Genomic DNA, 113,667 nt, shown 5'->3' with positions numbered 1-113,667 from the left:
GCTGGCAGTTCACCCTGGTCGCCTTCGCGCTCCTGACCATGCTGGGTTTGAACTCCTTTGCCAGCATGCCGAGGTCCGAAGACCCGCATTTCCCCATCCCGCTCATGATCGTCCGTGCCGTCCTGCCCGGTGCCGAACCGACCGAGATGGAGCAGCTGATCGCCGATCCCCTGGAGGACGTCCTCGACGGCCTCGACGATGTGGATGAGATCCGCTCCACCAGTCAGGACGGGGCCGCCGTGGTCCAGGTGCAGTTCAACTGGGATGTGGACACCGACCGCAAGTTTGACGAGGTCGTGCGCGAGGTGAACGCCCTGCGCCCCCGGCTGCCGGACGGCCTGGTCCTGCTGGAGGTCCAACGGGCGCGGACCACTGAGGTGGCGGTGGTTCAGGTGGCCCTGGTCAGCGACCACCTGCCCATGCGGCGGCTGGAAAAGGTGGCCGAGCGGCTACGCGAGCGGCTGGCCCGCGCGCCGGGTGTCCGAGAGGCGGAATACTGGGGCGCGCCGGCGTCGGAGGTGCGGGTCTCCCTGGACCTGCCAAGGCTGGCGGCTTTGCAGCTGCCGCCCACGGCTGTGGCCGACGCCCTGGCAGCGGCGGGGGCCGAGGCCCCGGTCGGTGCCGTCCATGCCGGAGACCGGCGATTCAACGTCAAGGCCGGCGGCGCCTTCCGCGAGCTCGACGACATTGCTCAGACCCCGGTTCGCACGGTCGATGGGCGTGTGGTGCGGGTGGAGGACGTGGCCACCGTGGCCTGGGCTGAGGCTGAGCCCACCCACCTGACACGGTTCAACCGGGAGCGGGCGGTCTTCGTGACGGTGAAGCAGCGGGACGGTGCCGATGTCGCCACCCTGACCACCGCCGTCAACGCCGCCCTGGATGAGTTTGAGACCAGTTTGCCGCCTGGGGTCCGTCTGGAGCGGGGCTTCCAGCAGGCGGAGAACGTCAAGTACCGGCTGAACCTGCTGTTCCGGGACTTCGGCATCGCCCTGGGGCTGGTGCTGATCACCCTTCTGCCCTTGGGCATCCGGGCGGGCGTTGTGGTGATGATGTCCATTCCGCTCTCCCTGCTCATCGGCCTGTCGGTGATGCAGGGGCTGGGTTTCACCCTTAACCAGCTGGCCATCGCTGGCTTCGTGCTCAGCCTGGGCCTGCTGGTGGACGATTCCATCGTGGTCACCGAGAACATCGCCCGGCGTTTGCGCGCGGGCGAGGACCGCGTCTCTGCAGCGGTCAACGGCACCCGCCAGATATCCCTGGCGGTGATCGGCTGTACGGCGACCCTGATGCTCGCCTTCCTGCCGCTGATGTTCCTGCCGGAGGGCTCTGGCGCCTATATCCGCTCCCTGCCCGTGGCGGTGCTGGCCACGGTGGCCGGCTCCCTGCTGGTGTCGCTGACCATCATCCCCTTCCTGGCCAGCCGCATCCTGTCGCGGCACGAGGACCCCGAGGGCAACGCTCTCCTGCAGGCGATCAATGGCGCCATTCACCGCTTCTATAGCCCGATCCTGCATCAGGCCCTGGCGCGGCCATGGATCGCCCTGGGCATCACCGTGGCCATCTGCGCCACCACCGTCCCCATGCTGGGAGCCATTGGGTCTTCTCTGTTTCCCCCGGCGGAGACCCCGCAGTTCCTGGTGAAAATTGAGACCCAGCAAGGCACCTCCCTGGAGAAGACCGATGAGGTGCTGCGCTTTGTGGAGGCCCGGCTGGCGCAGGAAGAGGCCGTGGTCTGGCAGGCGGCCAATCTGGGCCGTGGTAATCCGCAGATCTTCTACAATTCTATCCAGGCCGAGCCTCAGCCCAACTATGCCGAGGTCTATGCGGCCTTCGAGTCCTGGGAGCCCGGCGAGAGTCCGGCCCTGCTGGACGCCCTGCGCGCAGATTTCGACCGTTATCCAGGCGCGCGCATCCGGGTCATCGTGTTCGAGAACGGCCCGCCGATCGAGGCGCCCATCGCAGTTCGTCTCCAGGGGCAGGACCTCAGTGTTCTCAAGGGTCTGGCCGCACAGGCTGAAGCGATCTTGAAGGCCACCCCGGGCGCCCGGGACGTGAACAATCCGATCCGCCTGGACCGCACCGATCTGGATCTTGGCCTGGACGAGGCCAAGGCCGCGACCCTGGGGGTGCCGGCTGGGGCCGGCCGCCGGGTGACGCGACTGGCCCTGTCAGGGGAGTCGGTGGCCCGCTACCGCGATCCTGACGGCGACGACTACAGCGTCAATGTCCGCCTGCCCATGGGTGCCCGCAACGAGGTGGCGGCCCTGGAGGACATCTACCTGCCCTCCACCACGGGCCAGTCGGTCCCTCTGGCGGCGGTGTCCAACCCGGTCCTGACCTCCAGTCCGGCCCGGATCGACCGGGTCGATCGCCAGCGCACCGTCACCATCACCGCCAATGTGGGCACCGGCTTCCTGACCTCTGCGGTGACCGCCGAGGCGGTGGAGCGTCTTGAGGCCGGGCTTGCCCTGCCCGTGGGCTACACCCTGCAGCTGGGCGGCCAGGCCGAGGCCCAATCCAACAGCTTTGCGGGCCTGGGGGCTGCGGTGTTGATTGCGGTGTTCGGCATCCTGGCGGTGCTGGTGCTGGAGTTCGGCAAGTTCAAGACCGCCCTGGTGGTGGCCGGGATCATTCCGCTCGGCCTGTTCGGGGCCGTGGGGGCCCTTTGGTTGACGGGCAATTCCCTGTCCTTCACCGCCACCATCGGCATGATTGCGCTCATTGGCATCGAGATCAAAAACTCGATCCTGCTGGTGGATTTCACAGAACAGCTGCGCCGCAACGGCATGGCCCTGCGACCGGCCATCGAGCGGGCCGGCGAGGTCCGCTTCCTGCCGGTGCTCTTGACCTCAGTGACCGCTATCGCCGCCCTGACCCCCCTGGCCCTGGAGAACTCAGGCCTCTACTCCCCCCTGGCCATCGCCATCATGGGGGGGCTGGTGACCTCAACCGTCCTCTCGCGGGTGGCGACGCCGGTCATGTACTGGCTGCTTAGCCGTGGGGAGCCCGAAGGGATGGCCGAAGAGCAGATCGTGGCTCCCGGCGCGGCACCGATGATCTGAACGGGCGAGGGCGCTTGACGCGGGGGGCTTGGCCGACGAAGGGGAAGGCCAATCCCTCCGCAGCCCGAGACCCCCATGGCCTTCTCTGTCGTCGGTAAACATGTCGCCGTCCTGCTGGGGGGGCTTTCTCCAGAGCGCGAGGTCAGCCTCGTGTCTGGCGCGGCCTGCGCTGACGCCCTGGAGCGTCTGGGGGCGCGGGTCAGCCGCGTTGACGCCGGCCGCGACCTGGCCGCCCGCCTCACCGAATTGAAGCCGGATGTCTGCTTCAACGCCCTGCACGGGGAGTGGGGGGAGGACGGCTGCGTTCAGGGAGTGCTTGAGACCCTGGGCCTGCCCTACACCCATTCTGGCGTCCTGGCTTCGGCTCTGGCCATGGACAAGGCCAAGGCCAAGGCCGTGCTGGCCGCGGCCGGCGTCACCGTTCCTGGCGGCGGGCTGTTCAACCGGTTCGAGGTCGCCGCTGACCACGTCATCGCTCCGCCCTATGTGGTCAAGCCCAACAGCCAGGGCTCCTCAGTGGGGGTCTTTATGGTGTTCGAAGGTGCGAACCAGCCGCCTCAGGCGCTGGTGGCACCCAGCTGGACCTTTGGCGAGGAGGTCATGGTCGAGCCCTATATCCGGGGCAAGGAGCTGGCCTGCGGGGTCATGGCCGGCAAGGCGATGACCGTAACCGACATTGTCCCCAAGTCGGGTTTCTATGACTATGAAGCCAAGTATGGCGAGGGGGGGTCTGACCACATCATTCCCGCGGATATTCCTCCCCATGTGTTTGAAAGGGCAATGCAACTCAGCGAGCAGGCCCATGCCGCCCTGGGGTGCACCGGGGTGACGCGGTCCGACCTTCGTTATGACGACATTAACGACATTCTGGTCCTGTTGGAGGTCAATACCCAGCCCGGCATGACGCCGACCTCGCTCGTCCCCGAGCAGGCGGCGAAGCTCGGGGTGGGTTTCGACCAACTGGTGCTTTGGATTACGGAGGACGCCTATGCCCGCGGCATTGCGGGGGGGAGCGCAGTCTAAGGCGAAGCCCCGGGCCAAAGCGCCCGTCAGTCCTCGAAAGTCCCGCGGTCCCTCAAAGGTCCAGGCGGGCTACACCCCGGCCAAGCTCGGCGCGGCGGGCCGCGTCGGTCTGTCTCCAGCCCATGCCATGGTGGCGGCTGGTGGCGTGCTTGCGGTCATGGCGATCGTCGCCCTGGCCACCGGCGACCGGGCCGAACGGCTCGGGCAGGGCACCGAGACCGCCATCGGCGGCCAACTGGCCAATCTGGGCTTCCGTCTGAACGCCGTCCATGTTCAGGGCGCTTCGCCGGCCGCTACGGCGGATATCTTGGCCGCCACTGGCGTCTACAAGGATCAACCCCTGTTGGGCATGGACCTCGAAGCCCTGCGCCTGCGGGTGGAGGCGGTGGGCTGGGTTGAGGAAGCGCGAATCGTGCGGCTTCTCCCCGATACCCTGATCATCGCCATCACCGAGCGCCGCCAGCTGGCCGTGTGGCAGCACCATGGAACCAGCCGGGTAATCGATGTGGACGGTAAGGTGATCCCGGAGGCCAGTCCGATGCAGTCGGCCGGCCTGCCTCTGGTGGTGGGCGAGGGTGCTGATCAGCACGCCGCCACCATCCTGCCCCGAATTGCGGCGCGGCCCCGGCTGATGAACCGGGTGGAGGCCCTAGTGCGCGTGGATGATCGCCGCTGGGACCTGCGCCTGAAGGACGGGTCCCTGGTTCAGCTGCCTGCGGTGGATGAGGAAGCAGCCCTGATTGCGCTGGAGCAGCTGGATCAGCGCTCGCGCATTCTCGAGCTGGGATTTGCACGGATTGACCTGCGCGATCCGACGATGGTGGCGGTGCGGCCGCGTGAACAGGTCCGCTCCGGCGGCCTGGTCGCCGACGGCGCTTAGGTGGTGGAAGGAAGAACCGTGCCGTTCGGGACCAAAACGGTCGATCGCAATAGCAGCCGCGAGAGCCTGAAGGCCGCCCTGGGTCGTCAGCCCCTGGTGGCGGCTGTGGATCTGGGTGCCTCCAAGGTGTCCTGCTTCATCATGAAGCCGGAGGGGGTCCGCCGTGCCGATCGCACCCTGACCACCGCAGGGGTTGGCTATGTGCAGTCGCGCGGGATTCGTGGCGGCGCCATTGTCAATCTGGACGAGGCCTCAGACGCTATCGCCCAGGCCGTGGAGCGGGCCGAGAACGTGGCCGGGCTCAATGTCCAAGGGGTCACCGTCACCATGGCGGGCGGCATGCTGGCCAGCCACCGGATTTCGGGCCGGGTCAGCCTGGGTGCGCGCCCGATCTCTGACCATGACCTGGTCCGCGCCATTCAATCGGCCCTGGTCCCGGTGAAGCTGCCCGACCGCCGCGCCATCCATATCCTGCCCATCGCCTGGCGGGTGGATGGTCAGAGCGGGGTCCGCGATCCCCGCGCCATGTTTGGCCGCAGCCTTGCGGTGGAATTGCTGGTGGTTTCGGTGAGCGAGACCGCCTTCCAGACCTTGGGGGCCTGTGTTGAGCGGGCCCATCTGCAGTTCGAAGGCGTTGTTGCCGCCCCCTTCGTCTCGGCCCTCGCGGCCCTGGAAGAAGACGAAATGGACCTGGGCGCGGTCTGTATCGACATGGGCGGCGGATCGACCTCGGCGGCGGTCTTCACCGCCGGCAGCCTCGTGCATGTGGAGACCCTGCCGGTTGGGGGCCAGCATGTGACCGCCGATATCGCCCGGGGCCTGTCCACCTCCATGGCCGGTGCCGAGCGGATCAAGACCCTGCACGGCTCGGCCATCGCCTCGGCCAATGAAGACCGCGAGATGATCGAAGCCCCGCCCCGGGGAGATGATCCCGGCGCAGGTCCTGTCATCGCCCCGCGCTCCCTGCTCAAGGGCATTATCGCCCCGCGGGTGGAAGAGACGCTGGAACTGCTCCGTGATCGCCTGAAGGCCTCCGGCGCGCCCGTGGAGCCAGGCGCCAGTCTCGTCCTGACCGGCGGCGCCAGCCAGCTGGCCGGCGTGCGGGAGGTGGCCGTCCGGGTCTTTGACCGTCCCGTCCGGCTGGGGCGTCCCCGGCGCGTGCCGCATCTGGCGGACGCCGCCTCTGGTCCCGCCTTCTGCGCCGCCGCCGGCGTTCTGCACCGGGCGGCCTTTGGGCCCCGTGAGGCCGTGTCGCCGAAATCGATGTCCGGGGCCCGCATTCGCCGGGAGAGCCTGGATCCCCGGGCCAATCCGGTCACCAAGGCTGCGGCCTGGCTGCGCGAAAACCTGTAGAGACCAGTCTAGAGCCCGGCGACTCAAGTCTACGGCGGCGCAGCTAGACGAGCGTTTGGCCTGCGCTACGCCGCCGCAGCCCCCCGGTCGACGCTGCCCCAGGGATCACCGCAAAAACTGGGCCTGGGCCTTATGGAGCAACAAAAATGCTCCCAACTTGGGTCGACGGGCCTCCGACTCAATGTAAGCGGTTTACGTTCGATTAAGGATGATGGTCGCTAAGTTAACCGCATCCCAATCGGAGCGTGTCGCGGGCGGGTCGCGGACGCTTCAACAGATTTGCGGAGGACGGTAGGTCCTATGGCTATTGCACTGACGGCGCCTCGTGAGACCGAGCTGAAGCCGCGTATCGTGGTGTTCGGCGTCGGCGGCGCAGGCGGAAACGCCGTGAACAACATGATCGAGGCCCACCTCGAGGGGGTGGAGTTCGTGGTCGCCAACACCGACGCCCAGCAACTCGCCTTCTCGAAGACCGACCGCCGCATTCAGCTGGGCGCGACGGTCACGCAAGGGCTCGGCGCTGGTGCCCACCCTGAGGTCGGCATGAGCGCCGCCGAGGAATCGATCCCCGAGATCGGTGAGCACCTCGACGGTGCCCACATGATCTTCATCACCGCCGGCATGGGCGGCGGCACCGGCACTGGGGCGGCCCCGATTATCGCCAAATGCGCCCGCGAGCGGGGCATCCTGACCGTCGGCGTCGTGACCAAGCCCTTCCATTTCGAGGGCCGGCACCGCATGCGGCTGGCCGACTCCGGCATCGCCGAGCTGCAGCGCTACGTCGACACCCTGATCGTCATCCCGAACCAGAACCTGTTCCGGGTGGCCAATGAGCGGACCACCTTCTCCGAAGCCTTCGGCATGGCAGACCAGGTTCTGCACTCTGGCGTCCGCTCGATCACCGACCTGATGGTGCTGCCGGGTCTGATCAACCTCGACTTCGCCGACGTCCGCACGGTCATGACCGAGATGGGCAAGGCAATGATGGGTACCGGTGAAGCCACCGGCGATGATCGCGCGCTGATGGCAGCCCAGAACGCCATCCAGAACCCGCTGCTGGACGAAGTCTCGCTGAAGGGTGCCAAGGCCGTCCTGGTCAATGTCACCGGCGGCCTGGACATGACGCTGCTGGAGGTCGACGAAGCCGCCAACGCCATCTCCGAACAGGTGGATGCGGACGCCAACATCATCTTCGGCGCAGCCTTCGATCCCTCCCTGGACGGTATGATCCGGGTGTCGGTGGTGGCCACCGGCATGGACGGTGCCTCGATCGCGGCCATCGAGCCCAAGGTGGAAGCCCGCCGCCCTGCCGCCCCGACCCAGCCGGTCCATCAGCCCCTGCATACGCCCTCTCGGCAGGCCGAGCCGGTCCGTCAGGCCGCACCGCCCCCGTCCTATGTGGAGCGCCCAGCGCCGGTCTCCTATGCCCCTGAGCCTGCGCCGCGCGCGCCTGAGCCAGCCCCACTGGCCTATGCGCCCCAGCCCCAGCCCCAGCCCGTGGCTCGGGCGCCTGAACCCCCGGCCCCGGCCTATGAGCCCCCAGCGCAGCAGCCCGAGCTCTATGCCCGTCCCGCCGCGGCAGCCGAGGCACCGGTCCCAGAGGTCCAGATCGAACGTCCCATGACGCGGATCGTCGACCCCATGGTCGCCGACGACGAGGATGAACCCCTGTTCGGCGACGCCGCCTTTGCTGATGACCGTCGGCAGCGGGGTGGGTTCCTCAGCCTGTTTGGTGGGCGGCCCCGATATGACGCCCCAGCTGCCCCTGCAGCCCCGGCTCCGGCGGCGGCCCGCTCTGGTGCCCCGGCCCGGGGCGGTGCCCAGCCGTCCGAGGCTGCAGAGCCCGAACGGGACGGTGGTGAGGATCTTGAGATCCCCTCGTTCCTGCGACGCCTCGCCAACTAAGCCTCGAGTTCGCGGCGACGCGAGCGTCAGATCATCGACCTGCGGCCGGTCCCCCTGGGGCCGGCCGTTTGCATTTACGCTCGGAGCGAGGCGAGCTCGCCCATCAGGCGACTGAAAAACATGGGAAAAGCGAAGGCCACTTCACGCGAAACATTCGGAAACAGGACTTGTCTTGCGGCGCCGCAGCATGGGTTTTAACCGTGACCTTGGATGACCGTGGCCGCGCCCACGATCGCCGTCCTTTGAGTTCGATCGCCGAGGTCCAGTCCGTGCACGCAGCCAACGCCCAAGCCGCCGCCGTCCTGCAGCACACTGTGCTCGGTCCGGCCATCTTCGCCGGCGTCGGCGTGCATACGGGGGCCCATGTGCGGGTCTCCGTCCGGCCAGCGCCGACCGACACCGGCATCGTGTTTGTCCGCACCGACGTCACCGACCGGGACAATCGTGTGGCTGCGGCTGCAGAAGCCGTCTGCAAGACCCAGCTGGGCACGGTGATTGGCAATGGCGAGGGCGTGACGGTCTCGACCATCGAGCACCTGATGGCCGCCTTCGCCACCTTGGGCGTGGACAACGCCATCGTGGAACTCGACGGTCCGGAAATGCCGATCATGGACGGGTCGTCAGAGCCCTTCGTGCAGATTCTCGACCAGGCTGGACGTCGCCAGCAGGACGCCCCCCGTCGCTACATCGAAATCCTGGCCCCCATCGAGGTGGTCGATGGCGACAAGAGCGCCCGCCTGCTGCCCAGCAGCCAGTTTGAAGTGGCTTTCGAGATCGTGTTCGACTCGCCCGTCATCGGTCGTCAGGCCGTGGATCTGGTCATGTCCGAAGAGGCCTTCCGTACCGAACTGGCCAATTGCCGCACCTTCGGCTTTGCCCATGAGGTCGAGGCCCTGCGCGCCATGGGCCTGGCCCGCGGTGGGTCCCTGGAGAACGTGGTGGTCATCGAAGGCGACCGGGTTCTCAATCCCGAGGGTCTGCGCCGTCCCGATGAGTTCGTGCGCCACAAGGCGTTGGATGCCATTGGCGACCTCTATGTGCTCGGCGCCCCGATCATCGGGCGTTTTGAAGGCCGGCTGGCTGGCCATGCGATCAATAATCAGCTGGTCCGCGCCCTGGTCGCCCAGCCGGACGCCTGGCGCATTCGCACCTTTGCCCCTGAGTTGGCCCTGGCGGTCTGAGCTTCCGTTTGCGCCGGTGCCCGCGTGGTGTAGAAGCGGGGACTCGCGGCGCGGGGGCGCGCGTTGGTCCTTTTGAGGTGAAGGTGTCTCTGCTTCACAATTCCCTACGGGGTCCCGCCCTGGCGACTTTGGTCGCCGCCCTGGCCCTCACGGCCTGCGCCGGACGCGAGGAGCGTCCACGGCTGGCCTATGAAGAGCGCCCGGTCGAGCTGCTCTACAACACCGGCGCCAATCGCCTGGATCGCGGTCTTTGGACCCAGGCGGTGGACTATTTCGCCGAAGTGGAGCGCCAGCATCCCTATTCGGTCTGGGCCCGCCGCTCGATCCTGATGACGGCCTACGCCCAGTATCAGGCCAATGACTATGCTGAGGCGATTTCCAGCGCTGACCGCTTCCTGACCCAGGCACCGGGCAATCCGGCGGCGGTCTATGCCTATTACCTCAAGGCCATCTGTTACTTCGAACAGATCGTCGATGTGGGCCGCGATCAGGCCGCCACCGGCCAGGCCCTGGCCGCCCTGCAGGAGGTGGTGCAGCGCTATCCCGACAGCGAATACGCCAAGGATGCGCGGCTGAAGATCGACATGGTCCGCGACCAGCTGGCCGGCAAGGAAATGACCGTTGGGCGCTACTATCTGCGCGACGGCGACGTTCTGGCCGGTATTGGCCGGTTCAACACGGTGATCCAGCGCTACGAGACCACCAGCCACACGCCCGAAGCGCTCTATCGCCTAGTGGAGGCCTACCTCACCCTTGGCCTCACCGAAGAGGCCAAGCGCAACGGGGCGGTCCTGGGCTTCAACTATCCCGGCAGCATCTGGTACCGGGACGCCTATGACCTGCTCAACAGCCGGGGGCTACAGCCGGCCAACGCCCCCAGCGCGCGTTCGGGCGGTGGGTTTTTCTCGAGAATTCCCTTCGTCGGTGGTCGCAATTCCGATGAGCTGGAACGCGACAAGGACGCCACCCTGCGTCCCCCGGCGAACCAATAGAACCTAAGGCGAACGGGCGGGCTTCCGCCCGAGGTGATTCCAGGCAATCTTGCACCCCATGCTGATCGGACTGTGGATCCGCGACGTGGTGCTCATCGAGGCGCTCGACCTGCCCATCGGGCCGGGGCTCACCGCCCTGACCGGGGAGACGGGGGCGGGCAAGTCGATCATCCTCGACGCCTTAGGCTTGGCCACCGGCGCCCGCGCCGAGTCTGCCCTTGTGCGCCAAGGGGCCAGCCAGGCCCAGGCGACCGCCCTGTTTGCCCCGACCCCTGATCATCCGGCCTGGGCGCTGCTGGAGGAAAAGGGCCTCGCCTATGACCTCAGCGAAGATCTGGTCCTGCGCAGGACGGTGAGCGCCGATGGCCGCAGCCGGGCCTTCGTCAATGATCAGGCCACCAGCGTCGGCGTGCTGCGCGAACTCGGCGCACTCCTGATGGAGGTTCACGGCCAGCATGAGACTGTGGGCCTGCTGGATACGCGCACCCATCGCGGCCAGCTGGACGCCTTTGGCCAGCTGACAGGTCCTCTGGCCAAGGTCAGCGAGGCCTGGAAGGCCTGGCGGGGGGCTCTGGCCCGCCGTGACGACCTGGCCTCCGCTGCCAGCCAGGCCGCCGCCGAGATGGAGGAGCTGAGCCTCCGGCTGGCCGAACTGGATCGTCTGGAGCCCCGGGAGGGGGAGGAGGCCGACCTGGCCGAGAGCCGCGCCATGCTGGGGGCGGCTGAAAAGGCCCTGTCGGACATCGCCTCGGCCCGGGAGGCCTTTGATGGCCTGGCGCCGCGCATGGCCCAGGCGGTGCGCGCCCTGGACCGGGCCCGGGAGCGGGCGCTGCAGGCTGGCGCCGCCGAAACCGGGCCGACAGTTGCGCGCATGGCGGCAGCCACCAGCGCCATCGACCGCGCCCTGGTGGAGGCCCAGGAGGCTGAGGCCGCTATCGATGGTGCCGCCGAGGCCTTCGACTTCGATCCTGATCGACTGGAGAAGACCGAAGAGCGGCTGTTCGAACTTCGGGCCATGGCGCGCAAGCTCAATGTCAGCGTCGAGGAACTGCCGATCCTGCGGGTTCGGTTCGCCGAGCGCTTGCGGGCGGCTGAGACGTCTGGGGACGATCTGAAGGCCGCCGAGGCCGCCCTGGTCGGGGCTCAGGCCGACTATCTGGCGACCGCTCAGACCCTGAGCGAGGCCCGGCAGGCGGCCGGCGAACGGCTGGCCCAGGCGGTCATGTCTGAGCTTGGTCCCCTGAAGTTGGACAAAGCGCGGTTCCGCACCACCCTTGAAATCCTCCCCCCGGACAAGGCCGGCCCCCAGGGCCAGGACCGCGTAGCCTTTGAGATCTCCACCAACCCCGGTGCCCCCTTTGGCGAACTGGGCCAGATCGCCTCGGGCGGCGAACTGGCGCGCCTGGCCTTGGCGCTTAAGGCCGCCCTGGCCGGCCGCGCCGAGGCCGCCCAGCCGCTGATGATCTTTGACGAGGTCGACCAGGGCGTCGGCGGTGCCGTGGCCGACGCCGTGGGCCTGCGCCTGCGCCGACTGGCCTCTGCCGCCCAGGTTCTGGTGGTCACCCATAGCCCCCAGGTGGCCGCCCGGGCCGACGCTCACTGGCGGATTTCCAAGGCCGGCGACGCCGAACAGGTGCGCACTGCGGTCGAGGTCCTGTCGCCAGCCGACCGGGAGGAAGAGATCGCCCGCATGCTGGCTGGCGCTCAGATCACCGATGCGGCCCGCGCCGCCGCCCGGGCCCTGATGGATGCCTGACCTGCCTGCCCGAAAGTCCCCGGCCGAGCTCACCGAGGCCGAGGCGGCCGAAGAGCTGACCTGGCTTGCCGACACCCTGGCAACCCACGACATCGCCTATTTCCAGGACGACGCCCCCAGCATCTCTGATGCTGAGTATGACATTCTCAAGCGCCGAAATGCCGAGATTGAGGCCCTGTTCCCTGACCTGGTCCGGGAGAACTCCCCCAGCCTGAAGGTGGGGGCGGCGGCCTCGGCCCAGTTCTCTCCCGTGGAGCATGGCACGCCCATGCTCAGTCTCGACAACGCCTTCTCTGATGAGGACGCGGCGGACTTTGAGGCCAGGGTGCGCCGGTTCCTTCGCCTCGATGACGCCCCGATCGCCTTTACCGCTGAACCCAAGATCGACGGGCTCTCGGCCTCCATTCGTTACGAGCAGGGCCGACTAGTCCGGGGTGCTACCCGAGGGGATGGCCGGGTGGGCGAAGATGTCACCGCCAATCTGCGGACCCTGTCTGACATCCCTGAACGCCTGGCCGGGTCCGGCTGGCCCGACGTCATCGAGATCCGTGGTGAGGTTTATCTGGAACATGCGGGGTTTGCCGCCCTCAATGCCGCGGCCCTCGCCGCCGGCCAGAAGACCTATGCCAATCCCCGCAACGCTGCAGCGGGCTCATTGCGTCAGATCGACCCGAAGATCAGCGCCCAGCGGCCCCTGCGGTTCTTCGCCTATGCCTGGGGTCTGGTGAGTGCGCCGTTTGCCGAGACGCAGTGGACGGCGCTGGAGCATCTGAAGGCCTGGGGGTTCCAGACCAATCCCCAGTCCAGGCGGGTGGAGGGGGCGCAAGGGCTGCTGGCCGCCTACAGCGAGATGGAGGTGCTGCGGCCCCGCCTTGGCTTCGATATTGACGGGGTGGTCTATAAGGTCGACCGCCTGGACTGGCAGCAACGCCTGGGCTTCGTCTCCCGCTCGCCGCGCTGGGCCATTGCGCGCAAGTTCCCCGCCGAGCAGGCCCGCACGATCCTCAGGGCCATCGACCTGCAGGTGGGCCGCACCGGGGCTGTGACCCCCGTGGCGCGGCTGGCGCCGGTCAGCGTGGGGGGCGTGGTCGTGGAAAACGCCACCCTGCACAACGGCGACGAAATCGCCCGCAAGGACGTGCGCATCGGCGACATGGTCATCGTCCAGCGGGCCGGCGACGTGATCCCCCAGGTGGTCGGGCCGGTATTGGCCGAACGGCCCAAGGACGCCGTCCCTTACGTTTTCCCTGACCATTGCCCCTGTCCGCTGAAGACCCCCCTGGCCCGGGAGACGACAGCGTCCGGCGCCGAGACGGTGGTCCGCCGCTGCACCGGCGAATTGGCCTGCCCGTTCCAGCGCATCGAGCATCTGAAGCACTTTGTCTCCCGACGGGCCTTCGACATCGAGGGTCTGGGGGAGAAGCAGTTGCAGGCCTTCTTTGACCGGGGCTGGGTCAAGGAGCCGGCGGACATCTTCCGCCTCGCCGCCGATGAGGCCAAGCTGGATGACCTGCGCTCAGCTGAAGGCTATGGCGAAACCAGTGTCGCCAACCTGAAGGCCGGCATCGACGCCAAGCGGACCATCCCGCTGGACCGGTTCATCTATGGCCTGGGCGTCCGCCACATCGGCGAGACCACCTCCCTGGCCCTGGCCCGACACTTCGAGACGGTGGCGGGGTTCCTGACTGCGGCAAAGGCCGCTTCAGCCCAGCGTGCCGGGTCGGCCTATGAGACCTTCGCACAGCTGGACGGGGTGGGGCCAACCGCGCTGGAGGCGATCCTGACCTGGGCGGTCAATCCCCATGAGATGCTATTGCCGGAGGCCGTCAGTCTGGAGACCCGGCTCAAGGCCGCCATCCCCAAGCTCAACAAGACCGCCCGAGAGGCCCTGGAACGCCGCTTCGGCGACTGGCTGACCTTCGAGACCGCCGCCTTCGCTGCGGCCGCCCAGCGTCCTGGTGAGGCATTCGCCGAACTGGCCGGCGTGGACGGGGTCGGTCCGGTGGCCGCCCGGATGATCGCCGAGTTCTTCGGTGAGGATCACAACAAGGCCAAGCTGGAAAACCTGCTGGCCTATCTTCAGGTCCAGGCGGCCGAACGTCCCAAGACCGACACCGCCGTGGCCGGCAAGACCATCGTCTTCACCGGTGCCCTTGAAAAAATGACCCGTGACGAGGCCAAGGCCCAGGCCGAGGCCCTGGGCGCCAAGGTCTCTGGCTCGGTGTCAAAGAAGACCAACCTGGTGGTGGCCGGTCCCGGCGCCGGCTCCAAGCTCAAGACCGCCACCGACCTCGGCATCGAGGTGATCACCGAAGACGATTGGCTGGCCTTGGTGGGGCAGGCCTAGGCCCAGCGCCGGCCTCCAAACCACCGTCACCCTCGGGTTTGTCCTGAGGGTCCCTGTTGACGGCGGGCGCAAGCGGCGGAAGAGATCCTGGGCACAAGGCCGAGGATGACGGCGTTGTGGCGTCTGCGACTCGACGCTCACCGCGAGAAACCAAGCCTTGGAAGGCGCCTGGACAAGTCGCGCAGTCCACAGGAAACTCGACCATGATGATCAGCCAAAGTCTGCGAACCCTTGTGGTCTTATCGACTTGGGCTGCGATTTCTGTCTGGGGTGCCAATGGTGCGTTGGCTCAGGATACATACTGCTACGATGCCGAAATCTCGGCTCGCATCGTTTCTCAAACACCGACCGTTATGCCTGACTGCGCTGACTGCATAGTCACGAGTTGGCCTTGGATCGTGGATCTTGATGTCCGCCGCGTGCATTCCGGCGAAGTAAGGCGGGGCCGACTGTCCGTCTTGACTGTCCAGTCCACATACTTGCGTCGCGATATCGGAACTGTTCGTTGGAAGCTGAGACGCAACACGCAGGGCGGGTTCAACGTCGTGTGGTTTGGTGACGACCCCGAGCGCCAGTGCTCGCCGGGGGAGCCATTCGACTCAGCCTACTTGACGCCGCCGGATGGTATGACCCTTGACGACCTGCGCTCGGAAGGCCGCGAGCAGTTCGGTCGAGACAACTGAGATCGCCCCCAGGCAGAGCGGGAAACTTCACGACCTTCCCCTCTAAATCGCACTCGCGTCTTCCGAGGCCTTGCTGGCGCTGTGCGCCTCAGGGTGAAGGTGATTTCAACCCCTCCCCGCAAGGCCGACGGGCTTTGAGGCGACCGGCCTCAGAGGGGTGCGCACACCTCTTCCAGCCAGGTCTTAACCTCCCCGTCCACCAGGGGACCGATCTCGCGCAGCACCCGGGCGTGATAGGCGTCCATCTGGGCCCGCTCCTGCGGTGTCAACATCTCGACCACGATCAGCCGGCGGTCGATGGGGGCGAGCGTCAGGGTCTCAAAGCCCAGCATGGCCCGCTCACCGCCCGCGATCTCCTCCGCCGCAGTGACGAACTGCAGGTTCTCGATGCGGATGCCATAGGCACCGGGCTTGTAGTAGCCGGGCTCGTTGGAGACGATCATGCCGGGCAGAAGGGCGACGCTATTGGGAGCCTTGGCGATCCGCTGGGGACCTTCATGCACCCCCAGATAACTGCCAACCCCATGGCCGGTGCCATGGTCATAGTCGAGCCCGGCCATCCACAGGGGGGCCCGGGCCATGGCGTCCAGGGCTGAGCCCGTCGTGCCCGCCGGGAAGCGCACATGGGCCAGGGCCAGATAGCCCTTGAGCACCAGGGTGAAGCGCTCGGCCATTTCCCGGCTGGGCTCGCCGATGGCCACGGTGCGGGTAACGTCGGTGGTGCCATCCAGATACTGGCCGCCAGAGTCCACCAGCAGCAGGGAGCCGGCCTCGGTGCGCTTGTTCAGGCGCTCGGTGGGCCGGTAATGGACGATGGCCCCATTGGAGGCCGCGCCGGCGATGGTGTCGAAGGACAGGTCCTTCAGGGCACCGGTGGCCTCCCGGAAGCCCTCCAGGGTCTGAACCACGGTCTTTTCATCCGGCAGGCTGGTCTGGGCCTCGGTGGCCAGCCAATGGAGGAAATGGGCCAGGGCCGCGCCGTCGCGGACATGGGCCCTGCGGGTGCCGTCGATCTCCACGGGGTTCTTGCAGGCCCGGGGCAGGGCGCAGGGGTCCTCACCGCGCAGGGTCACGGCGCCGGCGGCTTCCAGGGTGTCGAAGTACCAGGCCGAGGATTGGGCGGGGTCCACCAGCACCTTCTGGCCCTTCAACGCCGCCAGGGCTCCTTGCAGGGCCTCCGGAGTTTCCAGGCTGACCTCATTGCCCAGCCAGGCGGGCAACTCATCGCTGACCTTGGCGGGGTCGAGGAACAGACGGGCCTGCCCGCTGGCATCGAGGATCGCCTGGGCCAGGGGCAGCGGGGTGCGGATCACGTCCCCGCCTCGGATGTTGAACAGCCAGGCGATGGAGGCCGGGGCGGTGATCACGGCGGCCTGAGCATCCTTGGCCGCCAGGGCCTGGCCGATCCGGGCCCGTTTGGCCGCAGAGTCTTCCCCCGCATAGTCCAGCGGGTGAGGCACGACAGGCGCCTGGGGCTGAGGCGGACGCTTTTCCCCCCAGGCAGCGTCCAGGGGATTGCGCTCCACGGGCTTCAGCTGCGCACCAGCCTTCTCCACCGCAGCCCTGACCTTGGCCAGGGCGTCCGGGCTGTGCAGGCGGGGGTCGTAGCCGATGGCCTGGCCCTTGACCGCCGCAGTCTCCAGATAGGCGGGCACGCCGCCCTCGACCAGATCGCGGATCTCGAACAGGTCTTCATCCACCTGATCGCGAACCTGCAGGGTGTAGCGGCCATCGACAAAGACGGCGGCCCTGTCCTTGAAGATCACCGCAGCCCCGGCCGAGCCGGTAAAGCCGGTGGCCCAGGCCAGTCGGTCATTGGCCTCAGGCAGGTATTCGTTCTGGTGCTCGTCCTCATGGGGGACAAGGAAGCCATCCAGCTTCTGCTCGGCCATGGCCTGGCGGATCAGGGGCAAGTGGCGGGCGCCAAAGGCGCGTTCGGTGGTTTCATCAAAGGTCTGGCGCATGACTAAGAAATAAGCCCGACTGCGCCGAAGCGCCATGGGGATCGTGCGCCCTTCAAGCTCAGGCGTAGGCGATCCAGCGCCCCAGGGTGCCGACACTCAGCCAGAGGCTCAGCGAGCCCAGGGCCATCAGGCGCCCGGCCAGCGGGGGGTCTGTGTCCCAGCTGTCCAGGCGACTGCGCCAGAGCCAGCGAAACAGCACCGCATGGCCAAGGCCAAGGCCGATCAGGGCCAGCTTCAGGCGGAAGATCTCTGAGGCGACCATGGGCCCCGCATCAGCGGCGAACATCACCGCCCCGCTCAGCGCCAGCAGGGCCAGACCCGCCAGGGCAAAGGGGGTCATGGCCTTGCTCAGGGGCACGGTCGGCAGGCTGGGCAGGAACCCCGCCAGCCGCAGGTCGACCACCCCGATCCCGCCGATCAGCAGGACAAGCCCCAGCAGGTGCAGAACATTGGCCACCGGATAGGCGATGGCCGACCCCCGCGCCCATTGGCCAAGGGCCGAGGCCTCCAGCAGGGCGGCCAGGGCCTCCATGGCTTAGCGCAGCTCGACGGTCTTGCCCTGGGCGATGATCCGCTCCAGCCGCAGCTCTGCGGTGCCATCCCGGCGGGCATAGCCTTCCAGGGTGACGGTCTTGCCGGGGCCGAGCATCTCCTGGGTCAGACCGCGGGCCTCCATCCGGGCGACCGGCGCCAGAATCACATCCCAGGTCTTGCCCTGATGGGCCACCTTGGCGGTTCCATGGGGGTTGCCCCAGGCCAGTTCCGTCAGCGGCGCGGTCACCCGCACCAGCACCGTGGCGTCGTAGGAACTCCAGCCGTGATGGGCGAGGCTGGCGCCTGGCGCTGCAGTCAGGGCCAAGGCCAGGGCGGCGGCGGCGATGGCGAAGGTCTTACGCATGGGTCCTCCAGGGTCAGGTTTGAACGCCTCAGGGCACTGAATAACGCGTCTGTTTCGGGGCTATTTCAGCCCAATATCGACGGAAAATGCGCCATTTCGACAAGGTGCTTTTGAGGCAGTCCGTCAGACCCGCCGATAGGTCATGATGGAGCCGTCCTCCAGCTTGCCGCGCAGTCCAGCCCAGGCGCCGGCACCGTCGTACCAGTTGTCGATCTCAGCCTCGCCGCGCAGGGTCCAGCGGGTGGCCGGCGCGGTCTGACCGCTGGCCAGCTGCACATCATCGGGGCCAACCCGGGTGGCGCGAATGCGCATCATCTTGCCGAGCTGCGGATTGAACAGGGGCCGGGAGAAGGCCGCCGGATTCCAGTGGGTGAGAGGGGCCGCAGCGGCCGGAGCGGTCAGCCGTCCCCCTGGCCCTTCGATGGCGACCCCGGCCGCAGCGGCCTCGGCCGTGACCTGCTCAACCTTGCCATTGGTTTGGGTCCGGGTGGTCAGGCTGACAAAGCTGTCGCCCCGCCAGCGTTCGGTGGCGGTGTGGGCATAGCGAAACACCGGGACAGGCCCCAGGCGCACCTGCATCTCCACCTCGGTGGAGACCGTCAGCCCCCCGCCAGCCCGGGCAAAGCCCATCACATGCTCGCCGACCTTGTCCTTGCCGCGAAACACCGCAAAGGTCAGTCGACCGCCCGGGGGCGGGGCGGCGAAGGCACCCGGGGCGGCCAGGGCGCTGAGACCCACGGCCAGCAGGCTGCGGCGGCTCAAGGACTTCAGGTCAGGCGGGGTCACAATAGGGGTCTCCGCAGGTTGCGCCGTCAGGCTTCCACTCCACAGTACGCCACAACAGACCGCAAGGATGCCCTAGCTCCGTCGGAGCACCAGGGTGGACCAGGCGTCGCGGTTCAGGCGGGTCACCAGGACAAAGCCCCTGGAGCGATAGGCCGCCAGCACCCGGCGGGCCTGGGAGCGCAGCAGGCCTGACAGGATCGCCACGCCGCCGGGTCGCAGGGCGCCCTTGATGTCCTGGGCCAGCATGACCAGGGGCGCGGCCAGGATGTTGGCGAAGACCAGGTCGTAGGGGGCGTGGGCCCGCACCAGGCGGTGGCCAAGGCCCGAGGCATGGACGAACCGGGCGCGGGCCTGGTTGAGGGTAGCGTTCTCCCGGGCGATGCGCACTGAAGGTCGGTCGATGTCGGTACCCACGGCCACCGGCGAGCCGGTCTTGGCCGCAGCGATGGCCAGGACGCCGGTGCCGGCTCCCACGTCCAGGACGCGGTTGAACCGGCCGCGTTTCAGCAGGGCGTCATAGGCGAGCAGGCAGCCCACCGTGGTGCCATGGTGGCCGGTGCCAAAGGCCGCCCCGGCCTCAATCCGCAGATTGACCGCGTTCGGCGGCGCCAGACCCCGGTCATGGGCCCCATAGATAAAGAAGCGGCCAGCCCGCACCGGCGGCAGGCCCGACAGGGCCATGGCCAGCCAGTCGGCGTCGGCCAGGACCTCGGTGGACACCATCAGACCCCCATGACCTTCCAGCACCTGCCGCAGGGTGTCGGCCTCGGCCGGCTCGGTGGGGAAGGCATCGATGCGCCAGACGTCGCGGTCTTCGTCCTCCTCCAGGATGGAATAGGTCACCGCCTCCAGGCCCGGATGAGCGTCAAGGGCCTCAGCGGCGGACTCGGCGATAGCGCGGGGACCGCGGGCGATGATCTGAACAGCGTCGTGCGTCATGCGCCCTCTCTAGAGCATTTTCCGACGCGTGCGACGCGATAGCCGTTCCACGCCGATCGGGAAATGCCCCAGACGTCGGGACCGCCCTCAGGTGTTCCACTTCAGGATGGCCGACCGGACAGGGTTCAGGAAACCAGCAGCCTTGGGAGAGGCGGCATGGGCGGCCTTCAGCTGATAATACCAGAGGGACGGACGGTCAGGATCCCCGGCGAACAGACCTAAGGGGCCCGAGGCCCGGCGCTCCTTTTCCAGCCGCTCCAGGATCTGGGCGTCTTGGCGCAGGAAGTGCGCACCAATGACCGCCAGCGGGGCCGAGAGGATGCGCAGCCAGGGCCGATCGGCATAGATCAGGTTGCGAATGAGCACCTCCCCATCATCCAAGGGGGTGATGGTGGTGAGGTTATTCAGCCGCAGGCGCTGGCCCAGAATGCGCTCATTGCGGACGCTGGGCAGGCGGAATTCGATCTCAACCGTCTGTCGGCCCACCACCTCATAGATGGCCGCCGAGGCGAACGCGTCCACCGCCCGGGCTGTGAAGCCGAAGGGCGAAGGATCATAGGCCTTGGTCTTGACCCGGCGGGCCTTGGAGGGGGGGCGCCACCACCAGGACTGGTGGATCATGGGAACATGGGCCGGATCGACCAGCCCCAGCACGGCCTGATCAAACTCGCAGCGGGCCCGGACGGCGCTCTCGGCGATCGGCACGACTCCCTCGATCAGGCCTGGCAGCTCGGGGGCGTGATCGACATCACCGAGGCAGAGCCAGATCAGACCATGGGCGACCTTCAGGGGAATTTCACGTCCGTCCGCCAGGGACCGGGCGACAGGGCCGGTGGCACCGGGCTGGACCTGCAGGGGCTCGCCGAGCAGGCTGATGTCAACGGTCCTTGCCCGCCGCAACTGGCGTTCGCTGGCGACCACATACCAGCTTGAGCGGGGCGGGCCGATGACCCGTCTGTCCTTGGGGGCGTCGTCCAGGCCGCCTTGGACCGGGAGATCGGCCGGGGCAGGGGCAGGGGCGGCGGAACGGTCGGGTGCGACCTCTGCGACGTTTTCCAACCGGTTCATCTGACTTGCCACCGTTCCCCGAAACCTGGCCCGCAGGGGCTGGCGAAATTGTCCGGGGGACAGGCACCCGGCCTTGCCATCCGCACCTGCGGGTTCAGATCACCTTGCACCTTGCGCAAGGTCTCACCGGGACGCAAGGCGGAGCGCCTCAGCGGCCCGTGATGATCGCCAGTGGCCTCAGGCCGGTGCCTTCTCCACGAAGGAGTCGATGACCTTCTTTTCGCCGGCCTTGTCGAAGGCGACGGTGAGCTTGTTGCCCTCGATGCCGCGCACCTGGCCATAGCCGAACTTCTGGTGGAACACCCGGTCGCCCCTGGCGAAGGCGCTGCTGGAGGCCGAGGGATCAGAGACCGCCACCAGGCGGCCCTCGCCCTCGATCACCTGCTGGCGTCCCGGATGGCTGCCCTGATAGCCCCGGTCCTGGGCGCGCCGCCAGCCCGGTGAGGAATAGCCCGAGCCGAAACTGGGGCTTTCGTCCCATCGGCTGCCATGTTGCTGCATGCCAGGCCCGCCGCCGTAATAGCCGGTGTCCGATGCCGCCTCCACATGGGCGAGGGGCAGTTCGTCGACGAAACGCGAGGGCAGCTGGCTGGTCCAGCGGCCATAGACCTGGCGGTTGGCGGCGAAGGAAACGTGGGCCTGCTCCCGGGCGCGGGTGATGCCCACATAGGCCAGGCGGCGTTCTTCCTCGAGCCCCTTTTCCCCGCTCTCGTCCATGGAGCGCTGGGAGGGAAACACCCCTTCTTCCCAGCCCGGCAGGAAGACCAGCGGAAACTCCAGGCCCTTGGCGGAGTGCAGCGTCATGATCTGGACGGCGTCCTCGCCGGCCCCGCGATCGAGGTCCATGACCAGGGAGACGTGCTCGAGATAGGCGCTCAAGGTCTCGAAGTTGCTCATGGACTGGACGAGTTCCTTGAGGTTTTCCAGCCGGGTCTGGGCGGTGGGCGTCTTGTCCAGGCGAAGTGCGTCGGTATAGCCGCTCTCCTCCAGCACCATCTCGGTCAGGCGGCTGTGGTGCAGGGTTTCCCCCTGTCCCCGCCAGCGGTCCAGGTCGCGCAGGAAATTGGCCAGGGAGGTGCGGGTGCGCGCCGCCAGCTCGTCGGTCAGCACGATCTGGCGCGCCGCCGTCGCCGCTGGAACGCCGTTGAGCCTAGCGATCTGCAGCAGCTTCTGGACCGTGGTTTCGCCGATCCCGCGCTTGGGAACATTGATGATCCGCTCAAAGGCGAGGTCGTCGGCCTCGGACTGGATCAGTCGAAGATAGGCGTGCGCATCCCGGATCTCAGCCCGCTCGAAGAAGCGCGGCCCGCCGACCACCGTGTAGGGAATCTGCAGCAGGACGAAGCGTTCTTCAAAGGCGCGCATCTGGAATGAGGCCCGCACCAGAATGGCCATGTCCTTGTAGGGCCGAGGATTGCGCTCGGTGGTGCCCTTGCGGGCCCGCTCGATCTCGTCGGCGACCAGCCGGCTCTCGGCCTCACCGTCCCAGACCCCGCGGACCACCACCTTTTCGCCGCCGTCGGCCTCGGTCCACAGCGTCTTGCCCAGGCGGGACTTGTTGGTGGCGATCAGGCCTGAGGCCGCCCCGAGGATGTGGCTGGTGGAGCGATAATTGCGCTCCAGCCGGATGACCTTGGCGCCCGGAAAGTCCCGCTCGAAGCGCAGGATGTTGTCCACCTCGGCACCCCGCCAGCCATAGATCGACTGGTCGTCGTCGCCCACGCAGCAGACGTTCTGCCGCTTCTGGGCCAGCAGCCGCAGCCACAGGTACTGGGCCACATTGGTGTCCTGGTACTCGTCCACCAGGATGAATTTGAAGCGGTCGTGATACTCGGCCAGCACATCGGGCTGCGAGGTGAAGATGGTGATGTTGTGCAGCAAGAGGTCGCCGAAATCGCAGCCGTTCAACACCCGCAGCCGCTCTTGATACATTCGGTAGAGCGCCTGGCCACGATTGTTGGCAAAGGCCGCGCCCTCGGCCGGCGGCAGGCGGTCGGGCGTCCAGCCCCGGTTCTTCCAATGGTCGATTAACCCACCCAGGGCCTTGGCGGTCCAGCGCTTGGAATCGATGTTCTCGGCTTCCAGAAGCTGCTTCAGCAGTCGCTCCTGATCGTCGGTGTCGAGGATGGTGTAGCTGGACTTCAGCCCCACAAGCTCGGCGTGCCGGCGCAGGATCTGGGCGGCGACGGAGTGAAAGGTGCCCAGCCATCTCAGGCCTTCGGCCTCGGGGCCAATGAGGGCGGCGAGCCGTTCACGCATCTCCCGGGCGGCCTTGTTGGTGAAGGTGACGGCCAGCAGCTCCCAGGGCTTGGCGCGGCCGGTGGCCAGAACGTGCGCCAGCCGGGTGGTCAGAACCCGGGTCTTGCCGGTGCCGGCACCGGCCAGGACCAGGACCGGGCCGTCCACCGTCTCGACGGCCTCCCGCTGCTCGGGGTTCAGCCCCTTCAGATAGTCTGGCCGCGCATCGGGTCCGCCCACGCGGGCAAGGTCGCTGATACGCGGGGGGGTGGCGGGAACTGAATCAGGGGCTGACATTGGAACATATGTAGCACATGCGCGCCGGGGCTTAAGGGCCTCAGACCAGCATCCAGTCGCCCAGGGTGGCTGCGGTGACCCCCACCAGTGTCATCTGTGCGCCGCCGACCATGTTGATGACGGTATCGGAGCCCGAGAATACCAGGGTCCAGCTTGTCCCGGGGTCAAAGCGCACCCGGTCGCCTTCGGCGCTGTTGAAGTCCAGCACCCGATCGATGCCGGCGTCGCCAAAGGTGCTGAAGATGTCGGCCCCTGGGCCGCCGCTGAGGGTGTCATTGCCCCGGTCGCCGGACATCCAGTCATTGCCGGGACCGCCAAACAGCTGGTCATCCCCCTGGCCCCCCCGGATCAGGTCATGGCCGTCACCGCCATAGCCGGTGTCATTGCCGAGATTGCCATAAACGATGTCGTCGCCGGCCTCTCCGTGCAGGAGGTCATTGTCCCGGCCGCCCACCACCCAATCGTCGCCGCCAGCGCCCCACAGGGTGTCATTGCCGGCATTGCCGTGCAGGTCATCGAAATCTCGGCCGCCGCGGATCTGATCGTCCCCGTCGAAGCCACGCAGATAGCTGCGCCCGTCTCCGCCGGTGATCACGTTGTTGGCGCTGTTGCCGAGAATGGTGTCGGCGCCTGAGCCGCCGATGACGTTCTCGATCACCGTGTTGTAGGCGAGCCCCAGATTGTTGGTCCAGGTATAGGTCTCAGGATCGAGGATGTGTTCGTTGAAGAAATCCTGCGCCCAGGGGAAGCGCACTAGCATCTCAGCGATCTGGGCTGTCGCTGTGAACTGGGCGATGGAGGAGTAGGCACCTGGCGTCAGGTCGATCACTGAGCCCCGGGTGTGCCCGGACAGATCGAAGGTGTCGACGCCGCCGGCGTCATAGATGGCCTGAAAGAACGGCCGGTTCTGGTCCCAGCTGTAGGTGGTGTCGCCGGCTGCGGTGGTGGCATCGGCACCGTACCGCGCCTGGATCGCCAGGATGTCGAACACCATGGGGGTTTCAGGTGCCACCCGGGTCGGGACGATCCTTACCCCCGTCGCTGTAGCTTCCGCCTGCCAGAACACGCTGTCGGCGGCGGCGGTGTAGGACATCAGGGTGTAGCGGGTAGTGTCGTAGGCCGTTGGCAGCACGGCCCCGTCTTCGAACGGGTGCTTAAGCCCCAGGGCGTGCCCCAGCTCGTGGAGCATGGCGCTGAAATCATAACTGCCGGCCGGAAACGTGGCGTTGACCTTGTCCTTGGTGATCCAGGTGTCGCCCATATAGGGGAGGCCCGCTGAGCCATTCAGGGGCGGGAAATAGGCAAATCCCCAGCTGGCCTCCTCGTCGTCGTGTTCATGGTCGACGGCGGTGAGATCCGTAAAGGCGATCCGCAGCTGGCCGGGGGACGCCACATCGTCAGTCTGGACGAAACGCGTGGCCACCAGCCTGTCCCAGGCCTCGATGGCCGCCGAAAACCGCAGACCCTGGGCGGTGTTCAGGACGCTGTAGCCGGGCACATTGGGTTCTTCACCCGTCCCATAGCCGGGCCAGGTCGAACCCTCTCGCGGGATGCTGTAGGTGATGGTCGATCCCCCCCACCAGCGGCCGGGGGCGATCAGACTGGCGATAATGCTGCTGGCATCGGGGGCGGCCATAAGCGCTCACGCGTTGAGATTGAGACGATTCAATAGCGCAAGGTTCAAGCCTTGGCCCGTAAGGAACTGCTAACACACCGGCGAGTCACCCAGATTTGAGCCGCGCCGCCATCCCGTGAGACCCTGATGCCCGACATGCCCCCCCTGGTCGACGAAGTGCAGGTCACCGCCCCGCGCCTGGCGCCCAGTCCGGCTGACCGGGCCTTTGCCATTGTCAGCCTGGGGCAAGGTGTCCTGGGGGAGGCCCCGCGACTGGACGACGCCCTGCGGGGGGAGCCCGGGGTGGCCCTGTTCCGCCGCACCGGCAGCGAGGTGGCCAACCCCACCATTCAGGGGCTGTCCCTGCGGTCCATCGCCCCCTCTGGCGCGGGCCGTGCCCTGGTGACCCTGGACGGTGCGCCGCAGAACGATCCGTTTGGCGGCTGGGTGATCTGGTCGGCCCTGCCCCCCGAAGGCCTCGCGCAGGCCCAGATCATCAAGGGTGCGGGCGCAGGTCCCTATGGTGCGGGCGCCCTGACCGGTGTGGTGGCGCTTACCGAGCGCGACCCAGGGGAGGGCGTCTCGGCCCTGGACGTCTCCGCCGGTTCACGGGGAACCTATCGCGCCGCCGCAGCCCTGGGCACGGCAAACCTGTTGGCGGTGGTCTCGGGCTCTACGACGGAGGGCTATGTGCCCGTGCGTGGCGCTCGCCGGGGTCCTGTCGATGAAGCTGCTGGCCTGAACCAGGTGTCCGCCGCCGCCCGCCTGCAGGGCGAAATCGCCGGGGTTCGTGCCGCCTTCCGTCTCGATGCGTTTGAGGAACGGCGAGGCGGGGGCGCGATCGGGATCGGCTCTGAGGCCAGCGGAGGGTCGGCCACCCTGTCCCTGGCTCAACCTGAGGCCTCGGGATCCGGGGGCTGGCGGGCCCAGGTCTGGTTGCGGACCAGTGACCTCAAGAACCGCTTCGCCGCCATCGATGCCCGCCGGGCCGTCAGCCGACCGGCGGCTGAACAACTGGCGACCCCGGCCCTGGGCTATGGCCTCAACGCCGCCTGGCGGCAGGAGACCGGTGCCTGGACCTGGGAACTGGGGGGGGATGTCCGGGCCGCCGAGGGGGAGACCCAGGAGTTTTTCCGTGATCTGGGGGCAGGGTTCACCCGGGGCCGGGTGGCCGGCGGCCGGACCCTGGTTGGCGGGGCCTACGGGGAGGCGACCCATGTGGGAGAGCGTCTGCTGCTGACCGGCGGCGTGCGGGTGGACGGGTGGTCGGCCACGGAGGCCCGGCGGATCGAGCGGGACCTGAACGGCGGGGCCGTGGTTCTGAACTCCAGCGCCCCGGATGCTTCGGGTGTGACGCCCACCGCCCGGCTTGGGGGGCGGTTAGAGGTTTCTGACAGCATTCATCTGCGCGGTGCCGCCTATGCCGGCTTCCGCCCGCCCACCCTCAATGAGCTGCACCGGCCGTTCCGGGTCGGCAACGACATCACCGAAGCCAATCCGACCCTGGAGCCTGAACGCCTCTATGGGCTTGAGGCGGGGATCGGCGGCGGTCGAGATATGGTTTGGACCGCCAGCCTGTTCTTCAACCGCCTGGAAGACCCCATCACCAATGTGACGATCGGTCAGGGGCCCGGGACTTTCCCCATCGCCGGCTTCATTCCGACCGGCGGGGTGCTGCGCCAGCGTCAGAATGCTGGGGCGATTGAGGCCCTGGGCCTGGAAATCTCGGCCTCGGGCGATCTTGGCCCGCTCCAGGTCCGGGCTGCGGCGGTGGCCACCCGGGCCGAGGTGGACGGCGGAACCGTTCTGCCCCAGCTCACCGGGCTTCGTCCCGCCCAGACGCCGGAATTTGCCGCCACCCTTGACCTCGACTGGCAAGTCAGTGCGCCGCTGAGGGTTTCCACGGAGATCCGGCATGAGGGGCGGCGGTTCGAGGATGATCTCAACACCCGGGCCCTGGCGGCGGCCACCACGGTTGATCTGCGGATCGCCTGGCGCATCGCCCCGGAAGCAGAAGTCTATATCGCGGCCGAAAACCTGCTGGACGCCGAAATTGAGACCGCCCGAGCCGGCGATGGCCTCCTGACTCTTGGGGCCCCTCAGACCCTGCGCGTGGGCTATAGCTTGCGCCGTTGAGCATCCCCGAGCCGCGTTTGGAAAAAGGCGCTGGAGCTTGCCAAGCAAGCCTTGTGCATCGGCCAGCAACCCGGTCATAGTTCAAATAACAAGGGTTGGTCTGGGGGTTGTCATGCTTGTTCTGCTGTTGGCTGCCAGCCTTGGTGGCCAGGCCTGCGCGCCGGTGCAAACCCTCGCCGAGGCGGCGCTGGGATCAAGCGGTGCGGTGGCGACGGGACCGGTCGCCTATCCCGGCCAGCCCGACGCCCCTGGGTGCTTGGTGACGCTCTCCGGCGGCCCGCAGCTGGGCGACAGTTTCATCAGCGTCGCGGCCAAACTCGATCAGGCGCTGACCGGGGCGGGCTGGACCCGCGACCTCGGTGCGGACGCCGATGGCCCAGATCAGACAGCGGCCGGCTATGGCCAGGCGGGCGACCGGCTGGCCGTTTCGGTCACGCAGTCCGGACATGGGGCCGCCCTGTCCTATGCGGTGGTCCTGGGCCTGCAGTCGGCAGGCGGGGCGGTCGCCGAGGCCACGGCCAGCGTCTCGGCGGTGGTGCTTGATCCAGCCTGCCTGTCCAAGACCGCCTGGGCTGTGGATCCGGCCAGCGACACCATCCAGGCTTTTGGCTGCCGGCCCTTGAGCGACATTCCAGCCCCCGATGCGGATGGGTACATCAGCTACTCCCGTCCCCTGGTGGATGGCCTGGATGGCGGCTTCACCCGGGTCAAGGCCAGCGACGGTGCCCCGGCCGGCCAGGTGTCGTTCGTGGTCCAGGACAATACCGGCGGGAGCTTTACCGCCCAGGCCACCGTCACGGGGGTGCTGGGGGCTGACGGGACCATGCAGTCCCAGGGCCTCTCTGTTCAGTGATCCAAGTTCAGTGATCTGGCCGACTGGCCGGCGCCTTGCGCCCAGTCATGGCGCGGCCCCCGCAGCTTAGTTTGAAACCCAGATCGGAGACGTTCATGAAGGTTGTTCTAGCTCCCCTCGCCCTTGTCCTGACCCTGGCAACGGCGGGAACCGTCGCGGCCCAGTCGACCTATCTCTGGGAGGAACTGGGGTCGGGGGATGGCATGACCGCCAGCTACAACCCCCTGACAGTCAAGCATGAGAATGGGGTGGTCACCTTCCTGGAGAAGATCAGTTACGCCACCCCGGGCGAGCTGCCCGATGGACGGCTCATGGGCTATTACACCGTCAAGATGACCATCGACTGTGCGGCCAAGACCTATGCCCACGCCGACTACACTGCCTACACCGCCGCCGGCGTCGTCGTCCCTGGGGTCGCCGACTCTACCCCGGCGGGGATGAACGCCATATCGCCGGGGGGCGTGCCCGACGACTTCAGGGTCAAGTTCTGCAAGTGATCGGCCCGGGGTCAGCCTCGCGGCGGCTCTGAAGGTCAAAGCCTCGGCGTCTTTTGGCCGGCGCGATGATTTCATCTTGCCTGCAAAGGCTCTAGGACGGCGGGGACGTTCCCCGCCGCCGAGGTCGCCTTGAACTATCGTCATGCCTTCCATGCCGGCAATTTCGCGGACCTGATCAAGCATGCCGCTCTTCTGCGCCTGCTGGCGTCGCTGAGGGCCGACAAGGCGCCCCTGAGGGTTATCGACACCCATGCGGGGTCGGGCCTCTATGACCTTCGGGGCCCGGAGGCGACGCGCTCAGGCGAGGCTCAGGCCGGGGTCATGCGGCTGATGGGGCAGGCCACCCCGCCTGCTGCCCTGTTGGCCCTGGCTGACGAGGTCGCTGCCGCCAATGACGGGGGCGAGACCTGGCTCTATCCCGGCTCGCCCTGGCTGATCGCCCGAGGCCTGCGGCCTGGAGACTCCTACCTGGCCTGCGAGATGCAGCCGCAGGAACATGAGCGGCTTGCCGCTGTGCTGGGATCGGTGCCGGGGGTTGCGACCCTTTGCGCGGACGGCTTTGCGGCAGCTGCTGAGGCCGTCCGTCCTGGCCAGCGCACCCTGATCCTGGTCGATCCGCCGTTTGAAAAGGCCGATGACTATGGCCGGATCGCAGCCCTGGCCGGAACGGTGCTGGCCCGCGCGCCCAAGACGATGTTCCTGATCTGGCTGCCCCTGAAGGATCTTGAGACCTTTGACGGCTTCCTCCGTGACCTGGAGGACGCCTGCGAGCCCGCAGCCCTGCTGGTGGCCGAGGTGCGGATGCGGCCCCTGACTGATCCCATGAAGATGAACGGCTGCGCCCTGGTGCTGATCAATGCGCCAGACGGACTTGAGCCGGTCCTTGCCGAGGCCTGCGCCTGGGTGGCCGATGGCGGCGAGGACGGGCGTGGCCAAGTCTGGCCCCTGGCTGGAGTCTGAGGCCCTGCCGCGATAAGCCAGGGCGCTGGGGATGAACCGGGGGCGTGGGCCGTCTTGATCAAGCGTCTGTTCGATCTGATCGCGGCCCTGTCAGGGCTGTTGCTCCTGTGGCCGCTGTTGCTGGCCCTGGGTCTGGCGGTTCGGCTGACCTCTCCCGGGCCGGCGATCCACTGGTCCCGGCGGGTGGGCCGCGACAATGTGATCTTCCTGATGCCCAAGTTCCGCAGCATGCGCACCGACACGCCTGATGTGGCCACCCATCTGCTGGACCATCCAGAGCAATGGATCACCCCGATTGGCCGAGTTCTGCGGCGCACCAGCCTGGACGAGTTCCCCCAGCTCTGGAGTGTCCTGATCGGCCAGATGAGCCTGGTCGGTCCCCGGCCGGCCCTGTTCAACCAGGACGACCTGGTGGCCCTTCGGACAGAGGCCGGGGTTCACCGCCTGAGGCCTGGGGTCACTGGCTGGGCACAGATCAATGGCCGCGACGACCTGCCCATCCCCGACAAGGTCCGCATGGACGCTGAGTATGCCGAGCGCCAGACCCTGGCCTTCGACATCCGCATCATTCTGATCACCCTGCGTGCCGCCCTATCGGCCCGGGGGGTCTCGCACTAGGCCCAACTGGGAATGGAAGACCCCGCCGCACCAGCGACGGGGTCTGTCATCACCTTGGTTCAGGTCGGTCTCAGCCAACCGAGCGGTCGGCGGCCTCACGCAGGCAGCCCAGCCAGGCGTCTTCCCGGGCCTTCTCGGCGGCGCGGAGTTTTTCCTCAGCCTCCTGAACGCCGGCGTCATGCTTGCGCCATTCGGACACCGCGCCTTCCCGGGCGGCCCGGGCGGCTTCCATGGTCGGGAAGCGGGCGAGCACCGCACGCACGGAATAGCTCACCGGCGGCCCGACGGTTTCGCGGTCAGGATAAAAGCCTGTCACCGAGTCGCCGGCTTCCTTCTCGATATGGAAGACGTCGGCCCAACCGGCGTGATGGCGCATCAGGGCCCAGGGCCGTTCGATCTGGTCGGTCATCAGGCACTCCTCAAGTTCGATGGGAGGAAAATAGCGCAGGAACGCGCCGGTCTCCAATCGCATCCTCAAATGATTTGCAAGGCGTTCAGTCTGGACCGAGGACGCCTGGCTTCAATTCCGTCCCGCTGCCCCCTATCTGGTGCCATGTGGCTCTATGGGTTCCGCGGTCTAAAAGTCGGGCCTGGGGGCGATTGAGCGCCTCTTGAGGGCGCAACTTGGAAGATCATTTCAATTCCGGCGCGTCTGCCCCATCGACAAGGGCTGTTCTTGCCGGGTAAATGCGCGGTTCCAACGCGCGTCCCAAACGGCCCATCCGGGCCGCGCCGACGTGCGCCCGTAGCAAGTGGAAGGGAGTCCAAATGCGGACGCCAGAGCGACAGGGATTGTATGATCCGCGTAACGAGCATGACGCGTGCGGCGTAGGGTTTGTAGCCAATATTAAAGGCCGCAAATCGCACGAAGTCGTGCAGGCGGGTCTGCAGATTCTGGTCAATCTGGACCATCGCGGTGCGGTGGGTGCCGATCCCCTGGTGGGCGACGGCGCCGGGATTCTGATTCAGATTCCGGACGGACTCTATCGCGCCTGGGCCAAGGACCACGGCGTCGATCTGCCTGCGGCCGGCGAATACGCCGTGGCCATGTGCTTCCTGCCTCACGATGAGGCGGCCCGCGACGTCGCTGTGGCGCAGTTCGAACACTTCATGAAGGTGGAAAAGCAGCCGGTTCTGGGCTGGCGGGACGTGCCGGTGAACCTGGACGGCATCGGCCAGGCCGTGCTCGACGCCATGCCCGTGATCCGCCAGGCCTTCATTGGTCGCGGCCCCAACATCAAGGACCAGGACGCCCACGAACGGAAGCTGCTGGCCGTGCGCAAGCAGATCCAGAACCCGATCGCCCAGCTGGCGGAGAAGAAGGGCCTGCCCGGCCTGAAGGAACTCTACCTGCCGTCCCTATCGACCCGCACCGTGGTCTATAAGGGGCTTCTGCTGGCGGGACAGGTGGGGACCTTCTACGAGGACCTGGCCAACCCCCTGGCGGAATCAGCCCTGGCCCTGGTTCACCAGCGTTTCTCCACCAACACCTTCCCGTCCTGGCGGCTGGCACACCCCTACCGGTTCATGGCCCACAACGGTGAGATCAACACCGTCCGGGGCAATGTGAACTGGATGAACGCCCGCCGGCGGGGCATGGAATCTGAGCTGCTGGGCGCTGACCTGGACAAGATGTGGCCGCTGATCCCGCACGGTCAGTCCGACACCGCCTGCCTGGACAATGCCCTCGAGCTGCTGCTGGCCGGCGGCTATTCGCTCGCCCATGCGGTGATGATGCTGATCCCGGAAGCCTGGGCCGGCAATCCGCTGATGGATTCCAAGCGCAAGGCTTTCTACGAGTACCACGCCGCCCTGATGGAGCCCTGGGACGGGCCGGCGGCTGTGGCCTTCACCGATGGCCGCCAGATCGGCGCGACCCTCGACCGCAACGGCCTGCGTCCCGCCCGCTTTGTGATCACCGACCAGGACCATGTGATCATGGCCTCTGAAGTCGGCGTGCTGCCGGTCGAGGACGAGCGCATCGTGCGCAAGTGGCGGCTGCAGCCGGGCAAGATGCTCCTCATCGACATGGAGGAGGGGCGGATCATCGAGGACGAGGAGATCAAGGCCTCCCTCGCCAGCGCCAAACCCTATGAGGAATGGCTGGCTGAGACCCAGTTCAAGCTGGAAGACGTGGTCGACGCCGAGGAGTCCGAGCCGGTCAGGATCGACGACGCGGCCCTGCTGCTCGACCGGCAACAGGCCTTTGGCTACACTCAGGAAGATCAGCAGTTCTTTCTGGAGCCCATGGCGCTGCAGGCCGACGATCCCATCGGCTCGATGGGCGGCGACACGCCCATCGCCGTGCTCTCGCAGCGTTCGAAGCTGATCTACGAGTACTTCAAGCAGAACTTCGCCCAGGTCACCAATCCGCCCATCGACCCGATCCGTGAGGAACTGGTCATGAGCCTGGTGTCCATGATTGGTCCAAGGCCCAACCTGCTGGGCCGTCAGGCGGGCTCGCACAAGCGCCTGGAAGTCGCCCAACCGATCCTGACCAATGAGGCCCTGGCCAAGATCCGCTCGATCAATGAGCTCCTGGACGGTGCCTTCCGCACCGCCACCCTGGACGCCACCTGGTCGGCTGATGAGGGGGCCGGCGGCCTGGAGCGGGCGCTTGAACGCCTATGCCGCGAAGCCACCGACCAGGTGCTGGCGGGTATGAACATCCTGATCCTCTCGGATCGGGCGGTCAGCGCTGATCGTATTCCGATCCCGGCGGCCCTGGCCACGGCCGCGGTTCACCATCACCTGATCCGCCAGGGTCTGCGCATGCAGACCGGCCTGGTCATCGAGACCGGTGAAGCCCGTGAGGTGCACCACTTCTGCGTCCTGGCCGGCTATGGCGCGGAGGCGGTCAACCCCTATCTGGCGTTCGAGACCATCGAGCAGCTGCGGGTACAGAACAAGCTCGACATCTCGGCCAAGGATGCGCGCAAGAACTACATCAAGGCGGTCGGCAAGGGCATCTTGAAGGTCATGTCCAAGATGGGCATCTCGACCTACCAGTCCTATTGCGGCGCGCAGATTTTTGATGCGGTGGGCCTGAACTCCGAGCTGATCGAGAAGTACTTCACCGGTACGGCGACCACCATCGAAGGCGTCGGCTTGGGCGAGATCGCCGAGGAGTCCGTGCGCCGCCATCGGGACGCCTTTGGCGACAACCCGATCTACCGGCACATGCTCGATGTGGGCGGCTCCTATGCCTATCGCCTGCGCGGTGAGGCCCACGCCTGGACCCCGGATTCTGTGGCCCGTCTGCAGCACGCCGTGCGCGGCAACCTGCCCGACGAGTACAAGTCCTTTGCCGCCAGCATCAACGAGCAGAGCGAGCGGCTGCTGACCATCCGCGGCCTGATGCGCTTCAAGCTGGCCGACAAGGCTATCCCCATCGATGAGGTCGAACCGGCCAGCGAGATCGTCAAGCGCTTCTCCACCGGTGCCATGAGCTTTGGCTCCATCAGCCGGGAAGCTCACACCACCCTGGCCGTGGCGATGAACCGCATCGGCGCCCGGTCCAATACCGGGGAAGGCGGCGAGGAGGCTGATCGCTTCACGCCCCTGCCCAACGGCGATTCCATGCGCTCGAAGATCAAGCAGGTGGCGTCCGGTCGGTTCGGCGTCACGGCGGAATATCTGGTCAATGCCGATGATATTCAGATCAAGATGGCCCAGGGTGCCAAGCCCGGCGAGGGCGGCCAGCTGCCCGGCCACAAGGTGGACAAGGCGATCGCCAAGGTTCGCCACTCGACCCCTGGCGTTGGTCTGATCAGTCCGCCGCCGCACCACGACATCTATTCGATCGAGGATCTGGCCCAGCTGATCCACGACCTGAAGAACGTCAATCCCAAGGCCCGCATCTCCGTGAAGCTGGTCTCCGAGGTTGGCGTGGGCACCGTGGCGGCCGGCGTCTCCAAGGCGCGCGCCGATCATGTGACCATTTCGGGCTTCGAGGGCGGCACCGGCGCTTCGCCGCTCACCTCCCTGACCCACGCGGGATCGCCCTGGGAGATCGGCCTGGCCGAGACCCAGCAGACCCTGCTGCTGAACGGCCTGCGCTCGCGCATCGCCGTCCAGGTCGATGGGGGACTGCGCACCGGTCGGGACGTGGCCATCGGAGCCCTTCTGGGCGCCGAGGAGTTCGGCTTCGCCACCGCGCCGCTGATCGCAGCGGGCTGCATCATGATGCGCAAGTGTCACCTGAACACCTGTCCGGTGGGGGTGGCGACCCAGGATCCCGTGCTGCGGGCGCGCTTCAACGGCCAGCCCGAGCATGTGATCAACTACTTCTTCTTCGTGGCTGAAGAGCTGCGGGAGATCATGGCCCTGCTGGGGCTGCGCACCCTCGACGAAATGGTCGGTCGGGTGGACCTGATCGACACCGCCCCGGCGGTGGACCACTGGAAGGCCCGTGGGGTGGACCTGTCGCGTCTGCTTTATCAGGCGCCCATGGAGCACCCGAAGGGGCTGCGCAATACCGAGCAGCAGGACCACGGCCTTGAGCTGGCCCTGGATCACCAGCTGCTGGCTGCGGCCAGACCGGCGATCGACAAGGGCGAGGCCGTCCGTGGCGAGTTCGAGATCCGCAACATCAACCGCACCGTGGGGGCAATGCTCTCGGGTGAGGTGGCCATGGCGCACGGCCATGCGGGCCTGACCGACGGCACGATTTCCTTCACCTTCCGGGGCACTGGCGGGCAGAGCTTCGGCGCGTTTGCAGCCCGGGGTGTCACCCTCGAGCTGGTCGGCGACTCCAACGACTATGTGGGCAAGGGGCTGTCGGGCGGTCGCGTGATCGTCCGCCAGCCGCCGAACTCCAAGCGCGAGCCAACCCAGAACATCATCATCGGCAATACAGTTCTCTACGGTGCCATCGCCGGTGAGGCCTATTTCGAAGGGGTGGCCGGCGAGCGTTTTGCCGTCCGCAACTCCGGCGCCGTGGCGGTGGTCGAAGGGGTGGGCGACCACGGCTGCGAGTACATGACCGGTGGGGTCGTGGTGGTGCTGGGCGACACGGGCCGTAACTTCGCAGCCGGCATGTCCGGGGGCGTGGCCTATGTCTATGACCCGACCAACCGGTTCGCTGCTCTGTGCAATAAGGCCATGGTGGAGATCGAGGCCATTGCCCCGGCTTCAGCCACCGACGGTGCCGACGACGCCCTGCGTCCCCGGCAGAAGTCGGTGTCGGTTGAGGACAATGGCATGGGCGATGTCCTGCGGTTCGACGCCGAACGCCTGCGCATCCTGATCGCGCGTCACCAGCTCTATACCGGCAGCGCCCGGGCTCGGATGATCCTGGAGAACTGGGACACCGAGCTGGCCAATTTCCGCAAGGTCATGCCTACCGACTATCGGCGTGCCCTGCTGGACCTGGCTCAGGAACGCAAGGCCGCCGCCGCCGTCGCCGCCGAATAAGTCTGAAGATCGGAGTATCATCATGGGAAAGCCCACTGGCTTCCTTGAGATCGAACGTCAGGATCGTGGCTACGAAAAGCCCGAGTCCCGCCTGAAGACCTGGAACGAGTTCGTCAAACCCCTGGACCAGCCGGACCTGACCAAGCAGGCGTCGCGCTGCATGGATTGCGGGATTCCGTACTGTCACAACGGCTGTCCGGTAAACAACCAGATCCCGGACTTCAACAACCTCGTCTACCGCGAGCAGTGGGAGTCGGCGCTGGAGAACCTGCAGTCGACCAATAACTTCCCCGAGTTCACCGGTCGGGTCTGCCCCGCGCCCTGCGAGGCGGCCTGCACCTTGAACATCGTCGACAACCCCGTGACCATCAAAACGATCGAGTGCCAGATCGTCGACAAGGGGTGGGAAGAAGGCTGGATCACGCCACAGCCGTCCCCGCGGGGCACGGGCAAGCGGGTGGCGGTGGTGGGCTCTGGGCCCGCAGGGCTGGCCTGCGCCCAGCAGCTGGCCCGCGCCGGCCATGCGCCCACGGTGTTTGAAAAGAGCGACCGGATCGGTGGCCTGCTGCGCTACGGCATCCCCGACTTCAAGATGGAGAAGCACCTCATCGACCGCCGGGTGCGCCAGATGGAGGCCGAGGGCGTCATCTTCCGCACCAACTTCGAGGTCGGCGTGAACGTCTCGGTCCAGCGGCTGCTGGATGACTATGATGTACTGGTCATGGCGGGCGGGGCCGAGAAGCCCCGGGATCTGGAAATCGAGAACCGCGATCTCGATGGCATCCACTTCGCCATGGATTTCCTGACCCAGCAGAACCGTCGGGTCGCCGGCGATCCCGAGGAGCGCGCCGCCCCCCAGGGCACCCTGTCGGCCAAGGGCAAGCACGTGGTGGTGATCGGCGGCGGCGACACCGGCTCGGACTGTATCGGCACCTCGAACCGTCATGGGGCGGCGTCCGTCACCCAGCTTGAAATCATGCCCCAGCCGCCGGCCCGGGAAAACAAGCTGATGACCTGGCCCGACTGGCCCCTGAAGATGCGCACCTCCTCAAGCCACGAAGAGGGCTGTGAGCGCGACTTCGCTGTGGCGACCAAGCGCGCCATCGGCAAGGACGGCAAGATCGAGGCCCTGGAATGCGCCCGCCTGGAGTGGGTCAAGGGCGAGGATGGCCGCATGGTCATGAAGGAGATCGAGGGCAGCACCTTCCAGCTGAAGGCCGACCTGGTCCTGCTGGCCATGGGCTTTGTCAGCCCCCGGCACGAGGGCTTTGTCGACCAGGCCAAGGTCGACATTGACCCCCGCGGAAATGTGAAGGCGTCGGTCGACGACTATCGCACCTCAGAGCCGCGGATCTTCGCCTGTGGCGACATGCGCCGGGGCCAGTCCCTGGTGGTCTGGGCCATCCGCGAAGGCCGTCAGGCGGCCCAGGCGGTGGACGCCTATCTCATGGGCGCGAGCAAGCTGCCCCGCTAGGGCAAGCGGAGGACTTGCGCCAACCGAACAGAGAGAGGCGGCCAGGGACCCCTGGCCGCCTCTTTTCGTTTCAGGCGAGATCAGGCGGCAGGTGCCCGCCCGCCGGCCAGATAGTCCATCTTGCCGATGGGTGCGCCTTTGTGGCGGAGCAGGGCGTAGGCCATGGAGACGTGGAACAGGAAGTTCGGCACCGAATAGGTGAACACGAAATCCTTGGCCGTGAATGTGAAGGCACCGCGGGGCATGGGCAGTTCTATGATCCGCTCAAGGTCATCGCTGATCTGATCTGGGGTGATGCCCTTTACGAAGGCCAGGGTGGCTTCGACCCGCGCCTTCAGGTCCGCATAGGTAGTTTCGGTGTCAGGCATGGATGGCGGCGTGACCCCCGCCAGCCGGGCGGCACCTCGTATGGCGGCGTCGCTGGCCAACTGCACCTGACCGATCAGGGAATGCATGTCTGGCACCAGGCGCGCCTCGGCAAGCTCGCTGAGCGGCATCCCCGTGGCTGTGGCGTGGGCCTCGGCCTTGTCCAGCAGGGCGGCGAGGTTGCGCAGCATCTGTACGTAAACCGGGATCGAGGCGTCATAGAGGGTCAGGGCCAAGGGGCGTCTCCGAGAGCATGATGATTCACTCGACCTGAAATGGGGCGCCGCAGGCCTCGCCGCCATGGCCTGTCGCGGTTCATCCACACTCAAGACTCTGAACCCAAAAAAGAAGGGCGGAGCCATGGGGTTCCGCAGAACCCCTGACCCCGCCCCTCAAGGGGTTTTGGGAGGACTGCGGTCCTTCAGAAGGTCTGGGTGACCTCGAAATAGCCATAGAGGGGCTCGCCGCCCGTGGCGTTAGGCGCCTTATCCAGGAACTCGCCGTTGATCAGGGTGGCGACGCCCATGTCCAGCCGGGTGGCCTTCGGTACGATCCAGTAGCGGGCGCGGGCCTCGACCTGATGACCCGCAAAGTCGCCGGCGCGGCCCGAGGCGTCGCGGACCCCGGTATTGGCGAAGGCGTCGCCAGCCTCATCCAGCCACATGGCGCGGTAGAAGATCATGGCGTCCCAGCGCGGGTTGGGAACCACTTCAAACCGCACCCCCGGTGAGTTGATGTTGGACCGGCCAATGGGGCCGTATCCGCTGGTGGGGCCAAAGTCGGTGCGCCGGGGGCCGATCAGGCCGTCAAAGCGGTTAAAGTCCCCATCGGCGCTGCTCTTGTCGCCGCTGGCGAAGTCGTATTCCACGGTGATCCGCGGCGACCAGGGCGCCTTGAAGGTCCGACCGACCTCCAGGTGCAGGAGCTGGGCGTCCACATCGAGGTCGCGGCGATCTGCGGCGCTGGTGGAGTTGCGGGCCGTGCCGGTCTGCCAGGCGCCCTCAACTTCGTAGTCCCACTTGCCGGGGGAGGGGTTGCGTAGGATGCGGCCCCCAAGGGTGGTCAGCTGACGATTGCGGGTGGCCATGGTTGGGGAGTCGTCCTCCTCCAGGCGGAAGCCATAGAGCTCCAGCTGGCTGCCGTCCGCCAGCTTGGGGGCCGTGTAGAAGGCGCCGGCCAGGATCAGGTCATCGGTGTGACGGTCGGCCTCGATCTCGTTGTCGAGAATGCTGACCCGGTCTGAGGGGCGACGCTGGGACAGATAGCTGTAGAACAGGGTCGCAGACCCGGCCGATTTGGCGCTCCATTCCCCCCGGACCCCGGCCATGGCGTTGGTGGAGTTGCCATAGGCCGAGCGACCCACGAGGCGGCGAGAGCCCAGGTCCATGGTGAAGCGGCCAAGGGTAAGCGAACCCTTGGCACCCTCGACAAACAGGTCGTTCACATCGGCGGCCACATAGGCCTGGATCAGCTCCAGGGCATTGACGTCAGCGACGCCGGTTGGGGAGCCGCTGTCGTTGAGAAAGGCGCGGGCGTCGATCAGCTCGCCGCCGATCCGGACGGGCGAGAGATCCAGCTCGGCAAACAGGGTCGCGCGCAAGAGCAAGCCTTGGTCAGAACCATCGCCCAAGGCTGGGCGGTATTGGCCCTCCAGGCTCTCGTAGCGGGCCCGAACCGATCCCGAGAGCTTCAGATTGTCTGGGGCGCCAACCGCGTCATGCAGGGTCCAGGGCTTGGATTGTGCCGCAGCCGGGCTGGTGGCCAGGCCGCTGGCCAGGACCAGGAGGGCGGTGGCGGTGGCGAAGGAGCTCCGCAGTGGCATGGTGTTCGGCTATCTCTCTGGTCGGACAGTTTGGATTGTCCCCCGTGAGCTAGGCCTGAAGTCTTGCCTTGGGCTTAAGGCTTGCCGAACGGTACCTCCGCCCGGCCCCTAGCGCGGCAGGAAAGAAGTTCAATAAAAACAGAATCCTGGCTGATGACGCAGGCTTGCGGCTCAGGGGAGCCCATTGACCATGCGCGACGATCCGTCGCGTGGCCCCTGGGTCAGGGGGGCCAGCGCGAGGCAAAAGGCACCGGAACGTCTCGCCTAGGGCATGACAATCTCGAACCAGAACTCGAAGCGATCCAGGCAGGCGAGCAGGGCGGCAAGGTCGTCGGGGCGGGCGGTTTCCACCTCGCCCTTGGCCATGGCACCGGCCAGGTCGGTTTCTCCAAGCACCAGGGCCACCAGGGCACCACGGGTCAGGCGGACGGGAGTTGCGCCGGGCGCGGCGCGATCACGGCCGTGGTGCAGGACGGCGTTCTCGATCCTCAGGCCAAACCGCTCACCGGTGTCGGTGAAGCTAATGTCGAGGGCCACAGTCACCTCGCCGGCCCGCTCGCCGTTCAGGCGCACCGACAGGGAGTCCAGCAGCTGTTCGGCCGGCAGGTTACGGATCTGGCCCGCCGCCCCCTGGCGCGGGGTGGGCGAGGGGGGGCGCACGTGGCGCAGTTCCTGGGCCCCGGTGAGGTAGAAGGCCCGCCAGGGTCCCGATTCCGCCTGATAGCCCATCTGCTCCAGGGCATCGGCCTGCAGTTCCCGGGCCTCGGCATGGTCGGGCTGGGCGAAGACCAGGTGGTTCACCAGCTGAGCGGTCCAGCGATAATCGCCGGCTGCAAAGGCCTCGCGGGCCTTGGCCAGCAGGGGTTCGGCACCGCCCGCCAGATCCACATAGCGCTTGCCGGCCTCGACCGGCGGATGGGGATGGAGGTTGGCGGGATTGCCGTCAAACCAGCCGAGATAGCGCTGATAGACCGCCTTGGCGTTGTGGTTCAGCGTTCCGTAGTAGCTGCGGGTGAACCACTCGGCCTCCAGGGTCGGCGGCAGTCGGAGCACCTCGCCGATCTCCAGGGGTGTCATCCCGTGATTGGCCATCCGCAGGGTCTGGTCGTGGATGAACTTGTAGAGATCGCGCTGCTTGGCCAGGAAGCCCCGGGCCCTTGCCTCCCCCCAGCGGGGCCAGTGGTGGCTGGCGAACAGCACCTTGGTCCGGTCTGCGAAAAGGTCTGCGGCCTCGTCGATGTAAAAGGCCCAACGCTTGGCGTCGCGGACCTGGGCACCCCTGGGGGTATAGATGTTGTGCAGGTGGCAGGAGCAGTTCTCGGCCATGCAGAGGGCCCCAAATTGCGGGAAGAAGAAGTTCATCTCCGCCGGAGCCTCGGTGTCCGGGGTCACCTGGAACTCGATCTCGATCCCGTCGATGGTCAGCTTTGTGCCGGTCTTGCTGATGCTCTCGGTGGGAGGGATCAGGCTGACCGAGCCCATGGAGGTGGTCTTACCGAGGCCAGAGTCCACATGGCCCTTGGCATTGCGGGGCAGCAGGGCACCGTACATGTAGGTGGCCCGGCGACCCATGGCGTTGCCCGCCAGCACGTTCTCGCTGACCGCCTCCTCCAGGAAGCCTTCAGGCGCAATGATCCGCATGCCAGCGGCGATGTCGGCGTCAGAGATCACCCCGCGCACCCCGCCATAATGGTCCACATGGGAGTGGGTGTAGATGACGCCGGTGACCGGCTTGTCCCCGCGATGTTGGCGCATGAGCGCCAGGGCTGCGGCCGCCGGCTCGGCCGAGATGAGCGGGTCGATGACGAGGTAGCCCTTCTCGCCCTCGATGAAGGTGATGTTCGACAGGTCAAAGCCCCGGACCTGATAGACCCCCGGCGTCACCTCAAAGAGGCCGTGCAGGGCATTGAGCCTGGCCTGGCGCCAGAGGCTAGGGTTGACGGTGGGCGGTGCCTCCTCGGGCTCCTCGAAGGCAAACGCCCCCATGTTCCAGACCACGCCGCCGGTGGCGTTCTCGATCCTGGCGTCGGGAATGGAGCCCAGATAGCCCCGCCGGGCGTCGACCCAGTCCTGACCATCCTCCACCGGCAGCCGCGCCTTGAGGGCGGCCTGGGCCTGCAAGGTGGCGTCTGTGGCGTCCTTAGGCGTGGTCATCGTCCCGCTCTCCCTGATCGGTCTTCTTATTTTTGAGTTGCGACTAGTAGCCGCTGCCCGGCTTGTCCTCCACCGCCTGACCGCGGGCGGGGATCAGCATGTCGCGTCGGAAGGTGGCGATCACCACGCCGTCCTGGTTCTTGCCCAGGGTCCGGATCGTGACGATCCCCTGGCCCGGCCGGGACTTGCTCTCACGCTTGGCCAGAACCTCGCTCTCGCCGTAGAGGGTGTCGCCGGCGAAGACCGGGGCGGGGAACTTGACTTCGTCCATGCCCAGATTGGCGATGGCCTTCTGGGAACAGTCGCTGACGCTCATGCCGATCAGCAGGGCCAGGGTATAGGTCGAGACCACCAGATTGCGGCCAAACTCGGTGTGCTTGCCGTATTCGGCGTCGAAGTGCAGCGGGTGGGTGTTGAGGGTCAGCAGGGTGAAGAGGTGGTTGTCGGCTTCGGTCACCGTTTTTCCGGGGCGGTGCTCATAGACATCGCCCACCACGAAGTCGTCGTAGTAGCGGCCAAAGGTCTCCCGGTAGCGCCCAGGGGCGACCTCCTTGACGGTCTTCATCGGCTCATCCTCTCGCGCGATCCACAATCCTGCGGGCGGCGCGGGCCACCGGCAGCTCGATCAGTCTTCCATTCAAAAGCGCCGGGCCCCCATTGGCGGCGTCAAAGGCCTCAATCACCGCCTGCGCCCGGGCCAGGTCCTCGGGGCTTGGGGTGTAGGCGCTGTGGATCGCGGCAATCTGGTCTGGATGGATGGCCGCCCGGCCCGTGAAGCCAAGCCTTCGGGCGCGATCGGTCTCCACCGCCAGGACCTCAGGTTCCCCCACCAGGGCCGGGGGAGCGTCCAGGGCCTGAATGCCCGCCCGGGCGCAGGCCGCCGCGATCTGGCTGCGGGCAAAAAGCAGGGGCTCCCAGCTCATGTCGCAGCCGACCTCGGCGCTGAAGTCGAAGGCGCCAAACAGCACGCCCGCGACGCCTGGGGCATCGGCGATTTCCCAGCAGCGCATCAGGCCTTCTGGCGTTTCCACCAGGGGCCAGAGCGGGCGGGCGTCGCCCAGGGCCCGCTGCATCATGGTGAGCTCTTGGGCACCTGCCGTCTTGGGCACCATGAAGAAGTCGGCCCGGGCGTTGGCAGCGGCCCTCAGGTCATCGGTGAACCACGGGGTGGTGCGGCCATTGAGGCGAACGCCGACAGGGATGCCACCGGCCGGTCGGCCGGCCAGAAACTCGACGGCGCTGGTCCGGGCCCGGGCCTTGTCGGGCGGGGCCACGGCATCCTCCAGGTCCAGGCAGACGGCGTCGGCGCCGCTGGCCAGGGCGCGCTCAAAGCGGTCGGGGCGATTGGCCGGGGTGAACAGCAGTGAACGGAACTGGGCCAAGCATCCTCCTGACGGACCGTTGCGAGTCGGCAGGCCAGGATATGACACTCCCGCGCGCCCAAGGGCCAGGGCGTCCCCAGCGTCAACCGGCACCTATGCTATGGGTCGTGGAAGGCGCATCGCAAGCGCCAACCGGGCCGGGAGCGCGCCATGTATGATCTGTTGAAGGGCCTTACGGTGGTCGAGGGCTCGGCCTTTATCGCCGGCCCCACCTGCGGACTTTATCTCGCCCAACTCGGCGCCGAGGTGATCCGGTTCGACAATATCGGCGGCGGTCCCGACTTCCGCCGCTGGCCGCTCGCCCCCAACGGATCGAGCCTCTATTGGGAGGGGCTCAACAAGGGCAAGAAATCGGTGGCCCTCGATCTCTCCCGTCCCGAGGGGCGCGAGCTCGCCCAGCGGCTGGCGGCTTCGCCGGGACCCGACGCGGGCCTGTTTGTGACCAACTTCCCCGTCGATGGCTTCCTGTCCTATGACCGACTGAAAGCCCTGCGCGAGGATCTGATCTGTGTGCGGGTCATGGGCTGGGCCGATGGGGGCCCTGGCGTCGACTACACGATCAACAGCGCCATCGGCGTGCCGCTGATGACCGGCCATCCCGACGATCCCCGACCGGTGAACCATGTGCTGCCCGCCTGGGACCTGCTCACCGGCGCCTTCGCCGCCTACAATCTGGTGGCCGCCCTGCTGTCGCGGATGCGCACTGGTCAGGGCCGGGAGATCCGTATCCCCCTCTCCGACGTGGCCGCCGCCAGCCTGGCCAATATGGGTATGACCGCCGAGATCCTGGCCGGGACCGGCGTACGCGGCCGCATGGGCAACAGCCTCTATGGTGCCTTCGGCCGGGATTTCCTGACCCGGGACGGCCGGCGCCTGATGGTCGTGGCTATCACACCGCGCCAATGGACGGGCCTTATCGAGGTTCTGGGGGTCGGGCGCGCCGTCGCGGCGGTAGAGCAGGCCAGGGGCGTCGATTTCCGTAAGGACGAGGGCGTGCGCTTTGCCCATTCCGACGCCTTGATCCCCATCTTTGAGGCGGGTTTCGCCGCCCTGTCGGCCGCGGACATGCTACCCAGGTTCGATGAGCTCGGCGTCTGCTGGGGTCCTTATCAGACCCTGGAGGAGGCCCTGGAGGACCCCCGCCTGTTCAAGGGCAGCCCGCTGTTTTCAGACCTGGCCCAGCCCAGCGGCGCGACCTATCCCGTGCCGGGCTATGCCGCGACCCTGCCGCAGGATGTGCGCGCGCCAGCCCAACCAGCGGCCCGGCTCGGCCAGCACACCGAGCAGGTGCTGGCCGAGGTTCTGGGCCTGCCTGCCGCCGAGATCGCCCGCCTGCACGACGCTGGCATCGTCGCCAGCGCCTGAGGCCGCCTAGCCCCTCTAAGCCTTGGGCTTGGTCAGATTGCCCAGCAGGGAGCCCAGATCCATGGGCATCGGGAAGACGATAGTGGTGTTCTGATCAGCCCCGATGTCGGCCAGGGTGTTCAGATAGCGCAGCTGCATGGCCTCAGGGATGGTCGCCAGGGTCTGGGCGGCTTCCAGCATGGCGTGGGCGGCTTGCTTTTCCCCGTCCGCATTGATGACCCGGGCGCGGCGGTTGCGTTCGGCCTCGGCCTGCCGGGCGATGGCGCGGATCATGCTCTCGTCGATATCGACATGCTTGATCTCCACATTGGCGACCTTGATGCCCCATTCTTCGGTCTGGCTGTCGAGGATTTCCTGGATGTCGCTGTTGAGCTTGTCGCGCTCGGCCAGCATCTCGTCCAGGTCATGCTTGCCGAGCACCGAGCGCAGGGTGGTCTGGGCCAGCTGGCTTGTGGCCTCCATATAGTTTTCCACCTGGATCACCGCCCGGTCGGCGTCGATCACCCGGAAGTACAGCACAGCTGAGACCTTCACCGAGACGTTGTCGCGGCTGATCACATCCTGGCTGGGCACATCCAGGACGATGGTGCGCAGGTCCACCTTGACCATCTGCTGGACCACGGGGATCAGCAGGATCAGGCCGGGGCCCTTGACGCCGGTGAAGCGGCCCAGGGTAAAGACCACGGCCCGCTCATATTCCCGCATCACCTTCACCGCCTGCAGCAGGATGATGATGAGGAAGACGAGTAATGCGCCGTAGCTGGCGATATCGAACATGGGCTTGATCCTTCTGCCGCCTCAGGCGGGTTTGTCGGGTTCGACGGTGAGGGTGAGGCCGTCCCGGGCGGCAATCCGCACCGGTTGGCCAGGTGAGAGAGAAACGCCTGAGACGGCGTGCCAGTCCTCGCCCTGGGCATGGACATAGCCTTGCTGGCCCTCCCAGCTCTTGACGACGGCATGGGCGTTGAGCAGGGCGGCCTGACCCGTGGTCACGCCCCGCCGGGCCGCTTGCACCGCCGCCCGCAGGGCAATGAGAAAGAAGCCGACGCTGAGGCCGACGGACGCCAGGACCACATAGGGCGACAGCTTGAAGCCCGGGGCTTCCCGAAACAGCATCAGAGACCCCAGGGCCAGGGCGACCGCACCTGCCGCGCCAAACAGGCCAAATCCGGGGATGAACACCTCCACCAGCAACAGGGCGATGCCGAGGGCAATCAGGGCCGCGCCGGCATAGTCCACCGGCAGCATGTTCAGGGAAAACAGACCCAGCAGCAGGGATACCGCCCCCACCGCCCCTGGCCCCACAGCGCCAGGAGAGGTGAACTCGAAGATCAGCCCGTAGATGCCCACCAGCATCAGCAGATAGGCGATGTTGGGATTGGTGATGACCGCCAGGATCTGCGCCCGCCAGTCCGGCGACAGGGTCTCTACCTGGGCTTCTGCGGTGTTCAGAACCAGGGGTTCGCCATTCAGCAAGACGGTGCGCCCATGGGCGGCGGCCAGCAGGCCGTCCATATCCCGGGTCAGGATCTCGATCACCCCCTGATCGAGGGCCTCAGTGGCCGTCAGGGTCTCGGCCCGCCGCACGGCAAGCTCGGCAAACACCGGGTCGCGGCCCTGTAGCCCGGCGAGGCTGCGGATATAGGCCACCGCATCATTGGTCACCTTGGCCGTCATGGCGTCAGGCTGGGGCGTCCCAGCCGTCTTGGCGCGCTCGGCGCTGTCGGGGGTGGCAGGCGCCTCGCGCTCAGGCATCAACGGGCTGGACCCGCCCATCTGCACCGGCGTGGCTGCGCCCAGATGGGCACCCGGCGTCATGGCCGCCAGATGGCTGGCATAGAGGATGTAGGTGCCTGCGCTGGCCGCCCGTGCCCCAGCCGGGGTGACAAACACCGCCACGGGCGTCGGTGAGGCCAGGATGTCGGCGATGATGTCCCGGGTGGAGGAGTCGAGCCCGCCGGGCGTATTCATGCGGATGACCGCCAGGCTCGCCTCACGAGTGGCGGCCTGTTCGAGCCCCCGCTGCAGATACTCCGCCGTGGCCGGGCCCACCGCACCGTCCAGGTCAAACACCAGCACCAGCGGGGGAGGGGTCTGGGCCGGCTGAGGCGTTTGGGCAAGAGCCCCATGGGCGCTTGCCAGACACAGGGCTAAACTGGCGAGCCATAGCCCCGCCTGTCTCCACCAATCCCTGATGTTCGGCACCGGGCCGGACATGTCTTTCTCCCTTGGCGACTTCGGGCGCACGCTCCGCCCGCCATGGTGGCGCAGATCATATCATCTTCTGCGCCTTAGGGGGGCTTCTCGTCCCCGACGCTTGATCCGGGGGGCGCGAGGCGCCACCAGGGGCCGGAAAACCTACGGAGCCCCGCCATGAAGACCCGCGCCGCCGTCGCCTTTGAAGCCAAGAAGCCCCTGGAGATCGTCGAGCTGGATCTGGAAGGGCCCAAGGCCTTCGAAGTGCTGGTGGAGATCAAGGCCACGGGCATCTGCCACACAGACGCCTACACCCTGGACGGCCTGGATTCCGAAGGGGTCTTCCCCTCGATCCTGGGCCATGAGGGCGCGGGCGTGGTGGTCGAGGTGGGGCCCGGCGTCACCAGCCTGAAGCCCGGCGATCACGTGATCCCGCTCTACACGCCTGAGTGCCGCCAGTGCAAAAGCTGCCTGTCGCGTAAGACCAACCTCTGCACGGCGATCCGGGGAACCCAGGGCAAGGGCGTCATGCCCGACGGCACCAGCCGGTTCTCCTATAAGGGCCAGATGGTCCACCACTATATGGGCTGCTCGACCTTCTCCAACTTCACGGTCCTGCCGGAGATTGCGCTCGCCAAGATCCGCTCCGACGCCCCCTTCGACAAGGCCTGCTACATCGGCTGCGGCGTGACCACCGGCGTGGGCGCAGTGACCAATACGGCCAAGGTGGAGCCAGGCGCCAACGCCGTGGTGTTCGGCCTGGGCGGCATTGGCCTCAACGTCCTGCAGGGCCTGCGCATGGTCGGCGCCTCGATGATCATCGGCGTCGACATCAATCCCGACCGCGAGGAATGGGGCCGGCGGTTTGGCATGACCCACTTCGTCAATCCCAAGACCCTGGATGGCGACGTGGTCGCCCATCTGGTGGAGATGACCGGGGGCGGCGCCGACTACACCTTCGACTGCACCGGCAATGTCCAGGTGATGCGCCAGGCGCTCGAGGCCTGCCATAGGGGCTGGGGCGAGAGCATCATCATCGGCGTGGCCGAGGCCGGCAAGGAGATCGCCACGCGCCCCTTCCAGCTGGTGACCGGCCGGGTCTGGAAGGGCACGGCCTTTGGCGGCGCCCGCGGGCGCACCGACGTGCCGACCATCGTCGACTGGTACATGAACGGCAAGATCGAGATCGACCCGATGATCACCCACACCATGCCGCTCGAAGACATCAACAAGGCCTTCGACCTGATGCATGCGGGCGAAAGCATCCGCAGCGTCGTGGTCTTTTGAGCGCGCCGATGAGCCTCGAGACCGTCCAGCAGCACCGTGTTCACGGCGGGAGCCTGCGCTATCTCCGCCACCAGAGCGCGGTCACCGGCACGCCCATGCGGTTCTCGCTCTTCCTGCCGGAAGGCGCGGGGCCATTCCCGCTGCTGGTCTGGCTGTCTGGCCTGACCTGCACGGAGGACAACTTCACCACCAAGGCCGGTGCCTATGGCCCCGCCGCCGCCCACGGCCTGGCGGTCCTCGCGCCCGACACCAGCCCCCGGGGCGAAGGCGTGGCCGACGATCCCGCCTATGACCTGGGGCAGGGGGCGGGCTTCTATGTGGACGCCACCCAGGCGCCATGGACGCCGCACTTCCAGATGGAGACCTATGTCACCGGCGAACTACTGGACACGGTGGTTGCCGAGTTCCCCATCGCGCGGGACTGCGTCGGCGTTTCCGGCCACTCCATGGGCGGCCACGGTGCCCTGACACTCGCCCTGCGCCGCCCGGACATCTTCCGCTCGGTCTCAGCCTTCGCGCCCATCTGCTCGCCCACCCGCTGCCCCTGGGGGGAGAAGGCGTTCACCGCCTATCTGGGCGAGGATCGCGCCACCTGGGCAGACCACGACGCAGCCTTGCTGATCGAGGCCGGCGCGGCCAAGGGCCGGTTCGACGACATCCTGGTGGACCAGGGCCTAGGCGACAACTTCCTGGCCGAACAGCTCAAGCCCGAACTCCTGGAGGCCGCCTGCGCCGCCGCCGGCCAGAAGCTGACCCTGCGCCGGCAGGCCGGCTACGACCACTCCTACTTCTTCATGGCCAGCTTCATCGTCGACCACGTGGCGTTTCACGCGGAGAAGCTGCGGGGTTGATAGGGGCTGCCTGAGGAACATCGGCTCACGACCCATTGCGGACGTTGGCCGAAATAGGGAACCTGCCCGAATGGAAGTTCGCCCGGCGTGCATCGATGATCTTGAGCATTTGGCTAGAATGCGCGCGTCACTTTGGCCGAGCAGCCCAGTCGATCAGCATGAGCAGGAATCGCGCTCTGCGCTCACATCCCCAGACAACGATAAGATTGTGCTCGTTGCAGTAGACCTCGCAGGAGTGGTGTGCGGCTTCACGGAGGCTGCTCTGCGTCACGACTACGTCAACGGCTGCCACACCTCACCCGTCGCCTTCTTGGAGGGAATTTACGTCGTTCCGGAACGCCGGGGTAGCGGAGCGGCACGAGCACTCACCTTCGCCGTCGAGGCTTGGGGACGTAGGATGGGGTGCACAGAGTTCGCGTCGGACGCTCTGATCGACAACTTGGCGAGCCATGATTTTCATGTAGCGGTCGGGTTCGAAGAGACGGAGCGCGTGGTTTATTTTCGCAAGAGACTTTAGGTCCGCTTCCCACCCGTTGCCGCCGCTCTGAGAGTCGGCTTCCAGGGCACAGCCCACCCCCACCGCGTCATGCTCGCCCTTGTGGCGAGCATCCCTGTCGAGGGCGGGCGCGGGCGCGAGGGGGATACTCGACACAGGGCCGAGAATGACGGGAGCAGCGGCCGCCGCCCTAGCGCTTCCTCAAATCAGCCCCCAACCGGAGCCCCGGCAATTGCGATCACCCCCAGGGCGTTGTGCCATAAGGCGCCCACGGGTCTGATCGTACCCACGCCCCAGGCCGAGCCGGCGCCAGTTGCGGCTTCATCGCCCCAGATCTAGGCCCAAGGTTCGGGCGACTTAAGATTGACGGCACCGCTGGGTCTGGACCATGAGACCATGGAACACCGGCGTCCTCGCCGATCCCTGGTCCAGACTCGACCCTAGAATTCGAGCTGAGGCCGGTGATCGAGGGCGCTGATCAGAACAGCGGAGGACGACCCATGCGCCTGGCCAAACCCCGGATTGAACCCCTCGCCGACAAGGATATGGACGCCGATCAGCGGGAGCTGCTGGCCCCCATGGCCGAGCGTGGCCGGGTGCTGAACATCTTCCGCACCCTGGCCCGGGAGCCCAAGGCCATGAAGGGTTTCATGGGCTGGGGCAACTATATCCTGTCCCGCAGAAACGGGCTGCCGGCGCGGGAGCGGGAGATCGTCATCCTGCGCATCGGCTACCTCTGCCGTTCGGGCTATGAGTGGACCCAGCATGTGCCGATCGGCAAGCAGGCGGGCCTTACCGACGACGAGGTGGCCCGCATCAAGCTTGGCCCCGACGCGCCCGGCTGGAGCGCGGCTGATGCGGCCCTGGTCCGTGCCGCCGACGAACTGCACCATGACCAGTTCATCACCGAGCCGACCTGGAAGGCCCTGGACGCCCATTTCAGCGATAAGCAGAAGATGGATGTGGTGTTTTCCGCCGGTCAGTACACCCAGGTCTCGATGATGCTGAACACCTTCGGGGTGCAGCTGGACGAGGGCCAGACCCTTGATCCGGACCTCAAGGGCTTCTGATGGGCCGGCTGGAGGGGAAGACCGCCCTGGTCTGCGGGGCGGGCCAGACGCCGGGCCAGACCATCGGCAATGGCCGCGCCATGGCGCTGCTGTTTGCCCGCGAAGGTGCCCGCGTGCTTTGCGTCGACAAGGTCGCCGAGCGCGCCCAGGAGACGGCGGACATGATCGCTGGCGAAGGTGGAGCGGCCTATGCCTTCGCCGTCAACGTCGCCAAGGCCGAGGGCGCGGCCGGCGTGATCGCCGAGGCTGAGGCGCGTCTCGGTCGCCTCGACATCCTGGTGAACAATGTGGGGATCGGCGGCGGTGATGGACCGGCCCATCTGGTCGATGAAGACGCCTTTGACCGTATTCTGGCGGTCAATCTGAAGAGTGCCTGGCTGACCAGCAAGGCCGCCCTTCCGGGCATGCGGGCCCAGGGGGGCGGGGCCATCATCAACATCTCGTCCCTGGCGTCGATCGCCGGCGGGACCCAGGTGGCCTATGAGGTCTCTAAGGCGGCTATGAACCGCCTGACCACCAGCATCGCCCAGTCCAACGCCAAGTACCGGGTCCGCTGCAACGCCATCCTGCCGGGCCTGATGGACACCCCCATGGCTGTGGCCGGCATCGCCCAGGCTACCGGCCAGGATCAGGAAGCCGTCCGCGCGGCCCGGGGTGCCCGGGTGCCCCTGGGCGCCCAGATGGGCACGGCCTGGGACACCGCCTATGCGGCCCTGTTCCTGGCCAGCGATGAGAGCGCCTTCATCACTGGCGTTCTGCTGCCGGTTGACGGCGGCATGTCCAGCCGTATTGGCTGATCCCGTTTCAACCGACGTTTTCCAGGAGATTGGGCTTTGAAGAATCTGTTCAGCGTTGAGGGCAAGGTCGTCCTCGTGACCGGCGGCAGCCGGGGCATCGGCGAGATGATCGCCCGCGGCTATGTGGAAAATGGCGCCAAGGTCTACATCTCGTCCCGCAAGGCCGAGGTCTGCGACCGGGTGGCCGAGGAGCTATCGGAGTACGGGACCTGCATCTCGCTGCCCTTTGATCTGGGCGGCATGGCGGGAATCGAGGGTCTGGCGGACGCCATCAAGGAACGTGAGAGCCGTCTCGATGTGCTGGTCAACAATGCCGGCGCCACCTGGGGGGCGCCGATCGATGAGTATTCGGAGGACGGTTGGGACAAGACCGTCGACCTGAACGTCAAGTCGATCTTCTTCCTGACCCAGAAGCTCTTGCCGCTTCTGCGGGCGGCCGCCACCGCCGAAGAGCCCTCGCGGGTCATCAATATCGCCTCGGTGAACGGCATCGCGCCGCCGACGCTGGAGACCTACGCCTATTCCACCTCCAAGGCCGGCTGCATCATGCTGACCCGCCACCTGGCCAAGCGCCTGGCCCCCGAGCACATCCTGGTCAACGCCATCGCACCTGGGCCCTTCCCGTCGAAGATGATGGCCGCGACGCTGGCCCAGGCGGGCGACGCCATCGCCAAGGGCAATCCCCGCGGCCGCATCGGCCAGCCTGAGGACATCGCCGGTGTGGCGATCTTCCTCAGCAGCCGGGCCTCGGCCTACACCACCGGAGCGGTGGTGCCCTGCGATGGCGGCTCAGCCGAGTTCTAGCGTTTTGATCGGAAGGCCTGAGGTTGCCGTGCGGGCACCTCAGGAATAGCCGCGCGCGGCGATGTAGGCGTCCAGCTGCTGGACGCGCGCGGCGTCTGAAGGATGGGTCGACAGGATGGCGGGGGTGGCTGAGCCTCCGCGCGCGGCCATCCGACGCCAGAGGTTGACCCCCCGTTTGGCGCTGAAGCCCGCCCGTACCATGAGATCAAGGCCAATGCGGTCAGCCTCCAGTTCGTGCTGACGGGAATAGGGCATCAGGACGGCGACCTGCAGGGCCGGGGCGGCATAGCGGCCGAGGGTCTGAGCCAGCTCGCTCTCGGCGTTCTGGGTCACGGCCCCGATCACCCCTGCGCCGACCTGGGCGAGCGTCGACTGGGAGTAACGCTCGGCGGCGTGATTGGCCATCACGTGGGCCACCTCATGGCCCAGCACCGCGGCCAGTTCATCATCATTGGCGACAAAGGCCATCATGCCTGTGGTCACGCCCACCTTGCCGCCGGGCAGGACGAAGGCGTTGATCGATTTGTCCTCGAACACGGCATATTCCCAGGCCTGATTTCCCAGGTTGGTGGCGGCGACGATCTGGTTGCCAATCCGGCGAAGCCGGGCATTGGCGGCGGCGTCATTGGACAGCTTCGAGGTCTGCTTCATCTGCGACCAGGCCTGTGCCCCCTGCTGAGACAAGGCGGCGGGATCCACCAGCAACATCTGCTGGCGGCCCAGTTCTTCGCTGTAGGAACAGGCGGTGAGGCCCAGGGGAATCGACAGGGCGGCCGCCAGGGCCAGGGTTTTCAAAGGGCGCTTAGGCCTGCGAGCGGTCATCTTCATGGTCGGTCTTCCCTTGGAGCGTGGTCACGATAGCGCAAGAACGCGCCGGGCGGGAGATGACCTCAAAGGAGGTTTGACGGCGCCGTCAGAGCAAGCTAACGCTATTAAGAACTAGTCGCAACAAAGAGGCGTATGTCATGGCTGATGATGCAGGGGGTCGGATCGAGGTCGACAGGGTCCTGGCGCCTTCTGACCTGACCAGCGGCGAGCAGGTCGTCCTGGCCGGGCTCAGGCTTTGGGCCGGGCTGCGCCTGTCGGGGGAAGCACCACAGGCCTGCGTGCGCCAGCTGATGGCCGAGCAGGTGAGCGATCGGGCCGGGGCGATCTTCGTGGCCCTGATGGAGGCCTTGGAGCGTCAGACCCGGCGGCCCTTGCAGATCGCCTGCAGCGGCTGCGCCGGTTATGGCGAGGACGAGCAGAGACTGATCGTGGCCTGTGGGGTGTCGCGGGTGGACATGGGAATCGCCCGCGCTCTGCTGGCGCCGCTGGTCATCCAGCCTGAGCCGGTGGCGATCTTTGCCCGGGCCTTGAATATGGTCCTGGCCCATGAGGGCCTTGGCCTGCCCGCGAGGCTGGAAGGTGGCACTTCGCCCCCCTGTGGCCGGCCCAAGGGCGCGGTCTTGCACTAGGGCCAGGTTCATCACGGTGCGCCAACCCCAAGACCCGCGGTTCCCGATGCGCTGAGCCTTGGCTCTGTCAGTCTGGCACGCGCCATATGACAGGGTCGCCCGGCTATGCTTTTGTCCCGGCGGCCGGCCGCAGATGAGACCGGTCTGGGCAAGGATAAACGGCATGCGCGTGAGCGAATGGCGCCCCTGGGGGCTTCTGGGCGTCTTCAGCCTGCTCCTGTTCCTGATCTCTGCGGCGACCTTCTCGTCTCTCGGTGTGGTTCTGCCGGCCATGGTGGCTGATCAGCAGTGGAGCTGGGCGCAGGCGGGCCTGGGCTTCACCCTGCTGGGCGCCTTCTGTGGCGGCTCGGCCTGGCTGCCGCCGTTGATCATTCGCCGGTTTGGGGTTCGGGCCGCCCTGTTGCTGGGCACAGGGGTCATGGCGGCTGGCTTTATCTGCCTCTACCTGACCCCCGGCGTCTGGATCTATTTCCTCGGCACGGCGCTCTGCGGGGTGGCCTACCAGCTGATGGCCCTGATCCCAGGCACCCACGTCCTGGCGGCGGTTTTCCAGAAGCGCGCCATGGCCTTTGGCCTCTATTTCACCCTGGGGGGCCTGGGCGGCGTGGCGGGCCCCTGGATGGCGATTGGCGTGATGGAGGCGGCCGGCGGTGCCTGGCGGCCGTTCTGGGCCTTGCAGGCGGTGGCGGCGCTGACCATCGGCGTGATCTGTTCCCTGCTGATCCCCGACACAGCCTGGCTGAAGGACTCTTCGGAGCGGATTGATCGCGCGGTCAAGGCTGAGGCCGAGGCCGCCGCCGCCGCGCCGCGCCTGGCGCCCCTGGCGGTCTATCGCACAGTCCATGACTGGACCTTGCGGCAGGCCATGGCCACGCCGCAGTTCTACGTCCTGGTCCTGGCCTATTTCATTCACCTGCTGAGCGGGGTGACCGTGTCCAGCCTCTCGGTGGCGCACCTGTCGGAGCGCGGCGTGGGGGCGGGTGTGGCCGCGGGCATGCTGAGCCTCGAGGGTCTGATGGCCACTGTCGCGCGCCTGGGCGGCGGCGTCATCGGGGACCGGATCGATCCCAAGTGGCTGCTGGTATTCGCCATCGGCGTTCTGGGGGTGGGTTCGATGGCCCTCAGCGTGGCCGATACCTACCTGCTGATGGTCATCTATGCGGTGGGCACGGGGATCGGGTTTGGGCTGACGGCCCTGGCGGTGACGATCCTGCTGCTCAACTATTTTGGGCGACAGAACAATCTGGAGATCTTTTCCACGGTCTGTCTGGTGGGTGCCCTGTCGGCCCTTGGCCCCCTGATCGGTGGATACATGCGCGATGGGCTTGGCAGCTTTGCCCCCACCTTTCAGCTGTTCGGTGTCGCCGCTGCCCTGGTGTTTGTCGCCGCGCTCTTCATGCGACCGCCACAGCACTAGCCCCTTGTGATCTCGAGGGCATTGTCACAGACCAGCCTTGTCAAGGATGACGCCCAGGGCTTACCCACATGCCATTCATTTGCGGGCGAAGAGGTTCAGAAGCCAGCATGACCATGCTCGACCCACCCGGCCACGACCCTAGGGGAGGCTGCCGAGTGGCCCATCGAACGCGACCCCGGGACGTTCGGTGGTTGACGAGGCTTTGGACCGCGTGATGGACGACCCCACGTCACCCAACGGGCCTCATTCTGCCCTCGGCCTGGACCCCCAGGCCTGGCGTCGCGCCATGGGGAGTTTTGCAAGCGGCGTTGTGATCGTCACCACACCAGATGACTCTGGCCGCCCCCTGGGCACGACCGTCAGCGCCTTTTCATCGGTCTCCCTGACGCCACCCTTGCTGCTGGTCTGCCTGGACCAGAGGAGCCGCACCCTGGCAGCGGTCCGCTGGTCCGGGGTCTTCTGCATCAACATCCTTTCGGCGGGACAGGGCGAACTGGCGCGGTTGTTCGCCAACCCCCTGGCCATGGACCGGTTCAAGGATGTGCCGTTCACCGCTGGTGCCACCGGCGCGCCCAGACTCTCAGGGGTGCTGGCCAGCATCGACTGCCACCTTCACGCCCACCATGAGGCCGGCGATCATGAGCTCTTGATCGGCCGCGGGCTGCAGATGCAGGTGATCCCGGGCGAGCCTCTGATCTACAGTCAAGGCAAGTTCCTGAACCCAGGGGGCGCGGCGGGGTGAACCCCAGCCCCTCTGGGGTTCAGATCGCCTTGGCATGACGCTGGGCGTCGGGTGCCAGATAGGCGTCGAACAGGGCGCAGATCGAGCGGACCAGCATGCGGCCTCGGGGCGTGACCGTCAGGCGCTGGCCGTCCCAGGTGGCCAAGCCGTCCTGTTGGAAGCCGTGCAGGCGGGCAATGGCGTCGTCCACATCGGCGAGCGTCCGGCCATGCCGCTCACAGGCGGCGGCCAAGTCGACGGCGAAGTCGCACATCAGGCGCTCGATGATATCGGCCCGGAAGCGGTCGTCGTCCGTGACCGCGACGCCTCTGGCGATCGGCAGCTTGCCGTCGGCCACCGCATGTCGCCAGCCCAGTTCCTGGGTGATGTTCTGCACAAAGCCCCCCGGAGTGGTGCCGATGGCCGAAGCCCCCAGGCCCAGCAGCGTGCCGGCCAGGTCTGTGGTGTAGCCCTGGAAGTTCCGATGCAGGTTGCCGCTGACGGCGGCCTTGGCCAGGGAGTCTTCGGGCAGGGCAAAGTGGTCGAGGCCGATCTGGATGTAGCCCTCGGCCTTCAGGCGTTCGGCGGCAGCCTGGCTTTGCTCCAGCCGCTCGGCCGGGCCGGGCAGGGCGGCCTCATCGATCAGCTGCTGGTGGGCCTTCATCCAGGGCACATGGGCATAGCCGAACAGGGCCAGGCGCTCGGGCTTCAGGGTCAGCACCGCGTCCAGGGTGGCCAGGGTGTTCCGGGTGGTCTGGAGGGGCAGGCCATACATCAGGTCGAGATTGATCGAGCCGACGCCGGCCTGGCGCAGATCGTTCACGCACTCGGCGATGTCCTCGAACCGCTCCTGCCGATTGACGGCGCTCTGGACCTCTGGGGCCAGATTCTGAACCCCGAGGCTCGCCCGTGACAGTCCGTGATAGGCCGCGGCCTTGATCCAGTCCCGCGACAGCACCGCAGGATCCAGCTCAGCGGCGATCTCCGCATCCGGGGTCACCCGGAAGACATGGCGCAGGCCGCCAAAGATCGTCGCCAGCTCCTCGGCATTGAGCATGTTGGGGGTGCCGCCCCCCAGGTGGATGTCGCCCACGGTCATCTTGCCGGGCAGGGCCTGCTCCAGCAGCGAGAGCTCGGTCATCAACAGGGCAACATAGTCGCGCACCGGTTCATGGCGGCTGACGGCGCGGGTGTTGCAGCCGCAGTACCAGCAGAGCCGGGCACAGAAGGGGATGTGCAGATAGACCGAAACCGGCGTCGTCACCGGCAAATCGGCCAGCCAGGCACGGTAGGTGGCATCGGTCACCTTAGGGGTGAACTGCACCGCTGTGGGGTAGCTGGTATAGCGGGGCGCGCGGCCATCGTACTTGGCGATCAGGTGCGCGTCGGCGGGGGCGTGGGGATTGTAAAGCACGGTCATGCCTCATCATCCCCAGGGGCGCGCGGTTTGCCGTGACGCAGATCAAAAGCGGAAAAGGCCGCTACGCCAGGGCGTAACGGCCTCCCGGAGACATGGGCACAAAACGAACGCCTAGGCGAACGGGGCCTCATCCTCCTCATCGTCAATGGGCAGGCTGAACTCGTGCCAGAGGCCGTTGAGAATGCCGAAGGCGACTGCCAGGCCAATGCCCAGGATCCAGGCGAAATACCACATGTCAGGGTTCCTTCAGCCGTCAGTAGAGGTCGGGGTTGGTGCGCAGGCTGTCCAGGGTCACCCGGCCCCAGAGGACCTTGAAGACCCAGGCGGTATAGGCCAGCACGATGGGCAGGAAGATCACCGTCACCACCAGCATGACGAACAGGGTCAGGTGGCTCGAGGACGAGTTCCAGATGGTCAGGCTGGAGCGGGGGTCGATGCTGCTGGGCAGGATGAAGGGGAACATGGACAGTCCCACCGTGGCGATGATGCCCAGGGCTCCCATGGAAGACCCCCCAAACGCCAGGGGCTCCCGACCCATGCGGATGCCGAGGAAGGCCAGGGCTGACCCCAGGAAACCCAGGACCGGCGCGGTGATCATCCAGGGATAGAGGGTGTAGTTGTCCAGCCAGGCCCCTGGCGCTGCGATTGTGCCGCTGCGCAAGGGGTTGGACGGGCCGGCGATATCAACGCCGGGGTCCAGGCGGAAACCCAGGTCCCCGAACCGCACAAAGGCAAAGCCGACGGCAAACAGCACGAAAGTGCCCAGGGCTGCGATGGAGCCAATCGCCCGGGCGCGGTCACGGACCGCCCCATGATCGGCCTTGATGGTCAGCCAGGCGGCTCCGTGGGTCAGCAGCATGGCTACCGACAAGAGGCCGCAGATCAGGGTGAAGGGGGTAAACAGTCCCAGGAAGGTCCCCTCATAGAAGGACCGCAGATCGCTATCGAGGCGGAAGGGCACGCCTTCCAAGACATTGCCCACGGCCACCCCGAACACCAGGGCCGGCACGAAGCCTCCCACGAACAGGCTCCAGTCCCAGAAGGCCCGCCAGCGGGGGTCGGGGCGCTTGGAGCGGTACTTGAACCCCACCGGCCGCAGGATGAGGGCTGACAGGACCAGGAACATGGCCAGGTAAAAGCCGGAGAAGCTGACCGCATAGACCAGGGGCCAGGCGGCGAAGATCGCCCCGCCGCCCAGGATGAACCAGACTTGGTTGCCTTCCCAGGTCGGGCCGATGGTGTTGATCACCTGCCGGCGTTCGGCGTCGTTGCGGGCGACGAAGGGCAGGAGGGCGGCCACCCCGAGGTCGAAGCCATCGGTGAGGGCGAACCCGATGAGGAGGACCCCCATAAGGCCCCACCAGATCACGCGGAGCGTCGGATAGTCGAGCAACAGTTCCATAGGGATGATCCTTACTCGGCCGCCACGGGGATGGGTCCGGTCGGCTCATCGACCGGATGCTGATCCGCGCTCTTGGCGTACGGGCCCTTCTTGATGGTGTGGAGGATGAGCCCGACCTCGACGATGGCCAGGACGCTGTAGAAGAGGGTGAAGCCGATGATGGTGGTCCACAGCTGCGGCACAGTGAGGCTGGAGGCCCCCAGGAAGGTCGGCAGCACCCCTTCGATGGCCCAGGGCTGACGGCCCACCTCAGCCAGCACCCAGCCGAGCTCGGCGGCGATCCAGGGCAGGGGAATGATCAACACCGCTGTGCGCAGGAACCAGCGGGTTTCATGCCGCCGCATGGAGGCCAGGACGAAGGCGGTGGCGAAGAAGCCGATCATCAGGAAGCCAATGCCGGCCATGATGCGGAACGACCAGAACATCAGCGGCACATTGGGGACGGTGTCCCAGGCCGCAGCGCGGATGGCGGCTTGGTCGGCCTGCCTTGGGTCATCCATATATCGGCGCAGCAGCATGGCGTGGCCAAGATCGTTCTTGTGCGCCTCGAACTGCGCGCGGGCGGCCAGGTTCTGGGGGTCGGTCTTGAGCTGTTCCACCGCGTCATAGGCGATGATGCCAGACTCGATGCGGGTCTCGGCCACGGCCACCAGATCGATGATGCCCTCGACCTTCTGGTCAAAGCTGCGGGTGGCGATCAGGCCCAGCGCATAGGGAATCTTGATTTCGGCTTCGGTGGTCCGGGTCTCGAGATTGGGCAGGCCAAACAGGGTGAGACCTGCGGGTGCCGCCTCGGTCTCCCACATGGCTTCCAGGGCCGCGAGCTTCATCTTCTGATTGTCGGTGAGGGCGTAGCCCGACTCATCGCCCAGGACCACCACCGAGAGGGAGGCGGCCAGGCCGAAGGCGGCGGCCACGGTGAAGGAGCGGATGGCGAAGGCCCGGTGACGCTCCTTCAGCAGATAATAGGCGGAGATCCCCAGGACCACGACGGCGGCCAGGACATAGCCGGCGCTCACCGTGTGGACGAACTTGGCCTGCGCCACGGGATTGAACAGCACCGCCTGGAAATCGACGATCTCCATCCGCATGGTTTCAGGATTGAACGCCGCCCCCACGGGGTTCTGCATCCAGCCATTGGCAATCAGAATCCAGAGGGCCGAGAGGTTCGACCCTAGCGCCACCATGAAGGTGACCCCCAGGTGGGCGAGCTTGGAGAGCTTGTCCCAGCCGAAGAACATCAGGCCAACGAAGGTGGCCTCCAGGAAGAAGGCCATCAGGCCTTCGATCGCCAGGGGCGCGCCGAAGATGTCCCCCACATAGTGTGAGAAGTAGGACCAGTTGGTCCCGAACTCGAACTCCATGGTGATGCCGGTGGCCACCCCGAGGACGAAGTTGATCCCGAAGATGGTGGCCCAGAAGCGCGTGATGGTCCGCCAGATCTGGCGACCGGTCATCACATAGATGCTCTCCATGATGACCAGCATGAAGGAGAGCCCCAGGGTGAGGGGCACAAACAGGAAGTGGTACATCGCCGTCAGCGCAAACTGCAGACGCGATAGCTCGACGACAGCGAGGTCCATGGGGGACTCCTTGGGGTGTAGCGAGGCTCGTATATTCGATGGTCTGCATATTCCTTGATCCAGATCAGGCCTAGACCAAACTCCTGGCCCTAGAGGGGTGTTATGGGTTTTCCGCTCTCTGAACTGCTGGCAAAGGGGCCGCAGGCTTCCCGCCTGGGGCCTGGCCTGCTTTGGGTCCTGGACGCCTGTGGGGCAGTTGTCTTCGCCCTGGGTCTGGCCGGTGCCGTCACGGGGGCGATTCTGGCCGGGACGAGCCTCTGGCCCTGGCTCGCCCTATTGGTCTTTGGAGCCCTGTTGCGGGCGTTCGCCCTGTTTGCCGCCACCGCCGCGGGGGCCCGGCGCGCCCGTCGGCTCAAGCGGTATCTGCGAGAGGCCACCCTGCGCGCCGCCCTGCGCGCGCCTCCTGGTCAGGCCGCGCCTGTGGGGGAACGCGCCGCGGCGGTGGTCGACGAGGTTGAAGCTCTGGACGGCTGGTTTGCCCGCTACGAGCCACTGGGCCTGGCGGCGCGGATCAGTCCGGTCGTGGTCCTGGCCGCGGTCGCCGTGGCGAGCCCGATCACCGCGCTGATCCTGGTCGGGGCCCTGGTTCCTTTCGCCCTGATCATGGCCCTGGCCGGCATGATGGCGGCTGAAGCGGCGCGGGCGCAGTTTGCAGCCCTTGGCCGGCTGTCGGGGCTGTTTGTCGACCGGGTCCGGGCCCTGCCGGTGGTGCTGGCCTTCCAGGCCGAGGTGGCCGAAGCCGCACAGGTGGAGGGGGCCGCCCGGGGGGTGGCCCGTCGAACCCTGGCCGTCCTGCGCCTGGCCTTCCTGTCCTCGGCAGGTCTTGAGTTTTTTGCAGCTCTCTCGGTGGCCCTGGTGGCCGTCTATGCCGGCTTCAACCTGTTGGGCCTGCTGCCAATCCCGGTTCCCGAAAAGCTGGATCTGGCCCGGGCCCTGTTTGTCCTGGCCCTCGCGCCGGAGGTCTATCTGCCCCTGCGCCGGCTGGCGGGTGCCTATCACGACAAGCAGACCGGTGAGGCGGCGGCCGAGCGGCTGGCGGCCCTGTTGAGCGGGCCAGCGATTCCGGTGCCCGCCGACACAGGCCCTGATCAGGCTCCAGAGATTTCCTTCGAGAAGGTTCAGATCACCTATCCCGGCGGCGTGGAGATCGGACCGGTTAGCTTCACCGCCCCCGCCGGCAAGATCACGGTCCTGTTGGGCGCCAGCGGGTCTGGCAAGACCTCGCTGCTGTCGGTGCTGGTGGGGGCAGCGCCCCTGTCGGGGGGGGAGGTCCGTCTGGACGATCTCAGACTGTCGACGGCCCGTTCTTTTGCCCGATCGGTGGCCTGGGCCGGCCAGAGTCCCGCCCTGGCACCTGGAAGCGTGGCGGCCAATATCGCCCTCGGTTGTCCTGGAATCGCCCCTGAAGATGTGGCGGCAGCGGCCAGGACGGTTGGGCTGGAGCGCGCCATGGGGCACCGCGCGGCGGGTCTGGACACCGTTCTGAATGAACGGGGATCTGGGCTCTCGGGGGGCGAACGGCGGCGGATCGGATTGGCCCGGGCCTGGCTGAAGCCCGCGCCAATCCTCTGTCTGGATGAGCCGACGGCGGATCTGGATGCGGGGGCTGAGGACGAGATCATTGAAATCCTCACGACCCTGGCCGGTGGGCGGACCGTGCTCATCGCCACTCACTCCGAACGGGTAGCGGACATGGCTGATCATGTGGTGCGCCTGACATGATGGGATCGCTTCAGGATCTGGTGGCCGAACAGCGAGCGCGACAAGCGACAGCCCTGGGGCTTTCGGCCCTGTCGGCGGCGGTCCTCGCCCTTTGCGCTGTTCTGCTCATGGGGCTGTCAGGCTGGTTCATCGCCGCCGCCGCCGCCGCCGGCGCAGGCAGCACCGCCGTGATCATGGCCTTCAACTATCTGCTGCCGAGCGCCGGCATCCGGCTGCTGGCCATCCTGCGCACCGGCGCGCGCTACGGCGAGCGGCTGAGCGGTCATACCGCAGCCTTGAACGCCTTGGCCGAAATCCGTCCCGCGCTCTACCGGGCCCTGGCCCGGGGGCGGCCGGAGGCGGCGCTCGCCCTGTCCTCTGGGGAGGCCTCGGCCCGCCTGGTTCAGGACGTGGACGCTGTGGAGACCCTGTTTGTGCGGCTTTCGGCACCTTGGGCAGCAGCAGCGGCGCTTGCTGCGGGACTGGCCCTGACGCTGCTGGCGGGACTTGCGGCGGCGCTGTGCCTGCTTGGGGCCATGGGAGTTTTGCTCGGGGCCGGTTGGGTGCTGGCCCGAAGGGTTTCCACCGAACCCGGACGGGAGGTGCAGGTGGCGGTCGGGGGCCTGAAGGACGCTGTGGCCGCCTATCTGGCCGCAGGTCCGGACCTGGTCTGCTATGACCTGGAGGATGTGGCCGTTGCCGCTGTGCTGTCCCATGACCAGCACCTGGGCAAAGCTCAGGGACGACTGGTGGACGGCGAAGCCCTGATGGCCGCCTTGCAGGCGGTGACCAGCGGCCTGGCGGTTGCCGCCGTGCTGGTGGTCACCCGGGATGCGGCAATACCCATGGTCGCCCTTGCGGCCTTGAGCACCCTGGTCTCCCTCGAAGGTGCCGCGGGGCTGTTGCGCGCCTATGAGCGGGCCGGTGCCGCCGGCGAGGCTGAGCGCCGTTTGAACCAGATCCTGGCACCGGCAGCGGCCTCGACGCCGGGCGCGGACCCCTTTGGTCCGCGGGATCTGACCCTGCCGATTGGTGATGGCGTGCAGCTCTCCCCAGGGACCCGCGCGGCGCTCATGGGCCCCTCAGGCTGTGGCAAGACCCAGATGCTCGAACGTCTGATTGGTCTGCGCACCGAGGGGTTGGGGGGGCTGGCCATCGCAGGCGCCCCCCTGGCGCGTCTGGCCCCGGACTTCATCCGCGCCCAGTTCGCCTATGGGCCTCAGGATGCGCGCCTGCTGACGGGCAGTATTCGGGACAATCTGCGCCTTGGGTCGCCACGGGCAGGGGATGCGGAGATGTGGCTGGCCCTGGCCGATGCGGCCCTGGAGGAGCGGGTCTCGGTCTTGCCAGGAGGTCTGGACGCGTGGATCGGCGACGGGGGTGCAAGGCTCTCTGGGGGGGAGCGGCGACGCCTCTCCCTGGCCCGGGCCCTGCTGCGTCCGGCACCCTGGCTGGTGCTGGATGAACCCACCGAAGGGTTGGACGGCAGGACCGAGGCCCTGGTCATCGACCGACTGTCCCAGCGACTGGCACGCACGGGGCAGGGTCTGCTGCTGGTGACGCACCGGCCAGCGCCCCTGGCCCTGTGCCAGCATCGTTTTGCCCTTGCCCCCGATAGCCGTCGCCCCGAGACGGAGCCTGCGGCCGGATGAAAAAAGACACCGGCGCAGCGGGTCCAGTTCCGTCTGGGGCGGAACCGGGCGCTGCGCCGGCGAGCGCTGAGTTTCCCGCCACAACGGGGTAGGTGCGGCGGGCATTCTATCTCGTCAGGTCCGGGCGCGGGCCTTTGGCGGGCCGTGCGCTCGATGGCCTATTCGGCGAGACGTTCCAGCGCATCCCAACGGGTCACGCGGAACCGCCGGCAGCCGTCGAACTCGACGACCGAGGCGCCCTGGAGCTGGGTCAGCATCCGCGAGACGGTTTCAATGGTCAGGCCCAGATAGTCGGCCATGTCCTGGCGACCCATGGGCAGGGCGATCTGATCGGACCGGTCCCGTTGGGCCAGGTCCATCAGGAAGGAGGCGACCTTTTCGCAGGCGGTCTTGCGACCCAGCACCAGCAGGTGCTCCTGGGTCCGCTCGAGCTCACGGCGGGTGGCCTGCCAGAGGGCGCGGTCAAGGTCTTCATCGCCGGCGAAGGTCTTCACCGCCGAGCGCTTGACCACCAGCAGGGTGGAGTCACAGAGGGCTTCGGCGGAGAAGCGATGCAGCTCGCCGGTCTCCAGGCCCACAAGATCGCCGGGATAGTAGAAGCTGCCGACCTGACGGCGGCCGTCGCTCAACAGGCGGGTGGTCCGAACCGCACCGCTGACGACGATGTAGAGAAGATCGGCCTCCTCATCCTGGCAGAAGATCTCCTCGTCCTTGGCGAAACTCATCCGCAGGCCTAACCGCTCCATCACCTGAGCGATGCCGGGTGCGGCGGTGGCGAGGGGGGCGTCGGAGGCGTAGGCGAGGGTCATGGCGGAGGTCCTTGAGCCGATGACCTCATCCTGGCGCGCGCCGCCTTGGCCTGACATTCGGGTCTGCTACCTAAGTAGTTGTCCGGATAGGCACCGCGTGGAACCAAATGGCCTTATCTCGCAAGGCCTGTCCTTGACCCTGGTCAAGGCGAGCAGGCTGCATCCAGGATCAGTTCAGGTCGTCAGGAGCGCGACCCATGACCAGCCCCCGAACCCCAAGCCGCAAGATCCTGTTGATCAATGGGCATCCAGACGCCCATCCCAACCGCCTCTGTTCGGCGCTGGCCACGGCCTATGGGGAAGGCGCAGAGGCCGCTGGCCATCAGGTCAAGCGGATCGAAGTCGGTAGCCTTAATCTGCCCCCCATTACCTCGAAGGTGGCCTTTACGGCTCCAGTTTCCCCAGACGTCGCCGAAATCCAGGCCGCCGTTCGTGACGCCGATCACCTCGTGATGATCTATCCCCTTTGGCTTGGTGCGCCGCCGGCGGTGTTTAAGGCCTTTCTGGAGCAGGTGTTCCGTTATGGCCTGGCCCTGGCTGCGCCGGGGGAGGCCAAGGGCGTGAAAGGTCTCCTTGGCGGCCGTTCAGCGCGGGTGGTCGTGACCATGGGTATGCCGGGCTTCATCTTCCGACTGGTTTTCTTCGCTCACGGCTTGAAGTGCGTCAGCCGGGGCCTGCTCTGGATTTCAGGCGTCCGTCCTGTGCGCGAGATGGCTCTGGGACCTGCGGAGTCCCCCAGCCCCGCCCAGCGTCTGCGGTGGCTGGCGCGTATGCGTCGCCTGGGCGCAGCAGCGGCCTGACCCTCAGAGCGGCAGGATCCGGTGGATATGCCCCAGCAGAAGATCGCCGAGCAGGGGCTTTTCGACCACCTGCGCCTGTAGCCGCACGGCCCTGGATCGCACACCAGGGGTCGGATTGCTGGTGATCAGAATGGCTGGCAGGTGCACGCCGCGATCGCGCAGGCTCTGTAAGGCGTCGAGTCCCGACATGCCGCCCAGGCGATAGTCCAGAACCAGACAGGCCTCATCCTCTGGCAGGGGCTGCTCCACCAGTTCCTCGCCCGTGGCGCAGGACTCCACCCGGTAGCCCTCAATCTCCAAGGAGAAGGTCAAGGCCCGACGCAGGGCCGCATCGTCGTCCAGCAGGACGACCACGGGCGCGGGGCGGATCAGGGTCATAGACTCGGCAATCATGGGCCACGCGGTCAGAGAGCGGGAGAAGGAATCATATGGTCGGCCAAGGCCACGGGCCTTGATCCAACGCAAAAGGCCTCGATCAGACGCTATAGCCGCGCCCCTAGACGGCTGATCTACGGTCGAACCAACAGCACCATACGGATGAGTTCAGATAGCCCCCGGGCTCCTGTCTTCGACATCACATTGGCGCGGTAGACTTCCACAGTCCGCGGGCTGATGCCGAGTTCATGGGCGATGACCTTGTTCAGTTTGCCCTCAACAACCCCATCGAGAACCTCGTGTTCCCGAGGCGACAGGCTGTCGAGCACCGTACGAATGCGCTCGCGCTCGGGATCTTCGCTGACGGAGGCTGGCGGGGCCTGGGCGGCGCGGATCGCCGCCAGCAGAGCGTCCTCCTCGAAGGGCTTTTCGAGGAAATCGACCACCCCGGCCTTCATGGCCTCCACGGCCAGCGGCACGTCCCCATGTCCCGTGATCATGATAACCGGATAGGTGCAGCCACGGGTTTTCAGGCGACGCACCAACTCCAGGCCGGTCATCTCCGGCATGCGGATGTCCGTGACGATGACACCGGCAGGCACAGTCTCCAGCGCCTCAAGGAACTGGAGCGCCGACTCGTAGGTTTGCGCCTTGAGTCCGGCGGTATCCAGAAGGAAAGCGAGGGAGTCTCGCATCGCTTCATCGTCGTCGATTACGTGGACCACAGACTCAGTCATTGGTCTCCAAATCCTCACGGCTTACCGCCCGAAGGGTGAAGCGGAAGATCGTCCCGCCGGTCGGATTGGGTTCGGCCCAGATCCGACCCCCGTGCGCTTCTACTATGGTTCTCGAGATCGACAGCCCCACTCCCATACCTTGCGGCTTGGTGGTGACGAAAGGCTGGAACAGTTGATCCATCATCTGGGGGGCGATACCGGGCCCGGTGTCCTGAACAACCACCTCGACCCTGTCATCGGCCGCCCGCCGCGACAGGACCGTCAATTCCCGCTTCGTGGAGGTCTCCATGGCGTCGATGGCGTTGCGCATCAGGTTCAGCAGCACCTGCTGGATCTGCACCTTGTCAGCCAGGACCAGGGCCAGTTGATGATCCAGATCGAAGCGCAGACTGACCCCACGCTCCTTGGCACCGATCATGGCCAGGGCGCCGGCCTCTTCCAGCAATTGCGGCAGGTTCTCGATGCGTCGGTCAGACTCGCCCTTGGACACGAAGTCCCGCAGACGACGAATGATGTGCCCCGCCCGTAGGGCCTGTTCGGTGGCGCTGGACAGGGCACCCTTGATCTTGTCGCGGTCCAGCTCCGGGGCGTCTAACAGGCGCTCAGAGCCCTTCATGTAGTTGGCGATCGCCGACAGAGGCTGATTCAGTTCATGGGCCAGGGCTGAAGCCATTTCTCCCAGCGCCGTCAGACGGGAGACATGGACCAGTTCAGACTGCAGATCCTGCACCCGGCGCTCGGTGCTCTGGCGCTCGGTGAGGTCGCGGACAAAGCCGGTGAAGAACCGCTTTCCGGCGGTTTCCATTTCGCCGACCGCCAGCTCCATGGGGAAGGTCGAGCCATCTCGGCGGGCCCCCACCACCACCCGGCCGATGCCGATGATCCGCCGTTCGCCGGTCTGCATATAGCGTTGCAGATAGCCATCATGCTGCTCCCGATAGGGACCGGGCATCAGCACTGAGACATTCTTTCCGATGGCCTCTTCGGCAGTCATGCCAAACAGCCGCTCAGCGGCAAAGCTGAAGGACCGCATCATCCCTTGATCGTCGATGACGATCATGGCGTCTGGCACCGTCTCCAGGATCGAGCGCAGTCGGGCTTCGCTCTCTGCCAGATGCAGCAGCGCTTCAGCGCCTTCGGCGGTACGTCTCTGGAGGTGGGCGCCGGCGGCGGCGATGGCCAGTCCGCTGATCACGAACAACAGGCTGTCGACCCGGTTGGGTGCCCCCGTGAAGATGGCGTGACCGCCCAGTGCCCAGATGCAGGCCATGCCGCCAAAGGTCGCCAGGAGGGCAGGGCCTGCGCCGCCCAGGAGCCCCCCCACCACGGCAGCGGGCAGGAACAGCAGATAGAAGGTGCGCTCCCCCACCAGGGGCAGGAGCGCCACGTAGAGCGCGCCAGACAGGGCCGTGGCCACCGCCGCCCAAAGGTAGGCTGTCCAGGCGGGTCGGCGACTTGCGACGCTTTGCCAAGTGAGCCAGTGCATGGAGAGATGCGGTAGAAGGGCGCGAGGCGCTTGGCAAGCGGTCGGAAAGCCCTGTGCGGACCCCAGGGGCAGGCCGGGGTGTTTATCCTCGATGGCGACAGGGTTGAGGGAGGCTTCTCAGAATGGATGGTTTCGGGTGGTTGCCGTTTCTCATGGCGGCGGTGCTGATCGAGCTCACCCCCGGACCAAACATGGGCTACCTGGCCTTGGCCAGCGCGCGACGGGGCTGGGGCGCTGGGATGCTGACGGTGGTCGGCGTCACCCTGGGCCTTGCCGTGCACATGATTGCTGCGGCCGTCGGGCTCTCACAGTTGGCTGTGGCCCAGCCCGTTCTCTATCAGGCCCTGCGATGGGGTGGAGTGATCTATCTGCTCTGGCTGGCCTGGGACGGTTGGCGCAGCCAGGGCGGCGCAGCCGAGCCTGAAGAGCGTGCCCTGGGGGACTGGCGGGATGTTCGCAGGGGCTTTGTCACCAACCTGCTCAATCCCAAGGCGCTGATCTTCTATGTGGCGGTCCTGCCGAGCTTCGCCCCCGCACAGGCCGAGATTCCCTTGAGTGCATTTCTGCTGCTGGGCACCGTTCACCTGGGGGTCTCAGTCGTGATCCACACCGCGATCGTGGCCCTGGGGGCCAGGGCCTATGGTTGGGTGGCGCGGGCTGACAAATCGCCTCTGGTCCAGGCCGGCTTTGCGCTCGGCCTGGTGGCGGTGGCGGGCTGGGTCGCCTGGAGCACCCGGGGCGGCTGAGCGCCCGGGTGCGATACAGGACGGCTTAGCGCTTGGCGCTGTTAACCCAGGTGGACACGCCGAACAGGGTGACGGCAAAAGCGGCGAAGGTGGCCAGGACCAAGCCCAGATACAGGTCGTGAGCGCTCATGGAAGTTCTCCTCTCTCGGGAGGCGCAGGATCAGTCCAGTTTAGTCGGGCGACTATTCCGGAGCGGTGCCTAGGTAGGACTACGGAGGCTACGGCGCCGGGCCCCCCAGCTAGAATGGGACGTCCGCAACGGTGGAGACTGGCGATGCGTAACGCTCTGGTGGTTCTCAGCTTGGCGGGGGTTCTGGCGGCCTGCGCGTCGATGGCACCGGGGCCTTCGATGCCTGCAAGTCCTGCCGCCGAGCGCGGCCTGCAGTTTGTCACCCGCTCCTGCGCTGGCTGCCACGCGGTCGGCAATGTCGGACAAAGCGCCAACGCCGTGGCACCTCCCTTCGCCAGTGTGCGCATGCGCCATACGGCCATTGGCCTCGAACGGTCCCTGGCCCAGATTGCCCGGGACGGTCATGGGGAGATGCCGCCGATCTATATGACGGCGGCCGAGGTTCAGGACATCGTCGCCTATGTAGAGTCGCTTGCGCCCGTGAGCTAGCGGCGCACGCCAGCCTTGTACATCGACCCACGGGCTCGGCTCCGCCGGGATGCTTCTGGAGTCACATGACGGCGCGGTCGGCCCAGTAAAAAGGGGTCGGCGCGGACGCCGACCCCCTGTCGTCTTTGTCTCTAAGTCGGTTTGAACCGGCTCAGGCCGCTTGCAGATTGGCCGCTGACATCTTGCCGTTGCGGGCGTCGCGCTGCATTTCGAAGCCGAGTTTCTGGCCCTCATGCAGCGACGCCATGCCGGCGCGCTCCACAGCTGAAATGTGAACGAAAACGTCGGCACCGCCATCATCAGGCTGGATGAAGCCGAAGCCCTTTTGGCCGTTAAACCACTTCACGGTTCCCGTGCTCATGTTGATCCCTTTCCGGGTCTAAATATTCACACGCCCAATATTGGTCATGCGATCAAATCTTCGGAGAGGGTCCAGGAGTCCAGTCGTCGTACAAAGTGCGTCGCGGTGGAATTTAGGCTAGCCAAAACGATATTCGATGGATGTTTATCGCACGAAAGACACGAAATTTGCAAGAATATTTTTAAGCGCAGCCAGACTTGCAGCGAAATATCCTATACACTGCTCACCATATCTCGTTCTGGCCGCCGGCTCTCAATGCGTTCATCGCCCTGTGGCGGCTGCGGCCTGACACTTCAGGAGCCTGCCATGCGCGAAATTCGGGATCGGATCATCTTCACGGTGGCTCGCCATGACGGCTACTGGGCCGTTGAGCAGGATGGCGCCTTCTCTGATCACAGCATCGACAAGGAAGAGGCCAAGGCCGCCGCCAACAAGCGGGCCCGCGCGGCTCAGGATAAGGGCCAGCCCTGTCTGGTTCGGGTCAGCGGCGAGCACGGCTTCTTCGCAACGGCCTGATTCCGGTACAGCCTGTACACGCATTAGGCGCCCCGCAGTGGTCCTGTGCAGCTTCCTCTTTTCACGTGGAGTGAAACCTGCGCCATAATTAGGGGAAGAGACTCATTGCGCCTTGGCGCGCACCCTGACTGAGGACTTCAAGACCCATGCCTTTGACCCTTTCTTCCGACATCTGGTCCCACGCCCGTCGGGGCCTGATGGGCGCGGCTCTGGTTCTCCTGGTTGCCGGCTGCGGCCAGCAGGCGAGCGAGGAGGCCGCGACGGAAGCGGCGGTGCCGGCCCCGCCGGCGGTGGCCGAGCGTCAGGAAGGCTTCAAGGCCATGGGGGCTGCCTTCAAGGTGGTCAATGATCAGCTGAAGTCGGATGCGCCAGACATGGCCGCCATCGCCGAGGCCGCCGACCGGATGAATGGTCTGGCCGGCGAGATCCCCACCTGGTTCCCAGCTGGCTCTGGCCCCGATGATGGTGTCAAGACCGACGCCCTGGCCACGGTCTGGAGCGATCCGGAGGGCTTTGCCGCGGCTCAGGTGACCCTGGTCACGGCGACAGTCACCCTGCAGCAACTGGCGGCGGCTGGGGATGCGGCGGGCTTGCGTGAGCATGTGAAGATGGTCGGCGCCAGCTGCGGCGGCTGCCACGACAAGTACAAAGCCGAGTAGTCTGCGGTGACCCCCAAGACCACGCCGGTCAGGGTCTGGGATCTTCCCACCCGGCTGTTCCACTGGCCCCTGGTCGTCCTGGTGGTTGTGGCTTGGCTGACAGCCGGCGAGCAGATGAACATCCACCGCTACAGCGGTTACGCCATTATCGGCCTGCTGGTCTTCCGCCTCTATTGGGGGGTGTTCGGCGGGTCGACGGCGCGGTTCTCCAGCTTCGTGCGAGGCCCGGGCGCGGTGCTGGCCTATGTGCGCAACTGGCGGACAGCGCCGCTCGTCGCCGGGCATAACCCCCTGGGCGCACTCAGCGTGCTGCTGCTGATCGGCCTGCTGATCGTCCAGGTGGGCCTGGGGCTGTTCGCCATCGACGTGAACGGCATCGAGTCTGGCCCCTTGGCTCAGCACATCACCTATGAGGCAGGACGTTGGGTCTCAGAGGTACATGAACTGAACTTCCGGTTCCTTCAGGCGGCCATCGCCCTGCATCTGCTGGCCATCGCCGTCTATCTGTTGGGCAAGCGCCGGAACCTCATCACTCCGATGATCACGGGCCAAGACGCCGTTGCGGGCCTGCAAGGTGAACTCCAGCCCGCGCCGCTCTGGCGGCTGGCCGTGGGGGTTGTGTTGTCCGCCCTGGTGGTGGCCCTGATCGCCCAGGCAGGTTAGACGGCTGACCCCTACCTCCTGTCTGTGGGCTTGAGCGTTTCCCACCTTGTGAGAAATGCTCTAGTCAGCCGGCCCATGATCCTGACCCTTTCCTGCGCTGACCGGCCCGGCATCGTCAGCCGCGTGGCAAACTTCCTGTTCGAGCGCGGCGGCAATATTCTCGACGCCCAGCAGTTCGGGGATGTGGAAACCGGCCGGTTCTTCATGCGCGTGGTGTTTGAGGCCAGCGATCGCCCCGTGGAAGGCTTGCGAGAGGCCTTTGCGTCCATCGGCGCAGAGTTTTCCATGACCTGGACGATCCGTGACCCCAGGGTGCGTCGCAAGGTCATGATCCTGGCGTCCCAGGCCGACCACTGCCTGTCAGACCTGATCTGGCGCTGGCGGCGGGGCGAACTGCCCATGGACATCCGCGCGGTGGTCTCAAACCATCCGGCTGAGACCTATTCCAGCATCGATCTCAGCGGTCTGCCCTTTCACCACCTGCCGGTGGGACGGGACACCAAGTTGGAGCAGGAGAGCGCCATCTGGGCGCTGATCCAGGCCACCGGCGCTGAACTGGTGGTGCTCGCCCGCTATATGCAGATCCTGTCCGATGGCCTGGCCGCCAAGCTGGAGGGGCGCTGCATCAACATCCATCACTCCTTCCTGCCGGGCTTCAAGGGCGCGCGGCCCTATCATCAGGCCCATGCCCGCGGGGTGAAGGTGATCGGGGCGACGGCCCACTATGTTACAGCCGACCTCGATGAAGGTCCGATCATCGAGCAGGACGTGGAACGGATCAGCCACCGCGACACGCCCGCCGCCCTGATCCGCAAGGGCCGCGACATTGAGCGCCGGGTGCTGGCCAGGGCGGTGCGCTGGCACCTTGAGGACCGCGTCCTTTTGAACGGTGCCAAGACCGTGGTCTTTACCGACTAGTCCGCTGCCTCAGTAGGAGCGCGGCAAACCCAGGACGTGCTCAGCCAGATAGGCCAGGATCAAATTCGTCGAGATCGGGGCCACCTGATAGAGGCGGGTCTCGCGGAACTTGCGCTCTACATCGTACTCCTCGGCGAAGCCGAAGCCCCCGTGGGTCTGGATGCACATGTCGGCCGCCGCCCAGGAGGCCTCTGAGGCCAGGAGCTTGGCCATATTGGCTTCTTCACCGGCCCCTTCACCGGCTTCGTAGCGTGCGGCGGCCTCATAGGTCATGAGTTTGGCCGCCCGGACCTGGGCATAGGCCCGGGCAATGGGGAACTGCACCCCCTGGTTCTGACCGATGGGACGGCCAAAGACCACGCGGTTGGTGGCATAGGCCCGCGCCTTGTCCACGAACCAGCGTCCATCGCCGATGCACTCGGCGGCGATCAGGATGCGCTCGGCGTTCATGCCGTCGAGGATGTAGCGAAAGCCCTTGCCCTCTTCGCCGATCAGGCAGTCGGCCGGAATTTCCAGATCATCGAAAAAGAGCTCTGTGGTGGCGTGGTTGAACATGGTGCGGATCGGCTTGATCGTCAGGCCGCGCCCGACGGCCTCGCGCATGTCCAGCAGGAAGACCGACAGCCCGTCGGTCTTCTTAGTGGTTTGATCCCTCGGTGTAGTCCGGGCCAAGAGGATCATCAGGTCGGAGTGTTCAGCTCGGCTGATCCAGACCTTCTGGCCGTTGATGACATAGGACTCGCCCCGGCGCACCGCCTGGGTGGTGATGGCGGTGGTGTCGGTGCCGGCGCCAGGTTCGGTGACGCCAAAGGCCTGCAGCCGCACTTCGCCAGAGGCGATCTTCGGTAGCCACTGGGACTTCTGCGCCTGGCTGCCATGCCGCAGCACGGTGCCCATGGTGTACATCTGGGCGTGCACGGCTGCGGCGTTGCAGCCGCTGGCATGGATCTCCTCCAGGATGGCGGCGGCCGCCGACAGACCCAGGCCGCTGCCCCCATAGGACTCTGGGATCAGCACGCCCAGGAGCCCGGCCTCGGTCAGGGCCTGGACGAATTCTGTGGGGTAGCTCCGTTCCCGGTCTCGGGCGCGCCAGTACTCTCCAGGGAAGCCTGCGCAGAGCCGGCGCACGGTCTCCAGGACCGCATCGTGCTCACTGTCATGGCCCATGATCGTCTCCCAGCTGGACGGTGTCTTACAGCCCTTAGAGGAGGCGGCGGTCTTGGGAAACCACGCCCCAACGTCAAGGGGCGCAGAGTTCTCGCCCGTCGCCTCACGCCCCGCTGGCGCTTGGCCGCGGGATGCGGCAGATGGCGCAGATCAACCCGATCCTTATGGAGCTCGACCCTTGGACAAGCTCAAGGCGCTGGTCACCTCGCCGCGCACCGAGAAGATCGTCACCGCCCTGATCGTGCTCAATGCGATCACCTTGGGACTGGAAACCAGCGCCTGGGCCATGGCCAATTTCGGCCCCGTCCTGCTGGCCCTCGACCGGGCCATTCTGGCGATCTTCGTGGTGGAGATCGTGGCGCGGATCGCGGTTCATCGGCTGGCCTTTTTCAAGGACCCCTGGAGCCTGTTCGACTTTGCGATCGTGGCGATCGCCCTGGTGCCGGCATCCGGGGCCTTTTCGGTGCTGCGGGCCCTGCGCATCCTGAGGGTGTTGCGGATGATCACCCTGGTGCCGTCCTTGCGCCGGGTGGTCGGCGCCCTGATCAGCGCCCTGCCGGGGATGGGCTCGATCATCCTGTTGATGACCCTGATCTTCTATGTGGCGTCCGTGATGGCCACCAAGCTGTTCGCCGCCAGCTTCCCGGAGTGGTTCGGGTCGATCCCCGCCTCAGCCTATTCCCTGTTCCAGATCATGACCCTGGAGAGCTGGTCCATGGGCATCGTGCGGCCGGTGATGGAGGTCTACCCCTATGCCTGGGCCTTCTTCGTCCCGTTCATCCTCTGCACCACCTTCACCATGCTCAACCTGTTCATCGGCATCGTGGTCAATGCCATGCAGAGCGAGCACGAGGAAGAGGCCCAGGCTGAGCGCCAAAAGATCGAGGCGGACTTGCATCAAGCAAGCCTTGAGCGTCAGCAGGTTCATGCTGAAGACGCCGCCGATCTTGCAGCGCTGCGGGTTGAGCTCTCAGCTCTGCGTCAGGAGATCGGGACCCTCACGGGAAGACTCGCCGAGCGCTGAACAGACTCAGGCTTAAGCATTGGTAGAGAGGCTATCGGCTAGTTTAGGACTCAGTACACTCTATTCGCCCGTTTTCAGGAGGTTCTCCCATCGCCCGAGGAAGCCGCCAACTCCTGATCGCTGTCGTGCTCTGCGGCGGCTACATGGCCAACCTCTGGCTGACCAATGCCTTGCGGGATGCCACCGGCGTCGGGGCGGTCTGGACGGCCAATGCCTTTGTCATCGGTGCCATCCTGCTGCTGCCGGCCAGGTGGACCCTGGCGTGTCTTGCGACCGGATTTGCCCTTCAGACGGCCCTCATTCTGGCCCTGGGGAACCCGCTCTACGCGGCGGTGGGCTACAGTCTGTTGAATGTGCTGGAGGCCCTGGCGGTGGTCTATCTGGCGCGGCGTTTCAATGCGGTGCGACTGACAACCCCTGGCCGCTTCGCCACCCTGATCTTCCTCGTTCTGGCACCAGTGCTCGCCGTGGCCGCCCTTCTGCTTGGCCTGGGAACTCTGGCCATTACCGGCGAGTTCCCCGCCGCCATGCTGCTGAACCGGTTTGCGGCGAAGCTGCTGGGCATGTCGATCGTCCTGCCTGCTATCCTTCTGCTGGGTCAGGAACGTCGCAAGAGTCTGCTCTCCAAGCGCTCCTTTGAGATGGTTCTAGGCTTTGCCGCTGTGGCGCTGCTGGTGTTCTTGATCATCACGCCGGCCGCGCCCATCGCCCTGCTGGCCATGTTCCCCGTGGTGACCATCCTTGGCCTGCGCACCGGCCCCCAGGCTGTCACCGTCGCCATGGCCGTTGCCTGTGTGGCCCTGATGACCGTCGGGGTCGCCTGGGGGCGCACCCCGGTGCTGGCCGATACGCACACCCTGTATCAGCAGGTCACCATCTTTCAGGTCTATCTTGGCCTGGTGTTCGGGACGGGCCTGATCACCGCCTTGATGGCCATCCACCAGCAACGGCTGCGGGACCTGATCCTTCGGCGCTCAGTGACCCATCAGCGGGCCAGACAGCGTGCGGAGGCGGCCTCGGTGGCCAAGACCGACTTCCTGGCCACCATGAGCCACGAAATCCGCACCCCGCTGAACTCCATCATCGGCTTTGCCCAGGTGCTGGAGCTCGACAAGGACATGCGCTCCGACAGCCGCCGCCAGATCGAGCTGATCCGGAGGTCCGGCAACGCCTTGCTCACGGTCGTGAACGACATCCTCGACTTCTCCAAGGTTGAAGCCGGACGGATCGAGCTGGACCCCAAGCCCGTGGATCTGACGGTGGTTTGCCGCGAAGCCCTGGCCATTGTCGCAGAGGCGGCCAACGCCAAGGGTCTGTCCCTGACCATGGTGACCGACGGCGAGCTGATCGGCGGCCATGTCTGCGACGATCATCGCCTCTGCCAGGTGCTGCTCAACTATCTGAACAATGCCGTGAAGTTCACGGATGCGGGCCATATCACCCTGACCCTGGCCGTGACGCCTGAGGGCAGCAGAGACCGGGTGCGGATCTCTGTCGCCGACAGTGGCGTTGGCATCGCCAACCCGGCGTTGGCGGGACTGTTCCAGCGGTTCAGCCAGGTCGACTCCTCCGTCAGCCGGACCCACGGCGGGTCGGGGCTGGGGCTGGCGATCTGCAAGGGTCTGATCGAGGCCATGGGGGGTGCAGTCGGGGTGGAGTCTGCCCCTGGCGCCGGTTCAACCTTCTGGCTGGAGCTGAGTCTTGAGCGGGCTGGAGAGCCTGTTCAGGCGACCGACGAGGCCCACGGGGATGAAACGCTGCAAGCCCATGTGCTGCTCGTGGATGATCACCCGATGAACCGGGAGCTGGGCGTTCTGATGCTGCAGATCCTGGGCTGCACCGCCGATGTCGCCTGCGACGGCCGTGAGGCGATCGAGGCGGCCAAGTCCCGCCGCTACGACGCGATCCTGATGGACGTGCATATGCCGATCGTCGATGGACTGGCCGCCACCCGCGCTATTCGAGCCCTTGAGGGGCCTATCGCAAGTACGCCGATCATCGCCATGAGCGCCGATGTTTTGCCGGAACAGGTGGCCCGCATGCGAGAGGCTGGCATGGTCGACAGTGTCGAAAAGCCGGTGAAGATTGAAAACCTTCACGCCTGTCTCAGCCGTTGGATCGGCGGGAGGACTTCAGGCGCCGAAGCCGCCTGAAGCGGATCTGCCATCGTCAGGGGTGGGAATCGCGCTCAGCGGTTCGAGTTTTGTCCCAGGCGCCGAACTCATAGGCGATGCAGCGGTCGATCAGGGTTCGCCAGACAGGCTCGGCGATAGCCTCTGACAGGCCGGCGTCACGGGCGGCGGCCCGGACCTTGGCCACCACATCCTCAATCCGCGCCTCGTCGCGCACCACGCCCCGATGAGGCTTGATCCGCGCGGCGGCGTCCATGAACCCCTGGCGTTCGGCCAGCAATTTGACCAGCGCCCGGTCGAGGGCATCGACCCCCTGACGGACCTCGGCCATGGTCTGGCAGTCTGCAGGGGCCTTGTGGTCGTCGATCTCAATCAGCATTCAACACTCTGGTCGCTTCGGCGGGCGTCGGACTAGATGCCCGCGCCGTTGTCTATGGCCCGCAGGGCAGCCTCGTGGGCCTCAGCCTCAGCTGTAATCCAGGCGGTGAACGCCTTGACCTGCGGCAGCCGGCCCTTGGCCTTGGGATGGACGAGGTAATAGGCGAAGTCCACCGCCGTGGCGATCTGTAACGGTGCCACCAGTCGCCCTGCCTCCAGATCGGCCTGGGCCAGGGTGCGCTTGGCCAGCGCCACGCCCCGGCCATTGGCGGCGGCCTCAATCACCAGGCTCGACTGGTTGAACCTTGGACCCCGGGACCCGTCCACGGTCTTGAGGCCCCGGGCGGCCAGCCACATGGCCCAGTCCGGGCAAGAGGCGTCGAGTTCAGCCGATCCATCGTGCAGCAGGATGTGATTGATCAGGTCAGCGGGGTCCTGGAGCGGGATCTTGGCCATCAGGTCGGGACTGGCCACGGCCAGCACCGTTTCGCTCATCAGGCGGGTGACCTCCAGGCCGGGATAGCGGCCCGAGCCATAGCGGATGGCCAGGTCAACCTCGCCGGTGCTGAGATCCACTAGCTCCATGCCGGCCGACAGCCAGACATCGACCTGGGGATGGGCCTCTTCGAACTTGCCCAGGCGGGGGACCAGCCACTTGGCCGCGAAGGATGGCGCGGCCGTGATGCTGAGACGGCGACCGTCCACGGCAGCGGTAAGCAAGGAGGCGGCCTCAGCCAGACGGTCGAAGGCCTCGCGCAGGGCGGGCAGGGCGGTCTGGGCGGCGTCGGTGAGCAACAGCCCCTTTGGGGTGCGCTTGAACAATGCCGCGCCCACATAGTCTTCCAGGTTCTGAATCTGCTGACTGACCGCGCCTGGGGTCACCGACAGCTCATCGGCGGCCCGGCTGAAATTCAGGTGGCGGGCGGCGGACTCAAAGGCCCGCAAGGCGTTCAAAGGTGGCAGCCGACGGCGGTCGCCGCTACGTTCAGCCTGTCGTTCCATGAGTTTTCCTGAACCCCCGGGCAGAACTCCTTGGGTTGCGAAGTGGGGGAGTTGTCGCCAGTTTGCAAGCGTCCGGCGATGTAATGGCCCTTTTATCGGCGGAGATTCGACGGAGTGGACCCTGTTCCGCTCCGTCGGCTTTTGGGGCTCAAGAGTATTAGAGAAGCTAAACCCATGGTGCCCAGCGAGCGATCCAACCGGCGAAACGGCGGCCTCGTCCTGCTCGACGGCTCAAACGCGCGCACGGTGGGGACGGTCTGGCTGGTGGGCGCAGGCCCCGGCGATCCGGAGCTTCTGACCCTGAAGGCCCTGAAGGTGCTGCAGGGGGCCGATGTGGTGGTCCACGACGGCCTGGTCTCGGCGGAAATTCTCGATCTTGCGCCAACCGCCGCCCAGAGGATCAGCGTCGCCAAGCGCAAGTCGCGCCACGCCTATCCCCAGGACGAGATCAACCGAATGCTGGTGGCCTTCGCCCTTCAGGGCCTGAAGGTCGTGCGGCTGAAGGGCGGCGATCCGTTCATTTTTGGTCGGGGTGGCGAGGAGCTTGAGGCGTGCCGCGCGGCCGGCGTCGCCTGTGTCGTGGTGCCGGGTGTGACAGCGGCTCTCTCGGCCGGGGCCAGCGCTGGTGCGCCCCTGACCCACCGCGGTCTCGCCCAGGCCGTGACCTTTGTCACCGGCCATGCGGCCCGGGACGGAGAGCCGGACCTGGACTGGGAAAGCCTGGCCCGCCCCAATCAGACGGTAGTGATCTATATGGGCGTCTCCACGGCGGCGGGGATCGCCCGCAGGCTGATCGAGGCCGGCCGAGCGCCCGCGACACCTGCACTGATCGTCGAGAACGCCAGTCGGCCGGACGAGCGCCGGATCGTCACCCTACTGGCTGACCTTGCCAACGCCGCTGCGCCTGTGAAAGGCCCGGCCCTGCTGATCGTCGGTGAAGCCATGGCCCTGGCTGTGGCCGGCGAACCTTGGCAGACGACGCAGATTGAGGCTCGCGCCGTCGAGCTGGGAGGCAAGTGAGATGAAGGCCCTGACCGCCAACCGCCTGATCGACGGCGATGTCGTGTTCTGGAAGTCCGGCCAGTGGGTCGAGGGCTTTGGGGACGCTGACCTGTTCGACGACCCCGCCGCTGCGGAGGCCGCTGAGGGCCAGGCCAAGTCGCAAGCCACCGTGGTCATCGACCCCTATCTCATCGATCTGATGGAGTCCGACGGTCTCTGGGCGCCGCTCAGCTACCGCGAGCGTATCCGCGCGCTCGGCCCCACCAATCACCCGACCCACGGCAAGCAGGCTGTGGGCGGCGAGGTGATCGAAGCCCTGCTGCATGCCGACGGTGCCGCCCGTTCCAGCGGCCGCGTCAATCTGATCAAGCGTAAGTAAGGAGGCGCGGGGTGTACCAGTACGACTCTGTCGACCAGGAATTCGTCGCCGACCGCTCCCGTGAATTCCGCGAACAGGTGGCGCGGCGTCTGTCGGGGGAGCTGAGCGAGGATCAGTTCAAGGCCCTGCGGCTGATGAACGGTCTCTATCTCCAGCTGCACGCCTACATGCTGCGGATCGCCATTCCCTATGGCTCGCTGAATTCGCGCCAGATGCGCCGCCTGGCGCACATCGGTCGGGTCTATGACCGGGGCTATGGCCACTTCACCACCCGCCAGAATCTTCAGTTCCACTGGATCAAGCTCAGGGACGCCCCCGACATCCTCGACCAGCTGGCCGAGGTGGACATGCACGCCATCCAGACCAGCGGCAACTGCATCCGCAATGTGACGTCTGATCCCTATGCCGGCGCCACGGCTGAGGAGCTGGATGATCCCCGGGTCTGGTCCGAGGCCATCCGCCAGTGGTCGAGCCTGCACCCGGAATTCTCGTTCCTGCCGCGCAAGTTCAAGATCGCCATCACAGCCTCGGCCAAGGACCGCACCGCCGCCAAGGTGCACGACATCGGCCTGATGATCCGCCGCGGCCGCGACGGCCAGCTGGGCTTTGAGGTCATTGTCGGCGGCGGTCTTGGCCGCACCCCCTATGTGGGCCCGACCATCACCGAGTTCCTGCCCGCCAACCGGTTGTTCTCGTACCTGGAGGCGATCCTGCGGGTCTATAACCGCCATGGTCGCCGGGACAATATCTACAAGGCGCGGATCAAGATCCTGGTGGCGGCCCTGGGCGCGGAGGAGTTCGCCCGGCAGGTGGCCGAGGAATGGGCCAAGATCGGCCCGGAGGGCGATCTGCCCGACACCGAACTGGCCCGCATCCGGGGCGCCTTTGCCAAGACCGCCTTCGAGCCTTTGCCGGCGGTGTCGGCGATCTTCGAGGCGGCCAAGGCAGCTGATCCGGCCCTGGCAAGGTTTGCCCGCAACAATCTGCGGCCGCACAAGAAGCCCGGCTACGCCATTGTCGAGGTGTCGCTGAAGGCCATTGGCGAGACTCCGGGCGACGCCACCTCCGACCAGATGGACGTGATCGCTGATCTGGCCGAGCGCTATGGCCAGGACGACATCCGGGTGACCCACGAGCAGAACCTGGTCCTGCCGCATGTGCGCCTGGACGATGTGCCGGCCGTGTTCGCCGGGCTTCAGGCCGCGGGACTGGCCAGCGCCAATGTGAACCTGATCTCCGACATTATCGCCTGCCCGGGGCTGGATTATTGCGCGCTCGCCAATGCCCGGGCCATTCCGGTGGCCCAGCAGATTGCCCAGACCTTCGCTGATCCCGACCGCGCCGAGGCCATTGGCGAGCTGAAGATCAAGATCAGCGGCTGCATCAATGCCTGTGGCCACCACCATGTGGGCCACATCGGCATCCTGGGCGTCGATAAGAAGGGCGAGGAATTCTACCAGCTGACCCTGGGGGGCTCGGGCGCCGAAGACGCTGCGGTGGGCAAGATGCTTGGCCCGGCCCTGCCTTACGACAAGGTGGCCGGCGCCATCGACACCCTGGTCGAGGTCTATCTGCGCGAGCGCAAGGACGGCGAGCGCTTCCTCGATACCTATCGCCGCACCGGCGTCGAACCCTTCAAGGAGGCCGTCTATGCCGACGCTCATTAGGCGACAGGATGACGACCAGTTCAGTCTGGCGGAGGATTCCTTCACCGCTGTGGCCGATGACGCGCCGTTGCCTCCAGGCGATGTGATCGTCTCCTTCACCCGCTTCCAGGCTGAGGGTGACCGCCTGCTGGCTGAGGGTCGCGCCGTGGGTGTGCGCCTTGAGCCCGCCGAAGAGGTTGAGGCCCTGGCCTATGACCTGCCTCGGATCGCGGTGGTGGCCCTGGCTTTCCCCAAATACCGGGACGGTCGGGCCTATACGGCGGCCCATTTGCTGCGCCAGCGGCTGGGCTATGCCGGCGAAGTGCGCGCGGTGGGCGAGGTGCTGCGCGAGCAGGCGGGCTTCATGGTCCGGTGCGGCATTGACTCCTTCGTGCCAGCCGACGGCGCGACGCCGCAGGACTGGGCCCATGCCGTCCATCGGCATCGTCACGTCTATCAGCGGGCCGCTGACCTGCGTGTCCCGGCCTATGTGGAGCGCGAGGGAGGGTGACCATGGCCTATGACCAGACCGATGAGCTCTCCGTCGCCGACCGGCTTGACGGTGAACTGCGCCATGCTGATCCGGCCACCGTTGTCGCCGCCGCCTATCGGGAGTTCGGCGACAGACTGGCCCTGGTGTCGTCCTTTGGGGCGGAGTCGGCGGTGCTGCTGCATCTGGCGGCCCAGGTGAGCCCGGACATCCCGGTTCTGTTCCTGGACACCGGCATGCTGTTTGGCCAGACCCTGGACTATCGACGGAACCTTTCGGCCAGGCTGGGCCTGACCGATGTCCGCGACCTGCGTCCTCACTATCAGGACCTGGCCGTATCAGACCCGCAGGCCAAGCTGTGGGAGACCGACGTGGACGGCTGCTGCCATATCCGCAAGGTCCTGCCCCTGGACCGGGCTCTCGGGGAGTTCGACGCCTGGATCACCGGGCGCAAGCGTTTCCATGGGGGCGATCGGCTGGCCCTGCGGGTCGTGGAAGCCGCGGAGACGCAGACCAAGTTCAACCCCCTGGCCAATTGGGGCAAGGACGACCTAGACGCCTATGTGGTGGCCCACGATCTGCCGCCCCATCCCCTGGTGGCGCAAGGCTTCCCGTCGATCGGCTGCTGGCCCTGCACCTCGCCGGTGGAGGACGGCCAGGATGTTCGGGCCGGCCGCTGGCAGGGTTCGCAAAAGAGCGAATGCGGCATACATGTCGCCCGCGCGCCCGGCGTGTCGCTGATCGGCGGCGGCTCGGGCAATGTCGGCGGCGACATCTGACCGGCGCCTGAATAGAGAAGACCTGGTGATGACTGACGCGACTGTGGCCGCTGTGGCCCCCAAGAAGGCCGGCGCTTTCCACCTGGAAACCGTGACCTGGGTCCAGCATTGGACCGACAGCCTGTTTTCGTTCCGCACGACGCGGGATCCGTCCCTGCGGTTCTCAAGCGGGCAGTTCGTGATGGTGGGCCTGGAAGTGGACGGCAAGCCGCTGTTGCGCGCCTATTCCATCGCCAGCCCCGCCTGGCACGAGGAGCTGGAATTCTATTCCATCAAGGTGCCTGACGGTCCGCTGACCTCTCGCCTGCAGAAGATCCAGGTTGGCGATCAGGTGCTGATCGGCCGCAAGCCCACGGGCACCCTGGTGCTGGACGGGCTGAAGCCTGGCAAGAGGCTCTACATGCTCGGCACCGGCACGGGTCTGGCACCCTGGCTGTCCCTGGCCCGGGACCCTGAGGTCTATGAGCGGTTCGATGAGGCCATCGTCACCCATACGGTGCGCAATGTGGCCGACCTGAACTACCGCGAGCTGTTTGAGACCGATCTGGCCAAGGACGAGATCTTGTCTGAAGTGATTGGCGACAAGCTGCGCTACTACCCCACCGTGACCCGGGAGCCGTTCAAGACGCAGGGCCGGATCACTGACCTGATCGCCTCGGGCAAGCTGTTTGAAGACCTCGGCGTTCCGCCGCTGGATCCCGCCGTGGACCGGCTGATGCTGTGTGGCGGTCCTTCGGTTCTGGCGGACCTCAAGACCCTGCTGGTGGACCGCGGCTTTGAGGAAGGCTCCCTCGCCAAGCCGGGCGACTTCGTCCTGGAAAAGGCCTTCGTCGAGACCTGATCAGGCGACGGCGTCGGCCTATTGGGCTGGAGGGCAGCCCTTGAACTGGCCAACCTTGGTGACCGTCAGTTCCGACAGGTTGAGCGGCATCATCGGCTTCATGGAAGCCCGTCCATGGCCGGTAAAGAGGTCGATCTTCTCACCCTTGATCGCCCCGCCCACATCTGAGGCGTACCAGTAGCCGTCATGGACGCCACCGTCGGGCATGGGCAGGCCGACGGTTTCCTTGATGAACAGGACTGTGCGGCGGGGGATCAGGGTCTTGTCGATGGCGGCCGTGCGCATGGCGACCACCTTACAGCCCAGGGAATCCAGGGCACCGACGCCGACGGCTCCAGCATGATAGAGTGTGGCGCGCAGCCTGTAGGCCGGTGTGCCCGGCAGGCCCCCGGTCATGGCCCCGACAATCAGGTCACCGATCGGATCGCTGATGGGGGCCTCGCTCGAAGCCTGGGCAGAGGTGGCCAGGGCCAAGAGGGGTAGAGCCGCCAGGGCGGCGAGGCGGCGTCGCATGGCGGCGTCATCCTGCGTCGTGAAGCTGGTGTCCTGTCCCTAGCGGCCCTGGCGTCATGGTGCAAGCCGGGCAAATGAGGTCTTCTCGTGGCGCCATGAGTCTAACTGGCTGGGCGCTGAGCAGGGATAAGATATTTCTAGCCTGTGGTTAGGGGCGGAGATTCTAGATGAGCTTGAAGATTTATGGAGACTCCGCCTCGGGCAATTGTCTGAAGGTCAAGTGGACCGCCCAGAGGCTGGGCCTGGACTTTAGCTGGGTCGAGATCGACCTGATGAAGGGCGAGACCCGGACGCCAGAGTTTCTGGCGATCAATCCCGCCGGTCAGGTCCCGGTGGTGGTTCTGGAAGATGGCCGGCCCCTGGCCCAGTCCAACGCCATCCTTTTGCATCTGGCGCAGGGCTCCGACCTGATTCCCGCAGATGCCTATGAGCGCGCCCAGATGCTGGAATGGCTGTTCTGGGAGCAGTACAGCCACGAGCCCTATGTGGCCGTGGCCCGGTTCCGGGTGCGCTATGAGGGCCAGGCTGTCGAGGACCTGGATCCCAAGCTGGTGGCTCGGGGTGCCAGCGCCCTGCAGCGCCTGGAAGATGGCTTGAGCACCGGTCAATTCCTCGTTGGCGATCAGCTCAGTCTCGCTGATGTCGCCCTGGTGGCCTATACCCGGCTGGCCGGCGAGGGCGGTTTCGACCTGTCGCGCTATCCCAAGGTTCAGGCCTGGATCGCGCGGGTGGAGACCGACCTGCCGATCACGTCTTAGGAGCTCCCGCGATGCGCATTGCCACGCTTCCCCTGGTCCTGGCGGCGCTCGCCATCCTGGCTCCCCAAACGGCCCTGGCCTGGGGCGGGCATGGCCACAGGATCATCGGGGTTGCCGCCATGGAGGCCCTGCCCGAGGAGGTGCCTGCTTTCCTCCGAGATCCGTCCACCATCACCCAGATCGGCGAACTGAGCCGTGAGCCAGATCGCTCCAAGGGGGCGGGCCGAATCCATGGCTCCAACCGTGATCCGGCGCACTATGTGGACATTGATGATGCAGGCCTGGTGATGGGCGGTCCGCGTTTCGAGATGCCCATCGCGCCCACCCGCGCCGATTACGAGGCGCAATTGCAGGCGGCCGGGTCTGACAGCTGGAAGGCCGGCTATCTGCATTACGCCATTATCGACCAGTATCAGCAGCTGACCCTGGACTTTGCCTACTGGCGGGTTCTGGTGGCCGCCGAGGCCCGGGAGGCCGACCCTGGCCGCCGGGCCTGGTACGCTGCCGACCGGGCCCTGCGCGAGTCCCTGCTGAAGACCACCATCGGGACCTTGTCGCACTATGTGGCCGACGGCGCGCAGCCCCTGCACACCACCATCCACTTCAATGGCTGGGCCAGTGAGACCAACCCCAAGGGCTACACCACCGAGAAGATCCACAGCCTGTTTGAGGGTGAATTCACCCGCGCCAACGTCAAACTCGCCGACGTAAAGGGGGCGATGGCCCCTCTGCGGCTATGCGACTGCGCCGTGGAAGCTCGGACCGTCGACTACATCCTGTCCACCTTCACCCTGGTGGAGCCGTTCTACGCCCTGGAGAAAGCTGGTGGGTTCGCCCCAGCCGACCCCCGCGGGATCGCCTTCGTCATCCCCCGCACCGGGGCAGGTGCCTCAGAGCTGCGGGACCTTGTGGTCGAGGCCTGGCGCGACAGTGCCGACTCCCAGGTGGGCTGGCGACCGGTGAAGGTGGCTGATGTTGTGTCGGGTGAGGTTGATCCCTTCAACGCCCTGTTCTCCATCGATTGAGCCTGTGGTCGCTGAAGACCGGCGCGGGGTTTGCGTCGGCGGGCGAGACGCCTTAGTGGCAGGCCCACTCACCCCCGACCAGGAGTCCCCATGCCTCAGGCCCAGATCATCGACGGCAAGGTCTATGCTGAGCGCGTCCGCCTGAGTGTGGCCGCGCAGGTGGCTCAGCTGCGGGCCGACCATGGCCTTCAGCCTGGCCTTGCGGTGATCGTCGTTGGCGATGATCCGGCCAGCCAGGTCTATGTGAAGTCCAAGGGGGAACAGTCTCAGGCCGTGGGCATGTATTCCGTGACCCATCGCCTGGCCGGTGACACTGAGCTCGCGGCGCTGCTGGAGCTGATCGAGGCGCTCAATACCGACCCCCGGGTGCACGGCATTCTGTTGCAGCTGCCACTGCCTGGTCACCTGGACACCCGCACCGCGCTCGCAGCCATCCATCCCGACAAGGATGTGGACGGCCTGCATGTGGTCAATGCCGGTCGGCTGGCCAGCGGGGAGCCGGCGCTCACACCCTGCACCCCCCTCGGATGCATGATCATGCTGCGGGAGACCCTGGGGGATCTGACGGGCAAGACCGCCGTGGTGGTGGGACGCTCGGTGCTGGTAGGCCGACCGGTGGCGCAATTACTGCTGCAGGCCGACTGCACGGTGACTATCGCCCACTCTCGGACCCGTGATCTGGCTGCGGTTTGCCGTCAGGCTGATATCCTGGTGGCCGCGGTTGGGCGCCCGCAGATGATCCGCGGGGACTGGATCAAGCCCGGCGCAACGGTCATCGATGTGGGGATCAACCGGGTGCCCTTCGACAACCCTGAAAAGGCCGCAGCCGGCAGGACCAAGCTGGTGGGTGACGTGGCGTTCAAGGAGGCCCGTGAGGTGGCTGGCGCGATTACGCCCGTGCCCGGCGGTGTGGGCCTGATGACGGTGGCCTGTCTGCTGCAGAACACCCTGACCGCCGCCCGGCGCCAGCATGGGCTGGAGCCGTTCGAAGGATAGGGGCGACGCGGCTTGCGCCGCCCCCGTAGGTCTCACTGCGTCCAGTAGGGCTCGGTCTTCAGGAACAGTGACTTCGGCACCGTCCCATAGATGATCTCCACCCCGTCCACCGCCTCGGCGACGGCGAAGTCCACGGCAAGGCTGGAGAGGGAATAGGCGTCGGCTGTGCTCAAGCCGGCGTGGGATCCCAGGAAGGCGACCGTGTTCTCCACCGACTTGCGCATGGCGTTGTCCAGGTCCTCATCGAGGCCCATGACATAGAAGTTCTCGGCGTCCTCGGCGAAGGGCGCGGGCATGGTCGCGCCTTTTCCCTTGTGAACGATGAACTGCAGCGTGGCGGTCAGGGAAGCCTCAAGGGCATTGCCAGAGACTTCCCCGTCCCCCTGAACCGCGTGGGAGTCGCCGGTGTAGAATAGCGCTCCAGGGTTGAAGACCGGCAGATAGAGGGTCGAGCCCACCAGCAGCCGGTTGAGGTCCATATTGCCGCCGAATATGCCCGGCGCGCGGGAACCCACCGAGCCAATGGCCGGATCAGGCGCCACCGCCATAATCCCCATGAAGGGGGCGAGAGGGATCTCGATCTCTGGCGAGAAGAGCGCCACATTGCGCTCCAGATCGAGCTTGATGATCTTCTGGACCTGCTCCTTGAGCAGGCCCTCGACCACGCCGCCGGTGCCGGGGCTGTTCACGCCATAAGGGACGCGGTGCTCCAGGTTGACCACACGGATTTCCAGCATGTCGCCGGGCTCAGCGCCCTCCACATAGATGGGGCCAGTCAGGGCATGACCCCGCCAGCCCGCCCCGGTGCTGGCTGCGGCAATGTCCTTCACGTCCTGCAGCACCTCATCTGCGGGAATTCCGGCCTGGGCAAAGTAGGCCACGGGGTCATCGGTCATGCCCGAATGGGAGACCGTATCGATCCGCACGGTCTGACCCGAAGTAATGCTCAGGACCGGTGACCGGGTGGCCGAGATCGACCCCCGAAGCACCGTTTCCGGGGTTGAGCGAAGATGGGCGTCGGGGGTGGCGCGCAGGGGGATTGGCTCCTGCGCCAGGGCCGGTCCCGCCAGGGCGGCGAGCGCGACGGTAAGGATGGCATGTCTGATCACAGCGCTGAGTCCAATTTGGGGTTCAAGGGGCGACATCTAGAAGGTCATCCGAACGCCGGCCTTGAAGGCGCGGCCGACCAGGTCATAGGGCGAGCCACCGAGGCTGATGGCCACGATCGGCGGGTCCTTGTCGAACAGGTTATCGATGTTGAGATAGGCCTGGATCTGCCGGCCCGGCTGGTCGACGACCTGATACCGGAGGCTGGTGTTCCAGTAGACCGCCTCGGGCCAGACGTTCTTGTTCACGCTGTTGGAGGCGGCCGGGTTGTAGTTCGGGTTCTCAGGTCCCACGAGATTGACGTTGTATTTGATGGGGCTCGTGTAGCGGACCATCAGGTTGGCGGTGACCCGACCCAGGTTGTAGGTCGCCTGGCCGTTCCAGGACCAGGTGGGCACGGTGGCACCGGCGTTATCGGTGTCTCGCACGCCAGCGATCGTCCTCAGGTCGTCAACCCAGGTTCCCAGGGCGCGCAGGGTCAGGTCGCCCGGCACGTTGAGGGTGTCGAGGGGCGCGCGATAGGCCATCTCGATGTCCACCCCGTTGGTCTTCAGGGCGTTGAGATTGAGCTGGGGCACATTGACCCGGGCCACGCCGATCGGGCTGGTGGGGTCCAGATCCACGAACCGGGCAAAGGATTGGTCGCCGCCGACGAGCAGACGGTCGAGGATTTCCTGAACCCCCAGGGTGGCGATCACATCGCGGATTTCGATGTCATAATAATCCACCGAGGCGCGGAAACCCGTGGTCCACCCCCAGGTGGGCTGGAAGACGAGGCCGACCGTCGTGGTGTCGGCGGTCTCCGGGACCAGCTGATCATTGCCCACCGTATTGCTCTTGGTGAAGCCTGAGCGCCCGGTGACCCGGTTCACCACATTGGGGTTGCCCTCCGAGCCGGGATTGAACAGCTCGTTGATGTTGGGGGCTCGGATGTCCCGGGAACGGGTGAACCGCAGACGCAGGGCGTCGACGGGCTCCCAGGTGGCCCCGACCTTCCAGGTGGTGACGGAGCCTGAGGTGGAATAGTTGGTCCGTCGGATGGCGCCGTTCAGATCCAGGCTCTGGGCCAGGGGCAGGTCGCGCAGCAGCGGCACGCCGCCTTCCAGATAGGCTTCCTTGACCTCGATCTCGCCGGTGTAGGTGGGATAGTTCTGGTTCATCAGGGCCCCACGCTTGCAGTCGGGGCAGCCGTTCACGTCGGCCGTGTCCTTGCGCCATTCGAAGCCGGTGGCGATGGCGACGGGGCCGGCCGGCAGTTCCATAATGTCGCCAGCCAGGTTGGCCTGAACGGTGTACTGGCGCAGGTCATTGCTCTGCTGGGAGGCGGAGTTGAAATAGGCCAGGGCGGCCTTGTTCTGCTCCACATTGGCGCCGAAGATATTGTAGGGCACGCAGCCGGGCGACAGGTTGGCGATCCACTTGGCGCGCTCATCCGGTCGCTGAGCAAGGTAGTGCGGGTTAGTGGCCACCGGGCCGCAGGCCGGTTTGCCGTCCGGCCCCGTCACCACATAGGCGGCGGCAAAGAAGTCGGCGGTGCGCGGCGTGCCGCTGAGGTTGGGATTGAAGGTTGCCCGACCCAGCCCCAGTCCGACGTCCCAGCTCCAGTCGCCGAAGATTTCCCCATCCAGACCAAAGTCGGCTTGCAGGCTTTCCGTGCGGTTCCTGGAGCGGATCGAGCCCACGTCGTCGCGGCGGGTGGCGCTGTAGGGGATGCGGTCGACCCCGGCGGTCCGCATGGCCGCCACCACGGAGGCTGGCAGGAAGGGGTTGGAGATCAGGACGGGATAGTTGTTGTAGTTGGGAATCCGCGCACCGAACGACTGACCATAGGTCAGCAGGTTGCCGTAGTGCAGCTGCGCAAAGGCATCGATTCCGGGGGTGAGTTCATACTCGACCCTGGCCAGGGCAGCGCTGCGGTCATAGGCCGGACGCAGGCGCTGGTCAGGATTCTCCCAGCTGTCGACGGTGCCGCCGATCATCTCGGTGTTCCCGATGATCGAGCCGTACTGGTACTGGAAGACGCCGCCATCGGCGTTCCAGGCTGTGCCCCGCAGGGGTCCCGAGGGCACCAGGCCGTTGGAGTTGTAGGCTGAGGTGAAGACGTTGTTGGAGATGATGGTGGCGGGCAGGCCGGCCGGGCGGTTGGCGGGGAGGGACAGGACGCCAGGATAGCTTTCCCCCCATTCCCGAGAGTCCATCAGACCCGAACCGTTGTTCAGGGTGAAGTCGCCGCCGATGATGAAATGGCCGCGGCCATCGGCGAAGGAGGTTCCATAGGCGGTGGCACCATTGACCTCGACATTGTCCCCCTGCTGGGACACGCCGTAATGCAGATTGATGTCGAGCCCCTCCATCCGGTTGCGCAGGATGAAGTTGACCACCCCGGCCACGGCGTCAGAGCCGTAGGCCGCCGAAGCGCCGCCGGTGACGATCTCCACCCGCTCAATGAGGCTTGTGGGAATGAGGTTGGTGTCGAACAGGCCAGTCTGGCCGTCGGGCACATGGCGGCGACCGTTCATCATCACCAGCGTCCGCTGGCTGCCCAGGCCGCGCAGGTCGAGATTGGCCTTGGAGGCGTTCTGGGCGCCTGTGGAGTTCACGCTGGGGCCGCTGGAGCCCCGGAAGCTCGGAATGTCTCGCACGATCTCGAAGACGCTGGCGGAGGCCCGCTGCTCGATCTCTGCGGCACCGACGGTGGTCACCGGGGTGGGCGCCTGGAAGCCGCTCACCTGAAGGCGGGAACCCGTCACGACGACCTCTCCGACCTCGATCTCGCCGGCCGGTGTGGCCTCGAGGGGCGCAGCGGGCGCCGTGGTCGGCATGGGGGCGGCAGCCCCCTGCCAGGCCGTACGGATCAGGGAGGTGGGCGCAGGACCCAGGGTGATGGTGCGGCCATCATCGGCCACCACCACGAGGTTGGTCCCGGCGAGCAGCCCCTCCAGGGCCTGTCGAACCGGCAGGTCGCCCTGCACGGTACGGGTCTGCTTGTTGCGGACTTGGTCGGCGGCGACGAGGATCTGCACACCGGCCTGGCGGGCGAACTCGGCTATGCCCGACGAGGCGGGCTGGGCGGCCACCTGAAACGGCTGGACCTGGGCCCAGACCGGGGCCGCCGTCATCATCGCGCCCACAGCGGCTGCGCCGAACAACCGACGCCGCCACACGCCCATGATCTTGGAACTGGTGCTCATACTATCCCCCATCTCTCGAGCCGGCTCCATCCGGCGTCATGGGGGAGGACGAGGGGGGGTGAACAATCCGGGGCCGCCGGAGGCTCACCTTGGGGCATCCGTCGATATCGCTCGAAAATTAGTCAGATATGTCCGGGTGCCGACGGGTTCAGCGGCGCCGGAGGCGCAGTTCCTCGCCGACCCGGTAGGACTCTGCGCCGGTGAGACTGGTCACGGACGCCACAAAAGACTCCGGATCACCGGTTCGGAACAGCCCTACGAGCCGTTCCTGCCGCAGCTCCGGGTCCTCCACCACAATTTTCAGGGTGTTGTAGCGATTGAACTCACGGGCGGCCTCGGCGAGGGTCTCGCCGTCCAGGACGACTTCTCCCTGGCGCCAGGCGAGGCTTCGCCGGATGGCAGCATGATCGGGCCTTACAACAAGGGGGCCGGCCTCACCGCTGAGGGTCAAGCGGTGTCCCGCGCTCACCACAGCCCGTTCATTGCTGGCGGTGACCCACGCCTCGACCGTGCCTTCGGTAACCTGCAGATCTGTCCTGTCGCCAAGCCGCCTGACGCTGAAGGCCGTCCCCAGGGCCTGGAACTGGGCTTTGCCGGCCTGGACTCGGAACGGTCGTTCGGTCTCCTGCGCCACGTCGAACCAGGCCTCGCCGTTCAGGAGCTCCACCCTTCGCTGGCGCGCGGTCAGTCGGATTTTAAGGTCGGTGCTGGTGTTCAAGACCACCTGGGTGCCATCGGCCAGGGGGGCCCGGCGGATTTCCCCAAGACCCGTACTCTGTCGCGTCTCACCGAGGTTCATCATCACAACGGCGCCGCCGGCGGCAGCGACTGCGCTAGCGCCACCCCAGGCCAGCAAAGCCCGACGGGGGATCGTATGGACCGTGATGATGGGCTCGAGTTCAGATGGGGGCAGCGCCCGCGCCCGGTCGACTAGGCTGAGCGCAGCCTGGGCTCGAAGATAGGCGCCGGCGCGACGGGGATCACCAGCCAGCCATGCATTGAGTCCCGGGTCAGCTTCTGCAGAAGGATCACGCCCATCGGTCTTGACCGCCCAAAGGGCGGCCTCGTCATCAATCTCTCTGGCGACTTGACCCTTTGACATCAGACTGCGTGCGGCTAGCCGCCTCTTTCCCTCCGTCGTCCTCGGTCAGGGCACTCAGGATGAGGCGCAGTCCGCGCGCCGCCTGGGCCTCAACCACATTCTCGGTCACGCCGAGCCGCCGAGCGATCTCCCGCTGAGACAGCCCATCCACCCGGCGCAGCATGAATATCGTTCTGCATCGCTCCGGCAAAGCCTGGATCACGGCCTGGACCCGGCGCAGTTCCAGCCGACTGGCCACGATCCGCTCAGCGGAGGGTTCATGATCTAGGACGTTCAGCAGCGCCAATTCCGTCGGGCGGGCGATTGAGATCACGCGGGCCTGTCGCAGTTTGTCTGTCACGACACTGCGGATCGTCTGGAAAAGGTAGGCGCGGCCATTCTGAATATGATCGATGCTCACCAGCGCAGCGATGCGGCAATAGGCATCCTGAACGATGTCGTCGATCTCATCGCGTTTCCATCCGGCACGGCTCAGCCATCGGCGCACATCGCCCTCGTGGGGCAGGATCTGCGCGCCGACCCAGGCCACGAACTTTTCGCGGGCTTCGGCCATGCTGGTTTCCGCTGGGGGCGCAAAGTGCGCTGACCATCAGGATCAAGGGTCCAGCGGCCGTGGGCCTTATCAAGCTGCAGGCGGAACTCGGAAGGGGGTTCAGGGCCAAGCTGACTTCAAGCCGCCCAATCCGGGCGAACCTTGCGCACCCGTCTGCACAGTCGTCAGGCGAAGGTCGCAAGTCGCCGTTTGCCTGGAATACACGCCTTGAGGGCGATTACTAGAGATACCGTTTTGGGTTGCGCGAAAGGTGCAGCGGCGGTCGCGACCTCAGGGGTTAGGCCGCCCCTCCCGATTAGACCAGTCGACGACGGACTCCAGGACCTGGCCCACCGCAGAGTCGTAGGCAGCGACGATCTGTCCGACCCGATTATCTGAGGCCCTGACCTGAGCTTCGAAGATTTCCTCGGCCACCTGAGTGCGGTCGTCTCGGGCTGTCAGGGTCGCGCGCACACGCACGACGACCACAGGGGCTGTAGCCTTGCCTGGATCATAGACCGTCTCAAACCGGCGAACATCCAGCCGCAGAAGGCTTGAGGCCGGGCGGACTTCGCTCCGGGTGATCAGCCGGGCAGGGCCTGAATTACGATCAAAGGCCTGGGCCAGGGCTTCATCGAACAGGATGCTGGCCGGGGCCACCCACCGGGCGCCTGCCACATAGGCGGCCTGGCTGCCGGTGAGGGTCAGGATCTGGTCGCCGCTGGACGCCCTGGGGAAGCTGGAGCCCGACAGCACCACGCCGACGCTGCCTTCGGTCCGCGCAGCAGCTGAGGCGTCGGCCACACCTCCGCCGAAGCGATAGAGCTGCGCAGGTTTTGTCTCCGGGATCAGCGTGACGCAGGCCGACAGGCCAAGGGCGAGACCGGTGATAACCAGGGTGCGCACAAACGTGATCATGGCTGGATTTCCATTTCCTTGGCCGGTGCCTTGCCCACCACGCCGCGGGGATTGGCATTGACCTCGTTGGTCAGGCGCGAAAGGGACTCTGCAGCCTCCTCCAGGGTTTCGGCTGCGCGGGCCACCTGGGGCAGGCCATAGGTGGCAAAGTCCGAGGTGGGGCCTTCAAGGGCCGCCAGCATCCGCCGCAGGTCGGCGGCGGCGGACTCGGTTTCTGTGGCGGCTTCACTCAGGCTCGCCATGGCCGCGCGGCCATCGGTATCGACAATGTCGCGGGTGGAGGCCGCCAGGGCTCTGGCTTCCTTGGCGGCTTCGCCGATGTTCTGCAGAGCGACCTGGGCGTCGGCGATGATCGCCTTGCGTTCGCGCAGTTCAGCCGTCACCGCCTGGGCATCGGAAATGGCCGCCCCCAGGGTCACAATATTCTCGTCGGACAGGACGCGATTGACCCGGTCCAGGGCCTCCACCGTGCGCGACAGGACCGTTCCACCCCCTTCCAAGAGGTCCGCCAGCGCGCTGCGCTGACTTTGGATCACGGGCACCTCACCCTCGGGTGCGGCCTCCTTCAGCAGGGGCCTCGTCGAGGTGCCGGCTGAGATCTGCACATAGTTCAGGCCCGTGATGCCCTGGGGTTCCAGGGTGGCGAAGGAGTCCACCCGGATCGGCACATCGGAATTCACCCGCACCCGCGAGATCACCCGGCTGGGATTTGTCCGGTCGAGCGAGATATCCGTGACCTCGCCAACCTTGATGCCGTTGAAATGCACCTCGCCACCCTGGGTCAGGCCTCGAACAGGCCCCTGGAACAGGATGTCGTAGACATCATAGTCCCGGGCAAAGGCCACACGCGCCAGCCAGATGCTGAAGATCACCAGCCCGACAAACAGGATCAGGGTCGAGAGGCCCACCAGGGCGTAATTGGCGTTCTTTTCCATGGTCAGGCGAGGCTCCCCTGGGCGGTGGCTTTCGCCGCAGCGCGGCCCCGAGGCCCCAGGAAGTATTCCCGGATCCACGGGTGATCAGATGTTTCCAGTTCGGCGACCGGGGCCTCGGCCACCACCTTGCGGTCGGCGATCACCGCCACCCGATCGGTGATCGTGTAAAGGCTGTCGAGGTCGTGGGTGATCATGAACACGGTCAGGTGAAGGCTCTCGGACAGATCATGGATCAGTTCGTCGAAGGCACCGGCCCCGATCGGGTCAAGGCCGGCGGTCGGCTCGTCCAGAAACAGCAGCTCGGGATCCAGCGCCAGGGCCCGGGCCAGCGCCGCCCGCTTACGCATGCCGCCGGAAAGCTCGGACGGTTTGAGGGCCCCGGCATCGGGGCGCAGGCCGACCAGGGCGATCTTGAGGTCGGCCAACTCTTCCATCTCCTGCGGCGACAGCCGGGTGTGCTCGCGCATGGGCGCCTCGATGTTTTCCCGCACGGTCAGGTTGGAGAATAAGGCACCGTGCTGGAAAAGAACGCCCCAGCGGCGTTCCAGTCCCCCGGACTCCCGGGTCCGGGCGACATCTTGGCCATAGACCTTGACGATCCCAGCCTCGGGGACCTTCAGACCGATGATCGAGTTCAGCAGCACCGACTTGCCAGACCCTGACCCGCCAACCACCGCGACGATTTCACCCCGACGGACGTTCAGGTGCAGATCCTCGTGGACCACATGATCGCCGAACTGTGATCGCAGGCCCTCGACCTCGATCACATAGTCCTCTGCCGGCTCGGCGGGAGAGGCGAAGCTTGGGGTGAGGGGACTTGGACCGGTCAAATGTCCAGCTCCATATAGAGCAGGGCGAAGGCCGCATCGATCATGATGATGGCGAAGATGGCGTGCACCACCGCGGCGGTCACCCGTCGGCCCAGGGACTCCACGTCACCGCCGACCTCCATGCCCTGCCGACAGCCGATCCCGGCGATGACGATCGCCATGATCGGGGCCTTGGACATGCCCACCCAGAAATGGGTAGGGCCCACATATTCCAGGATCCGCTGGAAGAAGAAGCTCGGCCCAATATCCAGCACGGTCCAGGTGATGGCCAGACCGCCGCAGAGCCCGGCCAGGGTGGCCACGAAGGTCAACAGAGGAATGGTGATCAACAGGGCCATGAAGCGGGGAAAGACCAGGGCTTCGAAGGGATCAACGCCCATGACCTTCATGGCGTCGACTTCCTGGTTCATCTTCATCGAGCCGATCTCGGCGGCGAAGGATGAGGCCGAGCGTCCAGCCAGCAGGATGGCGGTGATGAGGATGTTGAACTCCCGCAGCACCGCAACGCCAATCAGCTCGACGGCAAACACCTGGGCGCCAAACTCCCGGAGCATGTTGGCGCCCAGCAGGCCCACCACAGCGCCAATAAAGAAGGAGGTCAGGGCGACAATGGGGATGGCGTCCAGTCCGGCGCGCTCGGCCAGGGAGAACACCGACGCCCAGCGGATCCGGAAGGGATTGATCAGGCTCTTGGCCAGAACGATCAGCAGGTGACCGGCAAATACCAGGGTGTCGAAGGCGTCATAGCCGGTGCCGACCACCCCCTTGCCGATCCGCACGGTCATCTCGTGCCAACCGCGGGGCTCTTCCTTCGGCACCTCTCGTTTTGCCGCCGCCCTGGCCACAAGCTCGATCAGCCTCTGGCTTTCTGGCCGGGCCTCGACCCTCGCAAGGTCCAGGGTGCCCCCGGCAGCCCGGATCAGCGCAAAGGCACCTGCGGTGTCCATCCGGCCCACATCGGTCAGATCGTAATGCTGTACCGGGGCGCTGCGGAGCGCGGCCGACAGGCGCCGACCTTCCCGGTCGACCGCATTCAGGGTCCAGTCGCCGGTCAACTTCACCGTGCGCACGTCCCCCTCGCCAACGAGTTCGAACGCAGCGGGCAGGTCACCGGTGGGGGAAACCTTGGAAATGGTGCGGCTCCAAACTCATGGCGGACTCGACAGGGGCCGCCCCGCCAATCTTAGCAGAGCCGGGGGTTCGGTCGGAACGCCTTATGGCGACGGTTGTTCCTGAGCACGCGAAAGTGCTGAAATTCACGAGCTTGGCTGTGAATGGCGTCTCGCTTTCGCCCAATTCGACCGTGTAGAGAGGGGTCTGTCGGCGGCTTGATCGCCGATCCCTTGAAAATGCGTAGACTAGGCTGGGAGCGTTGTGTTGGCCCGCCAACTGGATTTCGTCGGCAAGACCGGCGCCACTTACCGTTATACCGCCCTGGAGAATGACCGCATTCCGCCTATGGCGGGGGCAAATTATGTCATCTCCGACACCGGTCCAGAGGCCGAGACACGGCTCATCTATGCCGGTGAGACGGAAAACGTGATGGGCACCGATCTGATCGCCCGTCTCAGCGACGTGCGGCGGCGGTGGCCGTCGGCTGAACTGCTTCTGCGTCTGAATGTGCGACGTGCTGTGCGGCTGGCCGAACGGGACGATCTGGTGGCCGCCCATCTGCCGCCGTTGAACGATCCCCCGGAGACGGCGCACACACCGGAAGAGCGAGCGTCACCAGGGGCCTGAGCCCTGGCCGGTGCCGGCTTTAGGGGGCTCCGATGGCCTTGAAGCGATCAGGGGGTCTGCCCGCTGCCTCTGCAGGCCCGAAGGCCACGCAGAGGCAGGTGGGCCTGCCCTATGGCGGAGCGTCTACTGGCGTGCGGCGTCAAACAGGCGGTTGACCTCATTCCAGTTCACCACCTCCCACCAGGTGGTGAGATAGGCCCCGCGATTGCTCTGGTGCTTCAGATAATAGGCGTGTTCCCAGACATCATTGGCGATGATCGGCGCGCCCTTGACGGGGGCGTCGTCCATCAGCGGATTGTCCTGATTGGGCGTTGAGGTGACCACGAGCTTGGCACCGTCCCAGACCAGCCAGGCCCATCCTGAGCCGAACCTCTGGGCGCCGGCGGCCTGAAAGGCCGTCTTGAAGGCCTCCATGGACCCGAAGTCCTTGTTGATCTGCGCCATCAGCACAGCACTGGGCTCGCCCCCTTGACCCTTGGGCGCCATCAGCTCCCAGAACAGGGTGTGGTTGTAGTGCCCCCCAGCATTGTTGCGCAGTACCGCAGGATGCTTGGAGGTCTCCTGATGGAGGTCCAAAAGGGACTTGCCAGCCAGGCCAGGGGTCGCTGCCAGGAACGCGTTGAGATTGTTCACATAGGCCTGATGATGGCGGCCGTGATGAATGCGCATGGTTTCGGCGTCAACCAGCGGCTCCAGGGCGTCATAGGCATAGGGCAGCGGGGCAAGGCTGAAGGCTGCGGCCGGTGCCACGGCGGCCGGCGCTTCGGTCGCCGCTGTGGCCCCCTGGGCCAAGGCCGGGCTGGACAGCAGGCAGGTGCCCAGAAGGGCAAGGCGAAGCGCTTTAGCGGACATAGGGAGGCTTCCTTCGGGGTTGGATCGGGCAGGTCCACGCGACCTTATCGAAACGCACCGCCCATGGGCGACCCGTGTCGACATCATGATAGCCAATCAGGACGAAAATCAGACCCGCTCGGGAGGGATCAGGCGCCGGCCTTGCGCATCAGGTCCTGACGTTCCTCCAGGCCGCGATGCAGCTCCACCAGAACACGGGCGGCGAGGGGGTTCTCTTGGATTTGCCGCCAATAGGCACCGACCTTTGGGGCCTCTTGCAGGGGATCGGGCACATCAAAGGTCGGGGTGACGTTCTCTACCAGGAACAGGGCCGGGACCAGGGTGCAGTCGGCCAGGGTCAGGGCACCGCCCACTGCAAAGCCGGAGCCATCGAGATAGTGCTCCAGGGTGCGAACGCCCCGGGCGGTCTGGCCGGTCAGCAGGTCGCGGACGGCCTCACTGCGGGTGGAGCGCCGGCCCTGGGGGATGCACATGAAGATGTTGTTCATGACGTAGATGTCGGCGATCCGCGAGATCGTGCGGATGCGGGCCCGTTCCCGGGGTGAAGTGCCCAGCAGAGGCGGGGTCGGATAGACCTCCTCCAGATACTCGCTGATCACCTCCGACTCGGCGATCACCTCATCCCCCAGGTCGAGGGCCGGAATGCGGGCGATGGGGGAAACCTTGCTGAAGCCGGCCTGGGGGAAGCCAGGCGGCGGCGCCAGTTCAATATCTTCGATGCCCTTGGCGTAGATCTGCATCCGCACCTTGGCGGAATAGGGGCTCAGGTCCCCGCTATAGAGTTTCATCATCGGCCACTCCCCTGGTTCCCTGGGCCTTGATAGCCCTTCGCCACCCCGCAGGGTGATACAGGTCTAGAGCATTTTCCATGCCCTGTGACGGGCTGAGCGGCGACCGGCTCATCCCTCCAGCAGGGCCAGACCCGCAGCGAGGGCGATGGCCTGGGTACCAGCAATAGCGGCCAGCCGGGCCCCAAAGGGCTGTTTGCGGGTCTTGTGGCGCAGGATCTGCTGGGCCGCGAGGGCCGCTGGGGACCCGCCCAGGGCGGCAAGTCCCAGGAGTGTGCGCTCAGGCACCCGGCGGCCACCGGTCTGCGCACGAACCTTGTCCAGGGCGAAGAGGGCGAAGGTGGTGCCGTTGATGATCGACAGGCCCAGCAGGGCAAGCATCGACATTCCCGAACCTCGCGCCAGACAGACCAAGCCCTTCACGGCCCGACCACCAACAGTTCTCATGGGAAAACTTGGTGGGTGCAGTAGGATTCGAACCTACGACCCGCTGATTAAGAGTCAGCTGCTCTACCAACTGAGCTATGCACCCATCGCGTCGGAGCCCGATTGACGGGGGTCCCGGCGAGGGCGCGGAACATAGCCGGATTTCCGGGCTTGGCAAGCGAGGGACTGAGAGTTTTATGGCGCGACGCGATCTGACCGGGGCGGTGGACTTCGCCTATCTGGAATCCTATGCCGCCGGTGACCTGGGCGTGGTGCAGGAAGTCCTAGAACTGTTCCGTCAGCAGGCCAGCCTGTGGGCGCCGATGATTGTCCCGGGCCAGGAGGGCTGGCGCGACGCGGTCCATACGATCAAGGGAACGGCGCGGGGCATCGGGGCTGGTGCCTTGGCTGCAGCCTGTGAGGCCGCCGAGGTCGAGGGGGAAGGCCAACTGGCGGCGGTCCGTGACGCCCTGGACGCCGCGCTCTCCGACGTGGCGGCCTATGTCCACGAGCTGATGCTCCGGTCCTTGAGGTCGCCGAGCGGGGGCTGATTTGCACTGACCAGGAGGGTCAGTGGGCCTTGCCGCCATCCATCTCGGTGTCGTCGTTGGCGCTGGCCCCGTCGGCACCGATCTCTTTGCCCGAGGCGCCGTCGTGGTCGGCCTCTGGGGCGCTTTCGGGGGGGGCTTCGGCGTCATACTGTGCCAGCACCCCGTGCAGGCCAAGCAGGGCGTCCTGAGTGACCACAGCATGGAGCCACACCTCGTAGCGCCCGTCATCCATTGGGCGGTAGTTCAGATGCGGGGGCTTGCTCATCGCGGGGTCCGAATCGGCAAAGGGGTCGTGGGCAGCCTAACCCATGGCGGAGGATCGGGGCCCTGATGAGGTTGCAGCCCGTCGAACTCTATCGCCTGGCGCGCAAGGTGACGGCGAAAACACAGGGATTGAGCGAGGCAGGGGTCCGGGCCATGGCCGTCCGGCCAGCAATGGGTCTAGGATCGGCTCATCCGGAGCGCCGCAGGGTGCCCTCAAGGAGTGTCCCGATGAAACGTGCCCTCACTGTTGCCGCCGTGGCCTGGCTGGCCTTCGCCCCTGCAGCCCTGGCGCAGAGCCCGGCCGGTGAATTCTTCGATGCCCTGGGCAAGCTCTGCGGCCAGAGTTTCTCGGGCAAGGTGGCGGCGGGCAACGAGACCGATGCGGCGTTCCGGGAGGCCCAGTTGGTGATGACCGTGGCCAGCTGCAGCGCAACCGAAATCCGGGTTCCTTTCCATGTGGGCGAAGACCGCTCGCGGACCTGGGTCATCACCCGCCTGGGCGAGGACCGCCTGCGGCTCAAACATGACCATCGCCATGCTGACGGCGTGGAGGACGAGATCTCGCAATATGGCGGCGACAGCCTGGAGGCCGGATCTGCGGGCCGTCAGAGCTTCCCCGTGGATGCAGACTCCATTGCCCTGTTCAACCGCACCGACCGGACGGTGTCCAACACCAATGTCTGGTCCCTGGAGCTGTCGCCCGAGACCTTCACCTATGAGCTCGCCCGGCCAGGCCGCCTGTTTCGGGTCGACTTCGACCTGACCCAGCCTCTGGCCCCTTAAGGCTTGTCCTAGCGGACGATCAGTTGGCGGGGCTCGAAGCTCAGGCTGGACTCGAAATCCGCGAACATGTCGAACAGATCCTCAGTGGAGATCTTTGGCCGCGCCCCGACGGGGAAGCGATAGCGCCAGAAGCTGACAATGTGGTCGACGCTCCCCAGCCGCTCGCCAAGTTCATAGAACAGGCTGGGCGCTTTCAGCAGAAACTCCCGGAAGGCGGCGGGTTTGCCGTTGTGCGTCAGGTCTCGATAAGCCTTGTCATAGACCTTCAGCGTAGACCTGACCGTCATGCACGCCGCATCGACCGATTGGATCAACCGTTCCCTGGCAGCGTCCATATAAATCCGGTCTTCCAGATTGGGTTTATCGACGGGGCGCACAGAGGCAATCTCATCAGAGACAGGTTTGATCTGGGGTAGAAGGTTGTTCAGGGTCCACTTGTAATAGATGAATCCCTTCCAGCAGAACACGCCCTCCTCAAAGGCGTGCTTCTCCATCCCCAGTCCAAGCCGCAGCGGGTCAAGATCAGCGTCAGACGAGTTTGACATGATCTTGTGGGCCAGTTTTTCAGCCTTCTCGAACAGCCGGACATCCAGATCGTCAAAGGTCAAGCCAACCAGGGGGCGAAGTTCCTGCCGGACAAACTCAAACATCTGAGCAGAGTCGGCCTCAGACAGGTCAAAATAGCAGCGATCGGGGGTGAACTGCTCCTGCCGGAGCCGTTCGCGCATCAGAAAGGGATCCAGCGAAGGCAGGCCATCGAGCACGTTGAGCAAGGCCTCATCTCGGCGGTCAGCGGACAGGTCGCCGGTGGCCACCTCCTCCAGTAGCGAGCGGTAGCCCGTCTGATGAATAAAGAACGAGCGCGCCCCTACCCGCAGGTCCGCAGGGTCCAGCGGCAGGATCACCTTGGTGGCGTTGGTCCTGGACGAACCCAGCAATTCCATCTCATCGGCCCGAAGCCGGTGCTTCAGGACAATGGCCCGATTGAGGACCGGGCTCTTAAAGAACGGATGCTCGACATAGGCGGACTCACCTTTGTGCTTCCGCCAGACCGCCGTCAGGTTCAACGCCCGAGCCGTCGAAACCCCAGACTGCAGGCTGAGGAGACTTCGCACGGCACGGTTGTTGTTGGTTCGAACCTGACCCATTCGCGGTACTCTAGTGCCCCTCGCTCCGACCCGAGCCATAGGGCCTAGACCATTCAGAACTATGAATCGGAACCGCAGGGCTGCCCCAAAGTCACTCGATATGAGTTGTGCTGGGCGCGGGAACACAGTTGCCGCACCATGACGGGGCCTACCGCGCCTGACCCTGGCTTGCGGCAACTCACTCGATTTGGGTGGACCCTATCTGGCCTCGTTCAAGGTCCAGGCGGCGCAGGTCGACAGGCCTGAAATCCATGCGCGGCATGGCTCGAACAGGCCCGTCAGCACTCCAAGAGCGGGTCTAAAGGGGGCGTCACGGCCAACCCTTGAGCGCCCGGGCGCGCGGCGCCTGGTCGTTAACATTAGTATGTCGTTAGGGAGTGCTCACCTAGCCGTTGAGCGTCGTTATCCGTCGCATCTGGCGGGGGCGAGCCTGGCAGCCTTAGGTGGGGGTCACCCATTTTGATCAAAAGGAAGTCCGCCCCGCTTTTGGACCAGAGCCTGGCTGGTCATGCCATGGACGTGCTCAGCCTGGCGGCGTTGGTGACGCTTATCGCTCTGATTGTGTTGCTGGTTTTGCGTGCCGGTGACGATCTGGCGATGGCGGAGAGTCTGCCGGCTGTCCTGGCCGGCCTGATCGCTTCGGGGCTGATCTTGCTGCGACAGTGGAAGAATGGGCGCAATGCCGAACGGGCGGCGCGGGGCACCACCGCCTATCGCCAGCACCACGATCCGGTGACCCAACTCCTTAACGCGGACGGCTTCATCGAGGCCCTTGGCCGGCAGACTCAAGCGCCTCATGGCCAGGATCAGTCTCTTGTGGTGGTCTCTGTCCGGCTTGGGCGGTTGAGGGACATCTACGACCGGCTTGGTGATGGCTGCGGGGACGAGGTTCTGCGCGAGTTGAGCCGTCGCCTGGTCTCCGCCTTTGGCGAGCGCAGCAGCGTTGGCCGCATCGGCGAGAACATGCTGGCGGTCTTTCATCCGGCCACAGGCGGCATCCGGCAGGCCTTGGTCGGTGGCCAGATCAACAGGCTGATGGACCTGCCAGTGGCGACGCCGGTCGGTGAGGTGGTGGTTCCCAGCACGATCGGCGTCAACTTCATCCATGCGCCAGGGATCGCCCCCCGGGACGCCATCCGCCAGGCTCGCCTGGCCAACGCTGCGGCCCAGGCCTCAGGGGCGGCCATGGCCTTCTTTGACGACTCTCTCGATCACGCCCAGCGCCTGCAAATGGACCTGGAGGTCGAACTTCGGCAGGCGTTGCAGACCGGCGATCTGCAGATGGTTTATCAGCCCCAGATCAATGAGACGGGCGCGACCATCGCCGTCGAGGCCCTGATGCGATGGCCCCATCCCACCCGGGGCCAGATCTCTCCGAGCGTGTTTGTGCCCATGGCGGAGGCGGCCGGTCTTGGCGAGGCCCTGGGCCGTTACGCCATGGACAAGGCGTTTGCCGACTCCAAGCTGTGGCCGGGGCTGCGAACGGCCATCAATGTTTCCCCGATCCAGCTACGGTCCCCAGCCTTCATGTCCACGGTCAGGACCTTGCTGGAGAAAAACGCCGTCAAGCCAAACGACTTCGAGTTCGAGATCACCGAGGGGGTCGTGCTTGAGGCCGACGCGGTGGTCCTCCAGAACCTGGAGCATCTGCGCAAGATGGGCTTCCAGATCGCCCTGGACGACTTCGGCACCGGCTATTCCAGCCTGAGCTATCTGGGCCGCTTCCCAATCGACAAGATCAAGATCGACCAGTCCTTCGTGACGCCCCTGGAGGAACGCCAGGATGCTGCGCCGATCATCAAGGCCATCAGTGAACTGGCGTCCGCCGTCGGGCTGAAGATCCTGGCCGAAGGCGTCGAGACCAGGGGCCAGCTCGAGGCCCTCCGCGCCCAGGGCTGCAACCAGGCCCAGGGCTACCTCATCGGTCGCCCCATGGCTGCCAGCCAGATCATCGAGTTCCAGGCCGACGCCCAGGGCGCAGATCACCCCCAGAAAGCCGTCGCCGCCTAGGGGCGGGTCCGGACGGCGGTATGTCGGCGACGAGGATCACACGTCACACGATGTCAAAAAGAACATGTCGTGGGGACCAGCGGGTTCAGGACGCCAACTGGACCGCCTCGGCCAGCACAGCCAGCTCGGCCTCGGCGACCGTGCGCAGGTCGAGCAAGACAAGATCCTGGTCGATCCGGCCAAGCACGGGCGTCGCGCCGGTGCGCAGGCGCCGGGCGAAGGTTTCGGCGCTGAATCGATGACTCCGAATTGCGACCGCCCGGCTGGGCAGGGCCTGCATCGGCATGGCTCCGCCCCCCGCATACCCTTGGGTGTCCTGCAGAGTGGCCTCAAGCGCCGGCGTAGCCTCGATCGCGGCCATCAGCACTGCCGCGCGCGCGGCCACCATGGACACCGGTTCGGTCAGCATCCGCAGGACAGGGATGCGACTCGTGGGATCGGATGGCGGTCGGTAGAGGCGCAAGGTGGCGGCCAGGGCTGCGACCGAGAGTTTGTCCAGGCGCAGCGCGCGCGCCAGCGGGTGACGGCCCAGTCGATCGACCAGTTCCCGCCGGCCGACCGCGATCCCGGCCTGGGGCCCGCCCAGCAGTTTGTCGCCGCTGAACAGCACCAGATCGACGCCCGCCTTGAGGCTATCCTGCACCGTCGGCTCGCCCGTGATCCCGTAGGGTGCCAGGTCGACCAGCGCCCCACCGCCCAAATCCTCCACCAGCAACAGGCCGTGGGCGTGGGCGAAGTGGGCCAGGGCATCCAGGGCCGGCGCGCTGGTGAAGCCAGTGATGCGGAAATTGCTGGGATGGGTGCGCAGGATGATCCGCGCCGCAGGATGGTCGGCCAGGGCCTGCTGGTAGTCGCGCAGGTGCGTGCGGTTGGTCGTGCCCACCTCGACCAGCGCCGAGCCGCTCTGAGCCACCACGTCGGGCACCCGGAACCCGCCGCCAATTTCCACCAGCTCGCCCCGCGACACGATGACCGGCGCGCCCTCGGCCAACGCCGCCAGGGCCAGCAGCACCGCTCCGGCGCAGTTGTTGACGGCTAACCCGGCCTGGGCGCCTGTAACCCCGGTGATCAGCGAGTCCAGATGTTCGTGCCGCGCAGATCGCCGGCCGCTCTCCAGATCCAGTTCGAGATTGCCATATCCCGCCGCGGCTTGGGCAGCCGCCACGGCCTCCGGCGCCAACGGCGCGCGGCCGAGGTTGGTATGGATCACCACACCAGTCGCGTTGATCACCGGAAACAAGCTCTCGCGCGCGCCAGCCTCCAGGCGAGTACTGGCGATCGAGAGCAGCTCGGCGACCGTCGGGGCCACTTGTCCGCCTGCCGCGAGGGCGGTCCGGGCCTCCCCCAGGGCTTCTCGCACCGTCCGCGCCAGCGCCTCGGCACCGAACTGCGCGATCAGTGGCCGGGCGCCAGCGTCTCCGCACACAACGCCCACAGCCGGGAGGCGGCGGCGCGGGTCCGCGCGAACGGTCTCGGAGGCCTTGGGTGAAATGGGGCGTCTCCCGTTGTAGCCCCAACCTTACAGACCGGCCTCGGCCTTTGCCAAGCCGACCGGATGACGTAGTGGATTCCCCGATGTCCGCGCCGGCCCAACCTCCTGAACCGCCATCGACACCCCTCAGCCTCGCGGTGATCGGCCACGTCAACCATGGCAAGACGGCGCTGGTGCGGGCGCTCACCGGCTTTGAGACCGACCGACTGGCGGAGGAGAAGGCGCGCGGCCTCTCGATTGCTCTGGGCTTTGCCTGGCGGGACTATTCGGGCGGCGGCATCGAGTTCCTGGATGCGCCGGGACACGAGGACTTCATCCGGGCGATGGCGATGGGCACCGCAGGCGCCCGGGCGGCGCTTCTGGTGGTATCCGCCGTCGAGGGCGTCGGCCGCCAGACGCGCGAACACCTGCGGATCGCCAGTTATCTGGGTGTCCGGGCCGGGTTGGTGGCGATCACCAAGTCAGATCGGCTGGCGGCGGAAGACCGGCCCGCGCTCCAGCGCCAGATCGTGGACGATCTCGCCGACAGCTTCCTGAGCGGGGAGCCGGTGGTGTTCTGCTCAGCGGTGACGGGTGAAGGCCTCGATGCGGTCCATGCCGAGCTTGAGGCGCTGGCCGCCCGGGCTCCGCGCCTTGAGCCGCTGTCGGGTGCCTTCCTGCCCCTCGACCGGGTGTTCAGCCTTACCGGTGCCGGCACGGTCGTCACCGGTACGCTTCAGGGCGGGTCACTGAAGTCAGGTGAAGAAGCCCTGCTGCTGCCATCGGGGCGGAGCGTCAGCTTGCGGCAGTTGCAGGTTCACGGCGAGGCCGTGGAGACGGCCGGCCCCGGCGGCCGAGTCGCGGCGGGCCTGCGCGGCGTCGCCGTCGAGCAGGTGGCGGTCGGGGAAGTCCTGTGCGCGCCGGGGGGCTACGAACCGGCCCTCCGGGTTGATGTCGAACTGGCCGTCGCGCCGGACACCCCACGCCCGCTCAAGTCCGGCGACGAGCTGAGGGTGCTGTGGGGCGCCCGGCAGGACATGGCCCGAGTGCGATTGATCGACGCGGCCGCAATTCAAGCCGGCGGCCGGGGCCTGGCGCAGTTGCGGTTCGCCAGTCCGACGATCACTCACGCCGGCCAGCGAGGCGTGCTGCGTCGGCTCTCTCCGGCCGAGACGATCGGCGGCGTCACGGTGCTCGATCCGACGGCGCCCCCGCTGCGCGCCCGGACTCTGGACAACCGTCGGGCGCTGCTTGAGGCGGTCAGCGAGCGCGAACTCGATCAGATCGCCGCCCATTTGGCCGAGCGTGACGGCGGCGTGGTATCGGCAGCGGAGGCGGCGCGGCTCTCGCGGTGCCTTACAGAGCAGGTCCGGGCACGCCTGGCGGGCGCCTTTGAGCGGCTGAACGACGACCTGTTGGCCTCCGAGGCCGCGATCATCGAGGGGCGACGGGCCTATCTGGATCGGCTCGCCGAGGCCCACCGCGATCAACCCATGAAGGCCGGCGCGCCGCTCGGCACCTTGCGGGGCGAACTCGCCCGCGTCATGTCGCCCGCCCTGATCGCTCATGTGGAACAGGGGCTGTCGGCGGGTGGCGATATCCAGCTTAGTCGCGGCCTCGTGGCGCTGAGCCGCCATGACCCGTTCGCCGCCCTGTCCGCCGCCGCGACCCGGCGGGTCCGTGACATCGAAGACCAGTTCCGCGCCGGCGGGATGACCCCGCCGAGCCCCAAGGACCTGGTCGGGACGACCCCTGACGATCCCGCCCTCGTCGACCTGCTGACCGACACTGGAGGGCTGGTCTCGCTGCGCAACGTCGCGCTGCGTCAGACTCTGATCTTCCACGCCGATGCGTTGGACGCAGCTGTCCAGACCTTGAGCGCGGCCTTTCCGCCGCCGACCGAATTCACCACCGCCCAGGCCCGGGAGGCGCTGGCCACGTCCCGCAAATTCATTGTGCCGGTGCTTGAGCACCTGGACGCCCGCGGCGACACGGTCCGAGCGGGCGACACACGCCAGGTGGTCAAGGTGTGGAACCCGAATTAAGGTCCCGACGCTGGAGGTGACTGGAGTCTGGTGGCTTCCCCGGTCTTCAAAACCGGTGACACGTCCCAAAGGCGTGTGGTGGGTTCGATTCCCATCCACCTCCGCCAGAAACGCGATCCGAGGCGCTATCCATGACCGCGACCCCACCGGCCTTCTCCCTGCGCGACATGGCAGGCGGGGCGCGCGCCTTCCCGACCGGTCGGCCCACCCTGATCGCCTTCGTCAAGGAGGACTGCCATACCTGCAACCTGGCCGCGCCGGTGCTGGAGGCATTCCACCAGGCCTGGGGTGATGTCGCCGACATTTGGATGGTCGGCCAGACCAGCGATGGCAATGCCATCCTCAAGGACCGCCACGGCCTGACCCTGCCCATTCTGGACGACAGCGCGCTACGCGCTTCGCTGGCCTGGGGCTTTGAGATCGTTCCCGCCGTCTACTGGAGCGGTCAGGACGGCGTGCTGCGGTCGCCGCTGGAAGGCTTCGTGCGTGCGGAGTGGGAGGCGCTGGCCCAGACGGTCGCCACAGATCTCCAGGCAAGGCCCGCCGCCATCGCATGGGCCGACCTGCCGGACTGGCGGCCTGGCTGCGGCTCCAAGCACCTCGACCCCGAAATCCACGATCGCCTGCTGGCCGAGGCCGAGGGCAGCGCGATCCGCGCACGGCGGATCGAGATCGCCAGCGCCGACGACATCGCAGAGTTCATGTTCGATCAGGGGTTCAGCGACGGCCTGCCGGTCGTGCCCCCCACCCCAGAGCGGGTGTTGCGGATGCTGTCGGGCACGACCCGCGACCCACAGGACATCGTGGCGATCGTGCCGCCCAACCTGGCCCCTGCGACGGTGGAGAAGATCGCAATCAATGCCGTGATGGCCGGGTGCAAGCCCGAATACCTGCCGGTGGTGATCGCCGCGGTCGAGGCGGTCTGCACTGACGAGTTCAACGCCCACGGTGTCAACGCCACCACCATGGGGGCGTCCCCGGTGCTGGTCGTCAATGGCCCGATCCGCGAGCGGATCGGCATGAACATGCGGCTCGCGGCGCTGGGTAACGGCAATCGCGCCAACGCCACCATCGGCCGCGCGCTTCGGCTGGTGATCCGCAACCTGGGCGGTGCCCGGCCCGGCGGTGTGGATCGCTCCACCCTGTCCAATCCGATGAAGTTCACCATGTGCTTCGCCGAGTGGGAGGAAGGCTCGCCCTGGGAGCCGCTGCACGTCGAACGCGGCTTCAAGCGGGAGGATTCGGTGGTTACCGCCTTTGCCATGACCAGCGGCCCTGTGCAGATCGTTGACCAGGACTCTCGCCAACCCGACCAGATCGCCGGAACCCTCGGCCTTGGACTTGAAGGCATGTTTCTGCCCAAGATCCGCCGGATGCCGACCGATGCGCTGCTGGTGGTCTGCCCCGAGCACATCCAGACGCTCACGGTCGACGGTCCCTACTCCAAGCAGCGCCTGCGTGAGCGCATCCAGGCGGTCACGGCCAGGCCGCTGCGCGAGATGGTCGCCAGCGAGGTTTCCGGCGCGGGCATCTCGCGGTCCTCGGCCGCCAAAATGAGCGAAGCCCAACTGGACACCCCTGTCGGCAAGTTTGCAGACGGCAAGTTCATCCACATTGTCGTCGCCGGGGCCGATGCCGGGAAGTTTTCAGCCGCCTTCCACGGCTGGGTGACCGGCCCGATGGGCTCGACGGTCGTTTCCCGCAAAATCGATTGCTGATAGCATCGCGATAGAAGTTTGGAGTCTGCCGATGACGACAATCCTGGACCCCACCGACGAACGGGTGCCCGTCACCCGACAGGTCACCCCGCGCACGGGGGATATCTCCGGCGTGATCGGCCTGCTCGATATCTCCAAGCCGCGCGGTAGCGTGTTGCTGGACGAACTGGAGCGGCTGCTGGCGGCGCGTTACCCCAAGGTGGTGATCAACCGCTACGCCAAGCCGACCTTCACCAAGCCCTGTCCCTCCGATCTCCGGCTCAAGATCAAGGCAGAGTGCAGCTTGCTGGTGGAAGCCCTCGCCGATTGAGGATCCTGCATGACGTGCAGTCTGCACGACATTGTGTGGTTCGAGATCCAGGGCGTCCCCGCCGTCAGCATCGCCTCCAGCGAGTTCGCCGAAGCCGCCGAGGTCCAGCGCAAGGCGCTTGGCATGGAGGATGCGCGCTACGTACTGGTCGACCATCCGATCCAGGACGCCACCGACGACGAGATGCGCGCCAAGGCCCATCAGGTGCTGGAATCGGTCGTGGCAGCCCTGTCGGCTTGATCAAACGGATCTCCGAGGAGGCCGACTGATGATCCGCATCTAGGGCTGCGGCGGTGCCCGCTCGCGCCACGCGCTCTGAACGTCTGGTCCATTAGCCACACCGCGAGCGGCCAAGACCTTTTCCTGATCCCCCTGTTCAACAGGCCGACCGCAGGGGCCGGTTCGAGCTCGTTTCTGGGGAGGTATACGGGGCGTGGGTGGAGCCCGTCAGGCTAACCCACTTTAAGGAGTGGTAGGGTGGGCAGTCTCGCCGTCACCCGTCTCCCAACGCCGGTAAATGTTCTTGTTGTGTTCTTGATCGTCCGAGGCAGTTATATACTTGACAAAGCAGGGTGAGCCGCTAGGTTGTCAATCAAGGAGACGGGACATGCCAAAGTTTCAGCCGGGCCAGATGCTTCAGGGCGTTCAGTGCAAAGGCTGCGCGGTGGCGTTCCCGTTCGAAGATCAAGACGATCTGCCATTGGAGAGCTTTCGGGTGGTGTGTCCGCGATGTGGCGCGGATCACGAGTATCAGCCGGAAGAAACTCGATCCCTTCTGGCGCATCGCAAACAGTGACGTAGCGAACCATGAACCTCACCGATCCAATCTTCACCGACGCAGACAAGGCCCGCGCCCATCTTGAGGCGACCCGCTGGCCCCATGGCCCGATCTGCCCTCATTGCGGTTCGGTTGATGACGCGACCAACGTCGGCGGTAAGGCCGCGCGCGCGGGCGTCTATCAGTGCAACGCTAAGGAATGCCGTCAGCAGTTCTCTGTGACGGTCGGGACTGTGTTCGAACGCTCCAAGGTGCCGCTCAACAAGTGGCTGCTGGCGACCTACCTCATGTCCGCCAGCAAGAAGGGCATCAGCGCCCACCAGATCGGGCGCACCCTTGGCGTCACCTACAAGACCGCTTGGTTCATGTGCCATCGCATCCGCGAAGCGATGAACCCGACCAACCCCGCCCCCATCGGCGGTGAAGGCAAGGTCATCGAAGTCGATGAGACCTATGTCGGCGGCAAGGAGCAGAACAAACACCGCAACAAGCGCCTAGCCAAGTTCGACCATCTTGGCGGCAAGCAAGCCGTCGTGACCCTGGTTGAACGCGACGGTCGCGCTCGTTCGTTTCATGTGTCCCGCGTCACCGCGAAGACCCTGCGCCCGATCATCGTCAAGACCGCCGACCGCGCCTCGCACCTCATGACGGACGGCGCTCGCATGTATCCCGCCGTCGGCAAGGAGTTCGCCGCGCACTCAGCCGTTGATCATGCCGCTGGCGAGTACGTCCGTATGGGCTTCCATCACTCCAACACGGTCGAAAACTACTTCTCGATCTTGAAGCGTGGCGTCATCGGCACGTTCCATCACGTCTCGGAACAGCACCTCGCCCGCTACCTCGCAGAGTTCGATTTCCGCTACAGCAACCGCTCTGGCCTCGGAATCGAAGACGAAGCCCGCACCAACGAAGCCCTTCGCGGGATCGGAGGCAAGCGCCTGACCTATCGGCGGCCTGACGAAGCCGCGCACGTTTAAGCAGAAGGCGAAAGGGCTTCAGCGCATTAGGTCGCTTGGAAAGTAACGCGGCCTTGCAGCTGAAAGTCGTTCAGTCGGCTCAGTCGGCGGTACAGCGATAGGACCACCTTCGCCGCAACCAAGGGGTCATTTCCCGATAGTCGCAAGATGGTACCCCAGGGCGCATTGGGAAGCATCGCGCTAAATTCCGCCCCTTGTACGGCCACGCTCTTCGCTAACGGCGTGTCCTTGTCGAAGTCCGCTGCCTTCATGGAAAGGAGCTTGTTCGCCTGGAGGTAGTTGTAGAGGGCCTTGTAGCCCTTAGCGATCTCAGCCTGCTCAGCCTCAAAGTTCCTAAGCATCGCAGTCACAGCTTTCAGAAGGTCGGAACGACCCTCCAAATCCACGAATCCAGGCGAATGATATTCGAAGCCTCCGAGCCCAAGACGTTCCGACGGCGATTGGGCTTTCCGCATCGTTCGGTAGAACGAGCCGTAACTTCCACCGCCTTGCCACTGCTTTTGGAACGCGCCCATAATCTCCCTTTTATCTTCAAGGGAGGTGATCTGAGACTCAAACTTTTTTACACCGTCCGTAAAGCTATAGAGATCCGAGTACCCGCCGTACAGATCTCCGAAGTCTGAGATCTCCCAATTTCCATCTACTAATATTCTCTCTTCAGCACGACTAACGATCTCTCGGCCAAGCGTCACCTCTTCTGTGAAGTCGTCGGCAAAGAAAGTTCTACCGGGAAGGTACTCCACAGTGGCGGGACTTAGGGGCGTCTCAATAAGTTTAACGTCAGGGCCATCGTCAAGGTCCGCCAAATCTAAGATGAATCTCATCTTGTATTTCGGCTTGAGAAATAAGTACCTAACGCTATACTCTTGCTCCAAAAGGCAATGCAGTTGATCTAGCGTCACTTCCGCGCCGTAGAATGGCTCGTCAAATTCTTCATTAACGATGGCCACGGCGATGATATAGCTTGTACCAGGTGTTTTCAGCAGGATAAGCTTCGGTCCGTCGTACTCGTATAGAGTCTGAACGAAGCGCGCGCGACGGTATGTCTTAGCTCGCAGCATTCGCGTCTTCCTCCGGAGGGACGGGAACGACTTCTACAACGCACTCGGTCAAGCACTTACCAGCATAGCACCAAAAATCGATGTGTACCGTGCCATTCTTAGACTTAGGTTTCGACTTACCAACACCGGCTGGAATACTCAGCCGGGCTACGTGCGTGTGCACCTTCCTCATGTTGGGGATGTTTTCAAGGTACTTATGCCAATCTGCAAGCAGAGAGCACGATGAGAAACCGCACAGATCGGCGTTAGTCCGATTCTTCTGGCCACGCTTTGCGTGCGAATGGAACTCGTCTGGCGAGGCATTACCGCTGCGCAGGAAGCGGTAAACCACCTCTAGCGGCGCGTCACTGGCCGCTTCAGGCGGACACGCCGGCGGCAGTTCCTCTGCGTAGTCTGACAATTCACCCCCCGCTTGTTTTCCGGGGTGTTACTGCCTCAGGTACTCTTTGGCAATCGTGGAGTAACTTTGGACGGGACCGCCCGCTTCGCCCTCGGTGCCTTGTGCGGCTTGTGAGGCGTGTTCACTAGGTTGCCGAGGACGCGCTGAAACTCCGCATCTGCGTCTTCCCGCTTGTCGTCTGCCTTGGATCGATCATTAGCCATGCAAAATCTCTATGACGTCGCGCCGCTCTCGGACAAGGGGGATCCAGAAGATGGCGCGCTGTACGAGGCGGTGGGGCGGGCGCTAACGCAATGGGAAACACTTGAGGGAATCCTCGCCGAAATCTTCGGCCTGCTTTGCGGCGCCAACCTTAGCGAAGGGGGAGCTATCCGCGCATATGGCGTCGTTTCCGCCTTTACTGGGCGCAAGGACATGCTGGATGCCGCGTTTGAGGTGTGCCCGTTCAAAGAAGGCGCTGAGGTATCGACATTACCCGCGCTTCTAAAGCGCGCCAAGATGTTCAGCGCGCGGCGTAATGAGATCGCCCACGGCGTCGTTCTAGGCGTGACTGATAAGGCGAGCTTTCGCGGCTACTACTTAGTGCCGGCTCACTACAATTCCAGAAAGCGCGAGCCGATATCCCCAGATCAACCGGACTTTGCGGATGCAATCAGCCGAATGATATTCGGCAAATACGGCTACACAGCCAGGCAGATTGACGGCTATCGGGAACAGTTTTTTCACCTGACGAGCGACGCCAGCCGCATAGCGCAGGCGCTATTCTCCGCGCGCCTCAAGCAAGGCAAGCACTAGATCGGCCACCTGCAAGCAATGCAGCGGGGCGGCGTCGAAACTGTCCTCAAGCAGGTTCGCCACCGCCTGCTGGAGCGCCGGCCTGTCGAGCGAATCAATAACCGAGCAGGTCTGCTTTGTCATGTATATAACTGCCTCGTTCGAAGCGTTCATGCATGGTTTGACCTCGTGCCGCCGCGGCTTGGCAGGTCGCGCGCGCCGCCACCACAACATGGCGAAGGATGCTCTATGGCGCAGATGCCGAAAGGAGGGCCGCGTTCCGTTCCAGACCCGGCGGGTGAACGCTATGATGAAATGAATACGCAAGACCGGTTGAAGCGAGAGCGCGCTGAAGCCGCAGTCGGATAAGCGCCGGTGAGCCCGACATTTCCCGCCCTGGCGCTTTACCGCGACGTCGGTCGCTACGCCGAGGCGGGGCGTGAAAAGGTCAAGTACTTCATCGACCCTGAGGACTTTTCCACCTGCACCTCATGGCAACTGAAATATGGCGAACGATTGGGCATGGTGCTGGTCGGGCCCGATCTGCGGTGCTGGAAGATTGTCGGGGTCATTGACCAGGGCGTTGTCGGACCATTTTGGGAGCGAGTGTTCCGCTTCCTCGTGCAACAAAGCGTTCATCGGATCGATCAGCAGATCGAGGCGATCGATCCGATGACATTGGACGAGGTGAAGGATCGGGTGGCCGCCTCGATCCAGGTCAATCCTGACGATTGGCGCGACGATGAGGCGATAGCCGGCGAAGCCGGTCCACCCCGAGAGGAACAAGAACTTCTGGATGAACTAAAGGCTTCGGTTCGGGCCGCCGTGTCGCTGCCGCAGATCATCAATGTGCTTTTTTCGGAAAAGCTTGAGGGCTGATACGGGTGCGGCGCTTCCAACCCGGATCACGCGCCCATTTTGGGGACACCGAAAGCGCCCGACGAGCGAACCGCACCACTTCCAAGTCGTGGCGGTTCGCGGAACCAGCCAGCCACGAGCGCCTGTGCGCTTTAAACTGTCGCGCGGCGGCACGGCTCAAATACGAAGGTGGAGATTTTTCGCCCGTGCCTGACAGCGCCAATTGGCTCGAACTGCGACCCTCGGAGCGCTGGGCGCAGGGATGCATTACCGCCTAACCGGCGGACTTCTCGGAGGCCTTCGTGGGGAAGGAATTCACGCCGGTTCAGCGGCGGAAGGAATGGTGGATGCGACAGGGATTGAACCTGTGACCCCCTCGGTGTGAACGAGGTGC

General features: G+C 66.0%; 101 protein-coding genes, 2 tRNA genes and 1 pseudogene (1 of these 104 only partly in view). 58 read left to right on the top strand and 46 right to left on the bottom strand.

Translation table 11 applies throughout. From position 1 onward, the window contains the following. From MH112_RS01775 to ligA, 9 genes are all read left to right on the top strand, one after another. A protein-coding gene (locus MH112_RS01775) for an efflux RND transporter permease subunit (protein WP_296563058.1) crosses the window boundary here: on the top strand, positions 1 to 3,062 show its 3' portion. The gene continues 34 nt to the left of window position 1, outside the view; only the last 3,062 of its 3,096 coding nucleotides appear in the window; its start codon lies beyond the left edge, outside the window; the stop codon is at positions 3,060 to 3,062. A gap of 75 nt (positions 3,063 to 3,137) precedes the next feature. Beyond that, the gene (locus tag MH112_RS01770) at positions 3,138 to 4,085 is read left to right on the top strand and encodes a D-alanine--D-alanine ligase (protein WP_296563056.1); all 948 of its coding nucleotides are present in this window, start codon (positions 3,138 to 3,140) and stop codon (positions 4,083 to 4,085) included. Next, entirely contained in the window at positions 4,051 to 4,965 is a 915-nt protein-coding gene (locus tag MH112_RS01765) for a cell division protein FtsQ/DivIB (protein ID WP_296563052.1), read from the top strand. The genes MH112_RS01770 and MH112_RS01765 overlap by 35 nt, the downstream gene beginning before the upstream one ends. Before the next feature lie 18 nt (positions 4,966 to 4,983). Next, positions 4,984 to 6,318, top strand: a complete 1,335-nt coding sequence (gene ftsA / locus MH112_RS01760; protein ID WP_296563050.1) for a cell division protein FtsA — start codon at positions 4,984 to 4,986, stop codon at positions 6,316 to 6,318. 300 nt (positions 6,319 to 6,618) lie between these two features. Beyond that, positions 6,619 to 8,223, top strand: coding sequence for a cell division protein FtsZ (gene ftsZ, locus MH112_RS01755; RefSeq protein ID WP_296563048.1), 1,605 nt, complete (start codon positions 6,619 to 6,621; stop codon positions 8,221 to 8,223). A gap of 302 nt (positions 8,224 to 8,525) precedes the next feature. Further along, positions 8,526 to 9,404: a UDP-3-O-acyl-N-acetylglucosamine deacetylase gene (gene lpxC, locus MH112_RS01750; RefSeq protein WP_296563279.1), complete on the top strand. Its 879-nt coding sequence runs from the start codon at positions 8,526 to 8,528 to the stop codon at positions 9,402 to 9,404. 83 nt (positions 9,405 to 9,487) lie between these two features. Further along, positions 9,488 to 10,396: an outer membrane protein assembly factor BamD gene (locus MH112_RS01745; RefSeq protein WP_296563047.1), complete on the top strand. Its 909-nt coding sequence runs from the start codon at positions 9,488 to 9,490 to the stop codon at positions 10,394 to 10,396. Positions 10,397 to 10,454: 58 nt separating this feature from the next. Then, a complete protein-coding gene (recN, locus tag MH112_RS01740; RefSeq protein ID WP_296563044.1) occupies positions 10,455 to 12,152 on the top strand; it encodes a DNA repair protein RecN in 1,698 nt (565 codons plus the stop codon). Continuing rightward, positions 12,145 to 14,499, top strand: coding sequence for an NAD-dependent DNA ligase LigA (gene ligA, locus MH112_RS01735; RefSeq protein WP_296563042.1), 2,355 nt, complete (start codon positions 12,145 to 12,147; stop codon positions 14,497 to 14,499). Before recN ends, ligA begins: the two co-directional genes overlap by 8 nt. Before the next feature lie 832 nt (positions 14,500 to 15,331). Here ligA and MH112_RS01730 read toward each other — a convergent pair. From MH112_RS01730 to MH112_RS01695, 8 genes are all read right to left on the bottom strand, one after another. Beyond that, a complete protein-coding gene (locus tag MH112_RS01730; RefSeq protein WP_296563040.1) occupies positions 15,332 to 17,146 on the bottom strand; it encodes an aminopeptidase P family protein in 1,815 nt (604 codons plus the stop codon). 58 nt (positions 17,147 to 17,204) lie between these two features. Next, on the bottom strand, positions 17,205 to 17,678 hold the full coding sequence (locus MH112_RS01725) for a DUF6644 family protein (protein WP_296563038.1): 474 nt from the start codon (positions 17,676 to 17,678) through the stop codon (positions 17,205 to 17,207). Between the two features lie 3 nt (positions 17,679 to 17,681). Then, the gene (locus tag MH112_RS01720) at positions 17,682 to 18,044 is read right to left on the bottom strand and encodes a DUF6152 family protein (RefSeq protein ID WP_296563036.1); all 363 of its coding nucleotides are present in this window, start codon (positions 18,042 to 18,044) and stop codon (positions 17,682 to 17,684) included. 123 nt (positions 18,045 to 18,167) lie between these two features. Beyond that, the gene (locus MH112_RS01715; protein WP_296563035.1) at positions 18,168 to 18,830 is read right to left on the bottom strand and encodes a DUF6134 family protein; all 663 of its coding nucleotides are present in this window, start codon (positions 18,828 to 18,830) and stop codon (positions 18,168 to 18,170) included. 72 nt (positions 18,831 to 18,902) lie between these two features. After that, the gene (locus tag MH112_RS01710) at positions 18,903 to 19,769 is read right to left on the bottom strand and encodes a 50S ribosomal protein L11 methyltransferase (RefSeq protein WP_296563033.1); all 867 of its coding nucleotides are present in this window, start codon (positions 19,767 to 19,769) and stop codon (positions 18,903 to 18,905) included. A gap of 87 nt (positions 19,770 to 19,856) precedes the next feature. Beyond that, a complete protein-coding gene (locus tag MH112_RS01705) occupies positions 19,857 to 20,837 on the bottom strand; it encodes a hypothetical protein (protein ID WP_296563031.1) in 981 nt (326 codons plus the stop codon). Positions 20,838 to 21,014: 177 nt separating this feature from the next. Then, positions 21,015 to 23,372, bottom strand: a complete 2,358-nt coding sequence (locus tag MH112_RS01700) for a UvrD-helicase domain-containing protein (protein WP_296563029.1) — start codon at positions 23,370 to 23,372, stop codon at positions 21,015 to 21,017. A gap of 40 nt (positions 23,373 to 23,412) precedes the next feature. After that, positions 23,413 to 25,008, bottom strand: a complete 1,596-nt coding sequence (locus MH112_RS01695) for a M10 family metallopeptidase (protein ID WP_296563027.1) — start codon at positions 25,006 to 25,008, stop codon at positions 23,413 to 23,415. 126 nt (positions 25,009 to 25,134) lie between these two features. On the opposite strand from MH112_RS01695, the gene MH112_RS01690 reads away from it, so the two are divergent. From MH112_RS01690 to MH112_RS01670, 5 genes are all read left to right on the top strand, one after another. Then, positions 25,135 to 27,123 carry a TonB-dependent receptor gene (locus MH112_RS01690; protein WP_296563025.1) on the top strand — a complete coding sequence of 663 codons (1,989 nt, stop codon included), beginning with the start codon at positions 25,135 to 25,137 and terminating at the stop codon, positions 27,121 to 27,123. A gap of 112 nt (positions 27,124 to 27,235) precedes the next feature. After that, the gene (locus tag MH112_RS01685; protein WP_296563024.1) at positions 27,236 to 27,976 is read left to right on the top strand and encodes a hypothetical protein; all 741 of its coding nucleotides are present in this window, start codon (positions 27,236 to 27,238) and stop codon (positions 27,974 to 27,976) included. A 95-nt stretch (positions 27,977 to 28,071) separates the two neighbouring features. Continuing rightward, a complete protein-coding gene (locus MH112_RS01680; protein WP_296563022.1) occupies positions 28,072 to 28,473 on the top strand; it encodes a surface-adhesin E family protein in 402 nt (133 codons plus the stop codon). 129 nt (positions 28,474 to 28,602) lie between these two features. Continuing rightward, positions 28,603 to 29,433: a 23S rRNA (adenine(2030)-N(6))-methyltransferase RlmJ gene (gene rlmJ, locus MH112_RS01675; RefSeq protein ID WP_296563020.1), complete on the top strand. Its 831-nt coding sequence runs from the start codon at positions 28,603 to 28,605 to the stop codon at positions 29,431 to 29,433. A 57-nt stretch (positions 29,434 to 29,490) separates the two neighbouring features. After that, a complete protein-coding gene (locus MH112_RS01670; protein WP_296563276.1) occupies positions 29,491 to 30,051 on the top strand; it encodes a sugar transferase in 561 nt (186 codons plus the stop codon). 70 nt (positions 30,052 to 30,121) lie between these two features. Here MH112_RS01670 and MH112_RS01665 read toward each other — a convergent pair whose 3' ends face one another. After that, complete coding sequence (locus MH112_RS01665; protein ID WP_293316466.1) at positions 30,122 to 30,460, bottom strand: hypothetical protein; 339 nt, start codon at positions 30,458 to 30,460, stop codon at positions 30,122 to 30,124. Between the two features lie 278 nt (positions 30,461 to 30,738). Between MH112_RS01665 and gltB the strand changes: the two genes are divergently transcribed. Next, positions 30,739 to 35,466 carry a glutamate synthase large subunit gene (gene gltB / locus MH112_RS01660; protein WP_365785863.1) on the top strand — a complete coding sequence of 1,576 codons (4,728 nt, stop codon included), beginning with the start codon at positions 30,739 to 30,741 and terminating at the stop codon, positions 35,464 to 35,466. A 22-nt stretch (positions 35,467 to 35,488) separates the two neighbouring features. After that, positions 35,489 to 36,940, top strand: coding sequence for a glutamate synthase subunit beta (locus MH112_RS01655; protein WP_296563013.1), 1,452 nt, complete (start codon positions 35,489 to 35,491; stop codon positions 36,938 to 36,940). Positions 36,941 to 37,020: 80 nt separating this feature from the next. Here MH112_RS01655 and MH112_RS01650 read toward each other — a convergent pair whose 3' ends face one another. The 5 genes from MH112_RS01650 to MH112_RS01630 all read right to left on the bottom strand — a co-directional run bounded on the left by MH112_RS01650 (position 37,021) and on the right by MH112_RS01630 (position 42,664). Next, positions 37,021 to 37,542, bottom strand: coding sequence for a DUF1993 domain-containing protein (locus MH112_RS01650; protein WP_296563011.1), 522 nt, complete (start codon positions 37,540 to 37,542; stop codon positions 37,021 to 37,023). 185 nt (positions 37,543 to 37,727) lie between these two features. Continuing rightward, positions 37,728 to 39,128 (bottom strand): alginate export family protein, encoded by a 1,401-nt coding sequence (locus MH112_RS01645; protein WP_296563009.1) that lies wholly within the window; start codon positions 39,126 to 39,128, stop codon positions 37,728 to 37,730. Between the two features lie 264 nt (positions 39,129 to 39,392). After that, positions 39,393 to 41,282: an alkyl sulfatase dimerization domain-containing protein gene (locus tag MH112_RS01640; protein ID WP_296563007.1), complete on the bottom strand. Its 1,890-nt coding sequence runs from the start codon at positions 41,280 to 41,282 to the stop codon at positions 39,393 to 39,395. Between the two features lie 43 nt (positions 41,283 to 41,325). Next, positions 41,326 to 41,847, bottom strand: a complete 522-nt coding sequence (locus MH112_RS01635; RefSeq protein ID WP_296563005.1) for a MaoC family dehydratase — start codon at positions 41,845 to 41,847, stop codon at positions 41,326 to 41,328. 4 nt (positions 41,848 to 41,851) lie between these two features. Next, positions 41,852 to 42,664 carry a CoA ester lyase gene (locus MH112_RS01630; RefSeq protein ID WP_296563004.1) on the bottom strand — a complete coding sequence of 271 codons (813 nt, stop codon included), beginning with the start codon at positions 42,662 to 42,664 and terminating at the stop codon, positions 41,852 to 41,854. Between the two features lie 150 nt (positions 42,665 to 42,814). Here MH112_RS01630 and MH112_RS01625 point away from each other — a divergent pair, with 150 nt between their 5' ends. Next, the gene (locus MH112_RS01625) at positions 42,815 to 44,029 is read left to right on the top strand and encodes a CoA transferase (protein ID WP_296563002.1); all 1,215 of its coding nucleotides are present in this window, start codon (positions 42,815 to 42,817) and stop codon (positions 44,027 to 44,029) included. A 15-nt stretch (positions 44,030 to 44,044) separates the two neighbouring features. Here the strand turns inward: MH112_RS01625 and MH112_RS01620 are convergent, their stop codons facing one another. Beyond that, positions 44,045 to 44,806 (bottom strand): slipin family protein, encoded by a 762-nt coding sequence (locus tag MH112_RS01620; RefSeq protein ID WP_296563000.1) that lies wholly within the window; start codon positions 44,804 to 44,806, stop codon positions 44,045 to 44,047. Between the two features lie 21 nt (positions 44,807 to 44,827). Further along, positions 44,828 to 46,246, bottom strand: coding sequence for a nodulation protein NfeD (locus MH112_RS01615; protein ID WP_296562999.1), 1,419 nt, complete (start codon positions 46,244 to 46,246; stop codon positions 44,828 to 44,830). 156 nt (positions 46,247 to 46,402) lie between these two features. On the opposite strand from MH112_RS01615, the gene MH112_RS01610 reads away from it, so the two are divergent. The 6 genes from MH112_RS01610 (at position 46,403) to MH112_RS01585 (ending at position 51,530) form a co-directional block, all read left to right on the top strand. After that, positions 46,403 to 47,512, top strand: a complete 1,110-nt coding sequence (locus MH112_RS01610) for an S-(hydroxymethyl)glutathione dehydrogenase/class III alcohol dehydrogenase (RefSeq protein ID WP_296562997.1) — start codon at positions 46,403 to 46,405, stop codon at positions 47,510 to 47,512. 8 nt (positions 47,513 to 47,520) lie between these two features. Beyond that, a complete protein-coding gene (gene fghA / locus MH112_RS01605) occupies positions 47,521 to 48,363 on the top strand; it encodes an S-formylglutathione hydrolase (protein ID WP_296562993.1) in 843 nt (280 codons plus the stop codon). Between the two features lie 70 nt (positions 48,364 to 48,433). Next, the gene (aac(6'), locus tag MH112_RS01600) at positions 48,434 to 48,880 is read left to right on the top strand and encodes an aminoglycoside 6'-N-acetyltransferase (protein WP_365785854.1); all 447 of its coding nucleotides are present in this window, start codon (positions 48,434 to 48,436) and stop codon (positions 48,878 to 48,880) included. Between the two features lie 479 nt (positions 48,881 to 49,359). Further along, on the top strand, positions 49,360 to 49,929 hold the full coding sequence (locus MH112_RS01595; RefSeq protein WP_296562991.1) for a carboxymuconolactone decarboxylase family protein: 570 nt from the start codon (positions 49,360 to 49,362) through the stop codon (positions 49,927 to 49,929). Beyond that, positions 49,929 to 50,726 (top strand): SDR family NAD(P)-dependent oxidoreductase, encoded by a 798-nt coding sequence (locus MH112_RS01590; RefSeq protein ID WP_296562990.1) that lies wholly within the window; start codon positions 49,929 to 49,931, stop codon positions 50,724 to 50,726. The genes MH112_RS01595 and MH112_RS01590 overlap by 1 nt, the downstream gene beginning before the upstream one ends. A gap of 36 nt (positions 50,727 to 50,762) precedes the next feature. Beyond that, positions 50,763 to 51,530 carry an SDR family oxidoreductase gene (locus MH112_RS01585; RefSeq protein WP_296562988.1) on the top strand — a complete coding sequence of 256 codons (768 nt, stop codon included), beginning with the start codon at positions 50,763 to 50,765 and terminating at the stop codon, positions 51,528 to 51,530. Between the two features lie 39 nt (positions 51,531 to 51,569). On the opposite strand, the gene MH112_RS01580 is transcribed toward MH112_RS01585, so the two are convergent. Continuing rightward, positions 51,570 to 52,358 (bottom strand): M48 family metallopeptidase, encoded by a 789-nt coding sequence (locus MH112_RS01580; protein WP_296562986.1) that lies wholly within the window; start codon positions 52,356 to 52,358, stop codon positions 51,570 to 51,572. A 137-nt stretch (positions 52,359 to 52,495) separates the two neighbouring features. On the opposite strand from MH112_RS01580, the gene MH112_RS01575 reads away from it, so the two are divergent. The 3 genes from MH112_RS01575 to MH112_RS01565 all read left to right on the top strand — a co-directional run bounded on the left by MH112_RS01575 (position 52,496) and on the right by MH112_RS01565 (position 55,146). Further along, positions 52,496 to 52,987 (top strand): hypothetical protein, encoded by a 492-nt coding sequence (locus tag MH112_RS01575; protein ID WP_296562984.1) that lies wholly within the window; start codon positions 52,496 to 52,498, stop codon positions 52,985 to 52,987. 163 nt (positions 52,988 to 53,150) lie between these two features. Further along, on the top strand, positions 53,151 to 54,404 hold the full coding sequence (locus MH112_RS01570) for an MFS transporter (RefSeq protein WP_296562982.1): 1,254 nt from the start codon (positions 53,151 to 53,153) through the stop codon (positions 54,402 to 54,404). 286 nt (positions 54,405 to 54,690) lie between these two features. Next, positions 54,691 to 55,146: a flavin reductase family protein gene (locus MH112_RS01565; RefSeq protein WP_296562980.1), complete on the top strand. Its 456-nt coding sequence runs from the start codon at positions 54,691 to 54,693 to the stop codon at positions 55,144 to 55,146. Positions 55,147 to 55,165: 19 nt separating this feature from the next. Here MH112_RS01565 and hemN read toward each other — a convergent pair whose 3' ends face one another. The 4 genes from hemN to MH112_RS01545 all read right to left on the bottom strand — a co-directional run bounded on the left by hemN (position 55,166) and on the right by MH112_RS01545 (position 59,530). Then, positions 55,166 to 56,545 (bottom strand): oxygen-independent coproporphyrinogen III oxidase, encoded by a 1,380-nt coding sequence (gene hemN, locus MH112_RS01560; RefSeq protein WP_296562979.1) that lies wholly within the window; start codon positions 56,543 to 56,545, stop codon positions 55,166 to 55,168. A 111-nt stretch (positions 56,546 to 56,656) separates the two neighbouring features. Next, on the bottom strand, positions 56,657 to 56,779 hold the full coding sequence (gene cydX / locus MH112_RS01555; protein ID WP_296562977.1) for a cytochrome bd-I oxidase subunit CydX: 123 nt from the start codon (positions 56,777 to 56,779) through the stop codon (positions 56,657 to 56,659). A 19-nt stretch (positions 56,780 to 56,798) separates the two neighbouring features. Next, entirely contained in the window at positions 56,799 to 57,947 is a 1,149-nt protein-coding gene (gene cydB / locus MH112_RS01550; RefSeq protein WP_296562975.1) for a cytochrome d ubiquinol oxidase subunit II, read from the bottom strand. A gap of 11 nt (positions 57,948 to 57,958) precedes the next feature. Next, positions 57,959 to 59,530, bottom strand: a complete 1,572-nt coding sequence (locus MH112_RS01545) for a cytochrome ubiquinol oxidase subunit I (RefSeq protein WP_296562974.1) — start codon at positions 59,528 to 59,530, stop codon at positions 57,959 to 57,961. A gap of 102 nt (positions 59,531 to 59,632) precedes the next feature. On the opposite strand from MH112_RS01545, the gene cydD reads away from it, so the two are divergent. After that, positions 59,633 to 61,252, top strand: a complete 1,620-nt coding sequence (gene cydD, locus MH112_RS01540) for a thiol reductant ABC exporter subunit CydD (protein ID WP_296562972.1) — start codon at positions 59,633 to 59,635, stop codon at positions 61,250 to 61,252. Further along, a complete protein-coding gene (locus MH112_RS01535; protein WP_296562971.1) occupies positions 61,249 to 62,883 on the top strand; it encodes an ATP-binding cassette domain-containing protein in 1,635 nt (544 codons plus the stop codon). The genes cydD and MH112_RS01535 overlap by 4 nt, the downstream gene beginning before the upstream one ends. Before the next feature lie 158 nt (positions 62,884 to 63,041). On the opposite strand, the gene MH112_RS01530 is transcribed toward MH112_RS01535, so the two are convergent. Next, positions 63,042 to 63,692, bottom strand: a complete 651-nt coding sequence (locus MH112_RS01530) for a helix-turn-helix domain-containing protein (protein WP_296562969.1) — start codon at positions 63,690 to 63,692, stop codon at positions 63,042 to 63,044. A gap of 197 nt (positions 63,693 to 63,889) precedes the next feature. On the opposite strand from MH112_RS01530, the gene MH112_RS01525 reads away from it, so the two are divergent. After that, a complete protein-coding gene (locus MH112_RS01525) occupies positions 63,890 to 64,492 on the top strand; it encodes an NAD(P)H-dependent oxidoreductase (protein ID WP_296562968.1) in 603 nt (200 codons plus the stop codon). A gap of 3 nt (positions 64,493 to 64,495) precedes the next feature. Here MH112_RS01525 and MH112_RS01520 read toward each other — a convergent pair whose 3' ends face one another. The 3 genes from MH112_RS01520 to MH112_RS01510 form a co-directional block, all read right to left on the bottom strand. Further along, positions 64,496 to 64,885, bottom strand: coding sequence for a response regulator (locus MH112_RS01520; protein ID WP_296562966.1), 390 nt, complete (start codon positions 64,883 to 64,885; stop codon positions 64,496 to 64,498). 116 nt (positions 64,886 to 65,001) lie between these two features. Then, a complete protein-coding gene (gene fixJ, locus MH112_RS01515; protein WP_296562964.1) occupies positions 65,002 to 65,604 on the bottom strand; it encodes a response regulator FixJ in 603 nt (200 codons plus the stop codon). Next, entirely contained in the window at positions 65,597 to 67,090 is a 1,494-nt protein-coding gene (locus MH112_RS01510; RefSeq protein WP_296562962.1) for a PAS domain S-box protein, read from the bottom strand. The genes fixJ and MH112_RS01510 overlap by 8 nt, the downstream gene beginning before the upstream one ends. 122 nt (positions 67,091 to 67,212) lie before the next feature. Between MH112_RS01510 and MH112_RS01505 the strand changes: the two genes are divergently transcribed. After that, positions 67,213 to 67,836 (top strand): LysE family translocator, encoded by a 624-nt coding sequence (locus MH112_RS01505; protein ID WP_296562960.1) that lies wholly within the window; start codon positions 67,213 to 67,215, stop codon positions 67,834 to 67,836. Between the two features lie 274 nt (positions 67,837 to 68,110). Further along, on the top strand, positions 68,111 to 68,455 hold the full coding sequence (locus tag MH112_RS01500; protein ID WP_296562958.1) for a cytochrome c: 345 nt from the start codon (positions 68,111 to 68,113) through the stop codon (positions 68,453 to 68,455). A gap of 151 nt (positions 68,456 to 68,606) precedes the next feature. Here the strand turns inward: MH112_RS01500 and MH112_RS01495 are convergent, their stop codons facing one another. Then, complete coding sequence (locus MH112_RS01495; RefSeq protein WP_296562956.1) at positions 68,607 to 68,816, bottom strand: cold-shock protein; 210 nt, start codon at positions 68,814 to 68,816, stop codon at positions 68,607 to 68,609. 306 nt (positions 68,817 to 69,122) lie between these two features. On the opposite strand from MH112_RS01495, the gene MH112_RS01490 reads away from it, so the two are divergent. The 4 genes from MH112_RS01490 to purU all read left to right on the top strand — a co-directional run bounded on the left by MH112_RS01490 (position 69,123) and on the right by purU (position 71,572). Next, positions 69,123 to 69,332, top strand: coding sequence for a hypothetical protein (locus MH112_RS01490; protein ID WP_296562954.1), 210 nt, complete (start codon positions 69,123 to 69,125; stop codon positions 69,330 to 69,332). 146 nt (positions 69,333 to 69,478) lie between these two features. Next, positions 69,479 to 69,991 (top strand): cytochrome c, encoded by a 513-nt coding sequence (locus MH112_RS01485; protein ID WP_296562953.1) that lies wholly within the window; start codon positions 69,479 to 69,481, stop codon positions 69,989 to 69,991. A 6-nt stretch (positions 69,992 to 69,997) separates the two neighbouring features. Continuing rightward, positions 69,998 to 70,654 (top strand): cytochrome b/b6 domain-containing protein, encoded by a 657-nt coding sequence (locus tag MH112_RS01480; protein ID WP_296562951.1) that lies wholly within the window; start codon positions 69,998 to 70,000, stop codon positions 70,652 to 70,654. 75 nt (positions 70,655 to 70,729) lie between these two features. Next, on the top strand, positions 70,730 to 71,572 hold the full coding sequence (purU, locus tag MH112_RS01475; protein ID WP_296562950.1) for a formyltetrahydrofolate deformylase: 843 nt from the start codon (positions 70,730 to 70,732) through the stop codon (positions 71,570 to 71,572). Positions 71,573 to 71,581: 9 nt separating this feature from the next. On the opposite strand, the gene MH112_RS01470 is transcribed toward purU, so the two are convergent. Beyond that, positions 71,582 to 72,739: an acyl-CoA dehydrogenase family protein gene (locus tag MH112_RS01470; RefSeq protein WP_296562948.1), complete on the bottom strand. Its 1,158-nt coding sequence runs from the start codon at positions 72,737 to 72,739 to the stop codon at positions 71,582 to 71,584. A 178-nt stretch (positions 72,740 to 72,917) separates the two neighbouring features. Between MH112_RS01470 and MH112_RS01465 the strand changes: the two genes are divergently transcribed. Both MH112_RS01465 and MH112_RS01460 read left to right on the top strand, forming a co-directional pair. Beyond that, positions 72,918 to 73,763: an ion transporter gene (locus MH112_RS01465; protein ID WP_296562946.1), complete on the top strand. Its 846-nt coding sequence runs from the start codon at positions 72,918 to 72,920 to the stop codon at positions 73,761 to 73,763. A 143-nt stretch (positions 73,764 to 73,906) separates the two neighbouring features. Next, a complete protein-coding gene (locus tag MH112_RS01460) occupies positions 73,907 to 75,916 on the top strand; it encodes an ATP-binding protein (protein WP_296562944.1) in 2,010 nt (669 codons plus the stop codon). A 16-nt stretch (positions 75,917 to 75,932) separates the two neighbouring features. On the opposite strand, the gene MH112_RS01455 is transcribed toward MH112_RS01460, so the two are convergent. Beyond that, complete coding sequence (locus tag MH112_RS01455; RefSeq protein WP_296562942.1) at positions 75,933 to 76,274, bottom strand: chorismate mutase; 342 nt, start codon at positions 76,272 to 76,274, stop codon at positions 75,933 to 75,935. Positions 76,275 to 76,306: 32 nt separating this feature from the next. After that, positions 76,307 to 77,275, bottom strand: coding sequence for a transcriptional regulator GcvA (gene gcvA, locus MH112_RS01450; RefSeq protein WP_296562940.1), 969 nt, complete (start codon positions 77,273 to 77,275; stop codon positions 76,307 to 76,309). A gap of 174 nt (positions 77,276 to 77,449) precedes the next feature. Here gcvA and cobA point away from each other — a divergent pair. From cobA to MH112_RS01420, 6 genes and pseudogenes are all read left to right on the top strand, one after another. Beyond that, positions 77,450 to 78,229, top strand: a pseudogene (gene cobA, locus MH112_RS01445) (uroporphyrinogen-III C-methyltransferase); the annotation flags it as partial. A 67-nt stretch (positions 78,230 to 78,296) separates the two neighbouring features. Continuing rightward, positions 78,297 to 78,656: a DUF2849 domain-containing protein gene (locus tag MH112_RS01440; RefSeq protein WP_296562939.1), complete on the top strand. Its 360-nt coding sequence runs from the start codon at positions 78,297 to 78,299 to the stop codon at positions 78,654 to 78,656. Positions 78,657 to 78,667: 11 nt separating this feature from the next. Next, positions 78,668 to 80,323: a nitrite/sulfite reductase gene (locus MH112_RS01435; protein WP_296562937.1), complete on the top strand. Its 1,656-nt coding sequence runs from the start codon at positions 78,668 to 78,670 to the stop codon at positions 80,321 to 80,323. Continuing rightward, a complete protein-coding gene (locus MH112_RS01430) occupies positions 80,307 to 80,813 on the top strand; it encodes a DUF934 domain-containing protein (protein WP_296562934.1) in 507 nt (168 codons plus the stop codon). The genes MH112_RS01435 and MH112_RS01430 overlap by 17 nt, the downstream gene beginning before the upstream one ends. A 2-nt stretch (positions 80,814 to 80,815) precedes the next feature. Continuing rightward, entirely contained in the window at positions 80,816 to 81,571 is a 756-nt protein-coding gene (locus tag MH112_RS01425) for a phosphoadenylyl-sulfate reductase (RefSeq protein WP_296562932.1), read from the top strand. A gap of 28 nt (positions 81,572 to 81,599) precedes the next feature. Then, on the top strand, positions 81,600 to 82,412 hold the full coding sequence (locus tag MH112_RS01420) for a ferredoxin--NADP reductase (protein WP_296562931.1): 813 nt from the start codon (positions 81,600 to 81,602) through the stop codon (positions 82,410 to 82,412). Between the two features lie 18 nt (positions 82,413 to 82,430). Here the strand turns inward: MH112_RS01420 and MH112_RS01415 are convergent, their stop codons facing one another. After that, positions 82,431 to 82,925, bottom strand: a complete 495-nt coding sequence (locus tag MH112_RS01415; RefSeq protein WP_296562929.1) for a 3D domain-containing protein — start codon at positions 82,923 to 82,925, stop codon at positions 82,431 to 82,433. A 167-nt stretch (positions 82,926 to 83,092) separates the two neighbouring features. Between MH112_RS01415 and MH112_RS01410 the strand changes: the two genes are divergently transcribed. The 3 genes from MH112_RS01410 (at position 83,093) to folD (ending at position 85,704) form a co-directional block, all read left to right on the top strand. Further along, entirely contained in the window at positions 83,093 to 83,683 is a 591-nt protein-coding gene (locus tag MH112_RS01410; protein ID WP_296562927.1) for a glutathione S-transferase family protein, read from the top strand. Between the two features lie 11 nt (positions 83,684 to 83,694). Beyond that, positions 83,695 to 84,708 carry a S1/P1 Nuclease gene (locus MH112_RS01405; protein ID WP_296562925.1) on the top strand — a complete coding sequence of 338 codons (1,014 nt, stop codon included), beginning with the start codon at positions 83,695 to 83,697 and terminating at the stop codon, positions 84,706 to 84,708. A 90-nt stretch (positions 84,709 to 84,798) separates the two neighbouring features. Next, positions 84,799 to 85,704, top strand: coding sequence for a bifunctional methylenetetrahydrofolate dehydrogenase/methenyltetrahydrofolate cyclohydrolase FolD (gene folD, locus MH112_RS01400; RefSeq protein WP_296562924.1), 906 nt, complete (start codon positions 84,799 to 84,801; stop codon positions 85,702 to 85,704). Between the two features lie 32 nt (positions 85,705 to 85,736). Here folD and MH112_RS01395 read toward each other — a convergent pair whose 3' ends face one another. The 8 genes from MH112_RS01395 to MH112_RS01360 form a co-directional block, all read right to left on the bottom strand. Next, a complete protein-coding gene (locus tag MH112_RS01395) occupies positions 85,737 to 86,813 on the bottom strand; it encodes an acetamidase/formamidase family protein (RefSeq protein ID WP_296562923.1) in 1,077 nt (358 codons plus the stop codon). Positions 86,814 to 86,849: 36 nt separating this feature from the next. After that, the gene (locus tag MH112_RS01390) at positions 86,850 to 90,002 is read right to left on the bottom strand and encodes a TonB-dependent receptor (RefSeq protein ID WP_296562922.1); all 3,153 of its coding nucleotides are present in this window, start codon (positions 90,000 to 90,002) and stop codon (positions 86,850 to 86,852) included. Positions 90,003 to 90,150: 148 nt separating this feature from the next. Next, positions 90,151 to 91,104 (bottom strand): FecR domain-containing protein, encoded by a 954-nt coding sequence (locus MH112_RS01385; protein ID WP_296562921.1) that lies wholly within the window; start codon positions 91,102 to 91,104, stop codon positions 90,151 to 90,153. Then, a complete protein-coding gene (locus tag MH112_RS01380; RefSeq protein ID WP_296562920.1) occupies positions 91,073 to 91,657 on the bottom strand; it encodes an RNA polymerase sigma factor in 585 nt (194 codons plus the stop codon). Before MH112_RS01380 ends, MH112_RS01385 begins: the two co-directional genes overlap by 32 nt. Positions 91,658 to 91,927: 270 nt before the next feature. Beyond that, on the bottom strand, positions 91,928 to 92,554 hold the full coding sequence (locus MH112_RS01375) for an ABC-type transport auxiliary lipoprotein family protein (RefSeq protein ID WP_296562919.1): 627 nt from the start codon (positions 92,552 to 92,554) through the stop codon (positions 91,928 to 91,930). Continuing rightward, on the bottom strand, positions 92,551 to 93,489 hold the full coding sequence (locus tag MH112_RS01370) for an MlaD family protein (RefSeq protein WP_296562918.1): 939 nt from the start codon (positions 93,487 to 93,489) through the stop codon (positions 92,551 to 92,553). The genes MH112_RS01375 and MH112_RS01370 overlap by 4 nt, the downstream gene beginning before the upstream one ends. A 2-nt stretch (positions 93,490 to 93,491) precedes the next feature. Next, a complete protein-coding gene (locus MH112_RS01365) occupies positions 93,492 to 94,319 on the bottom strand; it encodes an ATP-binding cassette domain-containing protein (protein ID WP_296562917.1) in 828 nt (275 codons plus the stop codon). Beyond that, positions 94,316 to 95,389 carry an ABC transporter permease gene (locus MH112_RS01360; RefSeq protein ID WP_296562916.1) on the bottom strand — a complete coding sequence of 358 codons (1,074 nt, stop codon included), beginning with the start codon at positions 95,387 to 95,389 and terminating at the stop codon, positions 94,316 to 94,318. Before MH112_RS01360 ends, MH112_RS01365 begins: the two co-directional genes overlap by 4 nt. A gap of 307 nt (positions 95,390 to 95,696) precedes the next feature. Here MH112_RS01360 and MH112_RS01355 point away from each other — a divergent pair, with 307 nt between their 5' ends. Further along, positions 95,697 to 96,059 (top strand): hypothetical protein, encoded by a 363-nt coding sequence (locus tag MH112_RS01355; protein ID WP_296562915.1) that lies wholly within the window; start codon positions 95,697 to 95,699, stop codon positions 96,057 to 96,059. 123 nt (positions 96,060 to 96,182) lie between these two features. On the opposite strand, the gene MH112_RS01350 is transcribed toward MH112_RS01355, so the two are convergent. From MH112_RS01350 to MH112_RS01335, 4 genes are all read right to left on the bottom strand, one after another. Further along, positions 96,183 to 96,911 carry a superoxide dismutase gene (locus MH112_RS01350; RefSeq protein WP_296562914.1) on the bottom strand — a complete coding sequence of 243 codons (729 nt, stop codon included), beginning with the start codon at positions 96,909 to 96,911 and terminating at the stop codon, positions 96,183 to 96,185. Between the two features lie 128 nt (positions 96,912 to 97,039). After that, positions 97,040 to 97,702 (bottom strand): glutathione S-transferase family protein, encoded by a 663-nt coding sequence (locus MH112_RS01345; protein WP_296562913.1) that lies wholly within the window; start codon positions 97,700 to 97,702, stop codon positions 97,040 to 97,042. A 108-nt stretch (positions 97,703 to 97,810) separates the two neighbouring features. Next, positions 97,811 to 98,086, bottom strand: a complete 276-nt coding sequence (locus MH112_RS01340) for a DUF1294 domain-containing protein (protein ID WP_296562912.1) — start codon at positions 98,084 to 98,086, stop codon at positions 97,811 to 97,813. A 69-nt stretch (positions 98,087 to 98,155) separates the two neighbouring features. Beyond that, positions 98,156 to 98,231 (bottom strand) — tRNA-Lys (locus MH112_RS01335). 91 nt (positions 98,232 to 98,322) lie between these two features. Between MH112_RS01335 and MH112_RS01330 the strand changes: the two genes are divergently transcribed. Next, positions 98,323 to 98,676, top strand: a complete 354-nt coding sequence (locus MH112_RS01330) for an Hpt domain-containing protein (RefSeq protein ID WP_296562911.1) — start codon at positions 98,323 to 98,325, stop codon at positions 98,674 to 98,676. A gap of 19 nt (positions 98,677 to 98,695) precedes the next feature. On the opposite strand, the gene MH112_RS01325 is transcribed toward MH112_RS01330, so the two are convergent. Beyond that, a complete protein-coding gene (locus tag MH112_RS01325) occupies positions 98,696 to 98,941 on the bottom strand; it encodes a hypothetical protein (protein ID WP_296562910.1) in 246 nt (81 codons plus the stop codon). Positions 98,942 to 99,168: 227 nt separating this feature from the next. Between MH112_RS01325 and MH112_RS01320 the strand changes: the two genes are divergently transcribed. Continuing rightward, the gene (locus MH112_RS01320) at positions 99,169 to 99,723 is read left to right on the top strand and encodes a hypothetical protein (RefSeq protein WP_296562909.1); all 555 of its coding nucleotides are present in this window, start codon (positions 99,169 to 99,171) and stop codon (positions 99,721 to 99,723) included. Positions 99,724 to 99,731: 8 nt separating this feature from the next. Here MH112_RS01320 and MH112_RS01315 read toward each other — a convergent pair whose 3' ends face one another. Then, entirely contained in the window at positions 99,732 to 100,871 is a 1,140-nt protein-coding gene (locus MH112_RS01315) for a hypothetical protein (RefSeq protein WP_296562908.1), read from the bottom strand. Between the two features lie 513 nt (positions 100,872 to 101,384). On the opposite strand from MH112_RS01315, the gene MH112_RS01310 reads away from it, so the two are divergent. Beyond that, a complete protein-coding gene (locus MH112_RS01310) occupies positions 101,385 to 102,881 on the top strand; it encodes a bifunctional diguanylate cyclase/phosphodiesterase (RefSeq protein WP_296562907.1) in 1,497 nt (498 codons plus the stop codon). 85 nt (positions 102,882 to 102,966) lie between these two features. Here MH112_RS01310 and selA read toward each other — a convergent pair whose 3' ends face one another. Continuing rightward, entirely contained in the window at positions 102,967 to 104,373 is a 1,407-nt protein-coding gene (gene selA / locus MH112_RS01305) for an L-seryl-tRNA(Sec) selenium transferase (protein WP_296563269.1), read from the bottom strand. Between the two features lie 83 nt (positions 104,374 to 104,456). On the opposite strand from selA, the gene selB reads away from it, so the two are divergent. From selB to MH112_RS01275, 6 genes are all read left to right on the top strand, one after another. Further along, positions 104,457 to 106,397, top strand: coding sequence for a selenocysteine-specific translation elongation factor (gene selB, locus MH112_RS01300; RefSeq protein WP_296562906.1), 1,941 nt, complete (start codon positions 104,457 to 104,459; stop codon positions 106,395 to 106,397). 12 nt (positions 106,398 to 106,409) lie between these two features. Then, positions 106,410 to 106,504: transfer RNA gene (locus MH112_RS01295), tRNA-Sec, on the top strand. Between the two features lie 24 nt (positions 106,505 to 106,528). Further along, positions 106,529 to 108,115, top strand: coding sequence for a hypothetical protein (locus MH112_RS01290; RefSeq protein WP_296562905.1), 1,587 nt, complete (start codon positions 106,529 to 106,531; stop codon positions 108,113 to 108,115). A gap of 31 nt (positions 108,116 to 108,146) precedes the next feature. Beyond that, on the top strand, positions 108,147 to 108,665 hold the full coding sequence (locus MH112_RS01285; RefSeq protein WP_296562904.1) for a UGSC family (seleno)protein: 519 nt from the start codon (positions 108,147 to 108,149) through the stop codon (positions 108,663 to 108,665). Between the two features lie 367 nt (positions 108,666 to 109,032). Then, complete coding sequence (locus MH112_RS01280; protein WP_296562902.1) at positions 109,033 to 109,221, top strand: hypothetical protein; 189 nt, start codon at positions 109,033 to 109,035, stop codon at positions 109,219 to 109,221. An 11-nt stretch (positions 109,222 to 109,232) separates the two neighbouring features. Further along, the gene (locus tag MH112_RS01275) at positions 109,233 to 110,180 is read left to right on the top strand and encodes an IS1595 family transposase (protein WP_296562900.1); all 948 of its coding nucleotides are present in this window, start codon (positions 109,233 to 109,235) and stop codon (positions 110,178 to 110,180) included. Positions 110,181 to 110,206: 26 nt separating this feature from the next. Here the strand turns inward: MH112_RS01275 and MH112_RS01270 are convergent, their stop codons facing one another. Then, positions 110,207 to 111,241: a hypothetical protein gene (locus tag MH112_RS01270; protein ID WP_296562898.1), complete on the bottom strand. Its 1,035-nt coding sequence runs from the start codon at positions 111,239 to 111,241 to the stop codon at positions 110,207 to 110,209. Between the two features lie 601 nt (positions 111,242 to 111,842). On the opposite strand from MH112_RS01270, the gene MH112_RS01265 reads away from it, so the two are divergent. Next, positions 111,843 to 112,436 carry a hypothetical protein gene (locus MH112_RS01265; protein ID WP_296562897.1) on the top strand — a complete coding sequence of 198 codons (594 nt, stop codon included), beginning with the start codon at positions 111,843 to 111,845 and terminating at the stop codon, positions 112,434 to 112,436. A 354-nt stretch (positions 112,437 to 112,790) separates the two neighbouring features. Then, complete coding sequence (locus tag MH112_RS01260; RefSeq protein ID WP_296562896.1) at positions 112,791 to 113,294, top strand: hypothetical protein; 504 nt, start codon at positions 112,791 to 112,793, stop codon at positions 113,292 to 113,294. Positions 113,295 to 113,667 lie beyond the last annotated feature (373 nt).

It is taken from the genome of Phenylobacterium sp. (genome assembly GCF_022402485.1).
In the GTDB taxonomy this organism is placed as follows: Bacteria; Pseudomonadota; Alphaproteobacteria; order Caulobacterales; family Caulobacteraceae; genus Phenylobacterium.
Note: the sequence above shows the minus strand (reverse complement) of the source record. Positions and strands in the feature narration are given on the sequence as shown.

Excerpts from the sequence above, each read along its gene's own strand:
- MH112_RS01770 (WP_296563056.1), top strand. The coding sequence starts at position 3,138 with ATGGCCTTCTCTGTCGTCGGTAAACATGTCGCCGTCCTGCTGGGGGGG.
- MH112_RS01765 (WP_296563052.1), top strand. The coding sequence starts at position 4,051 with ATGCCCGCGGCATTGCGGGGGGGAGCGCAGTCTAAGGCGAAGCCCCGG.
- ftsZ (WP_296563048.1), top strand. The coding sequence starts at position 6,619 with ATGGCTATTGCACTGACGGCGCCTCGTGAGACCGAGCTGAAGCCGCGT.
- recN (WP_296563044.1), top strand. The coding sequence starts at position 10,455 with ATGCTGATCGGACTGTGGATCCGCGACGTGGTGCTCATCGAGGCGCTC.
- ligA (WP_296563042.1), top strand. The coding sequence starts at position 12,145 with ATGCCTGACCTGCCTGCCCGAAAGTCCCCGGCCGAGCTCACCGAGGCC.
- MH112_RS01730 (WP_296563040.1), bottom strand. The coding sequence starts at position 17,146 with ATGCGCCAGACCTTTGATGAAACCACCGAACGCGCCTTTGGCGCCCGC.
- MH112_RS01725 (WP_296563038.1), bottom strand. The coding sequence starts at position 17,678 with ATGGAGGCCCTGGCCGCCCTGCTGGAGGCCTCGGCCCTTGGCCAATGG.
- MH112_RS01720 (WP_296563036.1), bottom strand. The coding sequence starts at position 18,044 with ATGCGTAAGACCTTCGCCATCGCCGCCGCCGCCCTGGCCTTGGCCCTG.
- MH112_RS01710 (WP_296563033.1), bottom strand. The coding sequence starts at position 19,769 with ATGACGCACGACGCTGTTCAGATCATCGCCCGCGGTCCCCGCGCTATC.
- MH112_RS01705 (WP_296563031.1), bottom strand. The coding sequence starts at position 20,837 with ATGAACCGGTTGGAAAACGTCGCAGAGGTCGCACCCGACCGTTCCGCC.
- MH112_RS01700 (WP_296563029.1), bottom strand. The coding sequence starts at position 23,372 with ATGTCAGCCCCTGATTCAGTTCCCGCCACCCCCCCGCGTATCAGCGAC.
- MH112_RS01695 (WP_296563027.1), bottom strand. The coding sequence starts at position 25,008 with ATGGCCGCCCCCGATGCCAGCAGCATTATCGCCAGTCTGATCGCCCCC.
- MH112_RS01690 (WP_296563025.1), top strand. The coding sequence starts at position 25,135 with ATGCCCGACATGCCCCCCCTGGTCGACGAAGTGCAGGTCACCGCCCCG.
- MH112_RS01685 (WP_296563024.1), top strand. The coding sequence starts at position 27,236 with ATGCTTGTTCTGCTGTTGGCTGCCAGCCTTGGTGGCCAGGCCTGCGCG.
- MH112_RS01680 (WP_296563022.1), top strand. The coding sequence starts at position 28,072 with ATGAAGGTTGTTCTAGCTCCCCTCGCCCTTGTCCTGACCCTGGCAACG.
- MH112_RS01665 (WP_293316466.1), bottom strand. The coding sequence starts at position 30,460 with ATGACCGACCAGATCGAACGGCCCTGGGCCCTGATGCGCCATCACGCC.
- gltB (WP_365785863.1), top strand. The coding sequence starts at position 30,739 with ATGCGCGGTTCCAACGCGCGTCCCAAACGGCCCATCCGGGCCGCGCCG.
- MH112_RS01655 (WP_296563013.1), top strand. The coding sequence starts at position 35,489 with ATGGGAAAGCCCACTGGCTTCCTTGAGATCGAACGTCAGGATCGTGGC.
- MH112_RS01645 (WP_296563009.1), bottom strand. The coding sequence starts at position 39,128 with ATGCCACTGCGGAGCTCCTTCGCCACCGCCACCGCCCTCCTGGTCCTG.
- MH112_RS01640 (WP_296563007.1), bottom strand. The coding sequence starts at position 41,282 with ATGACCACGCCTAAGGACGCCACAGACGCCACCTTGCAGGCCCAGGCC.
- MH112_RS01635 (WP_296563005.1), bottom strand. The coding sequence starts at position 41,847 with ATGAAGACCGTCAAGGAGGTCGCCCCTGGGCGCTACCGGGAGACCTTT.
- MH112_RS01625 (WP_296563002.1), top strand. The coding sequence starts at position 42,815 with ATGTATGATCTGTTGAAGGGCCTTACGGTGGTCGAGGGCTCGGCCTTT.
- MH112_RS01620 (WP_296563000.1), bottom strand. The coding sequence starts at position 44,806 with ATGTTCGATATCGCCAGCTACGGCGCATTACTCGTCTTCCTCATCATC.
- MH112_RS01615 (WP_296562999.1), bottom strand. The coding sequence starts at position 46,246 with ATGTCCGGCCCGGTGCCGAACATCAGGGATTGGTGGAGACAGGCGGGG.
- MH112_RS01610 (WP_296562997.1), top strand. The coding sequence starts at position 46,403 with ATGAAGACCCGCGCCGCCGTCGCCTTTGAAGCCAAGAAGCCCCTGGAG.
- fghA (WP_296562993.1), top strand. The coding sequence starts at position 47,521 with ATGAGCCTCGAGACCGTCCAGCAGCACCGTGTTCACGGCGGGAGCCTG.
- MH112_RS01595 (WP_296562991.1), top strand. The coding sequence starts at position 49,360 with ATGCGCCTGGCCAAACCCCGGATTGAACCCCTCGCCGACAAGGATATG.
- MH112_RS01590 (WP_296562990.1), top strand. The coding sequence starts at position 49,929 with ATGGGCCGGCTGGAGGGGAAGACCGCCCTGGTCTGCGGGGCGGGCCAG.
- MH112_RS01580 (WP_296562986.1), bottom strand. The coding sequence starts at position 52,358 with ATGAAGATGACCGCTCGCAGGCCTAAGCGCCCTTTGAAAACCCTGGCC.
- MH112_RS01575 (WP_296562984.1), top strand. The coding sequence starts at position 52,496 with ATGGCTGATGATGCAGGGGGTCGGATCGAGGTCGACAGGGTCCTGGCG.
- MH112_RS01570 (WP_296562982.1), top strand. The coding sequence starts at position 53,151 with ATGCGCGTGAGCGAATGGCGCCCCTGGGGGCTTCTGGGCGTCTTCAGC.
- MH112_RS01565 (WP_296562980.1), top strand. The coding sequence starts at position 54,691 with ATGGGGAGTTTTGCAAGCGGCGTTGTGATCGTCACCACACCAGATGAC.
- hemN (WP_296562979.1), bottom strand. The coding sequence starts at position 56,545 with ATGACCGTGCTTTACAATCCCCACGCCCCCGCCGACGCGCACCTGATC.
- cydX (WP_296562977.1), bottom strand. The coding sequence starts at position 56,779 with ATGTGGTATTTCGCCTGGATCCTGGGCATTGGCCTGGCAGTCGCCTTC.
- cydB (WP_296562975.1), bottom strand. The coding sequence starts at position 57,947 with ATGGAACTGTTGCTCGACTATCCGACGCTCCGCGTGATCTGGTGGGGC.
- MH112_RS01545 (WP_296562974.1), bottom strand. The coding sequence starts at position 59,530 with ATGGACCTCGCTGTCGTCGAGCTATCGCGTCTGCAGTTTGCGCTGACG.
- cydD (WP_296562972.1), top strand. The coding sequence starts at position 59,633 with ATGGGTTTTCCGCTCTCTGAACTGCTGGCAAAGGGGCCGCAGGCTTCC.
- MH112_RS01535 (WP_296562971.1), top strand. The coding sequence starts at position 61,249 with ATGATGGGATCGCTTCAGGATCTGGTGGCCGAACAGCGAGCGCGACAA.
- MH112_RS01530 (WP_296562969.1), bottom strand. The coding sequence starts at position 63,692 with ATGACCCTCGCCTACGCCTCCGACGCCCCCCTCGCCACCGCCGCACCC.
- MH112_RS01525 (WP_296562968.1), top strand. The coding sequence starts at position 63,890 with ATGACCAGCCCCCGAACCCCAAGCCGCAAGATCCTGTTGATCAATGGG.
- MH112_RS01520 (WP_296562966.1), bottom strand. The coding sequence starts at position 64,885 with ATGATTGCCGAGTCTATGACCCTGATCCGCCCCGCGCCCGTGGTCGTC.
- fixJ (WP_296562964.1), bottom strand. The coding sequence starts at position 65,604 with ATGACTGAGTCTGTGGTCCACGTAATCGACGACGATGAAGCGATGCGA.
- MH112_RS01510 (WP_296562962.1), bottom strand. The coding sequence starts at position 67,090 with ATGCACTGGCTCACTTGGCAAAGCGTCGCAAGTCGCCGACCCGCCTGG.
- MH112_RS01505 (WP_296562960.1), top strand. The coding sequence starts at position 67,213 with ATGGATGGTTTCGGGTGGTTGCCGTTTCTCATGGCGGCGGTGCTGATC.
- MH112_RS01500 (WP_296562958.1), top strand. The coding sequence starts at position 68,111 with ATGCGTAACGCTCTGGTGGTTCTCAGCTTGGCGGGGGTTCTGGCGGCC.
- MH112_RS01495 (WP_296562956.1), bottom strand. The coding sequence starts at position 68,816 with ATGAGCACGGGAACCGTGAAGTGGTTTAACGGCCAAAAGGGCTTCGGC.
- MH112_RS01490 (WP_296562954.1), top strand. The coding sequence starts at position 69,123 with ATGCGCGAAATTCGGGATCGGATCATCTTCACGGTGGCTCGCCATGAC.
- MH112_RS01485 (WP_296562953.1), top strand. The coding sequence starts at position 69,479 with ATGCCTTTGACCCTTTCTTCCGACATCTGGTCCCACGCCCGTCGGGGC.
- purU (WP_296562950.1), top strand. The coding sequence starts at position 70,730 with ATGATCCTGACCCTTTCCTGCGCTGACCGGCCCGGCATCGTCAGCCGC.
- MH112_RS01470 (WP_296562948.1), bottom strand. The coding sequence starts at position 72,739 with ATGGGCCATGACAGTGAGCACGATGCGGTCCTGGAGACCGTGCGCCGG.
- MH112_RS01460 (WP_296562944.1), top strand. The coding sequence starts at position 73,907 with ATGGCCAACCTCTGGCTGACCAATGCCTTGCGGGATGCCACCGGCGTC.
- MH112_RS01455 (WP_296562942.1), bottom strand. The coding sequence starts at position 76,274 with ATGCTGATTGAGATCGACGACCACAAGGCCCCTGCAGACTGCCAGACC.
- gcvA (WP_296562940.1), bottom strand. The coding sequence starts at position 77,275 with ATGGAACGACAGGCTGAACGTAGCGGCGACCGCCGTCGGCTGCCACCT.
- MH112_RS01440 (WP_296562939.1), top strand. The coding sequence starts at position 78,297 with ATGAAGGCCCTGACCGCCAACCGCCTGATCGACGGCGATGTCGTGTTC.
- MH112_RS01430 (WP_296562934.1), top strand. The coding sequence starts at position 80,307 with ATGCCGACGCTCATTAGGCGACAGGATGACGACCAGTTCAGTCTGGCG.
- MH112_RS01425 (WP_296562932.1), top strand. The coding sequence starts at position 80,816 with ATGGCCTATGACCAGACCGATGAGCTCTCCGTCGCCGACCGGCTTGAC.
- MH112_RS01420 (WP_296562931.1), top strand. The coding sequence starts at position 81,600 with ATGACTGACGCGACTGTGGCCGCTGTGGCCCCCAAGAAGGCCGGCGCT.
- MH112_RS01415 (WP_296562929.1), bottom strand. The coding sequence starts at position 82,925 with ATGCGACGCCGCCTCGCCGCCCTGGCGGCTCTACCCCTCTTGGCCCTG.
- MH112_RS01410 (WP_296562927.1), top strand. The coding sequence starts at position 83,093 with ATGAGCTTGAAGATTTATGGAGACTCCGCCTCGGGCAATTGTCTGAAG.
- MH112_RS01405 (WP_296562925.1), top strand. The coding sequence starts at position 83,695 with ATGCGCATTGCCACGCTTCCCCTGGTCCTGGCGGCGCTCGCCATCCTG.
- folD (WP_296562924.1), top strand. The coding sequence starts at position 84,799 with ATGCCTCAGGCCCAGATCATCGACGGCAAGGTCTATGCTGAGCGCGTC.
- MH112_RS01390 (WP_296562922.1), bottom strand. The coding sequence starts at position 90,002 with ATGAGCACCAGTTCCAAGATCATGGGCGTGTGGCGGCGTCGGTTGTTC.
- MH112_RS01385 (WP_296562921.1), bottom strand. The coding sequence starts at position 91,104 with ATGTCAAAGGGTCAAGTCGCCAGAGAGATTGATGACGAGGCCGCCCTT.
- MH112_RS01380 (WP_296562920.1), bottom strand. The coding sequence starts at position 91,657 with ATGGCCGAAGCCCGCGAAAAGTTCGTGGCCTGGGTCGGCGCGCAGATC.
- MH112_RS01375 (WP_296562919.1), bottom strand. The coding sequence starts at position 92,554 with ATGATCACGTTTGTGCGCACCCTGGTTATCACCGGTCTCGCCCTTGGC.
- MH112_RS01370 (WP_296562918.1), bottom strand. The coding sequence starts at position 93,489 with ATGGAAAAGAACGCCAATTACGCCCTGGTGGGCCTCTCGACCCTGATC.
- MH112_RS01350 (WP_296562914.1), bottom strand. The coding sequence starts at position 96,911 with ATGTCCGCTAAAGCGCTTCGCCTTGCCCTTCTGGGCACCTGCCTGCTG.
- MH112_RS01345 (WP_296562913.1), bottom strand. The coding sequence starts at position 97,702 with ATGATGAAACTCTATAGCGGGGACCTGAGCCCCTATTCCGCCAAGGTG.
- MH112_RS01340 (WP_296562912.1), bottom strand. The coding sequence starts at position 98,086 with ATGTCGATGCTTGCCCTGCTGGGCCTGTCGATCATCAACGGCACCACC.
- MH112_RS01330 (WP_296562911.1), top strand. The coding sequence starts at position 98,323 with ATGGCGCGACGCGATCTGACCGGGGCGGTGGACTTCGCCTATCTGGAA.
- MH112_RS01325 (WP_296562910.1), bottom strand. The coding sequence starts at position 98,941 with ATGAGCAAGCCCCCGCATCTGAACTACCGCCCAATGGATGACGGGCGC.
- MH112_RS01320 (WP_296562909.1), top strand. The coding sequence starts at position 99,169 with ATGAAACGTGCCCTCACTGTTGCCGCCGTGGCCTGGCTGGCCTTCGCC.
- MH112_RS01315 (WP_296562908.1), bottom strand. The coding sequence starts at position 100,871 with ATGGGTCAGGTTCGAACCAACAACAACCGTGCCGTGCGAAGTCTCCTC.
- MH112_RS01310 (WP_296562907.1), top strand. The coding sequence starts at position 101,385 with ATGGACGTGCTCAGCCTGGCGGCGTTGGTGACGCTTATCGCTCTGATT.
- selB (WP_296562906.1), top strand. The coding sequence starts at position 104,457 with ATGTCCGCGCCGGCCCAACCTCCTGAACCGCCATCGACACCCCTCAGC.
- MH112_RS01290 (WP_296562905.1), top strand. The coding sequence starts at position 106,529 with ATGACCGCGACCCCACCGGCCTTCTCCCTGCGCGACATGGCAGGCGGG.
- MH112_RS01280 (WP_296562902.1), top strand. The coding sequence starts at position 109,033 with ATGCCAAAGTTTCAGCCGGGCCAGATGCTTCAGGGCGTTCAGTGCAAA.
- MH112_RS01275 (WP_296562900.1), top strand. The coding sequence starts at position 109,233 with ATGAACCTCACCGATCCAATCTTCACCGACGCAGACAAGGCCCGCGCC.
- MH112_RS01270 (WP_296562898.1), bottom strand. The coding sequence starts at position 111,241 with ATGCTGCGAGCTAAGACATACCGTCGCGCGCGCTTCGTTCAGACTCTA.
- MH112_RS01265 (WP_296562897.1), top strand. The coding sequence starts at position 111,843 with ATGCAAAATCTCTATGACGTCGCGCCGCTCTCGGACAAGGGGGATCCA.